Origin of the sequence: Mesorhizobium delmotii (genome assembly GCF_900149755.1) — a bacterium.
GTDB classification, from domain to species: domain Bacteria; phylum Pseudomonadota; class Alphaproteobacteria; order Rhizobiales; family Rhizobiaceae; genus Mesorhizobium; species Mesorhizobium delmotii.
Genome location: NZ_FUIG01000037.1, coordinates 1 through 89,241 on the forward strand (window position 1 = coordinate 1; position 89,241 = coordinate 89,241).

Here is an 89,241-nt window from a genome sequence, read left to right on the forward strand (position 1 = left end):
CAAGTGGAATCACTTGGCGTCGCAGGAATGCGGCTAAATCAAACAGATAGAGCCGGACGCTCAGTCAATTTGAACGTATCCCGCTCGCGGATCCGGCTACGGTCTAATTCGCATCCGCTGATTGGCGCAGCGCCTCTGTCTCTGCCATCTGGATGCCCATTTCGACAAACGCGGAAAGAACCGAAAAGCGGTCCTCCAACGCAACGCGTGCCAGTCCGGCCAGAACCCCCGCACTCACAGCGCGGGCGGCTGGGGGCAAGGCCGATAGTGCTGGCGCCTCCATAGCTGAACCGTTGCCATGCCGTCCGGCAGCCACGGCAATCCAGGCGGCCGGCGTTGTTGGCGGCATTGCCGCAGCCTTGCTCACTTCCGGGCGATGGTGAGGGCTCTCCGGTTCGCTGACCCAGTCGCGAACAATCGCGAGCAATTCCTGATCCCTGCTGTCGAGCAGAACGGTGAGGTGGCTCAGGCATTCATGAGCCCACCACACCGCAGCCCGCTCGGGAAGCAGATAAGCACAGAACGTAATCGCCTCCTCGGGCACCCGCCCGGCCAGGAGGGCGCGGCAAAATTCGATGGAAGGCTGTTCGGTCGGAAGTGCCACCATATCCCTGGAAACAGCGGGGCAGGCCATGAATAGATCCCGTGCCGTTTTGAATCGAAGCTCATTGGCCATGGCCGCCACGCTTTCCCAGGGAACAATCGACACTGAAGCCCTGGACAGGGCGCGGGTCAAGTCTCCAGTCCTGAGCAAGATGCAACTGCCCTTCACCACCCGTATGCTCGACGTTTATTGACAGACAATCGATTCGGAATTTGGTATTGTCCGCAGTCGATGAAATCGGATGCTCAAGACAGGAGTAACCGTCATGCAGTTGGGCAGTTTAGCCTTCGTGTTTACGGTCGCGCTTTTTTCGACCCATGCTTTTGCTGATCCGCTTCAGAAATCAGAAGACATCGTGAAGTTTTTTGACGCGGCGAGCGAGTTCGGCCCGTCGCGTGGAATTTGCGTCGGCACCGAGGAAGAGTGCAACAGCAAGAACAAGCAAGCGCCTGCCGAAAAAACCAGCCTCGACATGCTGATCAATTTTGGCCTGGATTCTGCGGAACTCGATGCGACTGCCCGCGCCGAACTGGACGAGTTCGCCAAGGCACTGAAGGACAGCCGACTGAGCACTCTGAATTTCGTTGTTGAGGGTCACACCGATGCATCCGGTTCGGCTGATTACAACGAAGGGTTGTCGGAACGAAGAGCGAGATCGGTAACAACTTTCCTGACCGCTAACGGCATCGATCCTGCCCGCATCAAAGCGACAGGCTTGGGCGAAGCGAATCCGCGCAACCCCAACCCATTCGATCCGGTAAACCGCCGGGTGGAAATGCGGATAAGGACTGAGTAGACCAGACCCGCGCGTCCTGTTCGAGGCGAACCGAAGGTCAGCGCAGCAAACCAAACCGATTCCGATTTCCGGGCCATGCGCTGGCTCAAAGCGCATTCTGAACGGAACTCACCATAGCCGTGATCGCCTGCTTGTATTTTTCGAACTCGGGCGATGTCTGCCGGACTTCCGTCGTTGTCGTTGTCCGTTGGCTCGCTTCAACCATCGCCGGGCTCAGCTTCCGCCCCATTTTCCTTTCGGCCCAGCTCACGACATAGCTGGCGGACTTGCCGGTGAGAAACGGGTTGGCTTGAATGACGGCCGACCCGAGCACGGCGCTCAATTGCGCCGAACCCGGCGACGACAACACTTGATGGGCGCCTTCCATTCCCAGGAAATGACAGAGATAAAGCCGACCGGCTGTGATCTGGTGGCCGCGCGACCGAAGATAGGCTTCGCCTTCGCGCGCCAGATTGCTGACCATCTCGCGCGAGATGGTGGCGTCATAACGCAGAGCAAGCAGGTCGGCGGTTGACAGCGTCCGCGCAAGTTCGGGGCGGTAGGTGTTCATCATCCTGATCCAGGTCTTTGTTATGAACTGACCGGCGCCGGTCGCCGAAGACAGTGGGTTCTTGGCGCGGGCGCTGCCGCCACTTTCGACTTGAACGATACGGTCGGTCAGCGTTTCGACAGCGGAAGCGTCCGTTGCGATTGCCGTGACCGTACCCAGGGGATCGATCGCCTCGCCGTTGCGATAGAGTTCGAAATGCAGGTGCGGCCCAGTCGAGAGGCCGGTGGTGCCGATGTAACCAATGATATCGCCTGCTTTCACCTTCGCGCCGACACCGCCCTTGACCGCGAATTTCTGCATATGCGCATAGCGCGTCTCGCGCCCGTTTCCGTGCGAAATCTTCACCAGGTTGCCGTAACCCCCTCCATCGCCTTGAAAAACGACTTCGCCGTCGAAGGCGGCTGCAATCGGCGTACCCAAAGGCGCCGCCCAATCCACGCCCTTGTGAATGCGAACAGTCCCGAGGATTGGGTGCTTGCGTGGGCCGAAGGTGGACGTCATGACCCCGTTGACCGGGGTAACCATGCCGTTGGCGACTGTCAGCGAGCGAACCTGATCGTCGCCGCTAATGCATGCAAACTGGCCGTCGGTCTGCTGGAACACGAAACAGTCGAGGCTTTTTTCGCTACCCTGGACGCCAACATACAGCACCCGTCCGGCCGTCTCTTCCTTGCCGCGTGGCCTTTGCGAATAGATCAGCACCAGACGCTGGTCTTCGCTGGCGAAGGCATCCAGATCCTGTCCTCGCGAAAGATACATGATCGCTTCTCCGATCACGCCGGTCGGGACTTTGTTGCGCGCTGCTGTGGAGTAGATTGCGTCGAGCAGCCGGTATTGCCTTTTGTGCGTGCCTTGCGCCTGTGCACCCGAGTAGTTGAACAGATCTTCGCGGACCCAGGGGTCCACACCAGACACAAACACACCAGCGGCATTGCGCGTCAGCGTGCCGACAAATACGTTCTTGGCATAGATCGATACCTGCATGAGGGACATGGTTGTCGTCTCGCGCGTCGGCCTGAAACCGCGCATGGCGACGACATAACCCGGCTCAAGGCTTTCCCGATTGAAAAGCGCCTTCAGGGCTTCGCCTGCCAGCTTGGCATCCTCGGCGGAGAAACGCGCATCCAGCACAGCGCTGTCCAAGCTGCGGTCGTTGAGAATCTTTACGAACGTGTCCTCGGTAGCCTCGTATCGTTGATGTTCGCTGGTGACATTTGCAACGCTGGTGTTGTTTTCGATCTGGGTTTTCCGGAACGCGGGAAGGGCTGCCTCGCCTGCATCGATTGTTTCGCCCCAACCTGCTTCGGCATCATCGGTGTCCACCAGCGGGTCCGAAGCAACCGGAGCCTCGTCTAGAACGGGCGGTGGCTGAAGATCGTTTTGCAGATCATTGGAGGGCGCCGACGCGGTCTGTCGCTGTGCCTGGAAGAATGCAAAATCTTCCTGCGTGGACGGTATCGTTGTCATGAACTTTTCGCTGGCGCTAAGCATCACGTCAGACAGAATTTCGATCTGGGGAGAAACTCCAGCCTGATCGAGTTCTGCCGGGCGCGGGATGACTTGGCTTTTTGTTGCGGCGCCGGTGTCGGGCGCAAGGGTAATCCACATCGGGTCGCCTGCGAGGTCGATGATGGCAGGCACATAGACCGATGCATCGGCTGGGACATCGTCGGTTCCCTCGACCGCGTGCAACTCCTCATCTTCATCGCCAAACGACCAATAGTCCGCGGTGAGATAGAAGCCGGCAGCGATCGACAACAGGACAACCACAGCAAGACCGGCAAGGAGTCTGCGCCAGAGCCGGCGCCTGCGCTGGGCCGCGCGCGCCTGCTTTTTCAACCTGAAGCTTGTGTCGATACTGTGCGTCACGGATTGCTTCCGGTCAGGAAAAAGGTCCACCGCGCCTGTTCAAGTGTATCGACTTCGAGAAATCGTGCGGCGATATGGCCGCGCTGCCAGCATTGATTGATGCCGCGTATCGAAAATCGGCGCCTGTCGATGCACATTTCGGTCGACCCGGTCAGGGTTGCATGGCCAAAAACGTCCGTCGCATAGATGTAAATGTAGCGGTTGGTGAGTTCCTCGCGGATCACGTTCACGCACTGATTTGCGCCGATGGTCCACCAGCCATCGGTCTGGTCCGCATTGTCGACCTTTTGGCCGACAGCGAGATTGACGACGTCGAGCGTCTGATTGCAGACGGTGAATTCGGCACGCGCTTCGTTGGACGACAGGAGAGCCAGCAATGTCGCGCCCGACATCACCGTAAGTCTGATACGGCCTCTGAGGGTAAGCAGGCCGCGAAGCCAGTCACGCTGATTTTTGGGCGGGACAGCGGTCGGGAAGGAAAAACGCGAGCGGCGGCGGTCCATCGGCGTCCATACTACCCGCCGAGCCGGAAGTACTTTGCAGTCGCGGAGAACTCAGATCGGGTGGTCGCGATCTCTTCGAGAATCCTGGGCAACAGCAGCGCGGCTGGTGTCGGCGCGGAGAACGCCGCAGCCTGAATATCCTGTGGACCCGTGATCACCATTATGATCTGCGGCACGACCTTGCCGGCCGCCTTGTCGGCGGCGCTGAGATCGATCGGAAAGTTGAACGTGGCTTTGTCGGCTTGCGCCAAGATACGACCGTCGAGGTTGAATGCCATGCCCCTGTGGTCGATCAGCAGCACGCTGGAAATCAGGCCGCCACGCGTCACCAGCGTGCCGCCGATCGGCGAGCCGCTCGGCACCGTCGTTCGATCGAGAACAAGCTGCGGCTTGTCAGTCGCCGTCTGGTCCACAAAGCGCAGAAAGTTGGTGACTTCGCATTGAGCCGGTTCAATGAGGCGGACGCTGATGTCCGGTTCGACATGGAATCTTGCCTGGAAATCGGACAACATTCGTTCGAAAGGCTGGACCTCTGTGCCCAATCCTTCGATTGCGACGGCGGTCTCGGTTGCCGACGTCAACGACGCATAGAAACAGTCGCCGCCGTTGAACTCGCGCACCCAGGAGACCCGTTGCGCGGCGTCGTCGAGGGCAATTGCCGGCGGCAGCTCTAGTTCCGGTTTCGGCACGTTCAAGGTGATGGCGGGTCCGTCCGGCTGTTTGCCTGCCGCCGGGTCGTCCTGTTGCCCCTTTGCGCTCGCGTCGCCCGCTTGGCCTGCAGCTGGGTCGGGCACCTGGGTGGTGGCCTGCTGGCTGGCCGGCTGCTCGGGCTTCTCCATCACGTCGGGCTGGACCGCTGGGGGCGGTGAGACTTTGTCGGCCGGCGCCACCGGCGCGACCTGGACGCGCGGCGGAACAGCTTGCTGGCTGTCGCTGGTCACGCTATCCGGCTGAATTGCCGGCGGTGGTTGTGCCTCGCCTGCCGCTGGCTCCGGGGTTTCTTCGGATGCCGCCGGCTCCGAGGTTTCCTCGGATGCCGCCGGCTCCGACGCTTCCTCGGTTGGTGAGAGGACTTCGGCGGGCCGTGCCGGCTCCAACTTTTGCGCCTCGGCATCTGCCTGATTTTCAGCTGGCGACAGCGCCTCGGCTGGCGCCGGCTCCGAAGTTTCCTGGGCTGCCGCCGGCTCCGAGGTTTCCTCGGATGCCGCCGGCTCCGAGGTTTCCTCGCTTGGTGAGAGGACTTCGGCGGGCCGTGTCGGCTCCAGCTTTTGATCCGCTGCGGCACCTGCCTGCTTTTCAGCTGAAGGCGCAGCGGCCTCTGTTTGTGACCGCTCAGGCGGAACTGCCTTTGCCGGCTCATCGCTCGGCGAATTTGCAACACTGTCCGTCGGGGCCGGCTTTGATGCTTCCGGTGCCGAGAGCTTTGTCTCACTGCCGGTCGGCGTGGAAGGCGTCATCAAGCCGCTTAGATAAATGCCTGCACCTGACGCGACAGCTAAGGCCGCCAAGGCAGCGATCACGATCGATCGGCTCTTGGCGGACTTTGCAGGAACCTTTGGCAAAACCGCCCGAGGACCGGCAACTGGCGAAGGCCTTGGTTCGGACAGAAGCGCCGGCCGGACATGCGGAACGAAGCGCTGTTCACCGGGAGCCGCCGGACGTTGACTTGGGAGCTTGGGGCCAGGCGCGGCGGTCCGCCCCGCTCGCGGCAAACCCGTCCGGTCGCGCGGCGTGATCGACGTTGGCGGCGTTGTCTCCTCATCCGTATCGTCACGTGTCACCTTGGCGATGTCCGCCATGCTGATCGGCCGGTCTTGTGGATCCGGCTGCAGCATGGCTTCCACAATTCCACGAAAATCGCCGTCGATCTCGGACAGGTCCGGAACGGTTCGGCGCTTTTCCACGATCTCGAACTGGGAGCCGCCCATGTCGATCGGCTTCCCGCGCAGAGCAGCGGCCAGCACCAACCCCAGGCTGTAGATGTCGGATTGCTCGCTGACCTCGCCGCTGTACAGCCCGAGCTGTTCGGGAGAAACGTAGTTGTACTTTCCCGCGAACTTTCCGCCGATCAGGGTCTCTCCGCCGACGGTCGCCGACCGCGCGATGCCAAAATCGATGATCTTTGCGCGTTCGACCCGGCCTCCTGGCAGGATGATGTTATCCGGGGAGAGGTCGCGGTGTATTGCTCCCGCCTGGTGCACGGCGCTCAGGCCGGAAGCCAGGCGATGGCAGAGCTTGCGCACGTCTTCCGTCGGCATCGGGCCACGTCGCATGATATCGAACAGCGACTGGCCGTCGACGAATTCCATGGCAAGATAGGGGCGACCGATGCCGGGGTCGATCGTGAAGACGTGATATCGCACGACCGCGTCGTGCGACAGGTGATTGAGGATCGACGCTTCCTTGCGGAACAGGGACAGGATCGTCTGATCACGGGCGAACTCGGGCAAGACGATCTTGATCGCGACATGGTCGCCGGTCTGGATGTTGTGGCCCCGGTAGACTTCGCCCATGCCACCGAATGCAATCCGCTCGTCTAGTTCATAGATGCCGCTGAGTTGCGTGCCTACGGCTGTATTGGCCACGTTAGGCGATATTCGCGTCTTGTCGTCGGCGCTCATCAGCCTAAACCTTCCGCCCGGGAAGGATCAAGACGGGCCCCATTGCGCCCATCTCCGATCTTCACGAGCACGATCGTGACATTGTCCGTTCCCCCGCGCGCCAGCACCGTTTGTAGCAGGTTTTCGCATGCCGCCTGAGGCGTCGCCGACACCGCCGCCGCCTCGATCTCGGCATCTGTGACATGCGCAGTCAGCCCGTCGGTGCTCAACACAAATATGTCGCCCGGCATGATTTCGCCTTGCTGGAAGTCAATGACGATCTCGTCGCTGACACCGACTGCATGCGTGATAACGTTGCGGCGCGGCCAGGTGAGCGCTTCGGCTGCGCTGATCATGCCCTTGTCGAGAAGTTCCTGAACTTCGGTATGGTCCTTCGAAATCTGGGAGATCGAGTTGTTGCGGATCAGATAGACGCGGCTGTCGCCCGCCCACAGGCAGGCAAACCGCCCATCCATCGCCAGCAGGGCGGCGACAGTGGAGCCAATGGTTACTCCGCGGGATTCCGATATCCTGCGGATTTCGGCGTTGGCCCGGCTCAGCCGGTCCTCGAAGCGCGCGCGAAGATCCGGTGCAGAGCTTGCAATGCCGATCGTTGCCAGATGATCGACAATACTGGCCGAAGCGACTTCCCCGGCATCATGTCCACCCATTCCGTCGGCCACCACCCACAAGCCAGTTTCCGGCTCGACCAGATAGCTGTCTTCATTGAGCTCGCGGACACAGCCTCTGTGGCTAACGCCGAAGCTTTCAAAGGGAAGGGCGACATTGTTCACTTTGCCACCAAGCGCTTCTCAAGCGTCCTCTGCGGCGCACTGTCAGGCGCTCGCTCGCGCCAGTTTGCCACAGGCTCGAATATTAAAGTATCGAAATCAACGTCCGCGCATCTGTTGCCGATGGACAGCGTCACCGTACTGGAACATGCAAAGGTCATCTCAAAACGCCTTTGGACAGCTGAACCCGGAAAGCGCGGGAAGGAAGAGAGGGTTGGGGTCCGAACTGGTCTGGATCGTATAGGCGACATCGCGTCCGCCGATCACGAAGCGGGCTTCCGTGTTGCCGCCGGTGCTGGTGATATCAGCCTTGTCCAGCAGGCGCTTCAGTGCCCACGGACCGTCGAACTTGATCGCGGACGCACGGCCCGGCATTTCCGGAATGAGGCTCAGGCTCGCGGACGCGGAAGCCATGCCGCTCGGCCAGGTCACCGTGCTTGGCGCGTTGCCCGCCTGGTTGCTTTGGACAATCTGGCCATCGACGTCGAGTTCCGCCGTATCGGCATCGCCATGCAGTGAAAACGGCGTAAAGGTGACACTGACCGACGGCACCGAACCACCTGAAGGAAAGAAGGCGTTGCGGATTTCCGCGGCCAGCTGGAAGTTTTTCAAAGTCGACTTCGACAGGTCGCGCCCGAAACGCGCATCCTGTTTCCAGTTCCAGTCCTGGCCGGTCATGTCGATCAGCGACGCCAGATTCTGTGCGAAGAACCGGTCCATCAGTCCGCCTGGAGCGAACAGTTTCGCGAAATCCGCCATCGCAATATCCTCCGAGCCATCGCTGGCGAAAGGATAACGGCCCTCGACCATCTCCTCGCAGGCGCGCGTGACCGTCTGGTCGAGCATCTGGTTCAAATTCGTTAGCGAGGTTTCTGCGACGTTGCCGTCAAGCTCGTCGGCGGTCGCGGTGACCATTCGGGCGAGTTGCTTGGGCAGACGCGAGACATTGGCGCGAAGGGTGGATATCTGCAGCTGCAGATTCATGTTGACGCGTTCCGTTTGCGAAGGGACATCGGCCGCCAATTGCAGGCTTTGATAGATGTCGCGGAAATTCTGGGTCAATGCATCGATTGGGCGGCGTCCGGCGGGACCGTTCACCAAAACCTGGAATGATCTGAATTGCGCTTCGACGCTCGTCCCAGGATACTGGTTTTGCGCGTTAGCGGACCCTGTACCGGCCCGGCTTTGCGATTTGCCGCTGGCGACTTGAATGCCGATGCGGGCCAATCCCCTGGCGATATCTGCAGCGTTCTGCTGCTGGTTTTGAAGCATGTCGGCTTCGGCCTCGGAGCCGAAGTCCTTGCCGGAACCAGCTTCTCGCGTCAGAGCTGTTTCATCGGCGATCGCCGTAAAAAGCTGGTCGATTGGCGAGGTTGGTGACGCGGCAGCGGACAGCGCGATATAATGCGGCTTGTCCTTCAGCATCGCCTTGAACTTCAGCTTGTCGAGAACGCCGTTCCACGCCGCGGCGAACTCCCTCCCATAGCGATCGACAAGTTCGGGACCGAGTTTAAGCAACTCCTGGTCGATGCCACCTTGCTCGCCGCCGCCGCCGAGAACCCACTGGTCATCGACAAGCATCTGCGCAATGCGCGAGAGTTGTCCGAGATAGAAGTTGTTGAAGCCGCTATAGGTGTAGATACCGGGAACGCGAAGGCCTGACAGATCGCCACCATCGACACGCTCGAACAACAGCTGCGCTTCCGGGCCGCCTTTCACGGAGATGGAAAAATCGTCCAGCGCTGCCGCGTATACCGCCGACTTGACCAAGGCGGAGGCACGATCGGCAAGGCTCATTCGTCCGAGCGAGCGTTGAGCGGCTTCGACAAGTGGCTGGTTGAGTTCGAAAACCGGATCGTAGGCGTCGTCCAGCGCAAGCATCGCCCGCAGATGTTTTTCGAGTTGCGCCCGTCCCTCGCGGTTGTTTTCGCCCGGATACCGGTTCTGCTCCCAATCCTGCCTCATCCAGGAAACGATCAGCTCGTCGTCGACCTTCGGCGCCCTGCCGCCAAGCATCAGGTAGATCTTCAGCGGTTCGTAAAGCGCGGCGGGATCAGCCATCCTGGCCTGGATCGTCCGTTCGGCCTGAAGCAGCAGGCGCGAACGGAACATGCGCTCCAGCGCTTGCCGGTAAGCTGTTTTTGATGCCGAAAGAAGTCTTTCCCGCTGACTGAGGCCGAACGTCGCCTCGATCGGTGTCGGCAAGTCACTGGTGTCGAACCCGGCCGGCAGCTCGCGCAACTGGTCGAGCGGGCCAATGACGTTTTCGAGGTCGACGTCGGCGACCGTCGGGGTTTTGAGTAGCGGTTCCGCCGTCTCTCGATAGCGGCTTACAGCTTGCGTCGTAGAAGCGAGCAGCGACCTGTTGGCCGTAAAGCTCAGGGCCAAGGTGCCCAGAGCCGCGGCAGCGATTAACGCTATTGCGCCAAGACCGCCATATCTGGCGATCGCTGCACGTCTTTCAGCCGATTTGTCGTATGAAACCCAGCCGGATTCCGCGAAAATGACGCCGGTCAGAAGATCGTGCAAAAAGAAGCTTTTGCCAGTGCCGGAAAGATGGGCGCGAGAAGCGCTGCCGAAACTGCGACCGATTGCGCCCAGCACCTGGTCGATCGGCGTACCCTCCTGCGTGCCCGATGAAAAATAGAGTCCACGCAGGCTGACGTTCACCTGGCTGCGGGCCGGATCGAATATGCTTGCGATGAAACTGGCAATACGGCCCTTCAGCGCGCCAAACTGGGCTGGAAAGCCAAAGATGGATATACGTGCGACCGGATCGGTCTCTTCCTGCAGGCGGTCGGCCATCTCCTCCGCCAGGCGTTTTTCCAATGCGTCGAATTCGGCCGGTGCCTCACCGACCATGTTCTTGTTGCGATCGGCAGTCTGGAATGTCGCGCCCCATACTTTGCGGCGGCGCTGCTCGTCGAAACCGCTAAAATAATCGATGAAACCGGCGACAAGGTCGGCCTTGGTGAAGAGCAGGTACACCGGGAACTGGATTTTCAGTGTTTCGTGGATTTCGCGCAGGCGGCTGCGTATTTCAACGATATGGACATCAAGCTGCCGATCATCGAGGCTCATGAGATCGGCAAGGCTGATGGCCAGGATAACCCCGTTTATCGGTTGCCTGGTGCGGTATCTCTTAAGCAGCGACAAGAAGGCGAGCCAGCTCTTCTTGTCGCTCTGCGCGTTGGAATCCTGCGTCGTGTAGCGTCCGGCGGTGTCGATCAGCACCGCCTGATCGGTGAACCACCAGTCGCAGGATCGTGTGCCGCCAACGCCGGCCACCGGCTGGGCGTCGCCCGAACCGGCAAGCGGAAAATTCAGACCCGAATTGACCAACGCCGTTGTCTTGCCGGCACCGGGCGGGCCGATGACGATGTACCAGGGAACTTCGTAGAGGAAATTGCGCCTGCCGCTCGACCGCTTGAGCGCAGCGATGGCTTCATTCATACGAGCCTCGAGCACCTGCGAGTCGTCATCTTTGTCGTCATTGCGGGCGACTATCGTCTCGAGCGCCTTTTGCGCCTTTCGCTTCTGCCAGAAGCGCACTCCATAAAAGAGCGTCGCGATCGCAACGATCACGCCGATGATCGTCACGCGCAGCCAGACGGGTGCCAGCGGGCGGGTATCGGCAAAGCGGATCAATGGTCCGGCAAACCAGACGGCTGCCGCGAAACCGGCCAACGCGATCGCGCTGAATATCCGCAGCAGCCAACGCGTCATAGGCGCTTCCAAATGGCCGTGCTCACAGTGTTTCCTCCTTGGGGATCATCAAGTCGACACGGCGATTCTGGGCGCGGCCTTCCGGCGTCGCATTGTCGGCGATCGGTTCGTCTTCACCCTTGCCGTCGACGGTGATCCGGGAAGGCTTGCTGAACCGTGGCGCCATCATCGCTGCGACGGCCTTCGCCCGGGCGATGGAAAGGTCGAAGTTGGATTTGAACGGGCTCGATTTTCGCGGCTTCACATTGTCTGTGTGGCCGACGATCATGATCGGTCCAGGCTCCGGTTCCAGTGCGGCGGCGATGTCTGCGGCGATTGGTGCAAACTCCGGTTTTATCTCGGCTCTGCCGGACGGAAACAGCAGGACATTGTTGATCTCCACGACGATGAACCTGCCCTGCGTGCCGACGATCAGCCCGCCGCGCGCGATAGTCTTGGCCAGTGCCGCATGGATGCGATCGATCTGGGAACGGGTAGGGGCGACAGGCGGAGCGACTTTCACCGGCGCAGCCGACGGCACCACGCTGGCGCGTTCGATGGCGATCGGCGTCGACGGATCGAGCGCCAGCAACCTGCCGGCAAGGGCCTCGCCCTCGTTGGTAATGAAGACCCGCAATGCGAAGAATGCCGCCGTCAGCAGCGCCGACGCTGCGGCCGCAACCACCCAGAGCGGCAACCGGGCCGACGACTGTGCGCTTGACACCGCCATGCTTTGCCAGTGGGGCGAGATGTCGTCGTCGGCGCGCGCCCTGAAGTAGCGAAGCGTCTCGTAGACGTCGCGTCGAACGCGTTCGAGATTGTTGTCCTCGCGCGAAAGGCCTCGATACTGGCCTTCGAACCCCAGCGACAGGCAGGCATGCATCAATTCAAGCAAGTCGTAGTGTGCCTCCGGCGCTGACAGTACCTTGTTCAGCGCTTCGTAGAAGCCCGAGCCGGTGGGCACGGCGTGAAAGAACTGTGACAGCATGCTGTGATGCGCCCAGGCGTCTCTCTTGGGCCAAGGCAGGTTGCCGATGAGGTCGTCAGCGGTTTCGCAGAGAACAAATTTTGCGATCCGTGCATCTTCTTCGGGAACACCGGCTTTCTCCATTGTCCGGTCGAATTTTTCGATCGCCTCGGCGACGTGTTCCGCCAGTTGCTCCGCCTGTCTTTCGACAGGCATAAGTCTGAGCTGGCCAAACAGCATCAGCAAAGGAGCGGCCGCAGCGAGGATCTGATTTGCTGCGGAATATTTGACGCTGTCCGTGGCATTCAGCAGGATTTCCTGCTCAATGCCCGGCGTCACCGCAAAGGAGCCGGTTGCCGCTGCTGCGCCGGGATCTGCACCTTGATAAATCACGGTTCCGGATGCCCAGCCCGGCGGTGCATGCCGACCGACACCCGGATCGAAAATCGTTGAATCCTTAACCCGCGAGGGACCGGGCTGCCCGCTGTTAGGAACAGGCCCCTGAGGAGCCGGCGCTGATTTTTCAGCGCGGCGCGGTGCGCGAATGACGGTCTTGCCCGCTGGGCCGAAAGGATCGTCCTTCGAGCTCATCGCCAAACGTCCGTCCACACCTGGTTGCTGCGTGTGCGCCACAGGCGAGCAAAACAGTCCCTGGTCAGGCGCAGGAAATGCAGGCGCTGCTGGCGAGGGCAGTGTCTGGAGGAAGGTCGGCTATATCTTTCTATCCCGCCGTAACATGACATGTGCCGCAGACCCCAGGTCAATCAGCCTTACCCGCTGGCGAACTGTCGTAAGTGATCGTAAGCTTAGAAACGGTCGATTGGAACCAGATGCAGCGCTGCGAAAGGATTTTTCTTCGCCAACTACAGCCCGCATCTTTGGGCTCGCAAAGGACGCTCTAATACTTTCCACCTGGCGCGTGATCCGTACCGCGGCCGAAGGTCAGCGCAGCAAACCAATCCGATTTCCGGGGCATGGGCCAGGTTCAATCTCCCCGGCTTATTTTTGCTTGTCGGCTTTGGCATAGGCTTCGCTGAAATAGGCGAGGAATATGTCCAGCATTCCGTTTTCGTGTGCTTCCTCCATGGTCCGCCATTTGGCAACAAAGGCGTCCCAAGCCAGGCTCTTCTTCGAAGTGAATGACGTGGGTGGGAGTTTTTTGCCGATCGCCTCAGGCGACAGATCGTCAAGCAGCCGGGAGAGCGCAGCTTGCATGGCTGCATAGGTGGCAAACTCATGTGTCTTGAGATCGCGGAATGCGTCTTCGACACTGTGCCTGGCATCAAGATAGCCGGCTCTGCGCCGCGCGAACATGATTTCGAGTATGTCGTCGGTTCCCGGGACGAACTTCAAGGGATTGTTATCAGCGGAGCTTATCATCGTCCGGTGTGTGCTCTTGGCCAGTATCTTCGCAGCCGCACGTGCCTTCAGCAGCAAGGCCAGTTCCTCGACAACCGTTCGAAGCACCGCGCCGATTTCGGCAGCAACTTCATGCGGATCACGCGATTGGAGCAATTCCGGCGAGATGCCGGCTCCGACTGCGATTTCCCGCAGCACCTCGTCTCTCGTCGAAGGGAGAGGCGCGGGCGGCGAAGGCGTCGACGCCAGTGCCCTCTGCCCGGGCCGTTGCTCCACCGGCTCGAAGAAAGGCTGGTCTCCGAAGTCCAGCGGCCGACCGGTTGCGACCGGCATTTGTCGTTGCGTCGAACCGTGCCTGCTTTGAGGATGACCCATCGTGGCGCGCTCGTCATCGATCGATACGAAGATGACGTAGCGGCCGATCAGCAGCCGGTCTCCATGGTCAAGCCGATGCGGGCCGGCCATGCGATGGGTCGATCCGTTGATGAAGGTCCCATTGCGCGAGACGTCGTGCAGCCAGAACGCGCCTGCCTCGTATCGAACATCGCAGTGTCGGCCGGAGATGAACTTGTCGGGGTCGGGCAAGGTCCAGTCGCAAGCCTCGCGGCCGATTTCGAAGCTGCGATCACGAGCGGAGTAGCCGGTCGACATACCGGCGGGCAGGGAGACGACATTGTTGATCTGCAGCCTGATGTACATTCAAAATCGCCGTCGATCCTGTCGGGAAACTCACCCAGGACACCCCATTATACCAGCAATTTCTGAGCGCGGCGGCACAGAAGCGTTCAAGTCGATGATTCAACAGGCGACCAGGCTGCAGTCACCAAGGGTCCCCTTTGGTCGCTGCAAGACATGTGCTAGGCTCAGGCAGAAACGAGCGGCGGGAGGGGGCACGACCCATGCCGAACGAACGTGCTACGGTTGTGCAGACGCCGGTTGGCGCTGACCTGTTGACCTTCACGCATCTTGTCGGGCGCGATGAGATCAGCCGTTGTTTGGCCTATACGGTCGGGTTTGTGAGCAGCAGCCCCGACATCGATCCGCTGAAGATGCTGGGCGGTCCTGTTTCGATCGAAGGTGAATCCGATCCGAAACGCTGGTTCAGCGGCCTTGTGTCCGAGTTTCGGCTGACCCGGATCGAGGACCGTCTGGCTTACTACGAAGCAGTCGTCAGGCCATGGCTCTGGTTTCTCGGCAATACGACCGACTGCCGTATTTTCCAGAACATGAGCGTCATCGAAATCGTCGAGGAGGTTTTCTCGAAATACAGCACGGCAAAATTCGAGAAGCGCTTGCAAGGGTCTTATCCGCCGCGCGAGTACTGCGTCCAGTATGACGAGACCGATCTCGATTTCGTGCAGCGGCTGCTCGAGCACGAAGGCATCCTGTACTTTTTCGAGCATGACGAGGGCAAGCACACGCTTGTCCTTGCAGACGCAATGAGCAAGCTGAAGCCGGCGCCGGGGTATGAAAAGGTGCCTTATCACTTTGAAGGGCAGGGCTCCCGGCGCGATGTCGAATACATCACGGAATGGATCCTCGGCAGCTCGGTACGGCCGGGCGCCTATGTCCATACCGACTATGATTTCAAGAAGCCGGGCGCCGATCTGATGGCCAAATCCGCCCAGCCGTTCAGTCACAAGCTGGCGGCGGGCGAGAATTACCGTCAGCCTGGCGCGCATCTCGACGTCGGCCGCGGCGACAGCCTGGCCGCGATCCGGCGCGAGGAAATCCAGGCCGTGCACCAGCGCATCGCTGCAGTCGGCACCGTGCGCGGCCTGTATTCGGGCTGTACGTTCAAGCTGGACGGCTTCCCAAGAGAAGACCAGAACCAGGAATATCTGGTGGTCAGCGCCGAATACAGGCTGTTCGATCCCGGCTACAGAGCCCATGCCGACGTCGAAAGCGAGAACTTCAAGGTGATCCTCGGCGTGGCGCCGACTGCCTTGCCCTATCGTCCGCCGCGGGTCACGACACGGCCGATTATGCGCGGCCCGCAGACGGCGACGGTGGTCGGCCCATCCGGCGAAGAAATATTCACCGACAAATATGCTCGGGTGAAGGTCCAGTTCCACTGGGACCGTCTGGGCAAGAAGGACCAGAACAGCTCCTGCTTCGTGCGCGTGTCGCAGACCTGGGCCGGCAGCGGCTGGGGTTTCATCCAGATACCGCGCATCGGCCAGGAGGTGATCGTCGACTTCATCGAAGGCGACCCGGATCTGCCGATCATCACCGGCCGCGTCTACAACGCCTCGCAGATGCCGCCCTACGGACTGCCGGGCAGCGCCACGCAATCCGGCTGGAAATCCGACTCCTCGAAAGGCGGCGGCGGTTACAACGAACTGATGTTCGAGGACAAGGCCGGCTCCGAACTGGTCAATTTCCAGGCGCAGAAGGACCACAACCTTCTGGTCAAGAACGACCGCACCAAGCTGGTGCAGCACGACCAGTCCGACCGCATCGACCACGACGCCAAACACTCGGTCGGCCACAATCTCGACGAGGACGTCGGCAACAACAAGACGGTCAAGGTCGGCGTCGACCAGACAACGGATATCGGCAACAATGATACCGAGACGGTGGGGGTGGATCGCTCGCTGACGGTGGGATCGAATGAGACGATCAACATTGGGTCAAACTCGACGGAGACGATCGGCGCCAACCACACGCAGACGGTGGCGATCGTCCAGACCGTCACGGTGGGCGCCGCGCGCGTCGATACGGTGGGTGCCTCTGAGACGAGGAGCGTCGGGGCTGTGCAGTCGAATACGATTGGGGCTTCGCGGTCTGTTACGGTGGGGGCGGGGCAGAGTCACGATATCGGCGCGGATGACAGTTGGAACATCGGTGCCAGCCAGAGTGTGCAAATCGCCGCGGATCAGGGCGTCAAGATAGGCGGCGCGCAGAATTCGGAGATCGCGAAGACGTGGATCGTCAAGGTGGGCGAGGACAACTCGACCCAGGTCGGTGGCGCGCATGAACTCAAGATCGGCAAGAAGAGCCTTACCCAAGTCGGCGAGGATGCGGGGATGGTGGTCGGCAAGAACCTGACCATCGAAGCCAAGGACTCGATAACGATCAAGACCGGTAGTGCCGAGATCCTTATGAAGAAGGATGGAACAATCACCATCAAGGGAAAGGACATTACGGTCAAAGGTTCGGGAAAGATCAATGTCGACGCTTCGAGCGATATCGTCATGAAGGGCAGCAACATCCTGCAGAATTGAGGTTCGAAATGGTTGCGTTGAAATCGCGGATCGAGGGTGTCGTTATCGGCGTTCTGTTGGGCTTCGAGGGGGCCACGCCGCTGGTCGTATTCGCAGGCAATCCAAAGGAGACCGCGCTCAAGGCGAAGAGCCTCGTCGCGCTGGGTCCGGACGCGATCGCCTCCGAAGTGGCACTGCTGTTCGAGGAGGGGGATCCACTACGTCCGCTGATCGTCGGACGCATTGTCGATCCGACCCGCGACCCGCGGCCGCGGGCGTCCAGTGACGGGCGCCAGGTGCGGATCGATGGCGAGGAACGCGTCGAACTCCGCTGCGGCAAAGCGACCATCATCCTGGAAAAGGACGGTCATATCACCATTCGCGGCACATATGTCACCAGCCATGCCAGTGCGGCAAATCGAATCCGCGGTGGCTCGGTCAACCTCAACTGATGCCGCGCGCACCCGTCCTTCCGAAAATCGTGCGCCAGCACGCGGAGATGGCGGCGTTCCTATGGACAGTCTACGACCGGCACCTGCTGCACCCGGACGAGAATCCTGACATGGACGCTGAGCGGCTCGCGCGGCTGGTCGAGCGGCTGGAGGCGCATTTGGACGGGCTGTGGGTGGCGGGACCGGACGGCAAGCGGATCGCCCAGGAACGGTTCGCCGAATACCCCGAAGCGGGCGAGCTGTTCGTCGTGCGCATGCTCGAGGCGAAGCGCCCGATCCCGGTCAGAGAGCTGGACCTTGAAACGGTCAGAGAATATCTCGGGGCGAACGGGGTGTAGATCGTTAAGCAAGCTGGCGCGCCCGCTTATCCGTCGTGGCGCACTTCTTCCCATACCTCGTCCGGCAGGTCCATGATGACCCAGGCGTTTTGCTGCCGTTTGGCGACCCCCTTGTGATCGAAATACCAGAGCACGCCATCCGCGACATCAATGAGCAACGGGCTCTGCAGTTCGTCCGGCAAGCCAATCTCCTCTTCCAACTGCAAATCCTTGCCGAGGACATGGATCACCGTATCGCCCAGAAGGTGGGGCCGGCCACCGACCAGGCAGATAGAATAGTAATTCTCGGCGAAGCCCGGCTGCGAGAAATCCTCGAAGCCATCGGGATCCCGGCCTGCGACGATCAGACCACCGCCGCCCGCCGCCAGAAAGCGACCGTCCTCTAGCACGATGACATCCTCAAGATAGGTGTTGCCGGGTAGGTCCACGCCTGTCCAGCGGCGTTTATTCCGCACGTACAGGCAGCCGATTTCGCCTGCCAACTGGGTCTCGAAGCGCTCTTTCGCGGCAAGGTATTGTGGCATCGTGCCTGTCTCTGCGATCCGGTCGAGTTCGGCTTGCTCGGCGGCGGTCGGCTCACGGAAGGCAGCGGCGGTGTTGCCGCATGCCGCCCACTCCCCATTCGCGTTTCGCGCCAGGGCCTCGAATGCGTTGTCGCCCAAAGCCTCGTCATCCGAGTCGGCTATTATTGTCCACGCGTCCCGTGTGTCGCGCACATAGACTTGCGAGCCGTATCCGCAGGCAATCAATTCGTCGCCCAATTGCCGAATTTGGCTCATCGAGCCACGGCCCTCTTCGTCGTCGCCGGCGCCCGCCTCCGGAATCTGCTCGCTGGCAAATTGCTGGCCGACGAAGCTGACATCGCCGTCGATGCCGAGGGCCGCGAGCAAGGCCCCGTGACGCCAGCCGTCGAGCCTCGTCAGCCACACGAGCGTCGATTCGAAATGCAAATAGTTCCATTCAGGCATGCCCGGCGCTCGGTGGAGCGTAAGCCTGCTGAACTGCGGCCCGTCCTCGAGCAGGCCGGTCGAAATCGCGAAGCCGTCGACGGACAGCGCACAGGCCGCCCAGATGTCATAGTTGCTCATGATATTGTCGTGTTCAGCATTTTGCTCGCCCCCGCCTTGTTCGGAAGTGTACCTGACGTGCGGCCGACCTGGTTCGGCCCAATGTTTGCGGTCTGCCTGGTTACCGCGGCCTTCGCCTTCGCGATGCACGCGACCGTTGGATTGCCGTTCTTATCCTGCTTGAGGTCGCTGATCGTCTTCTTCGACTCAGCGATAATGTCACCGAGCTTCGCGGTGTTCCAGGTGCCGTTCTTTTTCATGGCCTCAATATGCGTCTTCTTGGCCCCGCCACGCAGATTAGGCGGTACCTTCTGCCCGAGCTTCTTGAGCGCTGCCCGCTCCTTCTTGTGGGTCTTTTTGTGCGCCGACTTGCTGACACAGATGCAGACGCCTTTACCGATCGACGGCGCGTTCTTCACGCGCTCGTCGATGTTCCGCTTCTGCCTGCCGAAGGTCCGCGTGATGGTCGAGGCGCCAGCCGCCCCGGCGGCGATCGCCTGGTCGCGCGTGCCCGTGCGGTAGGCCTTGTCCGGAACGATATGATGCGCCTCGCCGGGAGGCTTCGCGTTCGCGCAGGCAGCGGCGATGTCATCATAGGAACCGACGAGGCAGTCCGCGTCCTGGCCGCGTTTCAGGTCGGCGGCCGCGATCTTCGGCCAGGGCGGCGCATTGCCGACCGGCGAGGCATGGTTATTCGTTGAGATGTCGCTAAACCGGCTGATCGGCTCTCCGTCCATCTTAACGTTGCCGGACCAAGCTTCGGCGTACTCCTTGCCGGTGTTTTGCGAGCTGACGACGCCCTTTTTCGGCGCACACCCCGCCTCGGTCCCCATGGTCTTGGTGTAGTAGGACTGGTTCTTCTGCGTGACGGTCTTGCCGCCGATCTTGACTGTGCTCGTCCCTTTGTCCGTGTCGGTATCCATGCCGAAGCTTGGGTAGGGAATCGGCACGCCGGGCGGCGTGGCCGGCGTCTGCGGCGGCGTGAAGCAGACATCCGGAAAAGCCGCGATCACCTGATTGGTCTGCGCCTTGCAAGCGATCTCGAGCCCATTCGCGAACACGGTCATGCGGCGACCCGCTTCCGCGGCATCCGGCCCGCGGTCAACAGCATCGCACCGCAGGCACCGTCGTCGCCCGAAGACTCGATCAGCACCGGATCGCCTCGGTCGTAGCCTTTCATGGCAGCGGTGATGGCCATGCCAACCGTGATCGGCACGACAGCGGCTCCGACATTCCCAAGACTTTCAGCCGGGCTCCAGAAGTCTTGGAAACCATGATGGCCTCGGACGAGTCGCAGCGAGGCAATCGCTGCCTGCTTGAAGAAATAGCTCTCGCCGATCAGATCCGAAATCCGGTAACCGACATCGCGCATGTGCATCCCCGAGGCGTCCAGAGCCATGCGGTAGGCTGCGGTCATGCCGTTGCCGCGGAGAGGAAGATCGGCAGGGTTGTAGACATAGGCCGGCTCGCGGGCTAGGCCGAGGCCGAGGAGGCGCATGGCGCCGCTGCCTGGTCGGGTGCAGAGGATAGCAGCGGCGGCTTCGCCGGGGATGAAACCATTGGGGTTGTCTGGGGTGAGCAGGCGGCGTTCGGCCAGATAGTGGTCGATCGTCAGTCCCGCCAGGTAGCTGTCGACGCCGCAGATCATCACGTAAGGCACGCTGCGGTCGGCCAGCAGCCGACGGGCCTGGTCGAGTGCGACGTGGCCGGAGGGCCGGCCGTGGGCGACGATTCGCGTTCGGTACGGCGAGGCGATGCCGGTGATCTCGGCGATGCGCGCCGCGAGGCGTGGGGCTTCCGGGGCGAGGCGGCCGGGCCGGTCTTCTTCGGCGAGGCAGAGGATGAGCGCTGCAGTGCCATGTGCCTCGGGAACGGGCTCGAAGGCCTCGAGGATGGCCGCGGCAGCCATGTGGGCCAGCCGCTTCTCTCCTGTGAACTTGCGCGGCAGCGGCACCGGGGCGCCGACCAGCCAGCCGCCGCCGGGGCCGACGAAGCGGGTTTCCTGGAAGCCGTCGAGCTTGGCGCGCATCGCGCCGCATGCCGAGGGGGCGTCGAGACCGACCGCGGTCACCATGCCGATCGAGACGATGTCGAGCTCGAGTGTCATGCCTCCTCGATTTCTTCTTCCGCGTCAGCACCGTTTGCGCGGACATAGGTTCGCCCGGTCGCTCGTGCGCGCAGCATCGATTGCGTCGGCGGCCCGATCCAGCATTCCGAAAAATCGAGGATCGTGCGCTTGAGCCGCTGCTGCAACCGCCAAACCAGCGAGAATCGTCGATTTTCTGGATCGAACAGGATCGTGTCCGGAGACAGTTCACCGTCGAACACCTTGTCCTGCTCCTTGAACAAGGTCATCTGCAACGCCGTCGCCGGCAGGCGGAAAACCTCCTTGCCCATCGGCGTCAGATTGATCAGCTGCACGTCCTCGCCGCCCCTTGGATGATCGATCTGCTGGTCGGGCGGCGCCATCTGGAAGTAGCGCTCGTCGAAATCGTGGGGCAGGAAAGGGAAGACGTTGTCGATCCAGTTCTGGTCATAGGTGCCGCCGTATTCGATGCGGCCCGGCCAGCCGCGGCCGATCGGGCCAAAGCTCATCGGCTTGTAGTCGCCGAAGGGTGAGCGGATGTCTTCGCCGACAGCTTGCGTGTTCGGTAGCCGCAGGCCGGGGATGAGGCGCTGGTTCCTGGTGCGCGACCAGCCGGTGCCGACCGGGTTGTATTTGTAACTTCCCGGCAGCTTGTCCTCCGGATCCAGCTTGTCGACGCCGCCCCAGGCGACGTCATAGGAGATCGGCAGGCGCAGGAAAGGCTGTGGCGCCGTGGTGGTAAACATTGGCCCGATGGCGCGCCATTCGCGGTGGCCGACGACCTCGAACAGTTTCGACCAATTGCCGACCTTGATGCCGACCGGCACGCGCTCGGCTGGTCTGCCGTTTGGTGCGTAAGCACAGCCATTGGCGATGACGTCGCAGCGCGGTTTGCGGAAGGCAAAATCGGTTTCCCACAGTGTGGCGGAATAGCCGGGTTCACCGGTCTGTGTGTCGGCCATGACCAGCGGTACCTGCTCCGCTGATTTCTGCACCGGTCCGCCGGGCGTCGCGGGAAAGTCGAACGTGCCTTTGACCACGACGACGATCCACTCATGACCGGCCTTGTCCATGCCCATGGTGAACTCGTGCGGATACCCCATCTGGTTCCAGATCTGCATCAGCTGGTCTCCCAGCTGGCGGCGAGGATTTGCTCCAGCGTCGCTTGCGGAGCGTGCGGATCAATATCGAAAATGTCGGAGTGCGCGGTCCACATCACCAGGTCGGTAATTATCTCACTGCCCGGCTCTACGGGCGGCACCGGCAGCCCGGCCAGCACTGCATCCAGCTCGTCGGGGGTCAGCTCGCCATGTTGTGCAGCGATGGCGGCCTCTTCGATTCCGGACAACCATGCTTCCGCACGAGCCAACTGGAAGGGAGCCTCGGAGAGTTGCGCGACGACACTCAGCGGAAACTGTCTGCCAACTCTGTCGGCGCTCTGCAGAATAATGCCTGCCGATGGCCCGAACGCAGCCGGACCGGCCAGGAAGCGCAGCGCGTTGGTGCGCGGCCAGGTTTCCGAGCCGATCAGCGGCACGATGTGCTGCGCCAGCCAGCGGTCCCAGACGCGGACAAAATCCCCCGGCAGTCGCCGCGTGACGAAATCGCCGGTGGCAGGCATTTTGCCGTAAAAGCCAGGCAGGATCATATCTGCGGCGGACATGAGAATTTCTTGAACATTTGCAAATTGTAGGGGTTCTCGACGCTTGCCGCCTTAAGCTCGAAATCGGCGTACATGCCTTGCGTGCCCAGTCGCAGGCTGTAGACGTCGGACAACGAGGTGCCGGTGAAGCGGCCGCTGCGCAGCAGCCTCAGCCACGCCCAGCTGCCGGTTTCGTTCAACATGACTTCGGGCGAGCCGTCGATCGGCTGGAAGGCGAGCGAGATGACGCCGGTGCCGTCCTTGCCGGGCCAGGTCATCGGTTGCGGCCGCGTCGCGTTGTTGTAATAGACGAGGTTCTGGCCATCGAGATTGAGCGTCACGCGCGTGACGTTGGGCGACAGGTCCTTCGGTTGCAGCGTGAAGCTCATCACCGGCCCGGTACCGCCTGGAAACAGATCGTCACGGATCCGCCTGGCCTGTTCGAACGCCGCCAGGGCCGCCGCGTCGAGGCCGAAATCGGCGCGCCATTTCCATGGCTGGCTGGCGGTGTCGACATAGCTGATCAGGTGATCGTTGATGAAGGCGTCGATCATCCCGGCCGGCCCGAACAGGCGGGCGAAATCGCGGACATTGACGTCCACCGCGCTTTCGGGGCTGAACGGATAGCGGTCGTTGAGCGCCGCCTGGCAGAACGGCAGGATGTCGGCGCGCCAGATGGCGTTAAGCTCCGAGGTGACCGCCTTCTGGGTCAGGCCGCTGGTGTCGCCGGCGATGCCGCCGAGCCAGTCGTCGACCGGATCGGGCAGGATCTGCGCCTGCCTGGCGACCGCTCCCGTCAGTTCGGCCAGCCCACCCTGCTTCTTGATGGCGTCCTGCGGATCGGGATTGGCCGTGACCGTCTGCAGCACGTTCGAAAGTGCCGTCAGCGCCACCACCGCGGCATCGAGTGCCGGCGGCTGGCCGTCGACCTCGGCGATCGCGCCCTTGAGCGGCTTGAAGTGTTCGGCCACCAGATTGCCGGTAAGGTCCACCTCGTTGGCAGATCCTGCGCGTGGCAGCAGTTTTGCCCCTGTCTTGGCCAGCTTGCCAAGCTTGCCGAGTTTGCTGAGCAGTTTCGAGCCGCCCTTGGCTGCTGCCTTGTTGTCGGCCGGCGCTTCATCGGATCGGGTAAGCTCGGTCTCCTGAACGACCGCCGTAAGCAGGCGCTTCAGCGCGGAGTCGGCACTCGAAAGATCCTTGAGGTTCTCGCTGGCGATATTCAGGTCGGCCAATGGCGCGAGCCTGATATCGCGCAGGATGCTGTCCCATTGCGCGATGTAATCTTCGTAATAGAGTTTCAGGATATCCTCCGACAGCGCCGAAACGGAGGTTTCGGAATTTTCCGAACAGCCTCCGGCAAAGACCGCCCGATCCAGCGCCGCCTGGGCGGCGACATCCTCGATCCGGTCGAGAATGGCATCATGGAAGCCGGAATAGGTGAACGCGCCCGAAATGCCGACGCGCAGCGTCTTGTCGGAACGCCGTGCAAAAACCTTGGCGCCGTTGGGGCCGGCGAAATTCGCCGGGATCCATTCCTTGAGTCCGGCCACCGCCGGGTCGGCCAGCAACTGTCTGTAGGCACGCGCCGGCAGCGAAATCGTGCAAACTGTTTTCAGCGCCTCGGCAACCAGCGCCTGATCCGCGGCGATGTAGCTGTCGTCGACCGCCATGCGACGGATCGCGGCAAGCTGGTGCTCTTCCGCGTCGGCGGTCGGAAAGGGCGCCGCCGGTGCGAATTCTGGCAAATCGTTGACCCACCAGTTCTGGACGAAATCGGCGTCCATCTGCGACAGGCCAGTCATCATGCGATAGGTTTTTAGCGCCCCCAGCATGAAATCCGGATCGCGGATCTGCCGCCACATGGTCGCCTCGAGCAGAGCCACCATGTGCGGCTCGAGGACGTTGCGCAGGGCGTGGTCGTAAGTGTCGGCCTGCGCCCGCAGCAGCTCCGCCGAGGCCGACGGTCCCAGCAGATCCTGGGCACTGCTCGGCGGTGCCGTACGGGCATTTGCGACCTCGGCCATCGCATTGAGCGCGCCATCGATAGCGGGCTGCTCCACCGATGCCGGGCTTGCGGCTGCCGCGGTCATCGGCGCCTGCAGCGCTTCGAACTGGCCCGCCTGCGCTGCGATCGCATTGCGGTTGTCATAGTAGGACCAGGTGAACATCGCACCGGCCAACAGGGCGGCGGCGGCACAGGCTGCCGCGGCGCCACGCCAGATCCAGGCGCGGCGGCGCTGCGCCAGCGGATCGAACGTCCCCAGGCCGGCTTCCCTGAAGATGACCTCGGTCAGCAGGTTCTTCAGGAAAAAGCTGCGTTTTTCAACGCGCGGCGCCGGCATGGCCCGCCGCGGCGGAAGACCGAAAGATGAAGACAGCGCCGCGGTCAGCCGGTCGATGGGCGCCCCTTCCTGGGTCGCCGACGTCAGATAGAGGCCGCGCAGCCAGGCGGCTTCTTCGTAGCGGCTTTCGCCGAACATCGCCTCGACCAGCACCTGGATAGGCTCGGACAAGCTCGTGAGCTGGGCGGGAAATCTGAAAATCTCGGCGCGGGCGGCGAGTTTGTCCTCGTCCTCCAGGCGCGGCACCAGCCGCCTCTCGAGTTCCGTCGCTAGGGTGGCGATTTCCCGCTCTATGGTCTTTGCGTCGACACGCGCATCCAGCGCGAAGGTCGTCCCCCACACCTGCTCGCGCGAGGCCGTCGACAGGCCGCCGAAGAAAGCCTCGAAACCCTTGATCAGATCGGCCTTGGTCAGCATCAGATAGACCGGAAGGCGGATTTCGAGCCGGTCGTTGAGCTCTGCCAGGCGCCGACGGATCTTGCGGCCATGTGCCTTGATGGCTTCGTCGCCCTCGGAAAGCGCATCGATCGACAGCGCGACGATCACGCCGTTGAGCGCCCGGCGGCCGCGATGCTTTTTCAGCAAATCGAGGAAGCCCAGCCATTCCGCTGCATCGACGTCGGGCTGGCTCTCCTGCTGCACATAGCGGCCCGCCGTGTCGATCAGAACTGCGTTCTCGGAGAAAAACCAGTCGCAGTTGCGGGTGCCGCCAACCCCCTGCAGGTCGTCGGTGAGGTCGATGGGAAAGTTCAGGCCGGACTGGCGCAAAGCCGTGGTCTTGCCGGTAGCCGGCGGCCCGACGATCACGTACCAGGGCATCTCGCGCAGGAACTTGCGTCCGCCCAGTTTGCGGCGCTTCAGTTCCGCCATCACCTCGGCGAACTTGGCGCCGACGGCGGCGACGTTCTCTTCGCCGGGACTCAGCGGTTTTTCCACCACGGGCGCAGCGATTTCGGCGACGAACATGCGGTTGGCTCGGATCGCCCGGCGCTGCGCGACGATCAGCCAGATCAGCCAGAAGATGACCAGCAGCGCAATGATGACGATGCGGACATTTTCCGAGGCGAAGGGTTCGTAAGCACCGACCCTGACGATCGGGCCGAACACCCAGATAACCAGAGAAAGCAGCGCGATGCCGATCAGCGTCCACAGCCAGCGCGATGTCAGGACCGCCCAGAGGAAGCGCAGGATGAACATCTCACAGCCTCTTTTCGACCAGCATCTCGACGCGGCGGTTCAAGGCCCGTCCCGCGCGGGTGCTGTCGTCGGCCACTGGATCGGTAGCTGCCCGTCCTTCGAAGCGAATGCGGTCCTGCGGCACACCGTTCTGGACCAGCATCTCGGCAATGGTTGCTGCGCGCGCTTCCGACAGCCGCTGGTTGGTGGAAAGCGGATTGGACCGTTGCAAAGGAACACTGTCGGTATGGCCGACCACTGTGATGTTGCCGATCAGTTCCTGATTGGCGAGGATCACTTTGGCGATTGAACCGATCAGCGGTTCGAAGCCTTCCGTCAGTGTCGGCCGCGACGACTGGAACAGTTCGGGGTTGGAGGCCTGAATGATCAGCCTGGCCAGCGAAACGCTCTCGGTGCCGCTTAGCGCGGCTCTGAGATTGGCCGGCGCTCCGGCCTGAAACTCCGGCACCAGCGCGAAATCCACTGCCTCCGGCGGCGGCGCGTCGACCGGTGGCGATGTGCGGCTGATTTCGCCGCGCGTTGGCGGCGGCAAAGCACGAACAAGCGTGGAAAGCTCGACCGCCTGACTGCTCAGTCCCATCGACAGGCCGAGATAGATTGCTGTGGCGATAACCGCCGCACCGAGCCCCATCACCCAGATCGGAACGATGAAGCGCTGCGGCTCGTCGGATGCGATCACGCCTTTCCAGTTCGGCGACAGCGGCGCGCCGTCGGCGTCGGCATCGCGCAGAAAGCGCGCCGCAGCAACGCGAACGGCATTGATCGAGCGGTCGCCCGACCGGCCCGGAACACGATATTTGCCGCGGAAGCCGAGCGCCAGGCAATGATATTGCAGTTCGAGCAGCTCGCGATCCCGGTTCGGGTGGCGCTCCAGTTCGTCGAGACGCGTGAAGAACTGCGTGCCGGCATCGACATCGCCTCGAAGCATCACCAGGAGCGGCTGGCGCGGCCATGCGCTGGCGCCGCCCCATGGCGTGTTCAGGGCCAGATCATCAAGCAATGCCGCCACCACCCAGGCTGCTTGATCCGCGCGCTCCAGAGACGACCCCGCCGCCATTGCCGCGTCACGTGCCCGAACCAGCTCATCGAGCAATCGGGTGCGCAACGCTTCCGGGTTTTCCGGCGGCAGCGCGCTTTCAAGCTCGGGCGCGAATTCGAGCAGGGGCGCGAATGCGTTGACAAGCGTGTTCGGATGCGTACGCGACCGTTTGATTGGCACACCCGACAGGAGTGGCGTCATCGGTCGCGGCATCGGCGCGCCGGTCAGTCGTATGCGAGTGCGTTCGCGATCCTCCGACAATCCGAAAGGATCATCCCGGCTCATCATCTCACCTGTTTACCGAATAGCAGTCGACCTGCGGCTCGCTCGGCAGTACACCCGACACGCCGATGACGAAGCCGGGGGCATCGAGCAGCGAGGCCCAGTGCTCGCTTTTCTGATCCAGCTCAAGGCACAGCCGATCGCCATCGTAGGGGATTTCGCGGGGCTGGGAATGAAGCGGTTTCAGCGGAATGCCGGGTAGACGGGATTTCCACAGGCCCTCGAACTGATCGGCCGAACCGACAGTCGCCTGGTTGACGAAAATCTTGCGCAAGGCGTCTTCCGACAGCTCGGAGCCGACCCGGATGACGATCCGGCTGGCCACCAGCAGCTTCGGGTTGTCGATGCGGATTTTCCAGACATTGGTCGAATGCCGCATGACGGGCAGTGCGCGTGATTTAGGCTCGATGTAACGCAGGCTCAGGATGAGTGAGCGCAAGGCGTCCGCCAGCGCCGAATAGGCGGGGCCGGGCGCCATATGATCGTAGGCCGGCAATTCGCTCAGCCGTCGCGCACTCGAGCCATAGGTCGCCATTGAACCGGCAAGACCGGCAAGCTCCAGGTAAAGCTCGGCCGGATGGAAAACATCCTGCGCCAACATGTGGGCCAGTCGCGGACGCGCCGCATTGGCGAGATTGAGTATCAACAGGTCTTCGACGCTGCGCCCTGGCCCGCCCATGACCATTTTGCCATGCGCCTCGGCGATTTGATCGAGGCCGGTGACAACTTCCAGAAGCAACTGCCGGTACCAGGCCACCGCTCCGGTAACCAGTGTCGGCGGCAGGAACGTCTCATCCAGGGAGACGCCGCCGTCGGCTCGTACCCCTTTGATGTCGGCTATCGGCAGGGCGGTGTAGCCGCCAACCGATTTTCCGGGTGCAAGCAGCAGCGCCTGCGGACGGGCGATTTCGATTTCTTCGGGATCCGAACCGCCCTGGACGGCGTCGCGGACGGAAACGATGCGCCCATGATAGCGCGCGCCGGTGGATGCGGCGTGCGCCGGATCGAAGCCGATACCGCCGGCAGGCTCGAGCGGCAGGGCGACCAGCACCGGTCCGGCGCCCGTATCGGCGGTGACCGGCAGCGGTCGTGGCGCGTCCATCAGGTCAGGGATGGAGAAGGGGGTTCCATCCGGAAAGATGCCTCGTGCCGACAGGATGGAGACCTGGCCGGCATCAAGCATTGCCTGGTCCAGCGACAGCTGCTGAAAGCCGAACGTATGGAGCTGCCCGGCCTGCAACGCGCCGCGCACAGTCGCCTCGAAAAAGCGATCCTGCTGCTGAAAATGCTGGGTCCGGAGAAACAGGCCTTCGGACCACAGCACCCTGTTTGCATCGCTCATGCCGCTACTTCCTGCATCGAGCACCCCTTGCCCTGGCCGCTAGGCGGAAATACCGCCGCTGCCAAGCGTGACGTTGACGGTTACTTTTGACCCCGGCGACACCGACTTGGTTGTACGCCAGGTCCGGCCGCCAGGCTCGCGAACGAGGGCAACGAAGCCCAGCGCAGCCGCGTCCGGCTCGACCGTGATGGTTTTGGATGCGGTTTTTCCAGGTCCGATGGAGATCTGGTCGGATCCAATGAGATCGCCTCCGAGTGCGGAGCCGGCATCCCCCTGCAGCGCGAAATAATCGGCCGAGTTGAATTTACCGGTGCTGCGCAGCCGCATCACGAGGACCGTCACGGGCCGGTCGCCGCCACCTGGTCCGGGGTTCATGCCGGCCGCGCCGGTCAGGTTGACGGTGACCGCGGATGGTTTTGGCGGACCGCTCTGGCAAGCCGCAAGCAGCCCGGTTGCGCCCAGGGCAACGATAAATTCACGGCGATCGATCATGTTTCACTCCTCCTCATATGCGTCCCGAAAATCAGCGCCGATTTCGCCGAGGAAGCTCGATTCCGCACTCTGGGCGATTTCACGATGACGTTTCTGGTATAGCTCCCACAGCTTGGCGCTGCGCCCGCCCGAAAGCAGGGTGCCGATCGCGGAACTCGACTTGAGCTCTTCCTCGATCGCTGCCGGGTCAAAACGATCAATCATTCGCCGCAAGGCCGACTGCACGCCTCGCCAGGCGCGCACGTGATGTTGTGCGAGATCGCGGACCGCGTCGGCGATTGCCGCTTCACCGGCCAGAAATCCGGGGCTGCGCTCCGCGATAAGGGTCACGATGGCGTCGTCGACCGTCGGCAGAAACTTGAGCGGATTGACTTCAGAGGCCCCCACTACCGTCTGGGCGACGCGAGCGTTTCCCTTTTCCTCGGCTCGCTTGCGCAGCAGCTGCATCAGACCTTCCATCATGCGCCGGTACTCGCGACCGAATTTCTCCATTTCCGCGACGCTGTCGCGTCCGGGAAAATCGGCTTCCTCAATGCCCATGCCACGCAAGAACGCGGTGCGAAGCGCCGTGTTCGCCTGTTGCGCCGCTGCCAGGGAGGGGGCGGGTTTGGGCGCAGCGCTAGCACGTGGCGGAGAAGGGATACCTGCCGCCTGGCCAGGCAAATCCCACGGATTGGCCGACTGCGGCCTTCCGGCGATGTGTTGGCGTTGACCGGTCGAGCCGGCGCCGTTTCTCAAATCGGGCGATGCGGCCGGCCCGAAACCGAAATCGTCATCGAATCCGGATGACCTTCCTGGAACGGGCTGGCCTGGAACCGGCTCGCTTGCACCGGAAGGCGTCGGATCGAGGCTGAAGGGATCTGCGGGGCCCGACCCACCACGTGGTTCGGAATAGCTAGGGCCATTCGGTGTGGGCGTTGATACCGGGTCGAGACTGAACGGGTCGTCGAAGGCAGGCGAACTGCGCTGGTTGGCGCGCTCGAACGCTCCTGGAATCGGCTGCTCGAACGGGTTCGGCAGATCGGCGGGGCGCGGTCGTCGCGGCTCTTCCTCGACCGCGGCTGAAAAGAAATCATCGCGGCCTATGCTTACCGGCGCTCGTGATGCCTGTGGCGACGGTTCCGCGAACGATTGGCTGGCTGCCGGTGCTTGAGCGGCCGGCGTCTGCAGATCGACGCATACGATGTAGTCGCCCAGCCTCAGCCGCATGCCGTTTTGAAGACGGACCGAGGTGCCAGCGCCGAGCGGGCTGTCGGAGTCGTTTATGAACAAGCCGCTGCTTGATGTGTCGGTGACGAAATATCCATCCCGCCCGCCGGTGATCCTGCAATGGGCGCGCGAAACGAACATGTCGGGATCGTCGATCTGCCAGCCCGCGTCCGCGCTACGGCCGATCACCAGTTCACCCTCGTCCAGCCGGGTCTGCCGTACCGCCTGGGTGCGTGGTCCGTGCTCCAGCGTCAGCAGCAGACTCATGCCGCGACCTCCGCCATTTCCGGCCGCCATCCGACAATTGTCCGCAGCCGCATGTCGTCAGCATCGCCCCTTTCAGCGGGCCGCGCAAGCCAGGTGGTTCGGCCGAGCTGTACCGCTCCAATACGGGGCGGCGGCACCGCTTCACGCGCGAGCACGATCCGCAGATCGACGTCGAGCGATTCCCCGACCATGTCGCGAACCGCCTGCTTGAACATCTTCAGACGTTGACCGCCCGGCAGGAACGCCTTGAATTCCTCATACCCGAGCGGGCCGACGCGGAGTTCGATCCTGCTTTGGCGGCTGAAAACGCGCGGGCCTATCGTCGCCCCGCGACCCAGCACTGCGTAAGCTTGGGCAAGTCGGGTCTGGAGCGTCGCAGGTATGGTCATCCAGGCGGCAACGAACTCCTTGATCTGTACCGGCACCTTGAACGCTTCCGCCAGGAACAGCGTCAGCCGCTCCGGACCGTCGACCTGGCTGGCGAGCGACGCCGCCTGGCTAAGCTTCACGGCGTCGAGATCGGGATTGTGGGTGCCGGGAAGTCCGATTCCCGCGATGGCTTCAAGCATGGCTCTTACCCGGCCGCCGACCGCACGTTCGACCTGTACCGCCGGATGCGCGTCGGCCCAGGCCCGATAGTACAGGGCGATCATGCGGTGCTGGAGAATATTGACGAAGTCCACGAACGTCGTGTCGCTGGTCTGCCGTGCGTCAGCGCCGGTGAACCAGCGCTGCGACAGACGATCGAGCACCCAACGTGTCAAATGAAGCGGCATCGGGCCTTCCGGTCCCATCAGCCCGAGATTTGCAACGGTAACCCGGGCCGGCGTCTTGTCCTTCGCTTGGCGGAACGCAACCACGTCCTTGGCGGAAAAGCTAAGACGCACATGCTGCCCCAGCCTTGCCGGCTCGCGATCCGCATGGCCGGAATAGCCGAACAGCCCGCCCCTGTGTTCGAGCCGGCGCAACAGTTCGAAAAAGTCGAACGTATCATCCAGCTCTTCGACCCGGTCCAGGTCGAATTTGTCTAGATCAGGTAGCGATTGCCGGGCGTCATCGGCCATGGCACATCCTCCTGCTTCTGCAGCAGCCGCGTGCGGGTCCGCACAAAGCCGTTTATTCCGGCGTGACGGGCAAACAGCCGTGCAAGCAAGGCTGAAAGCAGCAATGTGCTTTGCCCTGCCAGGACCGACTGGTCCACATGCAATGTCACTTCCGTGCCTCGTCCAAAGCACATCGGCCCATCGATCTGCAGCCGTTCGATGACGGACCGCGAGTCGATGCGAACGATCGAGTGCACATTGCGGGCGAGGCTCGGATCTCCCCGGTCGGCATAAAGATCGAGCAGCGCATGCAGCGGATCGATACCGCGGCCTTCCTTGGCGAGGCTGAGAAAGTTGAGCGCCAGCTGCGCCACCAGCCGCCAGGCAAGATTGTCCGCGCGGGATTCGCCCTCGGCGCCCGCCGGCAGCGCGGCCGGGATAGCCGGCTGGGGCGGGCGCAACGCACCGATAAGCCGGACCGTTTCGACCGGATCGCCTGTCTCCAGCGTCAACGTAGGGTTGTCGTCGAGGATCGGCAGATCGCGGTTGGTGCAAAGCGCCATGATGTCGAGACGCTTCAGCGGCCGGTTCGTCGGGCTTCCGACCGGCCGTGAAACCGATAGGAAAACGTCGTCTCCGGTGTATGAGGTGCGGGTCAACCCATCGCGCCGTTCATCTTCGGTGGCCCGGCGAGGGCGCCGTTCGGTGGAATAGACCCAGCCATTGCTGCGGTTTTGCCCCAGACTGAAGAGCTCCGGAATTTCGGCGTCGGGGCCCTCAGCGTCGGCGTCCTCGACGTGGGTCACCCGATAGATTTCGAAGTCCCGCGCCCGCGTGCGGTCGGCATGCAGCACTTGCCGCGTTCTGCGCGGATCAAGCTCGATGACGTTGCAGTCACGCTCGAAGAGGTTGATGATCGGCGTCGCAAAAAGTTCGAAATCCGCCGGCGTCACATCGGCAAGTTCGGGTACCGGACGCCGGAACATGAAGATGATCTCGACCCCGGCCTCGCATCGGCGCACGACCGATTGCAGTCCTGAAACCCGCACGTAGTGAAAGCGCTCGGGCATCATGAAATATTCGCGCAGCAGACGGTACCCTTCGAATGTCGGACGGGTTCGAGGCATCAACGCCTCGTCGTCGCTGATGCCGACCATTTCGGGGCCTGGCAAAGGCGCTAGCGGATTGGCCTTGCCCTCGGCTCGTGCACCTACGGCCGAGCAGGCGCCGAAAATCGCGTCGAACAGCAATGGCGCTTTGGTGCGCCCGGCAAAATAGAAATCAAGCCGGTCAAGCGCCAATTCGTCGAGCTTGCCTTTTCCGGCCCGACCCAGCGTGATACGCAGCGCCGCCTCGCCGCCAACGCCGCCGATCGGTGTTATGCCGGCCGCTGCCAACCCGCTGCGATCCTGGAAATAGCTGACCGACGTAATGGTTATCGGCCACAGGGTCATTTCCTGCGCGGTGGTGAATGTGCAGCGCGTCGACAGGCCGGGTTGCAGACTGGACACCAGCCGCGTGTTCCGCTTGACGACATGGCCGGCAATCATCGACTGGACCTGCTGGCCGGGTTTCAGCACTGCCATCGCCGTTGCCGGCGCCGGCGTAACCAGATCGGGATAGAGGACATCCAGGACGCTGCGTGAAAACCGCGAACGCTCGGCATCGACTTTCAACCGGGTGCGCGCAGCGAGGAAAGCGACGCCGTCAAGCAGCCGCTCGACATACGGATCCGGGCACGGAACCGTATCCAGCGAAAGATTGCGCGCCACCGCCGGATGCATGTCGGCGAATTCCGCCGCGAGTCCGCGGATATGGGTCAGTTCCTCCTCGTAATATTCTACGAAGACCCGATCCATCTCAGCTGTCCCTGAATTCGGTCCGCGCCAGGCCGTTATCGAGATTGATCGTGGTGCGCAGGCGCATGCGTTCCGGCGTCGGCGTCATGATCAGCACAGCGTCTATCTCGATCTTCAGGCCGACACTTTTGTCACCAAGGGTCACCGTTACCTTGGTTGCGCTTTCCTTGAGACGGGGCTCGAACGCGGCAAGGACCGTGCGGATCTCGCGCGCCAGGATCTCGCGATCAAAGTCGCGGGACGAACGGCCCGAAAAGGAAGGCACGCCGTAATTGACCACACTTCGGCGCACCTCCGGAAAATCGGCCAGCGATGGCGGATTGTCTGCAGCCTGTTCGCTTTCGAAATCGGAAAGAAGCGGAACAGCTTCGAAACGCTCGGTGTTGAATAAGGCCTCGATGTCGCGCCGCACTGCCTCCCTGAGGACGCGGGCCGATACGACCACGCCGCGGCTTTCGATCTCCGCCCGGTTTTGGATCTGGAAGGCCAGGCGTTGCAGACGCCGCTTCTGGTCGGATGTCAGCTCGGCGTCGGCATCGATAAGCCGCGTGCTCCCCGCAAGGAGCGTATCCAGCCGGTCCGCGCCAAGTTCGTCCTGTAAGGCCTGGCGCAGCCCGTCGATCTCGGAGGTCACGCCCGGCAGGTCGTTGACGAGGCGGTCCCAAAGAGAGGGCTGGACCGCCTCGCGCTTCGCTCGCGAACTGCCGGTAAGCTTGTCCGCGCCGGGCCGCCGCGCCTCACTTGCCGACATAGACATCCATTTCGATTTCGTCATCCTTGTCATAGACGAACTTGATCTTCTTGTAGGCGAAGCTGACCTCCTCCTCGATCAGGTCTTCCTCGTCCTCGGCCTGCGACATGTCGTATTCCATGATCGAGGCGTCGGTCAGGGTGACGACCAGATAGTCGCTGGTCTCGCCATCGATGGTCCGGCGGGCGGAGAACACGACTTCGTCCAGCGCCTTGTTGTCGAACAGCGCCTTTTTCAGATAGGGCGAGGACTTGTCGTAGTGCTTGGTGAACTTGATCATCCCCAGGGACACACGACCGCGGCGTGAAAGCGAATTCGGATCGTACGGCGCGATTATCTTGTAATCGACCCCATGGACTTCGATTTCATCCTCGTGGCCGTCTCGAACGCTTGGACCTTTGATATCCGGAACCTTTAGAAAACCATCAATTTTCACTGGCATTGTCTTTCTCCACCGCTTTTAAACAGAACAAGGTGTGGTTGCTGCGAATCAAGTCTTCACGGACGGTAGTTCCGACACCAGCCGGAGCGAGGCGTTGATGCCTTCCAGCTGGTAGTGCGGACGCAGATAGAAGCGGGCATTGTAATAGCCCGGCCGCCCCTCCACGCTGTCGACCTGGACCTCGGCCGCGGCAAGCGGGCGCTTGGCGCGCGCCTTGTCGTCGGCGAAGGCCGGGTTGGCCAGCACGTAGCGGTTGATCCACTCGGTCAACCAGATCTGCATGTCGGAGCGCTCCTTGAACGACCCGATCTTGTCGCGCGCAATGGCCTTCAGGTAGTGCGCAAAGCGTGAAACCGGGAAAAGATAGGGCAGGTTGGCGCTCAGCCGTTCATTTGACTGGGCGTCGGGATCGACCAGCCGCCCGGCGCGCGTCTCGTCGTCCTGCAGCGAATGCGCACCGATAAAGGCTGCGAGATCGGTGTTCTTGCGGTGCAGGATGGGCATCAGGCCGAGCTTGGCCAGTTCCGCCTCGCGCCGGTCGTCGATGGCAACTTCCGTCGGGCATTTCATCGCGATCGATCCGTCGTCGGTGGGGAAGGAGTGCACCGGCAGGTTGATCACTGTGCCGCCGTTCTCGACGCCGCGGATCTGCGTGCCCCAGCCATAGAGCTTGTGGCTGCGGTTTATGTTGACGCCCATCGGGAAGGCGGCGTTCATCCAGACATATTTGTTGTGATCGGCCTGCACTTCTTCCTCGAAAGTGAAGCCCTTCACCGGAACGGTTTCCGAGCCATACGGCAGTCGCGCCAGAACACGTGGCATGGTCAGGCCGATGTAGCGCGCGTCCTCGCTCTCGCGCAGCGATTGCCACGAGGCATAGGCCGGATTCGAGACGATCATCTGCAGGTCCTGCGGGTTCGGCAGTTCCTGCCAGCTGTCCATGCGGAACAGCCGCGGGTCGGCGGCTGCGATGAACGGCGTATGCGCGGAGGCACAGATGCCCGAGATGTTGCGCAACAGGCCGACGTCACGCGGATGGTTCGAGAATTCGTAGGCGCCGATCAGGCAGCCGATCGGCTCGCCACCCAGCATCGAATACTCGTCCGTATAGACCTTCTTGAAGATCGGGCTTTGATCCCACATCTGGCCTTCGTAGTCTTCAAGCGTGTCGGCAAGCTGAACCTTGGAAATGTTCATCACCCGGATCTTCAGCTTCTGATCCGTCTCGGTATTGTTGACGAGATACCACAGGCCGCGCCATGTGCCTTCCATTTCGCGCACTTCCGGCGCATGCAGAATCTCGTTCACCTGGGTAGTCAGCATCTTGTCGATGCCTGATATCAGCGACTTGATCGACTTGATCGCGTTGGACGAGATGGTCGTGGTATCGGAGCGGGACTGCGCCGCGAGCGCAAGATTGCGCACGAGTTGCTGCAGCTTCTCGCTGTCGTCCTTCTTGACCTTGAAATCCTTCTCGAGGAGCCCGCTGAATTCTCCGAGGTCGATGGCTTCCGCCTCAGCGGCAACGGCTGCGGTTTTTTGTTGTTCGGCCATGATTTACTCCTGAACCTTGTCGTCGTCGGATAATGCCTGGTTGGCGATCTTGCCGAGAAGCGGCTCGTTGTTCAGAAGTTGCGCTATGCGCTTTTCGGCGTCGACACGGCCGTCCATGAAGCCGAGCAGTTCCTCGAGCTGACGACGCATCTTGAGGATTTCGGCCAATTGTGGAACTTGCTCGGCGATCTTGTCCGGCGCGAAATCACCCATTTTGGTGAAGGTGAGGTCAAGCGCCAGTTCCTCGTCCCGTTCGGCGCCTTCAGCCTGGGGTAGTGTATTCTTCACTCGGGCTTTCACGCGTGGCCCGAGCGCCTCCATGAACTTGGGGAAGCGGTTGGCGTCGGTCTCGACAAAGGCGCGGTCCAGCACCGATTTCGACGCTTCCCTGGTCTGTGAAGCGCCGGAGAGGTCGGCCATCACACCCATGACAAACGGCAGTTCGATCGTCGTCGGGCTGCCGTAGGTCTCCACGTCATAGGCGATCTGCACGCGCGGTGCGCGATTTCGTTCGATGACCTTCGCTTTGCTTTCGGCTGCCATGGCTTGTTACCTTTCATCCTTCTGGGCCGTCTTCTTGGCATCGGGAACGCCGGCAAGAAGCCGGAATTCCTTCAGCCCCGACGGGGCGAGATCTTCCATCAGTTCAACAAAATCCATATGCACCATCCGGCGCACGCGGCGAGCGAGGTGCGGGATCGGGCTCGACGGTTCGGTGCGGTCATAGAAGGCGACGACGAGGTCGAGGCATTTGACGACGTCGTCGCGCGAGGAAATCCGGTCGGGTAGGCTGCCGGCGGGCTCCGCGTAGCTTGCCACACTTGCCATAGGATCGGCTCCATGACCGTTTCGAGCAGGCGTTGCCGGTTCCGCAGGCGCCGAAACTGGCTTCGCGGCGCCATTCGCGGTGGCCCCGGCGGCCGAGTTTCGTTCGAGGGTCGTCAGTACACGCTGCAGAAACCGTTTCAATTCCGGAGCGGTGGCGCCACCTTCGACGCGAGCGTTGAGGGCGGCCTCGACCGCATCGAGAGCCGCGATCGCGGCGCGGGCGTCGGCGATGAGCGACGTCATCTCCGCGCCGGCCTGATCGATCTGTGTCGCGCATGCGCTGCGCACCCGGTTCAACAGTTGGCTGTGCGCGCTCGCCAGCGCTGCCTTTTCGGCCGCGTTCAGCCCCGAGGCAGCCTCCGCCAGCATGACGCGCTCTTCAAGGGAGCCCTTCTCCAGGTCCTCGCCGAGGACCGGCCCGATGGCGCGCGGCGCGAAAAACGTCATTTTCCGCAGGTCCTTGAGCAGGCCATCCTGGCTGTTCTGAAGGTCAGTCAGCGCATTGATGCGGCGCAAGGCGGCGTCGCGTGGCGTGGCACCGGACCGCAGGGCCGGATGCATGGTTTCCCAATGCTGATCGAAGGTTTGCACGATGAGGGTCAGGCCGTGAGTCAGCCCGGCAAGCCGATGCTCGTTGGCCAGAGCACGCGTGACGATGACGAGGAGGCGCAGGTCCCGGCCGTGCGTACGCAGCTCTTCGGCCTTGGCGAGCACCGCGGGCCAGTCGATCGGAACATCGACTTCCGACTTGTCGTTGCCTTGATACTCGACCTTTTTTTGCTGTTCCGTGAGACGCTCCAGCTCATGAAAGGCTGGATCGTTGCGCAAGTCTTCCCCTGACGGATTTTCACCGTCCAGCGGATTCAGCCAGAGTGCGAGATCGATCACACCATCCCCCAGCGAGCGGCTCTTGGGCCGTGCGTGACCCAACGTTACCACACCGCGACACTTTACCACAATTTAGTTGTTGCTCAATCTGAATGGAAGCTTGCAAGCCGGTGCCTGAGCTCGAAATCGCTGGCGCGATCGTCGAACCCCGTATGTGAATGCATCGCAAACAGGCGGGGCGTTCCATGGCTGTTGTAGCCGATGTCGCCGGCTTCAGCCGGGACGGAAGAAGTCGATTGAATCGAACACCCGGACGCCCCGCTCATAAACGCTCTTTGTCAAGTCGCTGCTTATGTGGCAGGCTGTTGGCTGGCAGATTGGAGGGGCAAGTTCGATGGAACAGCGCCGGTCGTCGCAGAGCTTTAAACGCAAGGAACTGGTCGCCAAACTTAATCCTGTCTGTTTGCGCGCCTTCAAGGCTGCGGCCGACACCGCCAAACTGCGCGGCAATCCCTATGTCGAGCTCGTCCACTTCGTCGAACAACTGGTGCTTTCCGAGCGCTCGGATGTGCAACAAATACTGGCAGACGCCGGGGTGGATGCGAGCCGGCTCACGGCCGATATGACCCGCGCAGTCGACAAGCTGCCTTACGGCGCCACTTCAATCGAGGAATTTTCCGATCACATCTTTCACGCCATCCAGGAAGCCTGGAGCCTGGCCGGGCTGGAATTCAGCGTCGAGGAAGTCCGCAGTGCGCATATTCTGCTCGCCTGCCTGAAGACGCCGGTGCTGGAAGGGCTGCTGTCAAAGATAAGCGGCGAATTCGACAAGATCGATGCACAGGCCGTCATTGCGCGGTTCGCAGATGTCATGGAGGGGTCACTCGAAGCTGGCGCCTCGACTGCGGTTCCCGCCTCCGAAACACCGCGGCGGGCTGCGGGCGGGGATTCGGCGCTGGCGAAGTATGCAACCGACCTGACCCAGCGCGCGCTCGACGGCAAGATCGATCCGGTCGTCGGGCGCGATCCTGAGATCAGGCAGATCGTCGATATCCTGATGCGGCGCCGGCAAAACAACCCGATCCTGACCGGCGAGGCCGGGGTCGGCAAAACCGCGGTCGTCGAGGGCTTTGCCTTGCGCATTGCCGAGGGCGACGTGCCGCCGACGCTGCAGGGCGTCAGCGTGCGCATGCTCGATGTCGGCCTGATGCAGGCGGGCGCAAGCGTAAAGGGCGAATTCGAAAAACGGCTGAAGGCGGTCATTGACGAGGTGCAATCCTCCGAAACGCCGGTCATCCTCTTCATTGACGAAGCGCACACACTGATCGGCGCCGGCGGCGCGGCAGGAACCGGTGATGCCGCCAATCTGCTGAAGCCGGCGCTGGCGCGCGGTGAGCTTCGCACGATCGCGGCAACGACCTGGGCCGAATACAAGCAGCACATCGAGAAGGATCCGGCGCTTACCCGTCGCTTCCAGGTCGTCAAGATAGATGAGCCGTCGGAAGCGGTGGCCGTTCTGATGCTGCGCGGTGTCGCCGGTGTCCTCGAGCAGCATCACAAGGTGCAGATACTCGATGAGGCGATCGAGGCGGCGGTCGGCCTGTCCCACCGCTACATCCCGGCGCGGCAACTGCCCGACAAGGCCGTGAGCCTTCTCGACACCGCCTGCGCCCGTGTCGCCATTTCGCAGCATGCCACTCCTGCCGAGGTGGAGGACATTATGCGCCGCCGCCAGGCGCTGGAGGTCGAGCGCGCCATCATCGGCCGCGAGGCGGCGATCGGCATCGGCGTGGCCGACCGGCAGGCTCGGGTCGAAACCGGGCTTGCCGAGACCGAACTCACGCTTGCTGCCGCACAGCAACGTTGGGATCGGGAAAAGGCGCTGGTTGGCGAGATACTCGAATTGCGCGCCAGGCTGCGCGGCGAGGGTGTGCCGCTCGATGCCGTGGAGACTCCGGAGGCGGTCGCCGAAACACCAAGTGCGGATGCGCCTGAGATCGAAATGCCTGAAACCGATGCGGATGCAACGGGCACTGCCGGTCCTTCTCCACCCGACCCGGCTGCCGATCTCGCGCGGTTGCGCGAGCTGATGGCCGAACTGGCCGAAGCGCAGGGCGAGACGCCGCTGATCCTGCCGTCTGTCGACCGCAATGCCGTGGCTGCCGTGGTGCAGGACTGGACCGGCATTCCGACTGGCCGGATGCTGTCGAGCCAGACCGAAAAGGCGCTGCGGCTCGCCGCCACTCTGTCCGAACGCGTGGTCGGTCAGGACCACGCCATGGAAATGATTGCCAAGCGCGTGCAGACCAGCCGGGCCGGGCTCGGCGCGCCCGAAAAACCAGTGGGGGTTTTTCTGCTCTGCGGCCCCTCGGGCGTCGGCAAGACGGAAACCGCGCTGGCGCTGGCCGAGACGCTCTACGGCGGCGAGCAGAACCTCATTTCGATCAATATGTCCGAGTTCCAGGAGGCGCACACGGTCTCTACCTTGAAGGGCGCGCCACCCGGATATGTCGGCTACGGCAAGGGCGGCATCCTCACCGAGGCGGTCCGGCGCAAGCCCTATTCGGTGATCCTGCTTGACGAGGTCGAGAAGGCGCATCCGGACGTGCATGAAATCTTCTTCCAGGTCTTCGACAAGGGGATGATGGACGACAGTGAAGGCCGGCGGATCGATTTCAAAAACACGCTGATCCTGCTCACCTCGAACGTCGGTTCCGAAGTCATCATGGACCGGACCAGCAGCGGCACGGTACGGGCGGGGCTCGACGATCTCGACACCGCATTGCGTGCCCCGCTGTTGAAGGTTTTCCCCGCGGCCTTCCTTGGCCGGGTGGTAACCATCCCTTACTACCCGCTCTCGGACATGATGATCGAAGCGATCACCCGCCATCAGTTCGCCAAGATCGCCCGCCGGCTGCGCTTAAGCAACGATGCCGAGTTGGTGATCGGTGACGGTGTCATGGATCTGGTCAAGGCCCGCTGCACCGAGATCGAATCCGGCGGCCGAATGATCGACGCCATTTTGACAAACACGCTTCTGCCGGAATTGAGCCGCGGCGTGCTGAACCGGTCGCTCGAGGGCGAAAAGATGACGAAAGTGACTGTCGGAGCCTCCGAAGGAGGATTCACCTATTCCTTCGAATAGCCCAGGAGCAATTCTATAGCTCCAGTGCTTGGCACCGGAGCCGTAGGACCGCCTGGGGTGGAGGGGGGCCATTTACTGAGCCGTCTCAAAACGCTGTCGCGAACCTTGTCTCACGCATAGACGCGGTTGCGGTTTGGGAAAGCGGTTCGATCTCGCAAACCCTTGCTGCAGCAGCGCGGGATGCCCAAGGTCTTCTCCCATTTCCCGTTGCCCTTTCCCGGCAAACTAGGCCGCCCAGCGAAGTCGCAGGCATTCCGTGCTCTGGCCAAGCAGGCCCAAGGTGCATCAAAGAGGATGGAGGGCAGTATCGGTACCTCGAAATCCCGCATCTACAGGCCGCGCCCGACACCAAACTAGCCGCGAAGCCTGAGGAACAAGTCTCGCGCATTGAACAGGTCAGAGCGCACCAGCACGAAGAGAGCCGTACCATAGACAGAGGCTCCAAGGACAATTGCGCCAATAAGGAGTGTCTCCTGGGCGGCGTGCTCAGGCGCGCTGCGTAGCCACGCGCTAATGGCGCCGAACATCAGGAGGGCGGCGAGAGCCAGTCGTGGGAAGATCTCAAGGGGTCTCAGCACGTCGATACGCGCGATGCGCTGAGCGTAGAAGAGGAAGATGGGTAGGAGGACCAGGCTGCAGGCTACGAGCGCCACCATTGTCATCTCGAGGCTGATCTGCGCAGTGACGGACAACAGCATCGTTGCGACAACAGAGTAAGCTATGTTCAACTTCAGGATCAACCTGGAGTGACCCATTGCAAGGATCGTAAACGCGCAGAGGCTGTCAATAGTGCGTTGCAGGCCCAGCAGCATGAGAATCTGGACAGCGACGACCCCGCTGGCCCATTGCGGGCCGAAGATAAAGGGAACCGCGATCGGTGCGATCGCGGCAAATCCGACGAATGCAGGAAATCCCGCTATCCCGGCCATGCGGACGGTCGTGTTGAAGAAACGGTCGATCTTTTCGGGTTGATCTTGAATCCGTGCCACGGTGGGCATTGTGACAGCCATCAGCGGACTGAGGAATACTTGCACCAGAAGGTCGAGCGGACGACGGGCAAGAGCATAGACTCCGACCGCATAGGGGCCGAGGAACGTACCGAGTAGGACCTTTGGAATTTCCTCGTTCAAAAAACTCCAAAAAGTCTGGACGATAAGCGGGCCGCCAAATCCTAATAGGTCACGAACCTTTGCATAGGAGAAGGTCAGACCGGGCCGCCAAGAACTGCCAAGGAGAAGGACAGCGGTTTCCACAGCCGCTTTCGCAAGGTGCATCCAAATCATGCTCCATACCCCGAAACCGGCTATTGCCAAGACGATGCCGAGTGTGCCGCCGACGACGGTGCCGGCAAGTGTACGCAACGCGAACAAGCGGAACTCGAGTTGGCGCTTCAACACAGCCGCAGGTACCGACGAGAGAGCCTGAATTACGACGACCACGCTGCTCCAGCGGATGAGATCTTCGAGAATGGGCTGTCCGAACGCTGCAGCAATCAAACCGGCAGACGTCCAGATGAGCCCGCTAATCACCGCGCCGGTCGCGGTGAGAAGCCAGAAGGCCGAGTCAAAGTGTGAGGACTCGATTTTAGGATGCTGGATGAGTGCCTCCGGTATTCCGATCGTGACCGGAACAGCAAGAATGACGGGTACAACCATGGAGAGGGCGGCGAGGCCGAATGCTTCAGGTCCGAGATGCCTGGCCAATACGACAAAAACGGCAAACATGGCTGCTTGCCGACCCCATGTTTCGACTGCTGCCCAGGCTGCGCCGCTGACAATCTTCGCGCCGATCGATGTCATCGCACGTCTCTTTGCCCGTTGGCAGACAGGCCTGCGACTTTCGATCGCGCAGCCAAGGCTTTCCGTCTTCGTCTCACGGCTGCGCCGCTAGCGATCTGGCCTGGTCTACGTGAATAAAAAGGAGAGCCGTCGACCTCTCTCCAGCTATCGTTTGTCGAGCTGGAACCTCGCGAACGCAGAGCCGTCGCGGGACACGGACAGCGTTTAGCGTGCTTGCTCGTCATTCTATTCCACCACCCACAAGCACCCATGGCTGAGGATACTGTGGTTGGAGAGGAAGGGTGGCTGCATCCAGTTCTTATTGGTCATAGGCAGCTCCTCTGGAGATCCTCTTTTTAGCGCAATCAAATTAGGCGGTGTTACGGCTGATATCCTGATGTCATCGCGGCGGGCGCGTTGCTGGGATTGGAATTCGTTCGAGTGCATCGTGCCAAACCTTACGCCGGAGCGTGGGAACGTAAACGTCCCCAAACGGCGTATGTCTGTTTGGTGCACACTGATTACCGATTGACCATCCCGCGTTCCACACGCCCACCCGCGCGGGCGATCAAGAAGCGGGCTTAGCAGCTGTCTCGGTCCGCTCGGCGATGACCTTTCCAGGCTATATCCCTGCTCGACCATCTCTTTCAGCGCACGCCAGTCACGCAGCGTGGCGTTTCACATCCCTGGGTTGCGGCGTGGACCGTCAAGCTGTCTTGATGTACTCGCCCTTGTATCCGAGAGCGATGGCAAAGTCGCGATGGCCGCAGCGGTGGTAGTGCATCATGATGTGCCACAGGATCGGCATCGGACCGATCTCGACCATCGGCTTGGGCGGCTCTCCTGTTTCCTCGGCCGGCCGTGTCCCCAATCCCCCCGCGGGGATCCCCACGTTCATAAAGCCTTCCCCACCAGCAAACACGGGTCTCGAACGCCCGTGAGTTCTGTTACCATGGGCGATCGGCGTTCAACGACGCGAGCGAACGGATGATGGAAGCGCACCGATGTGGACCTTTAGGCGGACCTTCAGCACCATGCTTGATAGTCAATTGCGACTGCGACTTAGGCCGTTTGAGATAGGCGACTGGTCAGCGTCGGCTGTCATTGTTGCGCCGCATCCGGATGACGAGACGCTGGGTTGCGGTGGCGTTGCGGCCAAAAAGATTGCCTCGGGCGCCCAGGTCCGTTTTGTTTTCGTCACCGATGGCGCCGCGTCTCATCGCCACCTTATGCATCCTGAAACCTTGCGGGCGACACGCGAGGCCGAAGCCATAGAAGCAGTTCATCGTCTGGGCGCATCATCCGAAAGTGTTACATTCTTACGCCTTCCAGACGGGGCGGCCAATCATCACGTTCATGAGATAACAGATGCGGTCGTGTCGATGCTCAACTCATGGCGGCCGCAGAGCGTTTTCGTGAACCATGCAAAGGATCCGACTTCCGATCATGTCGCCGTCAATGCAGCAGTTCTCGCGGCGCTTCGTGCCTATGGTCGCCCTGTCACGGTATTCGAGTATCCAGTCTGGTATTGGTATCATTGGCCATGGACAAGTCTGTGGGGCGATTTGCCGAATATGTGGCGTGTTACTTTGCGGCAAACGATCAAGACGGCGGCAGGGCTGCGGGCGCCGTCCACGCTCAATAGCCTCGCCTATGTTGGCGATGTTATCGGCGTAAAGCGTGAAGCGCTGGCGGCGCATGCGTCGCAGATGCAGCGCCTGGAGAACCAAGATGAATGGCGGACGCTGTCGGACTTGTCGGGGGGAGATTTCGTCGAGCGGTTGCTGGCCGACTACGAAATGTTCACACGCTACGAAATCAACATTTAGCATGTTTGGCCGCCTGATCGCGGTCCTTATGATCGGGTACACCCTCGCAAGTTGCGACGCCGCTCAGGGACAGGGACCTCCCGAAGAAATTCTGGAGTCGGGTCTTGTTTTTGAACGCAAAGAGATCGCCCCCTATTCAGGAGACGTAAAGCTTGCTGGCGATATAGACGGCGATAATCGACTAGATTTCGTTCTTGGCGGCTTCCCCGAGGATGCGATGTCTTGGTGGCGGTGGCCCGATCTGGTCCACACCGTAATCGCGAGGCCCCGCGTCGAGTTCACCACCGACGGCGTGCTTGCCGACATCGATGGGGACGGTGATCCCGACATCGTCACGGCCGATGGGTCCGATGCTGTCAATCTCGTCTGGTTCGAGAACCCGCGGCCGAATGATAACCCGACCCACGGTCCCAGCTGGAAGCGTCGGGAAATCGGTGCAGTCGGCAGCTGGGGCAAAGACATCAAGGCGGCCGATTTCGACGGGGACGGCCTCGTTGATATCGTCGTTCGGGCGCCTGGCGAAGTGATGATTTTCTTCCAAGAAAGCCCCAGCTCCTGGACCCGCGTGGGCTTGTTCTTCTTCAACTTTGGCGAAGAGGGAATGGCAATCGGTGATATTGACGGCGATGCTGATGTCGATCTCGTCCTGCACGGAGTATGGGCGTCGAATCCAGGCGCAGCGGCAGCACGCGATCCAGCATTATGGCGCAGCTACGAGCTTGGTCCGTTCAATCCTGCATTCAAGGCGCTCGTCACCGACCTTGACCAGGACGGCCGCGCCGACATTCTGACTTCGAGTTCCGAGCACACTGACGACGTCGCCTGGTTCCAGCCACTCGCCGGACCGACGGGCCGCTGGATCCGCCATGTCATTCAGCCTTCTGTCGCGGGCGCCCATACGCTGCAGGCAGCCGACATGGACGGAGACGGGGACAACGATGTCGTGGTCGGGCAGATGCATACGACCGAGGAGCGCAAACTCGCGATCCATTACAATATCGACGGGCGAGGAACGCGCTGGGCCCGTCAAGTGATCGACGATGTGGGTCTCCACAACGGCGTCGTCGCCGATGTCGACAAGGACGGCGATTTTGACATCTATGGGGCGAACTGGGTGGGCAACCCGCCTGTCAGAGTGTGGATCAATCGGCTGGATCCGCCTGCATCGGTCCGCCTCGACCGCTGGACCTATCATCGCATCACGAACGGGCACGTCCGCTCCTTTGGGATCGCTTTTTCCGCCATGGATGGTGATGATCTCACAGACATCATCTCGGGTCCGTTCTGGTACCGTCAACCGTCCGAAGCCTGGAACACAGAATGGGAACGGACCCCGCTTGCCGAGGGTGTGGACGCGGTCGCAGCCCTGGATCTCGATGGTGACGGGCGCGGGGAGGTCATAGCACAGCGCGGCGGAGGCAGGGCGCTGCACCTGGTGTGGCTCCGTGCCGAGGACATTGAAGCGCGCCGCTTTGAAGAGCACGGGATCGGAGAGGTTCCCGCCGCCAGTCATGAGCTCGGCTCTCAGGGCCATGCGCTAGCCCAGGTCGTAAAAGGTGGGAAGCCGGAGCTGGCGGTCTCGAGTGGCGGTGGGGTTTTCTATTTTAAGATTCCTGACGATCCAACAGTCGAGCCATGGCCGCGCACCCGCATCTGCGTCGAAGCGTCTGATGAAGGGATCGCATTCGCCGATATCGATGGCGACGGTCTACTTGACCTTGTCGCCACGACCGGCGATGCAAAGACGGCCGCATGGTGGCGCAATCCAGGTGACGGCTCGCCAGACTGGGAGCTTCGGCATGTTGGAAAAGTTCCTGAAATGGTCTATCCCGACCGCGTCGCGGCCGCCGATCTTGATGGCGATGGACGTGCGGACATCGTCGTGACCGAGGAAAATGGCAAAGCCGACAGCGCTAAGGCGTATTGGTGGCACAACCCCGGCGACAGCTCCTCCGACTGGGAGCAACACGAAATCACCTCGCGCGGTTCCCTTAATAGCCTTTCCGTGTCCGATATGACCGGGGACGGCAGGCCGGATCTTATCATGGGCGAGCATCGCGGCGCACTTCGCCTCTCGAGCTGGCATAATCTGGGTGGGGGACGGTTCATCGAGCAGCTGGTCGGCGAAGGAATGGAAAGCCATCTGGGAGCAAGGACGGTCGACCTCGACGGTGACGGGGATCTCGACATCGTGTCGATCGCATGGGACGCATTCGAAGCGATCCATGTCTGGCGGAATGACGCGGTCGGCAAGGATGCTGATGGCGACCAAAAGGCCCGCTGACGGGGAGGGGTGAGCATCGGCCGGCGCCGCATGGAACCGTAGCGACCTCGTCCGGCACCACCTGTTTACACGGCTGCGCGGCGCTCATGCCTTGACGCTCAAGTCCGGGAAAATGCGATGCGCTGAATGAATTCAACCGCTCGACATGTTAAGACCTTTCGACGTTGTCGATAGCAGATTGACCAAACCAGTGTGCAAGTCGGGCCGCTCATGCCTTTACGACGTTGTCGGTGCGTGACTGACTGCGCGCACAAGCATTTCTGGTATCGAGCACCAGCTTTGCGTGCTTGGTGATGTTCTGCCAATCAATCGCATCATGATCTGTCGAGATGACAACGGCATCATACGATGCCAAACTGCTAGCGCAGATATCCACAGAGGGGCGACCTGCCAGGGTGGCGTACTCTCTTGTTCCGGGTATCTCCGGTACGTAGGGGTCGTGGTAATCAACGACTGCCCCGCGTCGCTCCATGATGTCGATCAGCTTCAACGATGGGCTTTCTCGTGTGTCACCCACGTTTTTCTTGTAGGACATCCCGATCACCAAGATCCGCGAACCGCTCAGGCCGCGGCTGGCTCGCCGGTCCAAGGCCTCCACAAGGCGGTCAACCACATAATGCGGCATGTTCGTGTTGATTTCACCGGCAAGCTCAATGAAGCGTGTTGTTATTTCGTACTCTCTTGCCTTCCAGGTCAGGTAGAATGGGTCGATCGGGATGCAGTGCCCGCCGAGGCCGGGGCCTGGATAAAACGCCATATATCCGAACGGCTTGGTCTTGGCGGCTTCGATCACCTCCCAGACGTCGATGCCCATCCTGTCAAAAATCACCTTTAGCTCATTGACCAACGCAATGTTCACAGAGCGAAATATGTTCTCGGTCAGCTTCACAGCCTCTGCCGTTGCGGTGGAGGCCACGGGAACGGTTTGCACGATGATCTGGTCGTACAGTTCCTTGGCAACCTGTAGGGACGATGGGTCGTCGGCGCCTATCACCTTTGCAACTGTGGCGGTGGTGTGTACGTCGTTGCCTGGGTCCACCCGTTCGGGCGAATAGGCGAGAAAAAAGTCCTTTCCTAGAGAAAGATTCGTCGCCTCGAGCAGCGGCTGCACGACCTCTCGCGTCGTTCCTGGCCAGGTCGTCGACTCCAGAACGACAAGTTGACCAGGGCGCAGCCGCTCCGCGATCGCACGTGCGCTGTTTTCGACGAACGACAGGTTCGGCTCCCGGTTTTTGGTGAGCGGCGTTGGCACCGCTATCAAGATCGCGTCGGGTTCGCTTAGGTCGGCGAAATCGCTGGTGGCGCGAAACCGCTTGCTGTCGACAGCCACTTTGATGGCAGCACCAGGCAGATGATCTATGCCTGTTTCTCCGCGGTTAAGAAGTGCAACCCGAGACGCGTCGATGTCGAAACCGATGACTTTGAACCCCGCGTCCAGCGAGATCATGGCGAGCGGTAAACCAACGTAGCCGAGGCCCATGATGCCAACGGTGTAGTCCCGCGTTCGGATGCGGTTAACCAGTTCCTGAAGGTCTGGAGCAGTCTGCATGAGATGCTGGCAACTTTCGCTTCAATGTCGACAATAAAGGATCGCCTCAATTACCGCGGGGAAGCAGTCCACAGCAATCAGCAAAATGTATGCGCTTAGCCAACCCCAGAGCTGAAAATAGCATGGATTGCACCATTGGGAGAACAGCCGAAATGCTTACCCCAAGCCACGTTGTCAAATAAACCTTGCGCTGCCACATTTAACTTTCAAGCGACATCCTAAAGGATCTGGGAGCCACCTTCGCTCGCGAGATCGAAGATGCCGCGTTTGGCGAAGGGACGCACACTGCGTCAGTCGATTAAACTGTTCGGTCGAGGTGGGGAATATGACGCAATCGATCCTGGTAACTGGTGGAGCGGGCAATATCGGCAGTGCCCTCACTCGCGCGTTGGTCAAGCTACCTCAGACCCAGGTGGTCGTCGCTGACAACCTGTCGACCGGAAGTCGAGACAAGGTACAAATAGACGCGGGCAATCTGACCGTAGTAAAGGCGGATGCGAACGATTTCGACGACATCTCATCGTTGTTCTACCGCTTCCATTTCACCCACGTCTTCCACTTCGCAGCCGTGGTCGGTGTGCAGCGGACTTTGGCAAATCCGTTGCTCGTGCTGCGCGACATCACCGGTATCGAGAACGTGCTGAGGCTATGCAAGAACACCGGCGCCGAGCGTGTCTACTTCGCTTCGTCATCGGAGGTATATGGCGAGCCTTTCGAGATTCCTCAAAACGAGAGCACCACGCCGCTTAACTCTCGTCTGCCGTATGCAGTGGTGAAGAATCTTGGAGAGGTCTATCTGCGCACTTTTCAGCGTGAGTTTGGACTGCCATTTACCATTTTTCGCTTCTTCAACACCTACGGACCACGTCAGAGCGAGGATTTCGTTCTGCCGCGATTTGTGCGTGCCGCCCAGCGCGGCGAGCCCCTGACGATTTACGGGGACGGTTCGCAGACCCGCACCTTCTGCTATGTCGACGACACGGTTGACGCTTGCATCGCGGTTCATCGAACGCGCGCGCACGAGAACGAAGTGATCAACGTGGGCAGCGACGTGGAAATGAGCATTCGACAGCTGGCCGAGTTTGTCATCGACGTGCTGGGCTCGTCATCGAAGTTGGAATTCCGACCGCCCCTTGCGGAGGGCGACATGACGCGCCGCTGTCCTGACACGAACAAGATGAAGGCTATATTGAACCGTCCCCTGGTGCCGCTCGAAGAGGGCATTCGCCGCCTCGCCGACCACCTCTCCCGACCGGAAGACCGCCCTGCACTTAGAAGAGTCGCCTGAACGAGCTGACGGTGGGGAGTGATATGAAGCTCGTATACGTCGGCCAGCCGTACGATAGACTTTTTCCGCCTGTTCAAAACTCAATCGGTCTGATCGTCTACAATACGGCGCTGCGGCTCGGCGAAGGCCTGCAGATTACGCTCTATGGCAAGCATTATCGAGACGACACGGTGCCCGCGGACCTGCCGTTCGCGGTGCGGCGGGCTGCGGCGCGGCGTGACCGCGCGCTGCAGCGGATCATCCACCAGTTTCCGCGCCTGGCGCGCTGGCTGCGGCTGGAAGGGAAGGCCGATGACCACTCGCAATATCGTAACAAGGTTCGTCGCTACCTCGCTGTCGATCAACCAGATATCGTCCATTTGATGAATTATTGGGCATGGTGCCGGGAACTGAAGGCAGCCAGCTCATCTCATCGGCTCGTGCTTGAGATGCAGTGTGAGTGGCTGTCACAGCGTGACCGCGATCAGGTGGCCCGTCAGCTCAAGGTGGTGGATGCGGTGGTCGCCGTCAGCGACCACATCGCAAGGACCTTTCGTTCTGCATTCCCGGACTATCCTGGCGTCGTTGCCACTGTCGGTAATGGCGTGGACGTTTCTTACTTTCGGCCGAGCGAGCAGCGGGCTTCCGCATCCACCAGAACCCGACGTGTCATCCTGTTCGTTGGGCGGGTGTCGCCAGAGAAGGGGCTTCACACACTGATCGAGGCCTTCAGTGAGGTTGCGGCCAGGTTCGCGGACGTGGAACTTCGGATCGCAGGGCCGCATTCTCCGCTTCCGGTGGACTTCCTGACCAGCCTCTCGTCGGATCCGCGGGTAACCGCGTTGAGCCGTTTCTACGATCGCTGGGGCAATTGCAAATATCGGGAACATTTAGAGGAACTCATCGAGCGCCACGAGTTACGTGATCGAGTTCACTTCGTGGGCAACGTGCCCCACAAGGACCTCGTAGCGACGTACCATCAGGCCGACATTGTGGTGAATCCGTCACTCAGCGAGAGCTTCGGAATATCGGTCGTGGAGGGCATGGCCTGCGGGATACCGGTGGTGGGAACGCGCGTGGGCGGGATGTGTGAATCCATTCTAGCTGGCAGCACCGGGATGCTGGTCGAAGTCGATGCTCCTGGCGAGCTCGCCCAGGCATTGCTCACGATGCTGGAGGATACGGTCCGGGCAAGCGAAATGGGAAGCGAAGGGCGCAAGCGTGCCGTCGAGCTGTATTCGTGGGAGGCGCGCGCAGAACGGCTCAAGTCCGTCTATCAGAAACTGCGCCCAGGCACGCGGGTCCATGTTTCCACAAAGATCGTGAGCCATTAAGCCTTAGCGGTGGGCGGCGTTGCCAAGTGCCTCGCAGCTTGTAGGCCGATTTGATGCGCATGCGGCGACCTCAGCGTAGCGCCCGGTGAGCGTATCGGTCTACGGCCAACCCATGTCGGATTGGAATGGGCCCGTCAGGCCCGCCGTTCTCTTCCCGAACGGCCGTCAGGTGCACCCAGCCCAAAGGGCGGAGTGAAGGAGGCCGAGTGACCTGGCTGTAACGCTCCGCAATCTGTTCTCCAAATCGCAACGCATTGCTGGTGGCGAGGCGGGTGGCCTCAGGATCGTAACGCGAGACAGCGACCCAGATATTGCGCGGGGCGTATTCTACGACATCGATTGCGGCGCGCCCGCGTGGGGGCGGCAGGGCGTCACCTGCGTTCAGGTTCGATGCAAGTGGCTGCTGGACCGGCGGCTCGTAGGCGCTTTGCGGCACCGGTTCAAATGCGTAGACGCGCTGCCGCGATTGAGCAGAGCGCTCGGCCCAACAGTTCGACACCATCTGTGTGTTCGCCGAAGCGGTCGGTCCTAAGTGCGCACCGCCCACAGGTGATCTATGAACTCGACGACGCCAGGCGCGAGGGCTTCAGCGCAAGGCCCGGGCGATCGCGTCGTTTATGGCATCGATGGACTATGGTAACCATTCTGCCCGCCTCCTACGCCAATGGGAACTGGCACGTCGAGCATGTGCTGGCGGTCCGGCGAGCGAAACCGCGTCTATCCGACGGGCGGAGCCGTCGGCTTCGACCGAGGTCGTCTTCAAACATGGGCACCGGCCCAACGACAGCCGAACTATGCAGTGCGGAGGATCGCCAGCCGCATATGGATCGCGCGTTTCTCAACAAGATGCCAGCTGAGAAAGCCCGCGCAGACTGCTATAGGCAAGGTCAAGATCGTCAGCTGCGTAGGCGTGATTGCCGGAACATACATGATCAGTAGCTTCTGAATCGGCCATGCGTAGAGATACACGCCGTACGATATATCATTCCTTCGGTTAATCGAATTTAAGACGCTGTTCTCGTTCAGAAACGCCAAATACAGGACCAGATAACCTCCAAACACGCCCACTGCCAGGGGCGCTAGCCGTTCCGAGCACATCCCGCCTATGAGAAGGATACAGCACAAAAGCGCTACCCGATTGCTCCTCCTCACATTCTCCTTGAGCAGCTGAAACAACGCCCCAATGGAAAATATCATGGTAAAACGTACGGCATCGTCCACGTTACCGATGGGCTCAAAGTTTCCAAGGTCGTAGCGAAAGTAGACACCTTGCGAAATGGAACTAACGAGGATTATGGCCAGTGACACTGAAATGATCGAAAAGACAAGCGTGGCGCGACCGAGACAGAATACCACAATTGCCACAAGCACATAACAGCGAAACTCGTATGCAATAGTCCATAGTGATCCATTAACATCTGGTGCATGGGACCCGGCAAACGCCGATCCTACCTGCGCCGGGTTCAGCAAGAGCGCCATTTTGGAAAGCTTAGCCGCCCACTGGCTCGGAGATAGTTCATCAAAGTCACCACCTCCCAGCCAAAATACCAGACTAATGCTGATCAAGTATGCCACAACAAAACCCGGAACTATACGAAGTACACGTCTGGACATAAAGGCGTAGATGCTGCTTCGCATCGCGCTGTCGAGCACGAGGAAGCCACTAATGAAGAAGAAGCCGTAAACAGCTACCTGGCCGGAGGTCAACGTACCGAAGATGTTCTTCAGCACCTCACGATTCGAGTTCCCATCTATAAGTTCCGGCGAGTGGGATATAATAACAAGCGACGCAAAGAATAGCCGGAAGAAGCTTAGAGCGTTGGGCCTTCGTAAGTCGAAATCACTCATTTGATAGCCTTCGAGAAGTGACCTCTTGCGTCGGGCATTGCGATCTCAGCAGGGAGACCCGTTTTGGGCAGAGCGCGTCAAAGTGAGCTTAGAGGCCGCCGATGGGCATTGTAAGTTCGTCCTTTGAGAGCCGAATTCATCCTTTCGAAGGTACGTGCCTCACGACCTAGTGGATTGATTCCAACGTTTGGAACCCGCGGTTTCGGGCGGCGATGATGTCATCGGGGTTGGCTTCCAGATGAATGGTCGCGGGTTCTCGGCATTGTATTCGCGGATGAAGCGGTTGATGGCGGCTGAAGATCGACAATGGAATGGAAGACGCCGTGCTTGAGCCTGCGCCGGGTGAGTTTGGCGAAGAACGCGGATGAACTCCTGATGGCGGTGGCGCTGCATGTTCTGCGCGATGACCGTGCCGTCCAGCACGTTGAGGGCAGCGAAGAGCGTCGTCGTGCCGGGCCGCTTGTAGTCGTGTGATGGCCGAGATGGGCGCAAAGCATCGGCAGCTTTTGGGCCACCCCGATTGCTGCTGTCGGCCCGCTGGTCACCGCCAGCCCCGCGCTTTCCCCATAGGATCCACCCTGCACCCCGTGGCTTCCTGCTTGGGAGGTTTTCCAACGCGGGTTGATGTCGATCCCAGCCCGCACCCTCGCGCTGCGGCCCACATCGAAAAACCTTCACCTGAGGGGCCGTTCCAGTGGCATTGCCGGTGGGCCACTAGTTGCCGGTACGCCGTTAAATCGTGTAGTATCGACGTTTTCCGGAGACGGCATGTCCGAGGAGCAGGTTGAGCGTCGTCTGGCGGCGATCCTGGCTGCCGACGTGGTAGGCTACAGTCGCCTGATGGAAGCAAATGAAGAGCGAACGCTCGGCGCGCTTCGCCAGCATCGCCGCGAGTTCTTCGATCCCACTGTAGCCAAGCATGGCGGGCGCATCTTCAAGGTGATGGGCGACGGCTTACTTGTCGAGTTCGGCAGCGTTCTCAACGCCGCCCGTTGTGCCGTAGAAATCCAGCGCGGGATGGTAGAGCGCAACGCCGGGATCCCGGAAGACCGCCATTTCAAGTTTCGGATGGGCATCAATCTCGGCGATTTTATCGTCGACGGCGACGATTTTTACGGCGACGGCGTGAACATGGCAGTCCGGTTGCAAGGTCTCGCCGTACCCGGCGGCATTGCCTGTTCGGAGGCGGTGCGCCACGAGGTCGGCAACAAACTCGACCTGGACTTCGCCGATCAGGGTGCCAGGACGGTGAAGAACATGTCCCATCCGGTGCATGTCTATTTCGCGAATTGGGGGAATGTCGCCTCGCGCAACGAAATGCGGACCGGCGAGATTGGGACGCGCCCCGACAAGCCTTCGGTGGCCGTCCTGCCCTTTGCCAATATGAGCAACGATCCCGACCAGGAGTTCTTCAGCGACGGCATCACCGAGGACATCATCACGGATCTGTCCAATGTTTCGGGCCTCTTCGTCCTCAGCCGCAACACCGTCTTCGCCTGCAAGCGCCGCGCTCTGAACCTGGAACACATCGCCAGTGAACTCGGTGTCGCCTATGTGGTCGAGGGAAGCGTCCGCAAAGCCGGGAACCGCGTCAGGATCAATGCCGAACTGACCGAGGGGGCGAGCGACGGCCACGTCTGGGCCGCCCGCTACGACCGCGACCTCACCGATATCTTCGCCGTGCAGGACGAGATCGCCAAGGCGATCGTCGAGCAGCTCAAGGTCAAACTCCTTCCCGAGGAGAAGAAGGCTATCGAGCAAGCGCCGACCGAGAATGTCGAAGCCTATACGCATTATCTGAGAGGCCGCGAGTATTACCACATCGCGTCGAAGGCAAACCACCTGATGGCCAGGCAAAGTTTCGCCAGGGCTATCGAACTCGACCCGAGCTATGCTCGAGCCTATGCCGGCATCGCGGTCTGCAACACGCGGCTCCGGTCGCAATTTGGCTTCGACATTCGGGTCGAGGATATTCTGGCAAGCACTGCAAAGGCGTTGGCTATCGACCCCAATCTGCCAGAAGCGTATGCGGCCATGGGGCACGCCCTTTCGGGCGCTGGTCGCCGCGCCGAGGCGGTTGCCGCCTTCGAGCGGGCTTTGGCCATCGATCCTAACTGCCATGAGGCCAATCGGTACTATGCCGAGTTCTGCGTGACCCGGGGTCAGTTCGAACTGGCAGCGACGTATTTCCTGAGGGCAATGGAGATCAAGCCGACGGACTATGGTGCGCCGGTTATGCTCGTGAACGTCTTCCGCTCGCTCGGGCAGAACGATCAAGCCGAAAACTATGCGCGGATCGCGATAGAGAAGGCCGAGGAGGAGCTAAGGCTCCACCCGGAGAATGCCAATGTCGGGTGCCTTGGCGCGATCATGCTCGCCTTCCTCGGTGAGCACGATCGAGCATTGGCGTGGCTGGAGCGCTCCCTTGCGACCGAATCCGGCGACATAAACATCCAGTACAATGCCGCCTGCACCTATGCGCTGCTGGGTGAGAGCGACCGGTCGATCGACCTGCTGGAGGCTTGGTTGCCTCAGGTCGGCACGGAAATGAAGCTGTGGTTCAAGAACGATTCCGATCTCGAGCCCATTCGCGGCCACCCGCGCTACCCCAGGCTGATAGAACTCACGGAATAGGGCGGGGCCGGCGCGCGTTCGCAGGCCCGACAAACAAAAAGGCTTACGTTGCTTACGAAGTTCTCGCCAAGCAACGAAGATTAATTTATGCTAAGCTAATATAGCTCGGGGGGGGGTACTGGGATGGCGACCCGATTCAGGCTCTTTGTCCAGCCTCCGTTCGAGGACGCTCGAGCGTGCCCTGAAATCGTCACGGTTTCATCGCCCCTCGGAAGCGTCGGTGTCGGCCCGTCGGACGATCGAATGTATGTCGTGGAGCCGGTCGGCAAGACCAGGCCCTATGGCGTGAACCGCGCGCCCTTGGGAACTCCGTTCATCTATCTGCCGCCCTGGACAGGAACTATCCTCGCGCCGGCAGTGCCCGACGAGCGCGGCAATTTCGATCACTACCAGCCATCGATGCCCGGCTTCGAGGCCGCGCATCTCTTCGGCTCCGTGCGGTTCACGCTCGATGTGTGGGAACGCTATCTCGGCCAGTCGGTTGCATGGCATTTCCGCGATCACCATGAGCGTCTGGAAATCTCGATTCTGCCGACGTGGAACAATGCGCAGTTCGGCTACGGCTATCTCGAAGTGGGCAGCCAGTTCGAGACGGACGGAAGTATCCTCCCTTTCAGCCTCGACTTCGACATCATCGCTCACGAGGTCGGCCACGCGATAGCCTTCGCCGTGCTGGGCGTGCCAGGCCTGGGCAAAGAGTTCCCCGAATATGTCGGCTTCCAGGAAGCCTTCTCCGACTGCGTGTCGCTGATCGCCGCCATGCATTTCCCGTCGGTGATCAACAATGTGCTGGACGAGACGCGCGGCAACCTTTATCTCGCCAACCGTCTCGCGCGCTTTTCCGAGTTCTCGCCGCATCGCCAGATACGGTCGGCGAACAACCAGCGGACGATGGCCGAGTTCGTTCACGGCTGGAAGAACGAGCACGACCTGTCGGAGCCGCTCACCGGCGCGATATTCGACATTCTGGTCGATATCTTTCACGAGAGTTTGGTTGCCCGAGGCCTGATCTCGTCCGAGGTCGAGAATCTCGCCGATGTCGCCGAAGCCGATCCGGCTGCACGGGCGCCGCTGCAGGACGCATTCGACCGCGCTTTCGCCCGCCGGACTGACGGCTTCCGCGAGGCGCTGCTCGATGCGCGCGACGTCGTCGGGATGTATCTCGCCGAAACGCTATGGGCTCTGGGGCCCGATTTTCTGGACTATGGAGATGTCGCGACGGCGATGCTCGCCGTCGACGAGGTCGAGACGGGGGGTGAGTTCTCAAGGCTCATCGATCGCAATTTCAGGCGTCGGGGCATCGGCGAGTTGCACGCTGGCAGGCGGATCAATAATAGGCCGCGCCGCGGCCATTCCCATTCGGCGCGCACCTTGCTGCCGAGAGATATATCTAATTTTCCGAAGATGAGCTATCGAGAAAGAGTTCTGTTAGCGAGGTCGATGTCTAGCTAGATAATAATGAGTGGAGAGGAACATGTCAGATAATGAAACACTACTTGGCGTATCGTCTGTATATCTGTTTGGTCGGCTGCTTGAAGACGTGATTTTGAGAGGAGGCGGCATATACGGTAACTTGCAGGTACCAAGACCAGGAAACAACAATTTTCTGCGACGCCAGCTCGAACATGTTGCTGGTCCCGCTGGGAGGGAACACCCTGACGCGCGTTTGGCACGGATTTTTTCTTTTTCCTTTGAAGGAGCATTTTATGAACTGGCTCCACCAGCGATTTTTCTCGTCCATGGGGCCGGCCTTGACCCCGACGACCCTCCCCCGACCAATGCCGCCGGCGAAGTTGAGTACAAAAGACTGTCCCGAGCTCCCGGCTCCAGTGCGCGAACGGGCCTAGGCTTGCAAATTGGAGCCTTCTCCAAGGACATGAGAGTATGGATTTACGACAAGAACGACCATTCGCTCAGGTTGGACGCAGAGACGGGGTCACTCGAGCAAATCCTGTTATCTGGAGAGGCCTATGGCGGAGGCATGGGCAGGTCGGGCGGCGGCATGGGTAGATCGGGTGGCGGTATGGGTAGATCCGGTGGCGGCATGGGTAGATCGGGCGGCGTGATGGCAAGATCAGGCGGATGGACGCCACGAAAACCAGGTGATCTCGATTGATCTCGTCGAACATGAGGCAGGAACAAGGGAGGAACTTCATATGGCTGTAGACATACATTATCTGGAAGAAAGCCCTGTAAAAATCGTCAAGGGCGGCATTGGATACTTTGACATTGTTGGCGATGAACTTCTGACGGCCAACTTGGAATTCTACGCCTCATTCGATCAGGCTGGCGCGCAACCGGACGATCAAATTAAAGTCCATGTCGATGATTCGAAGACAGGGAAAAAAACAAGACTGCCGATGATTGCTGAGGCAACTGAAAAAGCGGATAGCGATCCGGCAAAAGTACGCTGGGTTGTGATCAAATTGACGAACAAAAAAAATATTGAGGACGCCGCACAAGGTTTAATAGTCATTTAGAGAGGCCTTCGCCGCCTGCAATCCGGCCCGCCAGAAGTCGGCTCCTGGCGCACGTGATCGGTTGGTTCAGACTTCAGATTGCCTGATGATCTCGGGAAGGTCCGGTCGGGGTGTGGAAGGCGATCCTCCACTGTTCGCTTTCAAGCGCGCTGTTCCGTGCCGTCTGCCAGGCGCTTGGAGCGGAGGTGGGCGATGGCCTCGGCAAGCCGCGGATCGGGTTCGGCACCAGTAAACTTGGACGCGGAACGGAAATGGTCCAGCGTACGCAGTATGTCGTAGTGCCAGCGGTTGGGGTGATGGAGACACAGAAACTGGTCGTCCGCAGGCTTTCCGGAGGCTAGACGTCGAAAGAGGCTGCGCTCCAAAAGTACAACTATCCAGATTTGCGAGCTTCTCTGGATTCGGATGTGCCGCCGGTCGCTTTCTCGGACTCCAACAGCCCTTCCAGCACATTAATCGTGGTGTGGAATGACGAGCGGATCGACCCATTGGCCCTCCCGCAATTCCAACGGCCGTCATCGAGACGCTCGCCAGGCAGCCGAACAACAATGGATGAAATATCGACTCCAAAATATGCACCGTCAGCAACAGTTCGCCCGTTGATGCACTTTTCAACTTCCCCCTCCCAATAGGGCTGGCCACCCTCATCCCAGCGCGAGTTGAGGCCAACCAGCTCGACGATCCGCTTCGCACGATCCGACGATGGATCGAAACCAAACTCGCGAAGCTGCGAGAGCGAAAAGGTTGTTGCCGTCCAAGGCTGGCCGAACTTTTCCCAGTCTTGAGGCTTGAAACCGCGCGGGACAAAAGAGCCTGCCTCCTATTGCCGTCCTCGTCTTGGCAAGCCAGAAGGCTCCCAGCCGATGGTTTCGATCTTGGCCCGTTCAGCCGCCCACTCCGGTTCCGGAGTATCGAGGAGGTCGCGCATCACTGCCAGCGGATCGCTGGGTCGGAATCGAGAAGCCAAGCAATAACATCGCCTGCGGCAGTCATCTGAGCCGTCCAGTTAGCAACTTAAAATCGACATTCCAGCGTGCATCGCTAGTAGGCATAGCCGACGTCTGCAATGGCGTCGATTCCGGCGGTACAGCGAACGACCGGTTTGGAGAAGCGCCGCGAACGGCAGCTCATGGCGCAGCCGCGGCCTCCAGAGTGGTCGCCAACAATGTCTGCTTTCAGGCAGTGGCAACGGTCACCTCAATGGCCGATATCAGGCCGCACGCGGAAATCGTATTAACATGTAGTTTGGAATCCATTGGCCGCCGCAGTGTCAGCGCCGAAGGTCGGCTTTGAGCTCATTCACTTTTTTGCAGCGGACAGGTCTGACGGACTTTTCTGAATGGCAAGCGGCCTTTCAGGCCGGACGCATTGTATGACCAACCGGATTATGTTGTCCTTGCGCCGCAGCTGACAAGTTGGAGAGGACCGTGGGTGCGTCCCTCTACGACCCCATCAACGTTTACAAATGTCAGGGACCTGATATTGGCGTCGTTGACGGCCCGTTTGAATATCTGACGATAGCCGGAGTAAAGCTTCCGCTGCCATTTACTACTCGGATGACGGTGGTGCGCCTGTCGAACGATGATCTGTTCGTTCATTCGCCTATCAAGTTCGCTGCGACGCTGGCCGAAGAGTTGCGGAACTTGGGCAGGATCCGCCACCTCGTTTCACCCAACCAGTTTCACTACGCTCATATCGGTGAGTGGTCGAAGGTCTTTCCAGAGGCAATCACCTGGGCATCACCCAGAGTTCGCCAAAGAGCGCTGGCACGGCACGCCGATGTGACGTTCACGCGAGATTTGGAGATCAAGCCGCCTGAGGCGTGGCGGCAGGACATTGACCAGATGCTGTTTCCCGGTGGCTACTTCAAAGAGTTCATATTTTTCCACTAAGCTTCAAAGACGCTGATCCTCACAGACACGATCATCAATCTCGAACTGGACATGATCGATGAACCCTGGCGCACGGCGACCAAGCTGACTCGGATGGACCATCCCCACGGGCGGACCTTCTTCGGCATGCGGCTGCCAATTCTCCTGCAGCGGCGCAAGGCACACGCAGTAATAGGCAAGCTCCGATCGTGGCAACCGCGGCGGGTCATTCTCAGCCACGGCCGCTGCTTTGATGCCAACGAGGACGAGATTGTCCGCAGGATATTCGCAAAGTCGGCTCGGTGAGGCAGTGATTAGAAGGCCAATGCCCGCAATGGGTCAAAGTCGACGTTCGCGAATGCCCGCTTCTGACCTTTTCAGACCTTCAAACGAGCACGGCCCAAGGGAAACGTTTGAGCCAAAGGGGTTCACAGTCCGGTTGCGAGGCAACTGCCGCGAACAAGCGGAGGGATAGGTGGGACTCGCGCGTCAGTGGCGCTGCGGCTGGAGAGCTGGGGCGTCGCGCGAGCCATAGTCTCAAGAGGCGTGATCTGTGGTATCATAGGCCGGTAAGGCCGGAGGCGCCGGTCCTGCCTGCCTCTGACCTGCGGCTTGCGAGTCGTGAATCTTTCTGAGGCTCAACATGGAGCGGAAGCTCGCTGCAATCCTTGCCATCGATGTTGTCGGGTACTCGGCGCTCATGGAGGCGGATGAAGCGGGCACCTTCGACCGGCTGAAACGTGGCCGCAAAGAGCTGTTCGAGCCGGAAATCGCGACGCGACACGGGCGAATCTTCAAGCTGATGGGAGACGGTCTGCTGGCGGAGTTTGGCAGCGTGGTGGATGCGGTCGAATGCGCGGTCACGCTTCAGCGCGGCATGGCGGAGCGTAACGCGAGCGTCGCCGAAGACCAGCGCTTCGAAGTCCGGATCGGAATCAACCTTGGAGAAGTGATCGTCGAAGGGGACGATCGCTATGGCGAGGGCGTGAACGTGGCGTCGCGTCTCCAACAACTCGCCGAACCCGGTGGCATCTGCGTTTCGGAGAAGGTGTCCAAGGAGGTCAGGCAGAAGCTGGCGTTTGCGTTCGAGCCCATGGGCGAGCAGCGTGTGAAGAATATAGCCGAGCCGATATACTGCTATCGCGTGAACCTGCACGTTCCGAGAGCCGCTCCGGTCGGCCGACTGGCATCGCTCGAATTGCCCGACAAGCCCTCGATCGCGGTCTTGCCTTTCACCAACATGAGCAACGATCCGGAGCAGGAAACCTTTGTCGACGGCTTGACCGAAGACTTGATCACCGACCTGTCTCGCTCAGCCGGCCTCTTCGTCATCGCGCGCAACTCAACCTTTGCTTACAAGGGGCGGTCGGTCGATGTGCGTTTGACCGCGCGTGATCTTGGGGTGCGCTATGTGGTTGAAGGCAGCGCCCGGCGCGCCGCGGCGCGCGTGCGCATCAATGCGCAACTGATCGACGCGATCGGCGGCGATCATATCTGGGCCGAGCGCTACGACAGCAGCCTCGAGGACATCTTTGCAGTGCAGGACGAGGTCACGGCCAAGATCGTCGAAGCCCTTGTCGGCCGATTGGCCGGACAGCCGGCGCGCAAACGGCCGACGAGTCTCGAAGCCTATGACCTTTGCGTGCGAGCCCGCGGCGTCAGTTTTCAGACTGGGTTAGGCGCGCGGGAAGCGCGCATGCTCCTGGAAAAGGCGATCGGACTCGATCCCGACTATGCCGAGGCACATAGCTTGCTGGCCCTCAATCTTTGGCTCGGCTGGCTGTTCTGGAACGAGCCGAAGCAAACCAACCAGCCTCGCGCGCTGGCGGAAGCGCAGCGGGCTGTGGCGCTCGACCCTAACGATGCGGGGAACCGCTGGGGGCTGGGCATCATACTTGGTCACGAGCGGCGTTACGCGGAATCGGATGCCGAGTTCGAGGCAACCTTCAAGCTCGATCCTAATCATGCCGATGCCTGGGCGATACGCTCGGATCTCATCACCCTGAGGGGCGACGCGGTCAAGGGCGTCGAATTCGTGAAGCGGGCGTTGCGGCTCAATCCGCGCCCACCGGGATGGTACTATTGGATGGCAGGCCAAGCCTATTATGCGCTCGGCGACTATCAATCCGCGGTAGAGGCTTTGCGCAAGCCGGAAACCTACCGCACCACGTCGCGGCGCTTGCTTGCGGCAGCCCTCGCGCAGCTCGGGCGCCTGGATGAAGCCCGTCAGGAGGCGGAATTCTTCATGATGAACGATCCCCATTTCAGCATCCGGCACTGGGCAACATCGCAGCCATTCGACAACGAGGAAGTGCTCCAGCGCTTCGTCGAAGGCTACCGCAAGGCTGGCCTTCCCGACTAAAGAGCGCATCCGCACGGCAACGACCTCATCGATCCTGCTGCGGATCTTCCCGAGAAAGTCGAGGAGCGGGTCGAACTCTTGATGCCGTTCGTTCAGCCAGAGGCTCGCGGGTTGGTCCGATCGCAAATCCTTGGCCTCATTCACGAATACAGGAACGAGGATCCCGCGCCCTCGAGTTAGGCGAGGATCGCGTCCACTGCGAGAACTTGCAGGTCCTGCCCGGAATGGAGTTCAACTGCCGTCATCATCCATCCTGGTCTATTGCGCGGCGCAGGCTGAGTCCCGTCGCTCGTCTGGCCGGTCTGGTCGATCCAAAGCCAACCGATGAAGACCACCGACAATACAATCACGATCAAGGCGATCAGACGAGGCATGGCATTTTCCTTTCCGTGCCGAAGCCGCCGATCAAGACGTCGGCTGCCCGTTATCTCGATGGTTTGGTGCCGCCCGTATTGGGTTCGGAGCCCGCACCAACGGTCGGGTCAGGCATGACCGGGCCACGTTCTGCTTCGGAATCCTCTGCCTCGATCTCTTGCACGGCCTGATCCCAGTGCTCGCGCTCCCGCCCTTCCGGACGGCCTTCACGCTCCCAGATTTCATGGGCTCGCCGCCTGATACGCTCTTCCCTGTCCATGATAGACCTCCTGGTGCTTTCCTAATCCCGCGATCGATGGTTTGTTCCGCGCTGCCCGACGGTTCTCGCGCGAGCGGGCACGTCGAACATTCGCAAGTCAGAGCGTAGAATGAACAATATCCCTCCGGCACCGGAGATCTGGGTCCGATGAGAATTCTCGTTGCTGGCGCCACCGGCCTGATCGGCGCATCGGTCTGTTCCCGCCTCGTTTCCGAAGGACATGAGGTGGTCGGCATCGTCCGTAGCCCTCAGGCAAATGCAGCCCGCGACTACCACTTGCTGGTGCTGGACAGGGCGACCGCGCTACGCCCTGAAGATTGGCTGCCGCATCTGGCCGGCATCGATGTCGTCGTGAACTGTGCCGGGGTTCTGCAGGACAGCCCTCGCGAAAAGACCGGACAAGTTCATCGCGATGCGGCGTCGGCTCTTTTTCGCGCCTGCGCCCGCGCCGGCGTTGCCAAGGTGATCCACTTCTCGGCAATGGGTGTCGATCGGGCACAGCCTTCGTCGTTCTCGGCGACGAAGTATGCTGGCGATCAGGCCCTGATGGCGCTTGATCTGGGCTGGATAATCCTTCGCCCTTCCGTAGTGCTCGGCCGGCCTGTGTTTGGGGCCAGTGCATTGTTTCGCGGTCTGGCCTCGCTGCCGGTCCTGCCGTCAATGCCAAATACCGGCCGGCTCCAGGTCGTGCAGCTCGAGGATGTGGTCTCGACGGTGCTCTTCTTTCTCAATCCCGGCAGTCCGTCTCGTCTGGCGCTGGAACTTGCAGGCCCCGAACAGCTGACCATGGACGAGATTGTCGGCACTTTCCGCCGCTGGCTCGGCTGGGCTCCAGTGCCCAGGCTTGCCTTGCCGGGATGGGTTGCCCGGCTTCTCTACCGCCTCGGCGATCTTGCCGCGATGCTCGGCTGGCGGCCTCCGATGCGCACCAACGCCGCCAGGGAGATCAAACGAGGGGCGCTCGGAGATCCATCGGACTGGATTTCCTTGACCGGCATACAGCCACAAAGCCTGGCGCAGTTCCTCGCGCTCAATCCGGCAACGGTGCAGGAAAAATGGTTCGCCGGGCTTTATTTCGCCAAGGCTGCAATCTTCGTCGTCCTGCCGTTGTTCTGGATCATGACGGGGATTGTTTCGCTGACCACTGGCTACGGTAACGGCATCGGCCTTATGCAAAGCACGGGGGCTGGCATGTTGTCGGCGCCTGCCGTGGTCGCCGGCGCCCTTGCCGACGTCGTCGTCGGCGCTCTCATAGCCTGGCGGCCAACGGCGCGAAAAGGCCTCTACGCTGGCATCGCGCTCTCGCTGTTCTATCTGGTCGTGGGCACTTTCCTGCGCCCGGACCTGTGGCACGAACCGCTTGGGCCATTCCTGAAGGTCTTGCCGATCATCGTCCTTCACTTCGTCGCCTTGGCAATACTGGAGGAGCGCTGATGCTCTATTTCGTGCTGAAGTACCTGCATGTCATCGGTGCCAGCGTGCTGCTTGGCACCGGCGCCGGCATTGCCTTCTTCATGCTTCTCGCCCACAGGACCGGCGACACAGCAACAATCGCGGCAGTGGCGCGCATCGTGGTGATCGCCGATTTTCTCTTCACGGCAACTGCCGTCGTGGCGCAGCCTATCACCGGCGTCGCGCTCGCCTGGCAGGCGGGTTACGCGCTCTCCGAAGGCTGGATCGCGCTTTCCATCGCGCTTTACATCGTCACCGGCGCATTCTGGCTGCCGGTGGTATGGATGCAGATGGAGATGCGCAATCTGGCGTCCGAAGCCGCCAAAGCAGGGACCCCGCTGCCGGCCCGGTATGTCAGGCTTTTCTGGCTGTGGTTCGCCTTTGGCTTTCCCGCCTTTGCTGCCGTCCTCGGGATTTTCTGGCTGATGATCGCGCGACCGGCGATCGAGTGGTGACGGCTTGCCGCGACGGATGTCGCGGCTTTCGATTTCAGCGCGGGAACATCTTTCCCACGAGTGCGTTCGGCGCGGATGGATCAACCCGTGCGCAAACGCCGACATTCAGCCTCATCCGCGACTGAAGCGGATGTTCTCATTGTTGGCGGCGGACCTGCGGGGCTGGCGGCCGCTCTCTATCTCGGCAGGTTCCGTCATCGGGTCGTCGTGGTCGACGCGGGTGAATCGCGCGCGATGCTGATTGCGCAAAGCCGTAACTGCCCGGGATTTCCCGAAGGGATCAGCGGCCCCGATCTTCTGCAGCGCCTTCGTGCGCAGGCCGCCGAATACGGAGCGACACTGGTGCAGGATCAGGCGTCATCGATCGAGCCGACCGTAGGCGGGTTTGGCGCCGAGACCAACGCGGGGCGGATCGTCGCCCGCAAGGTATTCCTGGCAACAGGTATCGTCGACGTCGTGCCGGCAATCCCGCGTCTGCGCGAGGCCATCGCCAGAGGCAGCGTACGCCTTTGCCCGGTTTGTGACGGCTACGAGGTCATAGATCGTCAGGTCGCGGTCATCGGCCATGAGGCGAAGGCACTGCGAGAGGCCTTGTTCCTCAAGCAGTATACGCAGCACGTCACAATGCTCGCACGCTATCTGCCCGATTTTTCCACCAGCACCCGGCGCGTGGCCATGGAAGAGAACATTGCTATTTGCGACGCGTTCAAAAAGTTTGTTCCCACCGACAGCGGCTACCAGGCCGTCCTCAAGGACGGCGAGATGCGCCATTTCGACGTCATCTATCCGGCGATGGGATGCGGGGTGCGTTCCGAACTCGCGCTGGCAATGGGCATCGAATGCTGCGACGAGGACTATGTCGTCGTCGACAAGCATCAGCGGACTTCGGTCGATGGGGTGTATGCCATAGGCGACCTGGTCAGGACCCTGAACCAGATCGCAGTCGCTTTCTGCCAGGCTGCGATCGCCGCGACCGATGCGCACAATGATTTTGCCTTCGGGTACGAATAAGGCCCCTGAACAATAAAGGGGGCACAGATATACGGTAGGCGGATTATAGGGCGAACGGGATGGCGCCAGCTAGTGTCATGTTGCTGGGTTCCCCAGCCCTTCCACCAGCGTGCTCAAGGCCGCATCCAAGGGGGCCGATCCCACCTTCTCGGGCACCAAGAGCCCATCGATCGCAAGCATGGTCATGCCGTGGACGAGTCCCCAGGCGGCTGCCGCCTGACCTTCTATCGGCCGCTTGCGAATGCTCCCCGCGGCCTGGCCGCGCCGGAGGATTTCGAGGAGAACATCGAATACCGCCAGCGCCCGCTCATTGAGATGCATTCCCACCGCTTTTCCCTCCTCTGCGCTAAACATCAGGCGGTAGAGAGCCGGGTTGTCCGTTCCGAACGCGACGTAAGCACGAGCTATCGGAGTAATTTCGTCGCGCAGAGTTTTCGGCGCTTCAGACTTCGCTGCCGATAGGGACTCGCGCAGCCGGTCGAACCCAATCATAGCGATCTCCGCAAGCAGCGCGGCCTTATCGGGGAAGTGCTTGTAGGGTGCCGCGTGGCTTACGCCAGCCCGGCGGGCGACTTCCCGCAGCGTGAACTGCCAGCCCTTCTCCTCCCGAAGCATATCCAACGCCGTCTCGATAACCGCACGACGGAGATCACCGTGGTGATAGGGGCGGTTGGCTGCGTCCTGCATGGTACCTCAAAGTTTCTTGTGAATACATTGTTGACAGTGGCTACTTAAGGGCGTATGTCAAGGGCGTAAGTTTCTCCTGTCTACATCGGAGTGGACCATGAATGCAATCGCAAAAATCACCGACGCTGATCGGCTGGGCAGTCTCCTCGCGGGCCAGCGTGCTGCCTTCCTGCGTGACGGAGCGCCTTCGCTGGCGCAGCGACGCGCTGATCTGGCCAAGTTCAGGGCCACGATTATCGGGCACCGCAAAGCGATTGAAGATGCCATCAATGCCGATTTCGGGTATCGCTCGAGATATGAGACGGCGATCATGGAGGTCGGAGGGGTCGCCGAGGGCACGAAGTATCTGATCCGAAACCTTCGCAAATTCATGGCGCCGACCCGCCGCCACGTCGCCCTGCATATGCGAATGGGCAACGCTCGCATCGAATATCAGCCGCTTGGCGTCGTCGGCGTGATGTCGCCGTGGAACTATCCGGTGAACCTCGCGCTGATGCCGGTCGTCACGGCCATCGCCGCTGGAAACCGGGTGATGCTGAAACCCTCGGAGTTCACGCCCGTCACCAATGCGCTGCTCGCAAAAGTGTTCGGCGAGATTTTCGCCGAAGATCAGTTCGCGATCGTCACTGGCGATGCGGCCGTGGGGGCGGCCTTCACGGCCTTGCCGTTCGACCACTTGGTCTTCACCGGGAGCACCGCAGTAGGGCGATCGGTGATGAAGGCCGCAAGCGACAACCTCGTTCCGGTTACCCTCGAACTCGGGGGCAAGTCGCCCAGCATCGTCGCCAAGGGCAACGCCCTCGACCAGGCGGCCGCGTCAATTGCCTACGGAAAGCTGCTCAGCGCCGGACAAACCTGCATCGCCCCGGACTATGCACTCGTCCACGAAAGCGAGGTTGACGCATTCGTCAAGGCATATGACCGGAAGGTGACTTCCTTCTATCCTGACGGTCCGACGAGTGAGCATTACACCTCAATTATCAACGAGCGGCACTATGCCCGCCTCCAGAGCCTTATCGACGATGCTCGCTCCAAAGGAGCGCAGATCATCGAAGTCGGCAATCGGCCCGGTGAGGCGTCCCCGCGCTCCAACACGCTGGCGCCAACCGTCGTCCTCGGCGCCACCGACGACATGCGCATCGCTCATGAGGAAATATTCGGCCCGGTCCTACCGATTTTTCCCTACCGCGACATCGAAGAAGCGATCGCCTACGTGAACGCCCGGCCCCGGCCGCTCGCGCTCTACTACTTCGGCGCCGATGACGAAGACCGGCGCAAGGTGCTGAGCCGAACGACCTCCGGCAACGTCACCATCAACGGCACGATCATGCACATCGCCCAGGATGACTTGCCTTTCGGCGGTGTCGGTCCCAGTGGCATGGGGGCGTACCATGGCATCGAAGGCTTCCGTACCCTCAGCCATGCCAAGGGGATCTATGAGCAGGGCCGTTTGAACCTCTCCAACCTTCTGCGTGCCCCCTTCAGACAACCGATCGATACCATCCTCAACATGATGCTCCGGCGACCAGCATGCCGTCATCAAAACAAGCTCAGGAGCATCCGCAGATGACCACCGACACCTTGTCGCCGCTACGCGGCTCATGCGAATGCGGCGCCTGCTCGTTCGAGGTACAGACCTCCCCGAAAGCCAGGTTCCGGTGCCACTGCCTGATCTGCCAGGCGTTCAACGGCAAACCGTTCGCGGATGTGGTCGCCGTTCGCGCCAAGGATGTCGTGCTGAAAAACGCCGGCAACATCTCATTCAGGAAATACCGCCCGCCGCCGAACTTCAATCGCGGGGTCTGCAGGACCTGCGGCAAGCCGGTTGTGGAGGTTGCGGGCGTCGGGCCGTTCAAGGTGATGTTCATTCCGGCGGCCAACTTCGAGCCCGAGGCCCGGCTGCCGCCGGTTCGGATCGACATATTCTATCACCGTCGTGTGCTGGACATGCCCGATAGCGTGCCCAAATACAGCGGCTATTTGCCGAGCGAATTGGCGGTCGGGAAACTGATCATGAGTGGTTTGTGAAATGGCGAGTCGATTTATTTGGGTGCCATCCACGTGATGGTCTCGGCGCTGTTCGGCATCTACCCTGCGGCATCATCGGCTGGTTCTTCGGCAAGATCGGCCCGGTTCATCACGGCGCTCACCGAACTGAGCTATGCTTTCGGGCGTGACATGGCGGCCGGCGATCCGGCCAGATCCTTACGAAAGTTCACGGGGGATGGCTCACTAATATCTGTGCCGTTTCACGCTCAGGGGCCAATAAGCTCTGGAAACCTACTCGCTAGCCCAGCATGGCTGCTATCACGAAGACCGCGCCCGCTATGAGAACGACTGCGGCAATCACCAGCACCGGCCAGTTTTTGCCAGGCTGAAGACGAGGCTTGCTTTCCACCGGCCGCATCGCATTGCCGAAGCTTGCTTCATTCGTGAACTCTGGCTGTCGCCGTGGACGAGCCCCGGCGGCGGGATTTGGCACATCCGCCGCTTCGGCGTCGGTCTCTTCGGGTGCAGCGGCAGGGTCGAACCCCGGGGTCTTATCCTGCGTCGCCCCGGCCTGAATATCGCCTCTCGCTTTGGCAGGCGTCTGATCTCGTTGTCCGGCCATCATAGTCTCCCTGACAACCAAACTTCGATCTGCCTCAGCGGTTCCAGTCTGCGCCGCATTTGCTCAACACACCCCGTTTGCCGAACACACCCGATTTTCTGAACAGACTTGGCGGTGATCCGGGCTTCTCCGGAACAGAGGACGCCTTTTGCAGTTGTGTTGGATCATTGCCTGGTGAGTTGGCTATGCCGTCTGCACTCGAGCAACTGGCTCAATCCGTGAAAGAGCGACGAGCGATCCTGTTCGTCGGGGCGGGGGTGTCGATGAGCGTCGGCCTGCCATCCTGGGAGAAGCTCATCGAGCATATGGTGGATGAACTCGGCCTCGACCGCGACATGGTCGACATGCCTGAACCCAGCTACCAGGCTCTTGCCGAATATTACCGGCTGAAGCATGGCAGTCTCGGCCCCTTGCGCAGTTGGATGGATCGCGAATGGAGCATCTCGCGGGAAAATGTGAAGGGATCGGCGATCCACAAACTGATCGTGTCACTCGATTTCCCGATCATCTACACCACCAACTATGATCGGAACCTTGAGGTTGCGTTCGAAGTCCACGACCGCGCGTTCGTGAAAGTCGCCAATGCCAAGGATATCGCCAAGGTGAACGGCGACGTTACCCAGATCATCAAATACCACGGCGACTTCGACGACGACGCATCTCTGGTGCTGGCGGAATCCGACTATTTCGAGCGGCTGTCATTCGAGTCGCCATTGGACGTGAAGTTTCGCGCCGACGCACTGGGGCGCACCGTCCTGTTCATCGGCTACAGCATGTCAGACATGAACATCCGTCTGTTGCTGTACCGGCTTTGGGAAACCTGGCGCCGGTCAGGTTATGAAAAGAATCGTCCGAAATCATTCGTCTTCATGCCGCAACCGAGCGTCGTCCAGGAAGCGGTTCTCGGACGCTGGGGCATCGACATGCTGACCGACGAGGCCGATCGGCCGGAGGATGCTCTGGTGGCATTCCTGGGCAAGCTCAGGGACGCGATAGACCCCGCCTAAATTAGCAGCATGCACTGCGCTGAAGCCGAATCGTTGGCGGCAAAGTTCGGAAAGCTCGCCTCCGTTTGACCAGGCGGGGAACATTGTTGACCGCTACGACGTTCATAGCCGCGAAGGGATGTTGTTTGCGGAGGCCTATGATGGGCCAGTTCCAAATGATCGATCTCGTTTCCGTCATCGACGCCTGCACCACCGACCGCGCCGCAGGGCGATTGGTGTCGATGGCCAAAGCCGTCGAAGAGTTGCGGGTGCTGACCGGGGATTTCATCTCGCCGGACGAAATCGTGGCCAACGCACTGTCGCCGGTGGCGTGGGAGCGCGGCTGCGCGGTTCTGTTCGATGAGCAGCCGGGCGCCGACATCCTGCACGCGCCATGGCAGGATGCCTGACCGGCGCAGGACGCCTAAGCGTCGCCGAACATCGGCAGCCGTGTGACCGCGGGGTGCTGCCCGCGCCGCATATGGCGGCCCATCAGGAGTGCCGGCAGTCGGAACCCTGACGTCACAGGACCGTTTAATCGCCATGCAGCGAGTGAGGCAATCGGAGAAACGCCGTGACTGAAAACGAAACCCGTTACGAACATGGCGCGACCAAGTACCCTCCCAAGAAAGTTGCGGACGCGTCGGATCAATTTTCCCAGGAGGCGGCCGGTAACAAGAAGCCTGCTGGCGGCATGGGCCTGACCCGGTCAAGGGCCGAGGTGGAGGACAAAACCCGTCAATCCGAAGGGCAGGACCCGCCCAGGCAATCCAGCCCAGATTCCGCGAGCGAAAAGACATCCAGCGCCACCAAGCAGTGACCGGTCAGGAACACTGCAGGTCAACGGCGCTTGGTCGCCAAACAGGCAAGCGCCGTCAGCCCATCATCGTCTTCAGCGGCTCCCGAGCGAGGTTTGCTTCGATCTCCTTGCGGCGTTTCCCGCAGCGCCGTGCGCATGTTCTTGCGATATTCGTTCGGCATGCGCGGCGGCAGCATAGGTTCATATGCGTCGACGACCGCCTCTATGATCACCGGGCCTTCCGCGGCAAACGCGGCATCAAGAACCCCATCGACGTCCTCAGGCCGGGTGACGCTGGTAGCCGATGCCCCCCATGACCTCCGCGGCCAGGGCGAAATCGATTGGCTGGAGTTCGCAGGCAAATTGCAGGTTGCCAAGGAACATCATTTGCTCCCAGGCGATCTGGTTGAGCATGTTGTTCTTGATCACCAGAAGCTTGAGCGGAATCCTGTAACGCACGGCCGTCGAAATGTGTCGACAAGGATTCGGCGGTGTTGGGCATGGTTGCCTCCAGTGTGTTGTCCCGGGCCAATGACCGCCCCAGGCCAAGGACAACCGGGAGAAGCAGGGCGAGGGCGCTTGTAAGAAGCGGCGCCGAGATTGACGCCTCCGGCGTGGACGAGGTGCGGGGCCGCTCCGCCTGTGGAAGAGCTGGGTGAGATAAAGCCGTGCGTGCCCCGCGCAGGGGGCGAGCACCCACAGGTTGGTTAAGACGTTGTCGACGACACCCCAGCGCCGTAGAAACCGGTCTCCCGCATGATGCCGTAGTGCAGGGCCACGGCGTTGAAGTTTGCGCTGCCACGTGTGTAGGTTGCGGCAAACATCCCGGCCGCTGGCGCGGCGTATGGGCCGAGCAATTCGCCTTACCGGCAGAAGCAGAAAACGCTAGAATGAACTCCTGCGACGGTTCCAACTCCGCCAAAGACGAGCGCGATGAGCGCGGCGCTCTCCCGAGCGGATTCTGGTGCAACTCCTACCACGTTGCGCTCATGCACCCGGAGACTTGACTGCGAGGGAACGTGGGGATTCCGCTCACCCGTCTGCTGACACTTTGACTTCGCTTGGTGCGCGTCAGGCCTGACTTCCGGCTGATCTTCAGATAGCGGCGATGTCCAGCTTCGAGCCGTCGACCAGACGCGACAGGCGGAACGGTGTAGGATCGACGCAAGGCGTGTCGTTTACGACAAGCTCTGCGGCCAGATAGCCAAGCCCCGGACCCAAACCGAAGCCGTGGCCCGAGCAGCCCGCCGCGAGGACGAGGCCTTTCACCCCGTCCACCTGCGACACCACAGGCACTGCGTCCGGCGTGCAATCGACGAAGCCGCCCCAGGCACTATCGATCTCTATATCGCCGAGTTGGGGGAAGGTCTTCCGGACACTCTCCACCACTTGGCTTACCAGCCATTTTAAGGGTGGAGGATCCAGCACCCGATTCTGTTCGAAGATCCGATCGTCGCTGGTCAGCAGCGCCGGCATTGAATCCGGCCCCGAAAGGAACGATTGGCCGATGCCGAGCCTGACGTTCTTCAGGCGACGCAAGAATTGCGGCATGAATTCCCGGCTATACCGGATAGCCTGGGGCGTGATTTCGAGGTTCGCCTTGCCGCTGATCGCAAGCGTATAGCTGCCGTCCAGTCGGCGCGTGATCGTGCAGTAGGGTGTGGAGACCGCCTCGCCTATGTTGATTGTCGGGGTGGAACGCAGCGCGGTCTGCCGGATGCTCGCTTGGGGGAAACTGATCCCGAGCGGCCTAAGGAAGCGCGAGGACCAGGCGCCAGCGGCGCACAGCACCGCGCTGGTTCTGATGTAGCCCTTCTCCGTGTGCACGCCCGCAATCTTGCCATTGGCCAAGTCGAGCGCCCGCGCGGCGCATTCCTGGTGGATGGTGGCGCCCAGAGCTCTGGCCCCATCGGCGATAGCCGGCGCGGCGAGCGCAGGTTCGGCCTTACCATCCCGGTCCGAATAGGTCCCGCCGACCCATTTGTCGCGCGCTTCGGGGACGCGCTCGGCCACCTCCGCCCGGCTCAGCATGCGGGTGTCGACCTCGTACTCCCTGGCGACCTCGCGCCACCTTTCCCAGCCGGCGAGCACAGCCTCGTCGTGAGTGGCATAGACGAGACCGCAGCGTCGAAATCCAAGGTCCCGATTGATATCGCGCGTCAGCTCGTCCCACAGTCGCATGGAGATCACCGAGAGCGGCAGTTCGCGCCGATCGCGGTTCTGCTGGCGGCACCAACCCCAGTTTCGGCTCGATTGTTCACAGGCGACGTGGCCCTTCTCGAGCAGAGCCACAGAGAGGCCACGCTTCGCCAGGAAATAGGCGGCCGTAGAGCCGAGGATGCCGCCGCCGACGATGACGACGTCGACCTCGGCCGGGAGACGCTCATCGCTGTGAATGCGTTCGACTCGGGGCGACATGTTCCAACCAACCTCGGCTGCCAAGAATGCGGAAGCAAAGTTCCGATCAGCCCTTCATCGCATCGTACGCTCGAAAGAATGTGCCGAAATCATCTAGGACTTCGCCAGATGTGCGGGTTTTTGATCCCTTGATCGATACGAGCTGCTCAAGCCCGACCGAGTTCCAGTTCGGCGCAGGGCGGCGTAACCTGCTCGCGAGTCCGTTGGATCGCGCTTGAGGGTCTTGAGCCTGCGAGCGAAGTTGTAGGCGGCAACGAAGTCGGCGAGGTCTTACCTGAGCTGATCGTGGCTCTCGTAGTAGAAGCGTTTGACCGTGGCGTCCTTGATCGTGCGGTCCATCCTCTTGCAGCTTTACGCGCTCGCTGCGGCGGGGCGTCAGACGTGGACATAGGCGATCAGTCGCCGAACGACGGAGATGCTCTGATGTTCCATCGGAACACCGCGAGGCGAAAGACTGACGGATCATGGCAGATGCGGATGAGCAGCCCGGAGCAGATGAGCGAATAGACGGTTTATTCGGCCGCCATCTCGGAACGATCCCGCCGCCCTGCCATTATCGCCATAAGGACAGGCTCAGATCGTGGTGGCGCACGATTGGTCCGCTTCGGCAAGGACCGTGGCCAACTGCAATCACCGGAAGTCGACGGTTCCGCCAGCGATCTGGGCCTCAAAAAATCGAACGCAAGACACTTTGGAGGAAACAATGACTGGACGCAGGACCCATGAGCAGCAAATGCGCATCATTGAAAAGCGGGAGAACACCAAGAACGCCGGCAAGGATTTCGACGCAGAGGCGGACCTGAAGAGATCGGCTGCGGAACGTGAAGCGCTGCGCAAAGGATCGGAAATCAGGTCCAAGACTCCCGACCTTGTCGACCCTGACGACCGCAACATCCTTCGCGGAGAAAATCAGGAGAGCGTTCATCACAAGAAACGTCCCGACGATTAAGAATTGGAGCAAGCCTATGGCAAAAGGTAGCAAGAAGCACATCGGAGCGGGTTCACGGGGGAAGGGTTCCGGTACAGGCGCCATGAGCACGACCCCAAAGGACAAGCTCGAAGAAAACCAAGTCCTGTCCAACCGCGACAAGGCCCAGCATACGAAGGAACGCGGTCTGGATTCCAAGCAGGTCGCAACTGAGCAGCGCCAGGATCACGCTGCCAATCGTTTGCGGGACTGACGGCTCACCCGCCGCTGAGGGCGCGGTCGTGCGGCCCTCTTTTCAGGTTGGCTGCAAGCTCAAGGGGAGGGCGGTACGGTTCAGGCCCATTCGCCACTGAAAAGCGGTTCTATCGGATGGCGCGACTTGGCCATTTTGAGTTCGCGCAGCATCTCTGAATGGCGCTCATCCTCCTTCTCGACATCGAGGTCGACATTATAGGCCTTTTCCGGATCGGTTCGCGCGCCGACAAGGACGAATTCAGCGCCCTGCACATCAAGCAGCTTTATGTCGTCGCGAGCGAATCTGCGGCCGCGGAATTCCTGCTGAAGCCTGTCTGGATAATCCGTCTCCTGGGCTTGTCCCAATCCAAGGCCGGGAGGGCTGGGCTTTTCGGGATTCTTCACCGAAAGGCGAAGCTTGCCTGCGGTGCGATGTTGAAGGCGCGTTGTACCTCGGATGGCCGCTCTGGAAGCTCGAGCGCGTAGCTGAGATGCAATTGTCCATTGAGCAGCGCGACAGACAAGATAACGGCCTTCGCCCGCCGGGCGTGCTGCAGGCAGACGCTGCCGGCCGCGCGTCTTGGTATCATAGATTTCTTCGCGAAGGTCCTTCTCCAGCGCGGCGGCAGAACTCGCGATCGCGCCGACGAAACCCCAGTGACGCTCGTGCTCATGCGCGTCGGGCAGCCGCTTGCGCCCGACGACGAGAAGCCGCACCTTCGTCGCGTGCTCCGGCCGCAGCACGACGAAGAAGCGCTGCACGTCGGAAAGACTTTCTGGATCGGTTTCGCCCACCCTGGGCCGGTAGAGAAAGAAAATATCGCCGCGCTCGACGATCTCAACCTGTTTTCGGTCCTTGCTAGCCATGGCGTGCTCCTTCGGCTGTCGGCGATGAGCTAACCGGCAGATCGCATCGATGATTTGCTCTCAAACTGCTCTGCCTGCTGCAGCAACTGGACCACCTCCGCGTCCGTGGTCTGCGCGAAATTCTTATAATACCGGCCCACCGCAACAAACGGCTCGGGCGTGGCGAGACAGACCACTTCGTCCACATCGGCTCTGATCAGGTCCAGCGTGTCCTGGGGGGCTACCGGAACGGCCAAGACAACATGCGCGGCCCGATCCTTTCTTAGCGCCTTGAGCGCCACTCTGACCGTGCCTCCGGTCGCTATGCCGTCATCGACAACGATGACGGTCCGGCCCAGGACCGAAGCCGCAGGCCTGCTGCCGAAATAGAGGTTTCTGCGGCGCTCGATTTCGAGCAGTTGCCGCCGTTTTTCTGCTTCGACGTACTCGTCTGACGGCTGGACCAAAGCCATCGCCTCCTCGTTGAGGACGAGCTGCGGATTTTCCCCGTCGACGACAGCGCCGATGCCATATTCGGAATGGCCCGGCGCGCCGATCTTGCGCACAAGCAGAACGTCGAGCCGGGCACGGAGTGCCTTTGCCACTTCGAAGCCAACCGGCACTCCGCCACGCGGCAACGCCAGCACCAGTGGATCGCTTGCCGCGAACCCGGTCAAAGCGGCGGCAAGCTGGCGCCCCGCATCCGTTCGATCCCTGAATCTCGGCGCGTCAAAAAACATTGTCTTCACCTTTGGAAGGGCGGGACCTAGCATCGGTGCGTAGCTCGTGCCTAGATGTTCGCGGTCTGCAGCGTCTTGTCGAAAACCTCCAGGCCGGCTGCACCCATCATCGCCTCCTCGCCAATTCGTCTTGCTGACGAAACGGCGATCGGAGGCAATTGTTTCATCTCACCCTGGTAAAAATTGCCGCGGCCCTCGTGAGGCCACAGCTATCCGACCCTTTGCATCTGCGGGATTTCCGCAACCTGTCGAAATCGGCCATTTTCCACCACATGGAGCGCCGTGACGGCGGCCAGATTGTCGCCTTTTTCGTCCCACTGCACGGGATCGCGATAGGCAATACCTTTGAAGCGGAGCTTCCGCATCGCAGTCAGAACCTCGCGCCGGCTCGGAATTCCTTTGGATTCAGTGATCGCGTTCTTGATTGCAGCGATCAGCACGCGAGCTGAATCGTAGGAATTCACGGCATAGTTGCCGATCGGCCCGAACAGCGCCGCATAGCGCGCGGCGAAATCGCTTGAACCAGCGACCCTACCCACTTCGGGCGTGGCGGACAGCACAAGAACGCCTTCGCCCAATGTTGCGGTTTCTCCTGCAGGCTCAAGGAAATTCACCGCGTCCCAACAGCCGTCGCCGCCGGCGAAAAGCTGGCCGAGACCTGCACGGCGCATCGCTCGCAGGATGAAAGCACCCTCGAAGCTGCCGCCGTAGAACAACAGATCGAAATCGGCCCGCAGAGATGCGATCAGGGGGTCAAAATCGCGGCTCCCTTCGCGAACCGTCCGCCGCTCCGCGATACGTCCCCCAAGCGACAGAAATGCCCGCGAGAACGCGATGCCCATGCTGTGGCCGTACATGGTTTCAGTTTCGACCAGGACGGCGCGGCGCTTGCCCATGAAATCATAGAGATGACGGGCAATGGCTGCTCCGGTCTGGTCGTCGCGGTTGGTGAAGCGAAAGACATTCGGCAGAGAGCGCTCGGTGAGCGCCGTGTCGGAAGCGATCGGCGTGATCATCGGGACGTCGTGGGCGGCATAGATCTCCGCCGCGGCGATGGTGACATTGCTGTTGTAGTGGCCAACGACGCCAAGCAGATCCGGCCGGCTGCAAAAATCGTCGGCGACCTGACGTCCGGTCTCGACCTTTCCCCGATCGTCCGCAGTCTCAACCATGACGGGAAAGCCTGCAATGCCACCGTCGGCGTTCTGCTCCTCGACCGCGAGCTCGATCGCCTGCTTCATCTCGGCGCCAAGCGCTGCCGCATTTCCCGACAATGGAGCGCCGACTGCGATCCGGATCGCTTCCAACATTGAAATGGTCCTTGCTGACGCCGGGCTGTTTGTTTGTCCCGAACTGCGCTTGCGCCCATCGGTTCCTTCTCGAACCGGAAAAATGATGGATTCTTGGCTGCGAGCCTTGGGCGCGCGAGAAAAATGCTGCTGGAACAATCGATCACCTTGATGCGTTCGACTGTTTTACACCTGCCGGGGTTCCTCGATGGCGCCACGTCCTTTCTGGAAAGGCTATCTGAAGCTTTCGCTCGTGACCTGTCCGGTCGCGATGACCCCCGCTACCACCGAGAGCGAAAAGGTCCGGTTTCATACGCTCAATCGCAAGAGCGGGCATCGGGTCGTCAGCCAATATGTCGATGCCGTCAGCGGCAAGCCCGTTGCTGAAGACGACGAGGTGAAGGGATATCAGCGCGGCGAGGACGAATACGTCCTGCTCGAGGACGACGAGATCGACGCGGTCGCGCTGGAGAGTACGCGTACCATCGACATCGACATGTTTGTCGATGCCGACAGCATCGGCTGGATCTGGTACGACAAGCCGCACTATCTCACCCCTGACGACCCGGTCGGGGAGGAGGCATTCTCGGTCATTCGCGACGCCATGCAGTCGACGGGGACAGTCGGAATATCGCGCCTGGTCATGTACCGCCGCGAGCGCGCCGTCATGCTTGAACCGCGAGGCAAGGGCATCGTGCTGTGGACATTGCGCTACGGTGACGAGGTTCGCGATCCCGAGGACTATTTCGGCAAGATCGAAGACGCCAAACCCGACCCGAAACTGATGGATATGGTCTCGACCCTGATCGACGAGCGAACCAGGCAGTGGGATCCCGCCATGACCGGAGATCCCGTCCAGGCGCGGCTGCTGGAGATCATTGCCTCGAAGAAGAAGGGCAAGAAGGGTCCGGCCAAGGCAAAGGCCAAGGCCGAGCAACCGCCCAGCAATGTGATCAACATCATGGACGCGCTGCGCAAGAGCATCGGCTCGGAGGCCGGAAAGCGGAAATAGGTGGGGGACAAAGGCAGTACAATGAAGGTCATTCCCCGCGATCCTGCTTTCGACAGCACCCGCCGATGACCCGCGATTTCCCCCTGCCACTCGATACGCCGCCGATGGAAGCCAAGGCGGCTGATGCGATTCCCGAAGGAGATGGATGGCAATACGAGCGCAAATGGGATGGTTTTCGCTGCCTGGCATTCCGGCAGGATGACGCGGTGGAGTTGCGCGCAAAGTCGGGCAAGCCGCTCGGACGGTATTTTCCCGAACTCGTCGCGACATTGAAGGAACTGCCGTCGCGCCGTTTTGTCGTCGACGGTGAAATCGTCATCTCGGTCGACGGCAAGCCGTCGTTCGACGCGCTCCAGATGCGGCTTCATCCGGCCGAGAGCAGGATCCGCAAGCTGTCCGCGGAAACCCCGGCGCACATCGTCCTGTTCGACATGCTCTGCGACGAGCACGGAACCGTTCTGTCGGCCCGGACACTGGAAGAACGGCGAGCGATCCTTGAGACTTTCGTTGCTTCGGCAGAGCGCAAGAACATTGTTCTCTCGCACTGCACGCGCGATGTGAAGGAAGCCCGCTCCTGGTTAGGGGATGCCGGACATGGCGAGACGGACGGCGTGGTCGCCAAGCGGCTGGACGATCCATACCAGCCGGGCGTGCGCGCTATGGTGAAGGTAAAGCGGCTGCGGTCGGCCGATTGTGTGGTCGGCGGCTTTCGCTATCTCAGCAGCAGCAGGCAGGTCGGTTCATTGCTGCTGGGATTGTACAACGAGGCCCGCAAGCTCGATCACGTCGGCTTCACCTCGACCATTGCCGAGGACGACAGGGCCGAACTTACCCGCAAACTCGAAGCCATGCGCGAACCGCCGGGCTTTACCGGAAAGGCGCCGGGCGGGCCGAGCCGCTGAAGCACCGAGCGCAGCGGCGAATGGGAGCCGGTCCGGCCCGAATTGGTGGTAGAAGTACGCTTCGATCACGTCACCGGCGACCGTTTCCGGCATGGCACCAAGTTCCTGCGCTGGCGGCCCGACAAGGCTCCGGAAAAGTGCACGTTTGAGCAGATCGCCTGATTCTTCCGATGCATGCACTTCGTAATGCCGTCCTCAAGCCGCTTTCTCTCGCCGGTTTGCACGGTCCTCGATCGGCACTGCGGCGGCACGGAAATCCTGCCAGGGATCCGACGATAGCGAGGCAAGCCGGGTCGGCGTGTTCTCGACGGTAAAATAGGCCGGTCCGATGCCGGGGCCGAGCTCGTCCCAGGCAAGCGGCATCGACACCGCCGCACCGGGTCGTGCTCTCGTCGAATAGGGTGCGACGGCGGTCGCACCGCGCTGGTTGCGCAGATAGTCGACGAGGATTTTTCCGCGCCGTTTGGATTTGGTGATGGTCGAGACGTAGCGGCCGGGGCTGTCGGCGGCCATGGCGTCGGCTATCGCCTTGGTAAAGGCTTTCGCCGCCGGCCACTCGGCCTTCGGCTTCAATGGCGCCACGACGTGCAGACCCTTGCCGCCGGATGTCTTGATGAAGGGGACCAGTCCTGCATCCTTCAGCCGGTCGCGGGTCTCGACGGCGGCCGCGATCACCGCCTCCCAGCTCACGTCCTCGCCGGGATCGAGGTCCATGATGATCGTGTCCGGACGCTCCCAATCGCTCACCATCGAACCCCAGGGGTGGATCTCCAGCGCCGCCGACTGGACGAGACCGATCAACCCATCGAGATCATTGATGCTGATCAGCCGCTCGTCGGGCGGATCCTTGGGGTCGTGGACCAGCACGATGTTGGGGTTGAGGCCCTTCCAGGCATGCTTCTGGAAGAACTGCTCGCCCGAAATACCGCTGGGGCATCGCAGCAACGCCAGCGCGCGGCCAACGAGATAGGGCGACGCATAGCGCCAGACCTCGGTATAATAATCGGCGAGACCTTCCTTGGTCACGCCCTGGTCCGGCCAGTAGAGGCGATCGGGATGGGTGAGCTTGACGGTCCGGCGCTGAGGTTTCGCTGCTGCCTTGGTCTTCGGTGTTTCGCGCACGATCTCTTTCGCCGGCTTGTCTTCGCGCAACCCGCGAAATGAGGCGTGGCGCAGATTGCCGTCGGCGGTCCAGGCGCGGAACTCGATTTCAGCGACGAGTTCCGGCCTGACATAACGGACTTGCCGAGTCTCCTCTGCGCTCAGCCGCTCGTCGAACGGGCTCGATGGAATGCGTATCCGCTCGAGCTTCTTGAAGAGGCCCTCGGCGACGGCTGCCGTGTAGCCGGTGCCGACGCGCCCGACATGATGAAGCTTGCCGTCGTCATAGACACCCAGGACAAGCGAACCGATCGCATTGCGCGAGGTTGTCGAGGGAACATAGCCGGCCACGACAAATTCCTGCCGCGCCGAGCATTTCGACTTCACCCAGTTCTTGCTGCGGCCGGCGCGGTAAGGCGCATCGCGAAGCTTGGAGACAACGCCTTCCAGGCTCAGCCGGCAGGCATGTCGCAGCACGAGGGGGCCATCCTCCTCAAAATGTCCGCTATAGCTGATGATGCCGCTGCCACTGCCGATGATCTTTTCCAGCAATTCCTTGCGCTGGATCGACGCAACGTCGCGCAGATCGTATCCATCGAGATGGAGCAGATCGAAAACGTACAGGCGAAAGCGGTCACTGCGGCCCTCGCTGAGATCGGCTTGCAGCTCGGAGAAATCCGACGCGCCGGCGGATGTCTCGACCACGAGTTCACCATCAATCAGCGCCGTCCCGACAGGGAGATCGGCCAGCGCCGAAACGATCGCCTTTCCGAATTTTTTCGTCCAGTCGAGACCGCTCCGCGTCAACAGCTTGACGCGGCCGGCTTCAACCCTGGCCTGCAGCCGGTAGCCGTCGAATTTGATCTCGTGCAGCCAGCGTTGGCCGGACGGCGCTGACGAGACCAGGGTCGCCAGCGTCGGCTCGACGAAATCGGGGAGCGCTGCCTTCTTGGCGCCCTTGATCTTTGACGGTTCGGGAACGCTTACGGTGGCAGGCTGCTCTTCCGGTGGAGCGGCCCCCGTGCGGCCGCCGCGGCGCTTGCGAATGCGTCCCGTCTTGGACGACCAGCCGGGCTCTTCGCCGGCGACATCCTCGATCTTGCGGCCGGTCGCAATGGATTCCGGCCGCTCGTCCAGAATGTCGGGGTCGTCTTCCGTGCGCGCGGCGTCATCGTCACCCTTGATCAGCAGCCAGTTCTCGCGCTTCTCCCGCGGCTTTCCGGCCATCCTGACAAGGTGCCAGCTGCCACCCAGCTTCTCGCCGTGAAGTTCGAAGTCGAGATGGCCTTTGGCATAGCCGCGACGCGCGTCGCCGATCGGCGTCCAGGTGCCTCTGTCCCACAGGATGACGGTGCCGCCGCCATATTCGCCCTTTGGGATGGTGCCTTCGAAACCGCCATATTCCAAAGGATGGTCCTCGACATGGACGGCAAGGCGCTTCTCGCCGGGGATCAGGCTCGGCCCTTTTGTCACGGCCCAACTCTTCAGGACGCCGTCCATTTCCAAACGAAAATCATAATGAAGCCGCCTCGCATCATGCTTCTGTATGACGAAGCTGTTCCCCGCCTTGGGCGCCCTGCGGCCCTGCGGCTCCGGGGTGACGGAAAAATCGCGCTTCTTGCGGTAGGTCTCGAGCGCCATCGGTCAGCCGGCCTTCCGATGCGGCGCTTTCTCCTTCGGCTTCGCGTGGCGCGCCGGCTTTGATTTTGCCGCGGGCTTTCTTGTCGAGGGCTGCTTTCCGCCAACGCCGGCACTCTGGCGCAGCGCATCCATAAGATCGACGACCTTCTCCCGCTTGGCCGGTTTCGGAATTGCGATCTTCTTGCCTTCGAGCTTTGCCTTCACAAGCTCGGCCAGGGCCGCCTCATAACGGTCGTCGAATTTGTTCGGATCGAATTTGCCCTTCTTGGTCTTGATGATGTGTTCGGCCAGTTCGAGCATCTCGCCCTCGATCTTCACATCGGGGATGTTGTCGAAGGCCTCCTCCGCCGATCGCACCTCGTAATCGAAGTTCAGCGTCGTTGCGACCAGCCCTTCGTCATAAGCGCGGATGAGCAGGGTCCGGACGCGCCGGAACAGGACGGTCTGGGCGATCGCCGCGACTTTCTTCCTGCGCATGCCTTCGCGGATCAGCCCAAACGCTTCCTCCGCGTGTTTGTCCGGCGGGGCGAGGTAATATGGCTTGTCGAAATACACATCGTCGACATTGGAACAGCCGATGAAGGCCGAAACCGACAGCGTCTTGTCGCTCTCGGGGACAGCGGCTGCGACCTCATCGGGTTCGAGCACGACGTATTCACCCGAGCTGATCTCATAGCCTTTGACCTGATCGTCCTTCTCGACCGGCTTGCCGCTATCGCTGTCGACGAAGGCGCGATGCACCCTATGGCCCGTCGTGCGGTTAATCGTGTGGAAGGCGATCCGCTCTGAGGTTGAGGCAGCCGTATAGAGCGCTACCGGGCAGCTGAGTTCTCCAATTTTCAGAAAACCCTTCCAGTTTGCTCTCGGCGCCAAGACAATAGCCTCACAGTCACAAGCATTGCACTGGAAATGCAACGTGGCGGCGCGTGGATTTGTTCCTTTGGCGGACGACAGGAGTACCCCGGGTCTCACCCCGACCGGCTCTGCTCGACCAAATGGTACCTGTACCGATCTCGAATGAACGCGTTGAAGAACCGGCCTTTTGACGAGGCTTTGCGGAATGCAGCGTAGGTCTGCGGCGGCACGTCGTCGTAATCGTAGCGATTTCCGCTTGGGACAAACCATACGGAGAGGGTCCTCGTCGCCGGATCGTAATTCATGCTTTGAATCGCAGTTGAAGGCATTTCCCAGCACTCGACGCGTCTGGGCAATAACCCACCCCGGCAAGCCAGGTTCCGTCTCGCCCGAGATATGGAGGCGGTGATCCGGCCGGCTCGGCGCCTCCAAGACCTTGCCTCCGCCGGCCGGCTTCACCAATTAGGGTTGATGCCATCGCTCAAAACCAAGCAGCCGGAATTCGCTGGGCAAGGCGACCTGTTTCGTGCGCTCAACTATCTGCCGGAAGGATTTCACTACCAGCCGGAGCTGATCACGGCGGAGGAAGAGGCCGAACTGGTGCGGCAGCTCGAAAGTCTCGCCTTCCAGCCTTTCGACTTTCATGGCCATCTCGCAAACCGGCGCGTCGCCGGTTTTGGCCTGCGCTATGATTTTGACCAACGCAAAGTCATCGAGGCGCCGGCGATCCCTGCTTTTCTGATGCCGCTCAGAGACAAGGTGGCGGCATTTGCGCGGCTGCCCGCCGATGCTTTCGTGCAGGTTTTGATCAACGAGTACCGACCCGGCGCGGGTATCGGCTGGCATCGCGACAAGCCGCATTTCGATGCCGTGGCCGGCGTTTCTCTTCTTGCGCCATGCAGCTTTCGGCTCCGCCGGAAGAACGGCGCTGGATGGGATCGCGAGACCATCATCCTCCAGCCAAGGTCGGCTTATCTGATGACGGGACCGGCGCGCACCGAATGGGAGCACAGCATCCCGCCAGTTGTCGAGCACCGCTATTCGATTACCCTGCGGACCCTGCGGCCGAAACGGCCGCTTCGGTCAGAAGTGGTGGTTCGATGACCAGGATCGAGACCGGCTCCTGTTTTTGCGGTTCGATAACGGCTAAGATGGATGGTGACCCGTTCTGGATTTGCTCCGACCATGATGACGATTGCCGCAAGGCCATAGGGAGCCCGCTGGCCGTCTGGGTCGGCTATCGACCGGCCCAATTCAGACTGCTGACCGGCTGGCCAAAGACGTTCTCAAGGACCCGAGGCGTGCTCCGCACCTTCTGCGCCGATTGCGGTACATCCATAGCCTATCTCGACCAAGGGCTTCCGGAAGAACTCTATGTGACGATCGGCTTCTTCGACCACCCCGAACGCTTTGCGCCGCAGGCCCATGCCTATTGGGATATGAAGCTGCCGTGGGTGGAATTTCGTGACGATCTGCCGCGTGTGGGAAGATATTCAAGACGGCGCGATCCGGCAGTCGGAAATCCAGCCGATCGGTAACCGGCAAAACGCCGCCGATGGAACCTGAATGGCCCTAGCCGAATTGAATTGCGATCAGTTCGTAATCCAAACACCAGCGGCGATCAGGGTTTACCGATGTCTCTTATCCCGGCCTACGAAGACATCGCGGCACGCCTGCTTCTGACCGTGCTCGCCGGTTCATTGATTGGCCTCGACCGGGAGGCGCGCGGACAGGCGGCCGGCCTCAGGACAACCATCCTGGTCGGGCTGGCCGCCGCGATCGCAATGACACAGGCCACCATTCTGCTGGAGGTTGGCGGCAAAGCTCCGAATTCCTTCGTCCGTATGGACGTTCTTCGCTTTCCCCTGGGCGTGTTGACAGGCGTCGGCTTCATCGGTGGCGGCGCCATTCTTCGCCGGGGCAGTCTTGTCAGCGGTGTCACTACAGCAGCCACGTTGTGGATGATGACGATGATCGGACTGGCTTTCGGGGGTGGCCAATACGCCTTGGGCGCAGCCGGGACGGCGCTGACGCTAATCATTCTGCTCGTGTTGAAATGGGTCGATCTGGTGATACCGCGCGAACACCACGCCGTGTTGGCGCTCACCTGGAAGGCGGCGGATCATGACGACCTCGACGCGATCATCGGGCCCTCCGGTTATCGGGCGCGCCTGGTTGGAATGGAGCGGCGCCCAGATCGCGACAGCCCCGTGGTGTTGTTTGAGATCAGCTGGAGGCGGCCTGAAAGGGGACCGCCGCCGACGGATTTATTGACACTGGTAGGTGAGCATTGCGAAATCGAGAAGTTTAATCTCGTCAGCGAATCTGTGTGATAACCGCTACACTGATTGCCAAGCAGGTCGGGCACTAGGCCGGCAATCGAATTCGGATCGCGCATCGACAGCCTAAAACGGGCATCATCGCTTCTTCACTCCGCTTTCGGTACCTATCTGTTGAGCGCAAGGCATAGATCGGGAACAGGCAGCAAGATTTGGCACAACGATCGGGAAGCGCAGACCTTCCACTTCATGGCGGACGCGTGCCGAAATGGCTCGGCGACCGCATGACGCGCCTTGGCGCGGTCATGTGCGAGGCGATCATTCACCATTACGGTCGCGAGGAGCTGCTGCGCCGGTTGGCGCATCCCTTCTGGTTCCAGTCGTTTGGCGCCGTCATGGGAATGGACTGGCATTCCTCCGGCATCACGACCAGCGTCATCGGCGCGTTGAAACGTGGTTTGGCTCCGCTCTCCGGCGAACTCGGTATTCACGTGTGCGGCGGCCGCGGCGCGCATTCGCGCAAGACCCCGCACGAGCTTGCCGTCATCGGCGAGCGCGTCGGCTTCGACGGAACAGGCCTGGCAACTGCCAGCCGGCTCGTCGCCAAGGTTGACAGCGCCGCCGTCCAGGACGGCTTCGATCTTTATCTGCATGGCTTCATCGTGACCGATGATGGCGACTGGGTCGTGGTGCAGCAGGGCATGAACGGCGACAGCAAGGTGGCGCGCCGCTATCACTGGCTGTCCGAAGGCCTGAAGAGCTTCGTCGACCAGCCGCATGCCGCCATCGAGGGCGCCAACCAGGGCGAGATCGTCAACCTGACCGACCACCGCGCCGACGCGTCGCGCAAGGGCCAGCTGGAACTGCTGCAGGACCTCGGACCGGATCGCATCCTGAGGGAATTCGCCGCGCTCGAGCGTGACGTGACTGCAGAACCGGAGCCCGAGCAGCCGATGCTGCCACACCTGGTCATGCCGGCGCACCACGACGTTCGCGAAAGCGATGTCGTCATGCGCCGTCTCCATGGGAACATGGCGGCGGCTGCCGAGCGTGGCCCCGCCGATTTCTCCGAACTTCTTCTGGTCCCCGGCGTCGGTGCGCGCACGGTGCGGGCGCTGGCGCTGGTTGCCGAGGTTCTGCATGGCGCGCCATGCCGGTTTTCCGATCCCGGTCGCTTCTCGCTGGCGCATGGCGGCAAGGACAGGCATCCATTCCCTGTGCCGCTGAAGGTCTATGACGAGACGATCGGCGTGCTGAAGTCCGCCGTCCACAAGGCCAGGCTCGGCCGCGATGAAGAAATCGGCGCCTTGAAGCGGCTCGACGACCAGTCACGGCAGGTCGAACGCTACGTCACAGGTCCCAGCCTGAAGGAAATCGTTGCCGGAGAGTTCGATCAATCGCATCTGCTCGGCGGTCGCAGCGTGTTCGGCTGGGAGGCCGCACCCGAGGCCCCCGCGGACGTCGAACAAATCAAACAAAAGGGATAATCGGCCCCGGATCGCAATTCAGCGGACCTGTCTCGATCCGCGTTCGGCTTCAGGCATCCAGATCGATTAAGGCAATGCCGAGTTCCGGACGTTTCCTGCGGCGCAGGTGGCCAGGCGCTTCCACCAATGTGACTTCGAGTGTCGGCCGAACGATTCCTTCGAGCAGATGTCCGCCCCGCGTGGTGCCATCGCGCAACCCGAGCACCGCGTGGATGTGAAGACTGGGCTTGCCGTCGTCGCCGATCGCGACATCGCCGATAGCGCTGAGCACCTCGCACTGTTCGCGGACCGGGATTTTGCGAAAGGTCTTTTGCCCAAAGTCGAACCAGCCGACGGTCGCCGTTTCGAAGGCGCCCAGCGCAGTCAGCGAGGCGCCGCCAATGTCCTGCTCGACCGCGAAAGAGGTAAGCGCCGCGAACGCTTCCTCGCCAGGATCAAGCACCACCACAAACGTCCGTTGTCCGGCGCTTTCGGCGACGAGTTGCGATTTCATGATTTCACTCCAGACCCCATGTCTGCCTTTGCCCCCGCCTCCGAGAATGATGTGCATGAGCTATCCTTCCCGCCAACGATCAGCGGGCCTCAACTCAGTAGCCGCCGATGATCGGCAATATCTCGCCGGTGATGTAGCTCGAGCAGTGCGGCGAGGCGAGGAACACATAGGCCGGCGCGATCTCCTCCGGTTGTGCGGGCCGTTTCATCGGCGTGTCTGCGCCAAATTTCGAAACGTCACCGGCTTGCTTGTCAGACGGGTTGAGCGGCGTCCACACCGGGCCCGGCGCCACGCAGTTCACCCGAATTCCCTTTTCGATGAGGTTGCCGGAGAGCGCGCGCGTGAAGGCATGAATGCCGCCCTTGGTCATCGAATAATCGACCAGCTGCCTCGAGCCCTCGATGCCGGTTACGGAGCCGCTGTTGATGATCGCCGAACCGGGCTTCATATGCGGCACGGCCTCCTGCGTCATGTGGAAGTAGCCGTAAAGGTTGGTCTTCAGCGTCGTGTCGAAATGCTCTTCGGTCAGCTCGCTGAAGTCGCTGGAATGGACCTGGAAAGCGGCGTTGTTGACCAGCACGTCGATCCGGCCGAATGCCTTCACCACCTCAGCCACTGCCTTGTGGCAGTGGCGGCGTTCGCTGACGTCGGCCTTGACCAGCATGCAGCGCCGGCCCTCGGCTTCGACGGCCTTCTTCGTCTCTTCGGCATCCTTGTCCTCGCAAAGATAGACGATCGCCACATCCGCGCCTTCGCGCGCATAAAGCACGGCGACGGCTCGGCCGATGCCGGAATCGCCGCCGGTGATGACGGCCACTTTGCCATCGAGTTTTTTCGATCCGATATAGAAGGGCGCGTCATAAAGCGGCGCCGGCTCAATCGCCCATTCGTGCCCTGGCTTCGGCTGATGCTGTTCGGGAAAGGGCGGCTCGGGATATTTGCGTGCTCCGGCCTGCATGGCGCCTTGTTGCTTGCCCTTGCCCTTCGATTTGTCCTTGGCATCGATGCCGCGCTGGATATGGCGTTGCTTGGCGGCCTCGCCGGCGATTTCCGATTTCATCTGCATGGCTGCCTCCTTGGCTTGGAGGAAGGACAACGCATGTCCGGCGAAAAAGTTTACGCGACGGCGTCTTTGCTTCAGTCCCGCGATGCGTTCGACAAGCGACGTTGCAGCCGCGGCAACGCGTCCAAAACGCCAGGAAAGCGACGGCGCGTACTGCCCAACCGGCAACGAATGGCGCGGCCGGACGTTTGGGCACCAGCGGTGTCCGAGAACCTGAAGGCGCGCCAGCCCGGCAGAAGGTATTCCGAGGCTGGTGACCTGAAGATTTCCCGCTTCTCGGCCGTACAGGCGATCTTGTCACTGGATCGCGCCAAAGGAGAGGAAAATGGCTGAAGGTCATACCAAACCAACCGGGCCGGATCTGGTCGAGGGCATCGCGTTATCCGACCTTGCCGATGGCGCAAAGCTCCTCGGCCGTTGCGGCGATGAGCAGGTGCTGCTGGTGCGCCGCGGGGCCGAGATCGTCGCCATCGGGGCGACATGCACACATTATGGCGGGCCGCTCGCCGACGGTCTTGTGGTGGGAGACACCGTCCGGTGTCCCTGGCATCACGCGTGCTTCGATTTGCGTACAGGCGAGGCCTTGCGCGTTCCAGCTTTCAGTCCACTCGCTTGCTGGTCGGTGGAACAACGCGATGATCGGATATTCGTGGGCGAGAAGCGCAAACGGACGGCAGCCAAGCAGCGCGATGGAGGCTCCGGCCAGGTTCCGGAGAAGATCGTCATTGTTGGTGGCGGCGCGGCCGGTTTCGCGGCGGCAGAAACACTGCGGCGCGAACATTATCAAGGCAGCCTTGTCATGCTCAGCGACGACGAAGCGCCGCCCGTTGATCGGCCCAATCTTTCCAAGGACTACCTCGCCGGCAAAGCACCGGAGGATTGGATTCCGCTGCGCCGAGAAAGCTTCTACTCGAAGAACGATATCGA

General features: G+C 61.1%; 73 protein-coding genes and 5 pseudogenes. 33 read left to right on the forward strand and 45 right to left on the reverse strand.

All coding sequences use genetic code 11. The annotated features are described in order from the left end of the window. Positions 1-103: 103 nt before the first annotated feature. Positions 104-676, reverse strand: coding sequence for a DUF6931 family protein (locus BQ8482_RS21800; RefSeq protein ID WP_123149492.1), 573 nt, complete (start codon positions 674-676; stop codon positions 104-106). A 193-nt stretch (positions 677-869) separates the two neighbouring features. Between BQ8482_RS21800 and BQ8482_RS21805 the strand changes: the two genes are divergently transcribed. Beyond that, a complete protein-coding gene (locus tag BQ8482_RS21805; protein ID WP_123149549.1) occupies positions 870-1,400 on the forward strand; it encodes an OmpA family protein in 531 nt (176 codons plus the stop codon). Positions 1,401-1,485: 85 nt separating this feature from the next. On the opposite strand, the gene BQ8482_RS21810 is transcribed toward BQ8482_RS21805, so the two are convergent. The 7 genes from BQ8482_RS21810 to tagH (BQ8482_RS21840) all read right to left on the reverse strand — a co-directional run bounded on the left by BQ8482_RS21810 (position 1,486) and on the right by tagH (BQ8482_RS21840) (position 14,443). Beyond that, positions 1,486-3,819 (reverse strand): M23 family metallopeptidase, encoded by a 2,334-nt coding sequence (locus BQ8482_RS21810; RefSeq protein ID WP_123149550.1) that lies wholly within the window; start codon positions 3,817-3,819, stop codon positions 1,486-1,488. Then, positions 3,816-4,322, reverse strand: coding sequence for a DUF1036 domain-containing protein (locus BQ8482_RS21815; protein WP_165848660.1), 507 nt, complete (start codon positions 4,320-4,322; stop codon positions 3,816-3,818). The genes BQ8482_RS21810 and BQ8482_RS21815 overlap by 4 nt, the downstream gene beginning before the upstream one ends. An 11-nt stretch (positions 4,323-4,333) precedes the next feature. Then, on the reverse strand, positions 4,334-6,943 hold the full coding sequence (locus BQ8482_RS21820; protein WP_123149493.1) for a serine/threonine-protein kinase: 2,610 nt from the start codon (positions 6,941-6,943) through the stop codon (positions 4,334-4,336). After that, entirely contained in the window at positions 6,943-7,716 is a 774-nt protein-coding gene (locus tag BQ8482_RS21825) for a PP2C family protein-serine/threonine phosphatase (RefSeq protein WP_123149494.1), read from the reverse strand. The genes BQ8482_RS21820 and BQ8482_RS21825 overlap by 1 nt, the downstream gene beginning before the upstream one ends. 159 nt (positions 7,717-7,875) lie before the next feature. Beyond that, a complete protein-coding gene (tssM, locus tag BQ8482_RS21830) occupies positions 7,876-11,439 on the reverse strand; it encodes a type VI secretion system membrane subunit TssM (protein ID WP_123149495.1) in 3,564 nt (1,187 codons plus the stop codon). A 22-nt stretch (positions 11,440-11,461) separates the two neighbouring features. Continuing rightward, on the reverse strand, positions 11,462-12,976 hold the full coding sequence (gene tssL, locus BQ8482_RS21835) for a type VI secretion system protein TssL, long form (protein ID WP_123149496.1): 1,515 nt from the start codon (positions 12,974-12,976) through the stop codon (positions 11,462-11,464). A gap of 408 nt (positions 12,977-13,384) precedes the next feature. Continuing rightward, positions 13,385-14,443, reverse strand: a complete 1,059-nt coding sequence (gene tagH / locus BQ8482_RS21840) for a type VI secretion system-associated FHA domain protein TagH (protein ID WP_123149497.1) — start codon at positions 14,441-14,443, stop codon at positions 13,385-13,387. A 200-nt stretch (positions 14,444-14,643) separates the two neighbouring features. On the opposite strand from tagH (BQ8482_RS21840), the gene BQ8482_RS21845 reads away from it, so the two are divergent. From BQ8482_RS21845 to BQ8482_RS21855, 3 genes are read left to right on the forward strand one after another with little or no spacing between them, the layout of a single operon-like run. Then, positions 14,644-16,971, forward strand: a complete 2,328-nt coding sequence (locus tag BQ8482_RS21845) for a type VI secretion system Vgr family protein (protein ID WP_123149498.1) — start codon at positions 14,644-14,646, stop codon at positions 16,969-16,971. An 8-nt stretch (positions 16,972-16,979) separates the two neighbouring features. Beyond that, positions 16,980-17,402 carry a DUF6484 domain-containing protein gene (locus BQ8482_RS21850; protein WP_123149499.1) on the forward strand — a complete coding sequence of 141 codons (423 nt, stop codon included), beginning with the start codon at positions 16,980-16,982 and terminating at the stop codon, positions 17,400-17,402. Beyond that, entirely contained in the window at positions 17,402-17,740 is a 339-nt protein-coding gene (locus BQ8482_RS21855; protein ID WP_123149500.1) for a hypothetical protein, read from the forward strand. Before BQ8482_RS21850 ends, BQ8482_RS21855 begins: the two co-directional genes overlap by 1 nt. A gap of 26 nt (positions 17,741-17,766) precedes the next feature. On the opposite strand, the gene BQ8482_RS21860 is transcribed toward BQ8482_RS21855, so the two are convergent. The 17 genes from BQ8482_RS21860 to tssA are packed head-to-tail and all read right to left on the reverse strand — an operon-like array spanning position 17,767 to position 38,070. After that, positions 17,767-18,828, reverse strand: coding sequence for a hypothetical protein (locus BQ8482_RS21860; RefSeq protein WP_123149501.1), 1,062 nt, complete (start codon positions 18,826-18,828; stop codon positions 17,767-17,769). Next, positions 18,825-19,874 carry a DUF4150 domain-containing protein gene (locus tag BQ8482_RS21865; protein WP_123149502.1) on the reverse strand — a complete coding sequence of 350 codons (1,050 nt, stop codon included), beginning with the start codon at positions 19,872-19,874 and terminating at the stop codon, positions 18,825-18,827. The genes BQ8482_RS21860 and BQ8482_RS21865 overlap by 4 nt, the downstream gene beginning before the upstream one ends. Next, positions 19,871-20,914: a 3-oxoacyl-ACP synthase gene (locus tag BQ8482_RS21870; protein ID WP_123149503.1), complete on the reverse strand. Its 1,044-nt coding sequence runs from the start codon at positions 20,912-20,914 to the stop codon at positions 19,871-19,873. Before BQ8482_RS21870 ends, BQ8482_RS21865 begins: the two co-directional genes overlap by 4 nt. Next, positions 20,911-22,014, reverse strand: a complete 1,104-nt coding sequence (locus tag BQ8482_RS21875; protein ID WP_123149504.1) for a DUF2169 family type VI secretion system accessory protein — start codon at positions 22,012-22,014, stop codon at positions 20,911-20,913. The genes BQ8482_RS21870 and BQ8482_RS21875 overlap by 4 nt, the downstream gene beginning before the upstream one ends. Continuing rightward, complete coding sequence (tagF, locus tag BQ8482_RS21880; RefSeq protein WP_244602927.1) at positions 22,014-22,556, reverse strand: type VI secretion system-associated protein TagF; 543 nt, start codon at positions 22,554-22,556, stop codon at positions 22,014-22,016. Before tagF ends, BQ8482_RS21875 begins: the two co-directional genes overlap by 1 nt. Then, positions 22,538-26,074 (reverse strand): type VI secretion system membrane subunit TssM, encoded by a 3,537-nt coding sequence (gene tssM, locus BQ8482_RS21885; RefSeq protein WP_123149506.1) that lies wholly within the window; start codon positions 26,072-26,074, stop codon positions 22,538-22,540. Before tssM (BQ8482_RS21885) ends, tagF begins: the two co-directional genes overlap by 19 nt. A 1-nt stretch (position 26,075) precedes the next feature. Beyond that, a complete protein-coding gene (gene icmH, locus BQ8482_RS21890; protein WP_123149552.1) occupies positions 26,076-27,398 on the reverse strand; it encodes a type IVB secretion system protein IcmH/DotU in 1,323 nt (440 codons plus the stop codon). 4 nt (positions 27,399-27,402) lie between these two features. Then, entirely contained in the window at positions 27,403-28,737 is a 1,335-nt protein-coding gene (gene tssK / locus BQ8482_RS21895) for a type VI secretion system baseplate subunit TssK (protein ID WP_123149553.1), read from the reverse strand. 39 nt (positions 28,738-28,776) lie between these two features. Further along, positions 28,777-29,229 carry a type VI secretion system lipoprotein TssJ gene (tssJ, locus tag BQ8482_RS21900; protein WP_123149507.1) on the reverse strand — a complete coding sequence of 151 codons (453 nt, stop codon included), beginning with the start codon at positions 29,227-29,229 and terminating at the stop codon, positions 28,777-28,779. Between the two features lie 3 nt (positions 29,230-29,232). Further along, complete coding sequence (gene tagH / locus BQ8482_RS21905; RefSeq protein WP_123149554.1) at positions 29,233-30,705, reverse strand: type VI secretion system-associated FHA domain protein TagH; 1,473 nt, start codon at positions 30,703-30,705, stop codon at positions 29,233-29,235. After that, positions 30,702-31,769, reverse strand: coding sequence for a type VI secretion system baseplate subunit TssG (gene tssG, locus BQ8482_RS21910; protein ID WP_123149508.1), 1,068 nt, complete (start codon positions 31,767-31,769; stop codon positions 30,702-30,704). Before tssG ends, tagH (BQ8482_RS21905) begins: the two co-directional genes overlap by 4 nt. After that, positions 31,733-33,607, reverse strand: coding sequence for a type VI secretion system baseplate subunit TssF (tssF, locus tag BQ8482_RS21915; RefSeq protein WP_123149509.1), 1,875 nt, complete (start codon positions 33,605-33,607; stop codon positions 31,733-31,735). Before tssF ends, tssG begins: the two co-directional genes overlap by 37 nt. 1 nt (position 33,608) lies before the next feature. Further along, positions 33,609-34,358 (reverse strand): type VI secretion system baseplate subunit TssE, encoded by a 750-nt coding sequence (gene tssE, locus BQ8482_RS21920; RefSeq protein WP_123149510.1) that lies wholly within the window; start codon positions 34,356-34,358, stop codon positions 33,609-33,611. Then, complete coding sequence (locus BQ8482_RS21925) at positions 34,345-34,800, reverse strand: Hcp family type VI secretion system effector (RefSeq protein WP_023801311.1); 456 nt, start codon at positions 34,798-34,800, stop codon at positions 34,345-34,347. The genes tssE and BQ8482_RS21925 overlap by 14 nt, the downstream gene beginning before the upstream one ends. A gap of 48 nt (positions 34,801-34,848) precedes the next feature. Then, entirely contained in the window at positions 34,849-36,354 is a 1,506-nt protein-coding gene (gene tssC / locus BQ8482_RS21930; protein ID WP_123149511.1) for a type VI secretion system contractile sheath large subunit, read from the reverse strand. A gap of 3 nt (positions 36,355-36,357) precedes the next feature. After that, positions 36,358-36,897 (reverse strand): type VI secretion system contractile sheath small subunit, encoded by a 540-nt coding sequence (tssB, locus tag BQ8482_RS21935; protein ID WP_123149512.1) that lies wholly within the window; start codon positions 36,895-36,897, stop codon positions 36,358-36,360. Between the two features lie 6 nt (positions 36,898-36,903). Next, on the reverse strand, positions 36,904-38,070 hold the full coding sequence (gene tssA, locus BQ8482_RS21940; protein ID WP_123149555.1) for a type VI secretion system protein TssA: 1,167 nt from the start codon (positions 38,068-38,070) through the stop codon (positions 36,904-36,906). Positions 38,071-38,404: 334 nt separating this feature from the next. Between tssA and tssH the strand changes: the two genes are divergently transcribed. Then, complete coding sequence (gene tssH, locus BQ8482_RS21950; RefSeq protein ID WP_123149514.1) at positions 38,405-41,155, forward strand: type VI secretion system ATPase TssH; 2,751 nt, start codon at positions 38,405-38,407, stop codon at positions 41,153-41,155. Between the two features lie 353 nt (positions 41,156-41,508). On the opposite strand, the gene BQ8482_RS21955 is transcribed toward tssH, so the two are convergent. Both BQ8482_RS21955 and BQ8482_RS21960 read right to left on the reverse strand, forming a co-directional pair. Beyond that, on the reverse strand, positions 41,509-42,954 hold the full coding sequence (locus tag BQ8482_RS21955; RefSeq protein WP_123149515.1) for a lipopolysaccharide biosynthesis protein: 1,446 nt from the start codon (positions 42,952-42,954) through the stop codon (positions 41,509-41,511). A 694-nt stretch (positions 42,955-43,648) separates the two neighbouring features. Continuing rightward, positions 43,649-43,831 (reverse strand): annotated as a pseudogene (locus tag BQ8482_RS21960) (glucose-1-phosphate cytidylyltransferase); the annotation flags it as partial. Between the two features lie 106 nt (positions 43,832-43,937). Here BQ8482_RS21960 and BQ8482_RS21965 point away from each other — a divergent pair. Next, complete coding sequence (locus tag BQ8482_RS21965) at positions 43,938-44,762, forward strand: PIG-L deacetylase family protein (RefSeq protein WP_123149516.1); 825 nt, start codon at positions 43,938-43,940, stop codon at positions 44,760-44,762. A gap of 1 nt (position 44,763) precedes the next feature. Then, positions 44,764-47,046: an FG-GAP repeat domain-containing protein gene (locus BQ8482_RS21970; protein ID WP_244602928.1), complete on the forward strand. Its 2,283-nt coding sequence runs from the start codon at positions 44,764-44,766 to the stop codon at positions 47,044-47,046. A gap of 208 nt (positions 47,047-47,254) precedes the next feature. Here the strand turns inward: BQ8482_RS21970 and BQ8482_RS21975 are convergent, their stop codons facing one another. Further along, positions 47,255-48,595 (reverse strand): nucleotide sugar dehydrogenase, encoded by a 1,341-nt coding sequence (locus tag BQ8482_RS21975; protein WP_123149517.1) that lies wholly within the window; start codon positions 48,593-48,595, stop codon positions 47,255-47,257. Positions 48,596-48,920: 325 nt separating this feature from the next. Here BQ8482_RS21975 and BQ8482_RS21980 point away from each other — a divergent pair, with 325 nt between their 5' ends. Together BQ8482_RS21980 and BQ8482_RS21985 are read left to right on the forward strand one after the other, a co-directional pair. Continuing rightward, positions 48,921-49,883 (forward strand): NAD-dependent epimerase/dehydratase family protein, encoded by a 963-nt coding sequence (locus tag BQ8482_RS21980; RefSeq protein WP_123149518.1) that lies wholly within the window; start codon positions 48,921-48,923, stop codon positions 49,881-49,883. Positions 49,884-49,906: 23 nt separating this feature from the next. Next, positions 49,907-51,196 (forward strand): glycosyltransferase family 4 protein, encoded by a 1,290-nt coding sequence (locus BQ8482_RS21985; RefSeq protein ID WP_123149519.1) that lies wholly within the window; start codon positions 49,907-49,909, stop codon positions 51,194-51,196. A 792-nt stretch (positions 51,197-51,988) separates the two neighbouring features. Here BQ8482_RS21985 and BQ8482_RS21990 read toward each other — a convergent pair. Both BQ8482_RS21990 and BQ8482_RS21995 read right to left on the reverse strand, forming a co-directional pair. Further along, a complete protein-coding gene (locus BQ8482_RS21990) occupies positions 51,989-53,044 on the reverse strand; it encodes an acyltransferase family protein (RefSeq protein WP_123149520.1) in 1,056 nt (351 codons plus the stop codon). A 166-nt stretch (positions 53,045-53,210) separates the two neighbouring features. After that, positions 53,211-53,539 (reverse strand): annotated as a pseudogene (locus tag BQ8482_RS21995) (IS630 family transposase); the annotation flags it as partial. A gap of 273 nt (positions 53,540-53,812) precedes the next feature. Between BQ8482_RS21995 and BQ8482_RS22000 the strand changes: the two are divergent. From BQ8482_RS22000 to BQ8482_RS22015, 4 genes are all read left to right on the forward strand, one after another. Then, complete coding sequence (locus BQ8482_RS22000) at positions 53,813-55,678, forward strand: adenylate/guanylate cyclase domain-containing protein (protein ID WP_123149521.1); 1,866 nt, start codon at positions 53,813-53,815, stop codon at positions 55,676-55,678. A 123-nt stretch (positions 55,679-55,801) separates the two neighbouring features. Beyond that, positions 55,802-57,130 (forward strand): gluzincin family metallopeptidase, encoded by a 1,329-nt coding sequence (locus tag BQ8482_RS22005; protein ID WP_123149522.1) that lies wholly within the window; start codon positions 55,802-55,804, stop codon positions 57,128-57,130. A 22-nt stretch (positions 57,131-57,152) separates the two neighbouring features. Beyond that, a complete protein-coding gene (locus tag BQ8482_RS22010) occupies positions 57,153-57,794 on the forward strand; it encodes a hypothetical protein (RefSeq protein ID WP_123149557.1) in 642 nt (213 codons plus the stop codon). Further along, on the forward strand, positions 57,781-58,158 hold the full coding sequence (locus tag BQ8482_RS22015; protein ID WP_133254811.1) for a hypothetical protein: 378 nt from the start codon (positions 57,781-57,783) through the stop codon (positions 58,156-58,158). The genes BQ8482_RS22010 and BQ8482_RS22015 overlap by 14 nt, the downstream gene beginning before the upstream one ends. A gap of 155 nt (positions 58,159-58,313) precedes the next feature. Here BQ8482_RS22015 and BQ8482_RS39445 read toward each other — a convergent pair. After that, positions 58,314-59,151 (reverse strand): annotated as a pseudogene (locus tag BQ8482_RS39445) (squalene cyclase); the annotation flags it as partial. Positions 59,152-59,585: 434 nt separating this feature from the next. Here BQ8482_RS39445 and BQ8482_RS39450 point away from each other — a divergent pair. After that, complete coding sequence (locus BQ8482_RS39450; protein WP_244602929.1) at positions 59,586-60,050, forward strand: DUF4336 domain-containing protein; 465 nt, start codon at positions 59,586-59,588, stop codon at positions 60,048-60,050. A gap of 622 nt (positions 60,051-60,672) precedes the next feature. After that, a complete protein-coding gene (locus BQ8482_RS22030; protein WP_123149524.1) occupies positions 60,673-62,391 on the forward strand; it encodes an adenylate/guanylate cyclase domain-containing protein in 1,719 nt (572 codons plus the stop codon). Between the two features lie 176 nt (positions 62,392-62,567). Here BQ8482_RS22030 and BQ8482_RS22035 read toward each other — a convergent pair whose 3' ends face one another. Next, the gene (locus tag BQ8482_RS22035) at positions 62,568-62,765 is read right to left on the reverse strand and encodes a hypothetical protein (RefSeq protein ID WP_123149525.1); all 198 of its coding nucleotides are present in this window, start codon (positions 62,763-62,765) and stop codon (positions 62,568-62,570) included. Between the two features lie 50 nt (positions 62,766-62,815). Next, positions 62,816-63,025 carry a DUF2934 domain-containing protein gene (locus BQ8482_RS22040; protein ID WP_123149526.1) on the reverse strand — a complete coding sequence of 70 codons (210 nt, stop codon included), beginning with the start codon at positions 63,023-63,025 and terminating at the stop codon, positions 62,816-62,818. A 147-nt stretch (positions 63,026-63,172) separates the two neighbouring features. Between BQ8482_RS22040 and BQ8482_RS22045 the strand changes: the two genes are divergently transcribed. The 3 genes from BQ8482_RS22045 to BQ8482_RS22055 all read left to right on the forward strand — a co-directional run bounded on the left by BQ8482_RS22045 (position 63,173) and on the right by BQ8482_RS22055 (position 65,943). After that, entirely contained in the window at positions 63,173-64,459 is a 1,287-nt protein-coding gene (locus tag BQ8482_RS22045; RefSeq protein WP_123149527.1) for an SDR family oxidoreductase, read from the forward strand. Then, a complete protein-coding gene (locus tag BQ8482_RS22050) occupies positions 64,459-64,932 on the forward strand; it encodes a DUF2269 family protein (RefSeq protein WP_123149528.1) in 474 nt (157 codons plus the stop codon). Before BQ8482_RS22045 ends, BQ8482_RS22050 begins: the two co-directional genes overlap by 1 nt. Before the next feature lie 75 nt (positions 64,933-65,007). Continuing rightward, complete coding sequence (locus BQ8482_RS22055; RefSeq protein WP_123149558.1) at positions 65,008-65,943, forward strand: NAD(P)/FAD-dependent oxidoreductase; 936 nt, start codon at positions 65,008-65,010, stop codon at positions 65,941-65,943. Between the two features lie 75 nt (positions 65,944-66,018). On the opposite strand, the gene BQ8482_RS22060 is transcribed toward BQ8482_RS22055, so the two are convergent. Beyond that, a complete protein-coding gene (locus BQ8482_RS22060) occupies positions 66,019-66,630 on the reverse strand; it encodes a TetR/AcrR family transcriptional regulator (RefSeq protein WP_123149529.1) in 612 nt (203 codons plus the stop codon). Between the two features lie 97 nt (positions 66,631-66,727). Here BQ8482_RS22060 and BQ8482_RS22065 point away from each other — a divergent pair, with 97 nt between their 5' ends. Continuing rightward, positions 66,728-68,200 (forward strand): coniferyl aldehyde dehydrogenase, encoded by a 1,473-nt coding sequence (locus tag BQ8482_RS22065; RefSeq protein ID WP_123149530.1) that lies wholly within the window; start codon positions 66,728-66,730, stop codon positions 68,198-68,200. After that, positions 68,197-68,658 (forward strand): GFA family protein, encoded by a 462-nt coding sequence (locus BQ8482_RS22070; protein WP_123149531.1) that lies wholly within the window; start codon positions 68,197-68,199, stop codon positions 68,656-68,658. Before BQ8482_RS22065 ends, BQ8482_RS22070 begins: the two co-directional genes overlap by 4 nt. A gap of 259 nt (positions 68,659-68,917) precedes the next feature. On the opposite strand, the gene BQ8482_RS22075 is transcribed toward BQ8482_RS22070, so the two are convergent. Beyond that, positions 68,918-69,244, reverse strand: a complete 327-nt coding sequence (locus tag BQ8482_RS22075) for a hypothetical protein (RefSeq protein ID WP_244602930.1) — start codon at positions 69,242-69,244, stop codon at positions 68,918-68,920. A 182-nt stretch (positions 69,245-69,426) separates the two neighbouring features. On the opposite strand from BQ8482_RS22075, the gene BQ8482_RS22080 reads away from it, so the two are divergent. The 3 genes from BQ8482_RS22080 (at position 69,427) to BQ8482_RS22090 (ending at position 71,047) form a co-directional block, all read left to right on the forward strand. Next, the gene (locus tag BQ8482_RS22080) at positions 69,427-70,248 is read left to right on the forward strand and encodes an SIR2 family NAD-dependent protein deacylase (protein WP_123149532.1); all 822 of its coding nucleotides are present in this window, start codon (positions 69,427-69,429) and stop codon (positions 70,246-70,248) included. Between the two features lie 140 nt (positions 70,249-70,388). Next, the gene (locus BQ8482_RS22085; protein WP_123149560.1) at positions 70,389-70,637 is read left to right on the forward strand and encodes a hypothetical protein; all 249 of its coding nucleotides are present in this window, start codon (positions 70,389-70,391) and stop codon (positions 70,635-70,637) included. A gap of 164 nt (positions 70,638-70,801) precedes the next feature. Further along, positions 70,802-71,047 (forward strand): hypothetical protein, encoded by a 246-nt coding sequence (locus tag BQ8482_RS22090; RefSeq protein WP_123149533.1) that lies wholly within the window; start codon positions 70,802-70,804, stop codon positions 71,045-71,047. Between the two features lie 55 nt (positions 71,048-71,102). Here BQ8482_RS22090 and BQ8482_RS39455 read toward each other — a convergent pair. After that, positions 71,103-71,494 (reverse strand): annotated as a pseudogene (locus tag BQ8482_RS39455) (thiamine pyrophosphate-dependent enzyme); the annotation flags it as partial. 627 nt (positions 71,495-72,121) lie between these two features. Next, complete coding sequence (locus BQ8482_RS22100) at positions 72,122-73,444, reverse strand: NAD(P)/FAD-dependent oxidoreductase (RefSeq protein WP_077382116.1); 1,323 nt, start codon at positions 73,442-73,444, stop codon at positions 72,122-72,124. Between the two features lie 703 nt (positions 73,445-74,147). Between BQ8482_RS22100 and BQ8482_RS22105 the strand changes: the two genes are divergently transcribed. Both BQ8482_RS22105 and BQ8482_RS22110 read left to right on the forward strand, forming a co-directional pair. Then, on the forward strand, positions 74,148-74,393 hold the full coding sequence (locus BQ8482_RS22105; RefSeq protein WP_123149534.1) for a hypothetical protein: 246 nt from the start codon (positions 74,148-74,150) through the stop codon (positions 74,391-74,393). A gap of 16 nt (positions 74,394-74,409) precedes the next feature. Further along, a complete protein-coding gene (locus tag BQ8482_RS22110) occupies positions 74,410-74,625 on the forward strand; it encodes a hypothetical protein (RefSeq protein ID WP_123149535.1) in 216 nt (71 codons plus the stop codon). A gap of 80 nt (positions 74,626-74,705) precedes the next feature. Here the strand turns inward: BQ8482_RS22110 and BQ8482_RS22115 are convergent, their stop codons facing one another. The 3 genes from BQ8482_RS22115 to BQ8482_RS22125 all read right to left on the reverse strand — a co-directional run bounded on the left by BQ8482_RS22115 (position 74,706) and on the right by BQ8482_RS22125 (position 77,502). Next, positions 74,706-75,473 (reverse strand): hypothetical protein, encoded by a 768-nt coding sequence (locus tag BQ8482_RS22115; protein ID WP_123149536.1) that lies wholly within the window; start codon positions 75,471-75,473, stop codon positions 74,706-74,708. Between the two features lie 29 nt (positions 75,474-75,502). Continuing rightward, positions 75,503-76,192: a phosphoribosyltransferase gene (locus tag BQ8482_RS22120; protein WP_123149537.1), complete on the reverse strand. Its 690-nt coding sequence runs from the start codon at positions 76,190-76,192 to the stop codon at positions 75,503-75,505. Positions 76,193-76,401: 209 nt separating this feature from the next. After that, the gene (locus tag BQ8482_RS22125; RefSeq protein WP_123149538.1) at positions 76,402-77,502 is read right to left on the reverse strand and encodes a branched-chain amino acid ABC transporter substrate-binding protein; all 1,101 of its coding nucleotides are present in this window, start codon (positions 77,500-77,502) and stop codon (positions 76,402-76,404) included. A 187-nt stretch (positions 77,503-77,689) separates the two neighbouring features. On the opposite strand from BQ8482_RS22125, the gene ku (BQ8482_RS22130) reads away from it, so the two are divergent. Next, positions 77,690-78,493, forward strand: coding sequence for a non-homologous end joining protein Ku (gene ku, locus BQ8482_RS22130; protein ID WP_123149539.1), 804 nt, complete (start codon positions 77,690-77,692; stop codon positions 78,491-78,493). A gap of 65 nt (positions 78,494-78,558) precedes the next feature. After that, positions 78,559-79,557 (forward strand): annotated as a pseudogene (locus BQ8482_RS22135) (ATP-dependent DNA ligase). A gap of 33 nt (positions 79,558-79,590) precedes the next feature. On the opposite strand, the gene ligD reads toward BQ8482_RS22135, so the two are convergent. From ligD to BQ8482_RS22150, 3 genes are all read right to left on the reverse strand, one after another. Continuing rightward, positions 79,591-82,137 carry a DNA ligase D gene (ligD, locus tag BQ8482_RS22140; RefSeq protein ID WP_123149540.1) on the reverse strand — a complete coding sequence of 849 codons (2,547 nt, stop codon included), beginning with the start codon at positions 82,135-82,137 and terminating at the stop codon, positions 79,591-79,593. Between the two features lie 3 nt (positions 82,138-82,140). Continuing rightward, positions 82,141-83,010 carry a non-homologous end joining protein Ku gene (gene ku, locus BQ8482_RS22145; protein ID WP_123149541.1) on the reverse strand — a complete coding sequence of 290 codons (870 nt, stop codon included), beginning with the start codon at positions 83,008-83,010 and terminating at the stop codon, positions 82,141-82,143. Positions 83,011-83,105: 95 nt separating this feature from the next. Then, positions 83,106-83,321 carry a KTSC domain-containing protein gene (locus tag BQ8482_RS22150; protein WP_123149542.1) on the reverse strand — a complete coding sequence of 72 codons (216 nt, stop codon included), beginning with the start codon at positions 83,319-83,321 and terminating at the stop codon, positions 83,106-83,108. Between the two features lie 142 nt (positions 83,322-83,463). Here BQ8482_RS22150 and BQ8482_RS22155 point away from each other — a divergent pair, with 142 nt between their 5' ends. The 4 genes from BQ8482_RS22155 to BQ8482_RS22170 all read left to right on the forward strand — a co-directional run bounded on the left by BQ8482_RS22155 (position 83,464) and on the right by BQ8482_RS22170 (position 86,758). Next, complete coding sequence (locus tag BQ8482_RS22155; RefSeq protein WP_123149543.1) at positions 83,464-84,096, forward strand: alpha-ketoglutarate-dependent dioxygenase AlkB; 633 nt, start codon at positions 83,464-83,466, stop codon at positions 84,094-84,096. After that, complete coding sequence (locus BQ8482_RS22160) at positions 84,093-84,530, forward strand: GFA family protein (protein ID WP_123149544.1); 438 nt, start codon at positions 84,093-84,095, stop codon at positions 84,528-84,530. The genes BQ8482_RS22155 and BQ8482_RS22160 overlap by 4 nt, the downstream gene beginning before the upstream one ends. Positions 84,531-84,626: 96 nt before the next feature. After that, on the forward strand, positions 84,627-85,325 hold the full coding sequence (locus tag BQ8482_RS22165) for an MgtC/SapB family protein (protein WP_123149545.1): 699 nt from the start codon (positions 84,627-84,629) through the stop codon (positions 85,323-85,325). A 158-nt stretch (positions 85,326-85,483) separates the two neighbouring features. Further along, entirely contained in the window at positions 85,484-86,758 is a 1,275-nt protein-coding gene (locus tag BQ8482_RS22170; RefSeq protein WP_123149546.1) for a DUF763 domain-containing protein, read from the forward strand. A 49-nt stretch (positions 86,759-86,807) separates the two neighbouring features. On the opposite strand, the gene BQ8482_RS22175 is transcribed toward BQ8482_RS22170, so the two are convergent. Beyond that, on the reverse strand, positions 86,808-87,251 hold the full coding sequence (locus BQ8482_RS22175) for a PPC domain-containing DNA-binding protein (protein WP_123149561.1): 444 nt from the start codon (positions 87,249-87,251) through the stop codon (positions 86,808-86,810). Between the two features lie 94 nt (positions 87,252-87,345). After that, positions 87,346-88,317, reverse strand: a complete 972-nt coding sequence (locus BQ8482_RS22180) for an SDR family oxidoreductase (protein WP_123149547.1) — start codon at positions 88,315-88,317, stop codon at positions 87,346-87,348. Positions 88,318-88,350: 33 nt separating this feature from the next. Between BQ8482_RS22180 and BQ8482_RS22185 the strand changes: the two genes are divergently transcribed. Together BQ8482_RS22185 and BQ8482_RS22190 are read left to right on the forward strand one after the other, a co-directional pair. Beyond that, positions 88,351-88,647, forward strand: coding sequence for a hypothetical protein (locus BQ8482_RS22185; RefSeq protein WP_133254812.1), 297 nt, complete (start codon positions 88,351-88,353; stop codon positions 88,645-88,647). Next, on the forward strand, positions 88,640-89,241 hold a 602-nt coding region (locus BQ8482_RS22190), incomplete at its 3' end, for a Rieske (2Fe-2S) protein (protein ID WP_165848661.1). The genes BQ8482_RS22185 and BQ8482_RS22190, both read left to right, overlap by 8 nt.

Coding starts and splice junctions, on each gene's coding strand:
- BQ8482_RS21800 (WP_123149492.1), bottom strand. CDS start 676: ATGGCCAATGAGCTTCGATTCAAAACGGCACGGGATCTATTCATGGCC.
- BQ8482_RS21805 (WP_123149549.1), top strand. CDS start 870: ATGCAGTTGGGCAGTTTAGCCTTCGTGTTTACGGTCGCGCTTTTTTCG.
- BQ8482_RS21815 (WP_165848660.1), bottom strand. CDS start 4,322: ATGGACCGCCGCCGCTCGCGTTTTTCCTTCCCGACCGCTGTCCCGCCC.
- BQ8482_RS21820 (WP_123149493.1), bottom strand. CDS start 6,943: ATGAGCGCCGACGACAAGACGCGAATATCGCCTAACGTGGCCAATACA.
- tssM (WP_123149495.1), bottom strand. CDS start 11,439: ATGACGCGTTGGCTGCTGCGGATATTCAGCGCGATCGCGTTGGCCGGT.
- tssL (WP_123149496.1), bottom strand. CDS start 12,976: ATGAGCTCGAAGGACGATCCTTTCGGCCCAGCGGGCAAGACCGTCATT.
- tagH (WP_123149497.1), bottom strand. CDS start 14,443: ATGTACATCAGGCTGCAGATCAACAATGTCGTCTCCCTGCCCGCCGGT.
- BQ8482_RS21845 (WP_123149498.1), top strand. CDS start 14,644: ATGCCGAACGAACGTGCTACGGTTGTGCAGACGCCGGTTGGCGCTGAC.
- BQ8482_RS21850 (WP_123149499.1), top strand. CDS start 16,980: ATGGTTGCGTTGAAATCGCGGATCGAGGGTGTCGTTATCGGCGTTCTG.
- BQ8482_RS21855 (WP_123149500.1), top strand. CDS start 17,402: ATGCCGCGCGCACCCGTCCTTCCGAAAATCGTGCGCCAGCACGCGGAG.
- BQ8482_RS21860 (WP_123149501.1), bottom strand. CDS start 18,828: ATGAGCAACTATGACATCTGGGCGGCCTGTGCGCTGTCCGTCGACGGC.
- BQ8482_RS21865 (WP_123149502.1), bottom strand. CDS start 19,874: ATGACCGTGTTCGCGAATGGGCTCGAGATCGCTTGCAAGGCGCAGACC.
- BQ8482_RS21870 (WP_123149503.1), bottom strand. CDS start 20,914: ATGACACTCGAGCTCGACATCGTCTCGATCGGCATGGTGACCGCGGTC.
- BQ8482_RS21875 (WP_123149504.1), bottom strand. CDS start 22,014: ATGCAGATCTGGAACCAGATGGGGTATCCGCACGAGTTCACCATGGGC.
- tagF (WP_244602927.1), bottom strand. CDS start 22,556: ATGTCCGCCGCAGATATGATCCTGCCTGGCTTTTACGGCAAAATGCCT.
- tssM (WP_123149506.1), bottom strand. CDS start 26,074: ATGTTCATCCTGCGCTTCCTCTGGGCGGTCCTGACATCGCGCTGGCTG.
- icmH (WP_123149552.1), bottom strand. CDS start 27,398: ATGAGCCGGGATGATCCTTTCGGATTGTCGGAGGATCGCGAACGCACT.
- tssK (WP_123149553.1), bottom strand. CDS start 28,737: ATGAGCGATGCAAACAGGGTGCTGTGGTCCGAAGGCCTGTTTCTCCGG.
- tssJ (WP_123149507.1), bottom strand. CDS start 29,229: ATGATCGATCGCCGTGAATTTATCGTTGCCCTGGGCGCAACCGGGCTG.
- tagH (WP_123149554.1), bottom strand. CDS start 30,705: ATGAGTCTGCTGCTGACGCTGGAGCACGGACCACGCACCCAGGCGGTA.
- tssG (WP_123149508.1), bottom strand. CDS start 31,769: ATGGCCGATGACGCCCGGCAATCGCTACCTGATCTAGACAAATTCGAC.
- tssF (WP_123149509.1), bottom strand. CDS start 33,607: ATGGATCGGGTCTTCGTAGAATATTACGAGGAGGAACTGACCCATATC.
- tssE (WP_123149510.1), bottom strand. CDS start 34,358: ATGTCGGCAAGTGAGGCGCGGCGGCCCGGCGCGGACAAGCTTACCGGC.
- BQ8482_RS21925 (WP_023801311.1), bottom strand. CDS start 34,800: ATGCCAGTGAAAATTGATGGTTTTCTAAAGGTTCCGGATATCAAAGGT.
- tssC (WP_123149511.1), bottom strand. CDS start 36,354: ATGGCCGAACAACAAAAAACCGCAGCCGTTGCCGCTGAGGCGGAAGCC.
- tssB (WP_123149512.1), bottom strand. CDS start 36,897: ATGGCAGCCGAAAGCAAAGCGAAGGTCATCGAACGAAATCGCGCACCG.
- tssH (WP_123149514.1), top strand. CDS start 38,405: ATGGAACAGCGCCGGTCGTCGCAGAGCTTTAAACGCAAGGAACTGGTC.
- BQ8482_RS21955 (WP_123149515.1), bottom strand. CDS start 42,954: ATGACATCGATCGGCGCGAAGATTGTCAGCGGCGCAGCCTGGGCAGCA.
- BQ8482_RS21965 (WP_123149516.1), top strand. CDS start 43,938: ATGTGGACCTTTAGGCGGACCTTCAGCACCATGCTTGATAGTCAATTG.
- BQ8482_RS21970 (WP_244602928.1), top strand. CDS start 44,764: ATGTTTGGCCGCCTGATCGCGGTCCTTATGATCGGGTACACCCTCGCA.
- BQ8482_RS21975 (WP_123149517.1), bottom strand. CDS start 48,595: ATGCAGACTGCTCCAGACCTTCAGGAACTGGTTAACCGCATCCGAACG.
- BQ8482_RS21980 (WP_123149518.1), top strand. CDS start 48,921: ATGACGCAATCGATCCTGGTAACTGGTGGAGCGGGCAATATCGGCAGT.
- BQ8482_RS21985 (WP_123149519.1), top strand. CDS start 49,907: ATGAAGCTCGTATACGTCGGCCAGCCGTACGATAGACTTTTTCCGCCT.
- BQ8482_RS21990 (WP_123149520.1), bottom strand. CDS start 53,044: ATGAGTGATTTCGACTTACGAAGGCCCAACGCTCTAAGCTTCTTCCGG.
- BQ8482_RS22000 (WP_123149521.1), top strand. CDS start 53,813: ATGTCCGAGGAGCAGGTTGAGCGTCGTCTGGCGGCGATCCTGGCTGCC.
- BQ8482_RS22005 (WP_123149522.1), top strand. CDS start 55,802: ATGGCGACCCGATTCAGGCTCTTTGTCCAGCCTCCGTTCGAGGACGCT.
- BQ8482_RS22010 (WP_123149557.1), top strand. CDS start 57,153: ATGTCAGATAATGAAACACTACTTGGCGTATCGTCTGTATATCTGTTT.
- BQ8482_RS22030 (WP_123149524.1), top strand. CDS start 60,673: ATGGAGCGGAAGCTCGCTGCAATCCTTGCCATCGATGTTGTCGGGTAC.
- BQ8482_RS22035 (WP_123149525.1), bottom strand. CDS start 62,765: ATGCCTCGTCTGATCGCCTTGATCGTGATTGTATTGTCGGTGGTCTTC.
- BQ8482_RS22040 (WP_123149526.1), bottom strand. CDS start 63,025: ATGGACAGGGAAGAGCGTATCAGGCGGCGAGCCCATGAAATCTGGGAG.
- BQ8482_RS22045 (WP_123149527.1), top strand. CDS start 63,173: ATGAGAATTCTCGTTGCTGGCGCCACCGGCCTGATCGGCGCATCGGTC.
- BQ8482_RS22050 (WP_123149528.1), top strand. CDS start 64,459: ATGCTCTATTTCGTGCTGAAGTACCTGCATGTCATCGGTGCCAGCGTG.
- BQ8482_RS22055 (WP_123149558.1), top strand. CDS start 65,008: ATGGATCAACCCGTGCGCAAACGCCGACATTCAGCCTCATCCGCGACT.
- BQ8482_RS22060 (WP_123149529.1), bottom strand. CDS start 66,630: ATGCAGGACGCAGCCAACCGCCCCTATCACCACGGTGATCTCCGTCGT.
- BQ8482_RS22065 (WP_123149530.1), top strand. CDS start 66,728: ATGAATGCAATCGCAAAAATCACCGACGCTGATCGGCTGGGCAGTCTC.
- BQ8482_RS22070 (WP_123149531.1), top strand. CDS start 68,197: ATGACCACCGACACCTTGTCGCCGCTACGCGGCTCATGCGAATGCGGC.
- BQ8482_RS22075 (WP_244602930.1), bottom strand. CDS start 69,244: ATGATGGCCGGACAACGAGATCAGACGCCTGCCAAAGCGAGAGGCGAT.
- BQ8482_RS22080 (WP_123149532.1), top strand. CDS start 69,427: ATGCCGTCTGCACTCGAGCAACTGGCTCAATCCGTGAAAGAGCGACGA.
- BQ8482_RS22085 (WP_123149560.1), top strand. CDS start 70,389: ATGGGCCAGTTCCAAATGATCGATCTCGTTTCCGTCATCGACGCCTGC.
- BQ8482_RS22100 (WP_077382116.1), bottom strand. CDS start 73,444: ATGTCGCCCCGAGTCGAACGCATTCACAGCGATGAGCGTCTCCCGGCC.
- BQ8482_RS22105 (WP_123149534.1), top strand. CDS start 74,148: ATGACTGGACGCAGGACCCATGAGCAGCAAATGCGCATCATTGAAAAG.
- BQ8482_RS22110 (WP_123149535.1), top strand. CDS start 74,410: ATGGCAAAAGGTAGCAAGAAGCACATCGGAGCGGGTTCACGGGGGAAG.
- BQ8482_RS22115 (WP_123149536.1), bottom strand. CDS start 75,473: ATGGCTAGCAAGGACCGAAAACAGGTTGAGATCGTCGAGCGCGGCGAT.
- BQ8482_RS22120 (WP_123149537.1), bottom strand. CDS start 76,192: ATGTTTTTTGACGCGCCGAGATTCAGGGATCGAACGGATGCGGGGCGC.
- BQ8482_RS22125 (WP_123149538.1), bottom strand. CDS start 77,502: ATGTTGGAAGCGATCCGGATCGCAGTCGGCGCTCCATTGTCGGGAAAT.
- ku (WP_123149539.1), top strand. CDS start 77,690: ATGGCGCCACGTCCTTTCTGGAAAGGCTATCTGAAGCTTTCGCTCGTG.
- ligD (WP_123149540.1), bottom strand. CDS start 82,137: ATGGCGCTCGAGACCTACCGCAAGAAGCGCGATTTTTCCGTCACCCCG.
- BQ8482_RS22150 (WP_123149542.1), bottom strand. CDS start 83,321: ATGCCTTCAACTGCGATTCAAAGCATGAATTACGATCCGGCGACGAGG.
- BQ8482_RS22155 (WP_123149543.1), top strand. CDS start 83,464: ATGCCATCGCTCAAAACCAAGCAGCCGGAATTCGCTGGGCAAGGCGAC.
- BQ8482_RS22160 (WP_123149544.1), top strand. CDS start 84,093: ATGACCAGGATCGAGACCGGCTCCTGTTTTTGCGGTTCGATAACGGCT.
- BQ8482_RS22165 (WP_123149545.1), top strand. CDS start 84,627: ATGTCTCTTATCCCGGCCTACGAAGACATCGCGGCACGCCTGCTTCTG.
- BQ8482_RS22175 (WP_123149561.1), bottom strand. CDS start 87,251: ATGAAATCGCAACTCGTCGCCGAAAGCGCCGGACAACGGACGTTTGTG.
- BQ8482_RS22180 (WP_123149547.1), bottom strand. CDS start 88,317: ATGCAGATGAAATCGGAAATCGCCGGCGAGGCCGCCAAGCAACGCCAT.
- BQ8482_RS22185 (WP_133254812.1), top strand. CDS start 88,351: ATGTCCGGCGAAAAAGTTTACGCGACGGCGTCTTTGCTTCAGTCCCGC.